The organism is Rhizobium sp. BK619, from assembly GCF_014195245.1.
Classification (GTDB): Bacteria; Pseudomonadota; Alphaproteobacteria; order Rhizobiales; family Rhizobiaceae; genus Rhizobium; species Rhizobium acidisoli.
Map to the genome: position 1 here is coordinate 173015 of NZ_JACIBH010000006.1, position 113698 is coordinate 286712.

The window sequence follows — 113698 nt, forward strand, 5'->3', positions numbered from 1 at the left end:
CGCAGACGGTTCCCATGCAGGCGCCCGACCAAGCGGTCGCCCAGGCGGAGAAATCGAGCGTCGCCGGCAGGGCAAAGATCTGACCGAGCCGGATTTCGTCCATCGACTTCAGCGAGGTGACGACCATCGTATAGAGCGGCAGCAGGAAGAAAAGCGCGGCAACGACCAGGAAGGCATAGAGGCCGATGCGCCCCGCCGTCAGGCGCGCCGGTTTCGGGCCGTTCGGATGGGGACCGGTCATCACGCGGCTCCCTTCGCTCTGGCGCGCATATGCATCGCGTAGCGGAACGGAGCGACCGCGATGATGACACCGAGGACAAGAACCGTGGCGCCGGCTGTGGCGAGGCCGAGGTTCTGGCGCCCGAACAGATTGTCCATGATGAATTTTGCCGGCACCTCCGTCGCATTGCCGGGACCGCCATTCGTCATGGCGACGACGATGTCGTAGGTCTTGATCACCCCCATGGCGAGCAGCATGCCGGCCGCCGCCAGCGCCGGCCCGAGCTGCGGCAGGATGATCGAGATGTAGATGCGCCAGACGGGAATGCCGTCGATGCGCGCCGCCTTCCATTGCTCGGCCTCGATGCCGCGCATGCCAGCAAGCGCGATGACCATCACCAGCCCCGCACCCTGCCATACGCCGGCAAGCACCAGCGCATAGATCGCCATGTCGCGATTGACCACCCAATCGAGGACGAAGCTTTCCCAACCGAGCGAACGCACGCTCGCCTGAATGCCGAGCGTCGGATTGAGCATCCATTGCCAGATCAGCCCGGTCACCACGAAGGACATGGCGTAGGGATAGAGGAAGATGGTTCTGAAGGCGCTCTCAAAGCGGATCTTGCGATCAAGTGCTGCGGCCAGCAGAAAGCCGAGCAAAAGGCAGCCTGCGACGTAAAGCACGCCGAAGATCAACACGTTTTGCAGCGATGCGAGCCACTTGGCGGAGGAGAACAGCTTCGAATACTGGGCAAATCCGACATAGGTCGAGGATGGAAAAAGCGTCGAGTTGGTGAAGGACAGGCGGATCGACCAGGCCATGGTGCCAATGAAGACCGCGACCGCGGCGAACCAAGTCGGCAGCAGGGCGATGGTGGCGGCAAGATTGGGTTTGCGTTTGATGGGCATCGGCCAGCTCGTTGACGGAAAGCGGGGCACACCGCGCAAGGCAGCGGCGGCGGCCGCGGCGCCGGGATCAGGCCGACGCCGCAGGCACTATTCTACTCGAAGACGGCGAAGAAATTCTCAGCCGCAGAGGCCATATCGTTCGAGCCACCGCTCCAGTATTCGTCGACGAAATCGTCAAGCGCGCCGACCTGCTGGGGTGTCAGCACGATTGCCTGATCCGGGACGATCGCACCGGAAGCCATCAGCTCGACACCCTTCTGGGCGCAGACATCAAGCTTCGACTTGTCGACATCGGTGCGCATCGGAACCGAGCCCTTCTTCAAAGCGAATTCGACCTGCACCTTCGGATCCATGACGACTTCGGCGAGAAGTTTCTGGGCCTTGTCGGTCGCGGCATTGCCGGTCTTGGGGAACCACAGGGAATCGGCGATGTAGACCATGCCCTTGGACTCCGGCACGATCATGCAGCCATAATCCTTGCCCGGTTCCTTGCCGGCAACGGTGAATTCGCCCTTTGCCCAGTCGCCCATGAACTGGACGCCGGCCTTGGCGGTGATGAGCATCGCCGTTGCGTCGTTCCAGTTGCGGCCGGCAGCCCCCGCATCGACATAGCCGCGCAGCTTGCCGAGAATTTCGAGGGTCTTTTTGACGCCGTCAATGGAGGCCTGGCTCTTGTCCTTGTCGACATAGATCTTCAGGAAACCGTCGATCCCGACCTGCGAGAGCAGGATCATGTTGAAGACCTTGGTCTGCTGCCAGGGCTGGCCGCCCCAGGCAACGGGAACGATGCCAGCAGCCTTCAGCTTGTCGAAGTCGGCGAAGAACTCGTCCCAGGTTTTGGGTTCCTCGGCGATGCCGGCCTTGGCGAAGGCTTCCTTGGAATAAAAGACCCAGCTTTCGCCATGGGCGCCGGTCGGCGCGAGATAGACCTTGCCGTCATAGGAGATGAGATCATGGATTGATTTCGGCAGGACGTCGGCCCATTTGCCGGCAGCGGCGACGTCGGCGATCGGATTGAACAGTCCCTGGCTGACGAAATCCGCAGCCGCAAGACCGATGACGCCCTGTTTGGCGCCGGGCGCGTCACCGGCGACGATACGGTTCTGGAAGGCGGCATCGGCGGCGCCAAAGCCGGCGATCGAGGAATCCTTCCAGACGCCGCCGCGTTTTTCGAATTCGGTCTTGATGACATTGAGGGCTGCCGCTTCGCCGCCCGACGTCCAGGACGACATAATCTCGATTGTCGGCTTGTCCTCAGCATGCGCCGAAGCGAAGAAACCGGCGAATGCCACACCGGCAAGAAAAAGGTTCATCATTGTCTTCATTGTTCCACCTCTTGAAAATGCCCTCTTTGCGGGGCGTTCGTTGTCTTCAGGAATCGCTTGTCAGCGATAGATCGGCAGGAGCGCCTGCCGGACGAGCGTCAGCCCGTTGGCGATGTCGCGGACGGGATCCGGCGCGGCATCGAGTTCGAGGATCGCCCAGCCTTCATAGGCCCGGTCGCGCAGCAGCCGGATCCAGGCCGGCCAGTCGACCCGACCGAGGCCGAAGCCGCAGAAATAGGGACGGTGGCGATCGTGGATATGCTTGTCGATCGGCGTATCGGCGGGCATGGGGCCGATCGCATCCTTCCAATGGGCGATGATCATTCGCTCGTGATGGCGATCGACGAGTTGGACGGGATCGGAGCCGGCAACGATGATATGGGCCGTGTCCGGGCACATATGCACATAGGCCGCGTCGGTCAGAAGCATCATCAGGTCGACGTCACGCGCAGCGGCAAAGATCGAATGCGCCTCGGTATGCAGCGCCAGCCGCACGCCCCTGGCGTAGAGGGTCGCGCCGAGCCGGTTCAGGAAATCGGCTATCACCTTGGCGCGGTCGAAATCATGAAACTGTACGGGCTGGGCGCCGAGCGTCTGGCGAAGCGGAGCGCCGATCACCATGATGTCGCTGCCGCAGGCTTTCAGGAAGTCGGCATAGCGTTCCGCCTTGTCGATCAGCGCGCGCTGGGCCTCGGGGTCGGCAAAATCGCCCGCCGCCTCCAGTTCCGCGAAGAAGCCGCTGCAGAGCGTCAGGCCGCGTTTTGCCAGCTCGGCTGCGAAAGCGTCGACCGAACCATAGGTCTTGATCGCATCCTGCCAGTTGAAGGGAGAAAAGGTCAGTTCGACGCCGGTAACGCCGGAGGCCTGCACGCTGTCGAGGATCTTGTCCCAGAATGCCCGTGGTTCGGCGCGCGCATAGGCGATAATCGCATCATCGCTATCGACGCCCCAGAAGCCGGCATGAAAGAACGTCACGAGATCGACGCCGAAACGCAGCCTGTCGCCAGTAGCCATAATCTATCCATTTCTCGAGGCACAACCCATCAGCGTGCGGGACAGCAGTTTCCGCATCCGATAAGTCATGGATTTTCAACGCATTAAGAAATGGCAATCGTTTGCCATTTGGAGATGATAGCCAAGCTGGTTTTTTTGGCAAGCGATTTTTGGCAAACGTTTGCTATCGACCATTGTCTGTCTTAAAGTTGCAAATCGAAGCATCCGAGGGAATGAAATAAACGTGAATAAAAACAAGGATGTGGTCGGGGAAGATCAATCGGGCGCATTGATGGCCGATGTCGCGCGGCTCGCCGGTGTTGCGATCTCGACGGTCAGCCGTGCGCTCGCCAATCCCGGGCGGGTCAACGAGAAGACTCGCGCCAAGATCAACGCAGCGGCCAAGCAGCTCGGCTATACGCCGAATGCGATGGCGCGAGGCCTCAGGGTCGGCAAATCCAACATCATCATGATCATTCTGCCCGGATCACTCTATTACGGCGTCTCGCAGATCATTCCGCAGGTCCTGCAGAGCATCAACAAATCGCTGATCCAGGGCGGCTACAATCTGATGATCGCCAACCTCGATCGTGACGAGATTTCCGAGCGGCACATCCTCGACCTCGCCTTCGGCGGCAGCGTCCGCGGCGCCATTATTCTATCGTCGAAGCTTCCGGAGGTCGACGGGCGCTCGCTGGCAAACTCCGGCCTGCCGATCGTTTCGATGCTGCTCGACATGAGCGATGCGGGCCTGCAGAGCGTCGTGACCAACGATCGCGAAGCTGTGCGCGACGTCACCACCGAACTGATCCGGCTGGGCCACCGGCGGTTCTTCTACCTTGCCGGACCTGAAGGCAACTATCACGATGTCGAGCGTTATGGCGGCGTGCTCGAAGCGCTTGAAGCAGCCGGCCTATCGAAGGGTGCCGTGCATCGCTCGGGCGGCCGTCTCGATTATCAGCACGGTTTCGATATCGGCGTGCAGGCGGCAGACGATTTCGCAGAGCTAGCCGAGAAACCGACGGCGGTCATCGCCACCAGCGACGACATGGCCATTTCATTCGTCAGCCGCATCAAGCGCACAGGCTTGAGCATTCCCGACGACCTATCCGTCGTCTCCTTCGACGGCTCCCCGGTCTGCGAATTCTCCGCGCCGCCGCTTTCGACGATCGAGCAGCCAGTAGAAGAAATGGGCCGCGCGGCAGTGGAACTCCTGCTCGACGCCATTGGCCAGAGGCAAAATGTAGAAACGCTGCGCACTGTCGTCCGCAGCCAGCTTATCCTGCGGGAGAGCATCGCCCCTCCGAAGGATTGACGATAAGGGCGTCCACATTGCTCAACCCTGCCAGGGATCGACAATGACGACGCCGGTGCCGTCGAAATCTCTCACGTTTCGCGTGACCACGGTAAGATTGTGAACGATTGCGGTCGCAGCAATCAACGCATCGGCCTCGTTGCGCCGGTCGGGAATATGCAGATGCGCGCAACGCGTTGCAATGGCATCGTCGATCGGCAGGATCCGGCCGGCGAATTCCGGGCGCACATGGTCGTCCAGCCATGTACGCAGGCGTGAACCTTGACGCGCATCTCGTCGCTGGATGGCAAGCACGCCGCGTTCCAATTCGAGAATGGTGATTGCAGAGAGATAAAAGTCTGAAGCGTTCGCGGTTTCGATCCACGCCACGACTTGAGGATCGGCCTTGCCATCACCGACCTTGCGCAGCTCCGAGATGACATTCGTATCCAGCAGATAGCTCAAGACAGGTCAACTCCGCGGGTTTTGATCTCGGCCCGCGTTGGCATGAAGTCGATTTCCGATAAGCCTGGCATGGAAAGCCCATCGACCAGACTTTGGCGGCTGCCGGAAAGACGTTGAAATTCTTCATATGTCAGAAGGACATGGGAAGGTTTGCCGCGGTCAGTGATGATGACCGGCCCCTTTTTTGCAGCTTTCTTCGCACTGCTGACATCGTGATTGAGCTCGCGGCTGGAAAGCGTGGTGACGGTCATGACATGCCTCATGTAGGTATTTACCTACATATAACACTGCCAGCCGTCAGAACAAGCATTGTGTCGTCGTTAAATTCATTCGCAGACAACGTCAGCCATATCTTTGATCAAGGAGCCCCGTGGCATTGCCGATCTTGCCGTCACCTTGCAACTCCGGGAGTTCTTACCGCCGAGAGGGAGATTTTAGTTGTCAGTAATACAATCGTCCGGCAACATTACCGGCTAGCTTCTAGAATTGCATAGTATTGCCACCAGCACGTTGGGGAGACGGGCATGTGTGCAGAGCTTCTTGAACGTCGGCTTGCGGCTATCCTGGCTGCCGATGTGGTGGGCTACAGCCGTCTTCTGGAGGCAAACGAAGAGGAGACGCTCAACGCCCTTCGTCAACATCGCCGGGAGCTCTTCGATCCTGCCGTCGCAAGCCATGGCGGGCATATCATCAAGATAATGGGCGACGGTTTCCTGGTCGAGTTCGGTAGCGTGCTGGGTGCTGCACGTTGTGCGGTCGAGATCCAGCGCGGCATGCTGGAGCGCAACATCGGCATTCCTGCGGACAGGCATTTCGCGTTCCGAATAGGCTTAAATCTGGGCGACATCGTCTTCGACGAGGACGACTTTCATGGGGACGGCATCAATGTGGCGGTCCGGCTGCAAGCCCTTGCGGCGCCTGGGGGTATTGCCTGTTCGGCCGCCGTGCGCCACGAAGTCGCAAACAAACTCGGCCTCGATTTCGCAGACCAGGGCGAAAAGACCGTCAAGAACATCGCCCGTCCGGTGCACGTCTATTTTGCCGATTGGGGCAATGTTGCCTCCGGTGAAGGCGTGCCGCTTGCCACAAACGGCCACACGCAGGCGCCCCTCAACAAGCCATCCGTAGCAATCCTGCCCTTTGCCAACATAAGCGACGATCTCGCCCAGGAGTTTTTCAGCGATGGCATCACCGAGGACATCATCACTGATCTATCGAATGTTTCAGGCCTATTTGTCCTGAGCCGCAACACCGTTTTCACATGGAAAGGCCGCAGCGAGAACCTGCAGCGCATCGCCAGGGAGCTCGGCGTTGCTTACGTCGTAGAGGGAAGTGTCCGCAAAGCCGGCAACCATGTGAGGATCAATGCCGAATTGATCGACGCAGCTAGCGACGGTCACGTCTGGGCCGCGCGTTACGACCGCGACCTCACCGATATCTTCGAAGTGCAGGACGAGATTACAAAGGCAATTGTCGAGCAACTAAAGGTCAAGCTGCTCCCGGAGGAAAAGGAGGCAATCGAGCAAGCGCCGACAGAGAGTGTCGAAGCCTATACGCATTTCCTCAGAGGGCGGGAATACTACCATATTGCCTCGCGCTCGAACCATCTGATGGCCAGGCAGAGCTTCGCCCGAGCCATCGAATTGGATCCAAATTATGCCCGCGCCTATGCGGGAATCGCGGTTTGCGATGCGCGTCTGCGGTCCCAGTTCGGCACCGAGATTCCGGTAGAGGACATTCTGGCGAATGCGACGATGGCGCTCGTTATCGATCCCAATCTGGCGGAGGCCCATGCGGCGAAGGGATTTGCGTTGGCGGTGGCCGGCAATCGCACCGAGGCAGTTTCTGCATTCGAGCAGGCTTTGTCGCTCGACGCCAATTGCCACGAGGCAAATCGGTACTATGCCGAATTCTGCGTCACCGAAGCTCAATTTGAACTCGCAGCCACGCACTTCCAGCGTGCGATGGAAATCAAGCCTGCCGATTATGGTGCGCCGATCATGCTTGTGAACGTCCTTCGTTCGCTCGGGCAAATAGACAAGGCAAGCAGCTATGCGCGGATCGCGTTGAAAAAGGCTGAGGAAGAACTGCGGCTACATCCGGAGAATGCCAATGTTGCCTGCCTGGGAGCGACGGCGCTGGCCTTTCTCGGTATCCGCGATCAGGCTCTGGAGTGGTTGGCCCGTTCGCTGGCGACGGATCCGGACGATATCAACATTCAGTACAATGCGGCTTGCACCTATGCACTGCTTGGCGAGATTGAGCGAGCGATAGACCTCCTCGAGGTCTGGATGCCTCAGGTCGGCATCGAGATGCGGCTGTGGTTCAAGAACGATTCCGACCTCGATCCGATCCGCAGTCACCCTCGCTATTTAGGCTTGGTTGAACTGTCGGAATAACGCTCCAGTACATTTTGCAGGCTAGTGCTAATTCTATTTTACTACTTGCTAAAATTCTTGCGAGCGCCGATCGTCAACTTAAACTGGCAGCATAAAAGTCTTTTGAGGGGGGAGCGGATGGGCACCCGGTTCAGACTTTTTGTACAGCCTCCATTTGAAGACCCTCGGTCTAGTCCCGAGATCGTCGAAGTTTCGTCTCCGTTGGGTAGCGTGACAGCCGGCCCGGCCGATGATCGCATGTTCGTTGTGAAGCCGGTCGGCAAGACCGGTCCTTACGGCGTGAACCGCGGGCCGCTCGGTACGCCATACATATATCTGCCGCCCTGGACCGGGAAAATCCTTGAGCCCGCCAGCCCCGACGCGTGCGGCAATTTCGACTATCTCCGACCTTCGATGGCTGGCTTCGAAGCCGCGCATGTTTTTGGATGCGTGCGGTTCACACTAGATGTGTGGGAGCGCTATCTCGGTCAACCGCTCACCTGGCATTTTCGTGATCATTATGACCGTCTGGAGATCTCGATCCTGCGGCGCTGGGACAACGCACAGTATGGCTATGGTTTCCTCGAAGTCGGCAGCCAGTTCGAGAGCGACGGGCGCGTCCTTCCTTTCAGCCTGGATTTCGACGTCATCGCGCATGAGGTGGGGCACGCAATCATCTTCAGCGTTTTGGGCGTGCCGCACCCCGAAGCTGAGTATCCCGAATATCTTGGTTTTCAGGAGGCCTTCTCCGACTGCGTGTCGCTGATCGCCGCCATGCATTTTCCGTCCGTGATCAACAATGTTCTCGCGGAGACGCGCGGGAACCTCTACCGGGCAAACCGCCTGTCACGCTTTTCGGAATTTTCGCCGCATCGCCAGATACGGTCGGCAAACAACAAACGGACGATGGCCGAGTTTGCGCGTGGGTGGAAGGACGAGCACGAGCTTTCGCAGCCGCTGACCGGTGCGATATTCGACATCCTCGTCGACATCTTTCATGAGAGCCTAGTGGCGCGCGGCCTGATCTCCCATGCGGTTGAAGACCTGGCAGATGTTGCCGAGTTCGATCCAGCTGCCGAGGCGCCGGTGCAGCATGCTTTCGACCGTGCTTTCGCGCGGAATTCGGATGGGTTTGTCGAAGCATTGCTCGACGCCCGCGATATCGTCGGGACGTATCTGGCGGAAGCCTTGTGGGCTCTCGCTCCCGACTTTCTCGATTACGGCGACGTCGCGAGAACGATGCTTGCGATTGATCAGGATGAAAGTAGCGGCCAGTTCGCACGGATTATCAGCAGGAACTTCAGGCGACGGGCGATTGGTGAAATGCACGCTGGCCCGCACCTCAAAGGCGGCGAGCATCACAGTCACGTCCACTCTGCTCGGACGTTGCTGCCGATAGATTATCTGGAGCTTCCGAAGATGACCTTTCGCGAGAGAGTTCTGCTGTCGAGATCAGGCATCGGTCAATAACCAGGTAGATGGAGGCAGACGTGGCAGACAACGAAACCTTATTAGGCGTATCAGCGGTGTATCTCTTCGGGCGCGAACTGAGTGACCTTCTTCTGAGAGGCGACGTTTATCAGCCGCTGATCGGAAATCCATTGGGCACGAACAGTTTTCTAAGGGGCCAGCTCAGCGCGAACGAAGCGACTCTCGCGCGAATCTATGCTTTCTCTTTCGAGGGAAGTTTCGTTGAACTGAGCCCACCGGCTATTTTCGTTGTCCACGGCAGCGGCCTGAATCCCGACGATCCCCCTCCGCGGAACGTCGATGGTGATATCGAATACGACAGACTCTCTCGGTCCCCAGGTTCGAGTGCACGAACAGGCCTTGGCTCCCAAATCGGAGCTCTCGCCAGGGATATGAAGGTCTGGATCTATGACAAGGACGATATCTCGATGAGGCTTGATGCCCAAACGGGAACCCTTGAGCAAATCCTGCTTTCGGCCGAGGCCGCAGCGGATCCTCGAGGAATGGCGAGCGGCGGATTGTCCCGATCAGGCGGCGCCTTGTCCCGCTCCGGCGGCGTAATGTCGAGATCAGGCGGATTCATCCCTCGCAGATCGGGCGACGGTGATTAATTTTACGGATAGGGATGGACCAGGGAGGCTATCATGGCCGCGAAAACTACTCTCGAAATTGTGCGCTTGGACCCCAAGCCTGTGCAAGCTCCGCTACGCACACGAACGCCGTTTACACTGATCGGCAATGGCTTTGGCGAGGGGATGGATGTCTATGTATCTACCAAGCAGGACGGCAGCGATAGAGTTGACGTCGAAGTACTTGCAGATGATTCAGCTACGAGCACGGACAAGGTATGGCCCGTCGTCGCCAAACCGGCGCTTGGCGCCAAGCCTACCGATACCACCAAAAAGCCGCCCGACCCACCCTTGTGGGTTGTGATAGCACTGAATGGCCAGAAGAGCGCCATACAAGGATTTTTGATCGTTTGATCGTTGAGAGACCACGTCAATTCTAGCCTCGCCGGCCCGGCTGCAATTCAACGCGTCCGGCGACATGTCCCGATAGAGCGCGGATTGCGCTCCATTAAAACTTCGTCTGACCCCATCAGTCGGCTCATCGTGCTACGAAAATCACGACACCGGGCGACGTGAGACTTCAGGTCTGCGCGGTGGAATTTGAAATTCCGAGCACGCACATGGACCTCTCGAAGATCAAGACGCTGATCGACTTTGTCGGACGATCGAATATTACCGAGCTGACCGTGACGGAAAAGGACGTAACGGTTCGGATCTTTCGCACGTCGCCGGCAGAGGCCGGCGTTGCCGAGCCCTCGCAAAAGCCGGAATCGGCGACAGGCCTCGTCTCCGATGCGCCTTCGAGCGTCGCGAAAGCCTCGCATGCGGTGAAGGCGCCCGTCTTCGGTGTTCTGCACCGGGCGCCGGCGCCCGGCGAGCCGCCATTCGTCGCGATCGGCGACGCGGTGGAGGAGGGGCAGACGCTTTTCATCATCGAGGCGATGAAAGTCTTCAATACGATCGCCGCACCGCGATCCGGGCGCATCACCCACGTGACCGATATCGACAATGGCGAGGTCGAGACCGGCGACCTGCTGGCGGAGATCGCCTGATGCCGGAAACATCTGAACAATCTGCCGCTGCAGGGCGCCGTTTCGACACCGTCCTCATCGCCAATCGCGGCGAGATCGCCGCCCGGATAGAGCGCGCCTGCCGCGAACTCGGTTTGAAGACGGTCGCCATCTGCTCCGAGGCGGACAGGCAAGCGCCTTACATCAAGACCGCAGACAGTGCTCTTTGCATCGGCCCGTCGACCGCGGGCAAGAGCTATCTCAATCAGGATGCCATTCTTCTCGCCGCACGCCTGACCGGCGCGGGCGCCATCCATCCCGGTTACGGTTTTCTGTCTGAGAACGCTGCATTCGCCGATGCCGTCGAAAAGGCCGGGCTGACCTTCATCGGCCCGACGGCCTCATCGATCGCGACCATGGGCGACAAGATCGCTGCGAAGCGGGCGATGATCGCGGCCGGCGTTCCCTGCGTTCCCGGTCCCGACAGCGCACTGCCCGACGACCCTGAAGCAATCGAGCGCATTGCGCTGGAGATCGGCTATCCCGTCATCGTCAAGGCATCCGGTGGCGGCGGCGGACGCGGCATGCGCGTCGTGCTAAAGGCCGATCAACTGCATGAAGCGATCGCACTGACGCGGGAAGAGGCGCGCAAAGCCTTCGGCTCGCCCGCGCTCTACATGGAGAAATTCCTCCAGCATCCGCGCCATATCGAGATTCAGGTCATTTGCGACAATCACGGCAATGCCGTGTGGCTGGGACATCGGGACTGCTCGATGCAGCGCCGCCATCAGAAAGTGGTGGAGGAGGCGCCGGCGCCCGGGATCGCGCCCGACATCATCCAGCCGGTCGGCACGGCTTGCGTGCAGGCCTGCCGCCAGATCGGATACCGCGGCGTCGGCACCTTCGAATTCCTCTATGAGGACGGCGCTTTCTATTTCATCGAAATGAATACGCGGCTTCAGGTCGAACATCCCGTCACCGAGCTGACGAGCGGGGTCGATATTGTCCAGGCGCAGATAAAGGCGGCCCAGGGTGACATTCTGGATTTCGCCCAGGGCGATGTCACCTGCGAAGGCCACTCTTTCGAATGCCGCATCAATGCCGAGGATCCCGATAACTTCCTGCCGTCGGCAGGCATCGTCACCCATCTCACTTTGCCGCAGGGGCCGGGCATTCGGGTCGATACGCATATTCATTCCGGCTACAGGGTCTCGCCCTATTACGACTCGCTGATCGCCAAGCTGATCGTCCACGCACCAACGCGGGCGAAAGCGATGGCCAGAATGTGCGAGGCGCTTGCCGGCACCGAGATCGAGGGCATCGCCACCAATATCTCCTTCCTGCGCGCCCTGTTCGAGGACCACGCATTCGCGCGCGGTGAGACCGATATCCACTATCTCGAGCAATGGCTGAAGCTGAGGAGGACGGCGGCATGAGCCCCATCGACTTCAGCGATCCCGCAACCATCGCATTTCTCACCGACGCGCTGACGGCCGCCGGAGTGGCCGGCCTCGAAATCGCGCGGCCGGACGGGCAGATTCGCATCGTCGTTTCAGGGGAGGGCGGCGCCCGGATCGGTTCGAGCGAAGCCACAGCCCGCGCTTCGGGTTCCGCACCTGCAGTCGTGAAGGCGCCGCTGGCGGGATATTTCTGCGCCGAACATCCGGCTGCTGCCGCCACGCTCCAAACTCTGCCGCGCTCCGTATCCGATGACGATATCCTCGGCTTCGTCAGGGTGGGGCATATCCTTCTTCCCCTTCGCGCCGGCCGTTCCGGTGTCTTGACCAGGCTGCTCGCCGAGCCCGGCGCGCTGGTCGGCTTCGGTGACCCTCTGTTCGAAATCGAGCTGCCATCATGATCGTCACGACGAACAGACATGCCTCGCAACGCGAAATCGTTCCGGCCACCCAAAACCGGGCGCGGGTTTCCTCGATCGGCGCCAGATCCTTTCTGCTCGAGGCACCAGGCGATTTCGATCTCATTGCCCAGCGGCGGATCTGGGCCCTGTCCCAGACAGTGCGGGGCTGGGATGACCTTGCGGAAAATATTCCCGGGATGACCAACCTGCTGGTGATCTTCAAGGAGACACCTGAGTATCCCGATGCGGTGGTCGCCCGGCTGCTCAAGGCATGGGAGAATGCGCAGAGCATCGATCTCGACGGCAAGACCATCGAGATCCCCGTCCATTACGGCGGCGAACATGCGACCGATCTACCGGCCCTTTGCGATCTCTCTGGCTTAAGCGACCGCGAGGTCGTCCGCATCCATCATGAAGCCACCTATCGTGTCTTCGCCTTGGGCAGCGCGCCCGGTTTCGGCTATCTGCACGGCCTCGATCCGCGCATCTATATGCCGCGAAAGACCGTGCCTTCGCTGAAGATGCCGAAGGGCTGCGTGACCATCGGCGGCATGCAGACCGGCGTCGCCATGCTGACCGGTCCCAATGGCTGGAACTCCATCGGCTTCGCGACGCTTGACATGTTCGACCCAACCTCGCCGACCCCCGCCATGATGGCGCCCGGAGATACGGTGCGGTTTCTGCCGGCAGGGATCGAGCTATGATCGAGATTTGCGAAAGCGGCCCTTTCAACACGGTGCAGGACCTGGGACGTCCCGGCTATCGCGATATCGGCGTATCGGCGAGCGGCGCGATGGACCCGTTTGCGGTCAGGATCGGCAATGTTCTCGTTGGCAATGACGAAAATGCGGCGGTGATCGAGGTGCAGACCTTTCCGTTCAGCCTGCGTTTCGAGCGGCGCACCGTCTTTGCCGTGACCGGCGCCGACAGCCATATCAATCTCGACGGATCGGAACTCATTCCCTGGTGCGCCTATACGGCAAAGCCCGGACAGGTGCTCCAGCTGCAGCAGCCCCCGCGGCTGGCGCGCTCCTATATTGCGGTCGGAGGCGGGCTGGATATTCCTGTCGTCATGGGGTCGCGAAGCACGTCGCTGCGCGGCGGCTTCGGCGGCAATGCCGGCCGGCCGCTGGCGAAGGGCGATCGGATCGCGGTCGGCGAGGACTTGGAGATCGCCATGCTGCCGGCCACAGGCCTTGCCGTCGTCGAGCCGGCCGCGGCGCTGCGCGAGGTGTTCCCGGAACCCGTCGACGGCGCCGTGCCGATCCGCGCCCTGCCGGCCGGCGAGCATGATCTTTTCGCCGGAGACGGCGAAGCCTTCTGGAGCCAGACCTGGAGGATTTCCTCGCGCAGCGACCGGACGGGCTACCGCCTGTCCGGCGAGCCGATCACGCCGACCGCCTCCATCGAGATGCGCTCCCACGGCGTCGTGCCTGGCGTCATCCAGGTTCCGCCCGGCGGCGAACCGATCGTGCAAATGAGCGATGCGAACACGGCCGGTGGATATCCGAAGGTCGCCGGCGTGATCGAGTGCGACCTCTGGCGGCTCGGGCAGGCCCGCATCGGCGCCCGCTTGAAATTCGTCCGGTCGACGCATGCAGAAGCGCGCGCGGTCGAACAGGCCGTCGCCCGCTATGTCGAGGATGTCAGACAGACATCTCAGATGGTCAAGCGCGCCCTGAAGGCGATGGCCTAAGCGAGGCGAAAGGAGGAACTGATGAAGATCGATCTGAATTCCGACATGGGCGAAGGATTTGGTCCCTACCGGCTGTGCGACGACGAAGCGATGATGAAAATCGTCTCGTCGGCCAATATCGCCTGCGGGTTCCACGGCGGCGACCCGGATACGATGGGGCGCATGGTGCGGCTGGCGAAAATGAACGGCGTCGGCATCGGCGCCCATCCCGGCCTGCCCGACCGGCTGGGCTTCGGCCGGCGCGAAATACCCTTTCAGGCAGACGAGCTTCGCCAGCAGATGCTCTACCAGCTCGGCGCGCTGATGGCGATCGCCAGAGCCGAGCGCGTCACCGTCTCCCATTTCAGCTTCCATGCCGCCATGGGCAATATGGTCAACCGCGATCCTCTGCTGGCCGACCTGATGATGGATGCGATCGCCACCGTCGACGCCAATCTCGTCGTCTTCGTCACCTCAGGCAGCGCGATTGAGCAGGCGGCGAGACGCGCCCGCCTGAAGACGCTGGCGCTTTTTCTTGCGGACAGGGCCTATGACGCCGGCGGCAAGCTTGTCACACGCGGGCTGCCGGGCGCCGTCATCAAGGACGAAGCCTCCGTACGCGCTCGTGTGCGAAAATTCCTCCTCGACGGAAGCGTCGAAACCATCGACGGCGCCGTGATCGCCATGCCGGCGCGCTCCATCCTCGTTCACAGCGATACACCGGGCGCCCTGGAGCTTGCCGGCATCGTGCGCGGCGAGATCGAAGCCAGCGGCGCGACACTCGCTCCCGCCGCCGAACTCGCCGAATGACGCAATTCCGATCGCCTTCGGCGATCGACCACTTCAATCCCTTATCGAAGGACCATGCCGATGTCCGTCATCGCAGACCGCCTGAAAAACGTCTCCATATCCGCATCCGCCGCCATGACCCAGCGTGCCCGAGAATTGGCTGCCAACGGCAGCAAGGTCGTCAGCCTCTCCTCCGGCGAGCCAGATTTTCCCACGCCGGCGCACGCGATCGAGGCGGCCCATGCGGCAGCGCTTGCCGGCGATACGAAATATCCGCCGATGGACGGCACGCCGGCGCTGAAGGCCGCCATTATCCGGAAGTTCAGGCGCGACAACAATCTCGACTACGATGCCAGCCAGATCGTCGTCTCCGGCGGCGGCAAACAGGTGATCTTCAACGCCATGCTGGCGACCTGCAATCCGGGCGATGAGGTCGTCATCCCTACACCCTCCTGGGTCAGCTATGCCGACATCGTCAAATTCGCCGGCGGCGTCCCGGTTCCGGTCCCCTGCCACGAGCAGACCGGCTTCAAGCTGCGCGCCGAAGATCTGGAGGCGGCGATCACGCCGCGCACCAAATGGCTCTTCCTGAATTTCCCGAACAATCCCACCGGAGCGGCCTGCTCCCGGGCGGAGATGGCCGCCATCGCCGAGGTCATGCTGCGCCATCCGAATGTCTGGATCATGACCGACGACATCTACGAGCACCTGGTCTATGACGACTTCCAGTTCTGCACGATCGCGGAAGTCGAGCCGAGACTCTACGATCGCGTCCTGACGATGAACGGCGTCTCCAAGGCTTACGCGATGACCGGCTGGCGGCTCGGCTTTTGCGCCGGGCCGAAAGATCTGATCTCCGCCGTCAGCAACGTCAACGGCCAGAATGGCGGCGGCATCGCCACACTCACCCAGGCGGCGGCAACCGCGGCGCTCGACGGACCTCAGGACCTGCTGAAGGAGCGTGCGGCGATCTATAAGGAAAGACGTGACTTCGTCCTCGACAAATTGTCTGGTGTGGAAGGGCTGCGCTGCCATCGGCCCGAGGGCGCCTTCTATATCTATCCCAACATATCCGGGCTGATCGGCAAGACCAGCAAGGGCGGCCGCAAGATCGAGACCGACGTCGATTTCGTCATGGCGTTGGTGGACGAACATCACGTCGCGACCGTGCAAGGCGCGGCTTACGGAATGAGCCCCTTCTTCCGCATTTCCTACGCGACAAGCATGGAAAAACTGGGCGAAGGCTGCGCGCGGATCGCCCAGTTCTGCAAGGATATGCGCTGACCGATTTTAACCCTTCAGCCGCGCCGTCAGCTCGAGAAGAATGTCGCGGACGGCAAGCGCCGGCTCCGACAGGGGATTCTGATCGGAAACGCAAAGCGACAGGGTTTCCTCGATCCGCGGTGAGACGAGCCGGCAGATCAGCGGCTCGCTCGATTCCGAGACGATGCGATCGGCGATGGCTTTCGGCATGATCGTCGCGCCGAGACCGCTGCCGACCGCGCGGGCGAGCGTGCGGACGATTTCGACTTCCGCCACGACCTTCAAATTGGTGCGTGTGCGGGTAAAGGCGGTATCGACCGCGCGGCGGACGAAATTATAAGCTGGCGGCAGGAGCAGCGGTATTCCGTCAAGCGCGTTGACCGGAACGGGTTTCGCATCGGCTTCGATGGCAAAGTCGCGATGGGCGACCAGGAAGAACTCTTCGCTGAGGATCGGTTCGAACCGCACGCCCTTGATTGGCCCTGTTCCATGCAGAAGCGCCATCTCCAGCCGGCCGTTCATGATCATCTGGCTATAGGTCTGACCGACGCTTTCAGTCAGATGCAGGAGAATACCCGGATGGCGTTTGCGGGTTTCCGCCAGCAGATCGACCGAGAGTGTCGCCGCGCTGCTGAACGGCACGAGGCCGACGGAGACGCGGCCGGCAAGCGAATTGCCGGCGGCCGATGCATCGGCTTGCGCCTGCTCCATCTGCCGAAGGATGATCTGCGCATGGCGATATACAGCATGTCCGGCATCGGTCATGCTGACACCCTGCTGGCTGCGGATCAGCAGCTTGTGGCCGAAATGCTCCTCCAGCGCCGCAAGCTGCTGGCTGAGAGCCGGCTGGGCGATATGCAAAAGATCCGCCGCTCGCGTGATGCTGCCGCTGTCGACGATCACGATGAAAGATTTGAGGCGTCTGATGTCCATGGGGATCGGGGTACCATTCTGATCTGCGGAGGGCATGTTTGCAGAGACGCATTGCTTTTGCAACGCGACACGGCCTGAAGCGAGCCGCAAGAGAATACCGGCATCGCCGCTTTCTCTTCTTCGGCAGGCCGCACCGGCTCCATAACCGTTGCTTATTGCTCCAGAGATAATCGGTCTTAGGCAAGGGGTTAAAGCTTCGCTACTGTCTCCATCAACAACAAGGGAACGACAATGCCATTCTCCGACTACAAGACCGCACTGGTGACCGGCGCATCCTCCGGAATCGGCGCAGCCGTGGTTGAGCGGCTCCGCCGGGAGAACATTGAGGTCCACGCTGTTGCCCGCAATGCCGAAGCGCTGCAGCAGCTGGCCGAGCGTACGGGTTGCGTTGCCCACGCCATCGATGTGACCGACCGGCCGGCAATCGCCGAGCTCGCGTCTCAGGTGGAATTCGACATCCTCGTCAACAATGCCGGCGTCGACCGGCCGAAGAAGTTCCTCGAAGCCGACGAGGGCGATATCGATCTGCTCGTCGACGTCAATCTGCGGGCGGTTCTGCACATCTGCCGCCTGGTCGTGCCGGGCATGGTGGCGCGCGACCGCGGCCACGTCATCAACATCTCGTCGATCGCCGGCGCCTATAATTTCGGCGGCAACTCGTCCTATCACGCCACCAAGGCCGGCGTGAGCATGCTGTCCAACCAGCTGCGCATCGATGCTTTCGGCAAGCGGGTGCGGGTCACCGAAATCTGCCCCGGCCGGGTCGCCACCGATATTTTCAATCACGTCCACGGCAATGATCCGAGCATCCGGGAACGGTTCATCGACGGTTTCGAACTGCCTGAAGCAACCGATATCGCCGACGCGATCGCCTTCGCCATCTCGGCCCCGGTCGCCGTCAACATCGGACATATGGAGATCACACCGACGCTGCAGGTCATGGGCGGCCTGCAGACTGCAAGGCCGCAGCCGAAGACAGATCCATCCGGGGAGCCAAAGCCGTGAGCGGTTTCGACCTTTCGGCAATCCTGGGGAATCCCGACTATGCCGCCATGCTGCTGCATGGCATCGAGATGACCTTCATCATCTTTGCCGGATCCTGGTCGCTGGCGATGGCGCTGGCAGTTCTGCTGCTCAGCTTGCGTCTGTCACCGTTTCGCCTCGGCGATCCGTTGGTCGCTGCTTACGTATCCTACCACCGCAACGTGCCCACCCTGGTTCAGTTAATGCTGTGGTATTTCGGGATCTTCACTTTGATGCCGGGCGGGCTGGGAGAATGGCTTTCCGTCCACAATGCCGAGGCCATCTTCGCGGTGATCGGGCTCGGGCTCTGCCAGGCGGCCTATTTCAGCGAAGATCTTCGTTCGGGCGTGCGCTCGGTCGGTCCCGGCCAGATGGAGGCAGCCCGGGCGCTGGGCCACGGTTATGTCTCGGCGATGCGTTTCGTCATCATGCCGCAAGGCGTGCGCAACGCGCTGCCGCCACTCATCAATCACAGCGTTTCCCTATTCAAGAACAGCAGTCTGGCCGTCATCATCGGGGCATCGGAACTGACGCATGCGGTCAAGGAAATCGAAAACCTCAGCTTCCGGACTTTCGAGATCTACCTGATCGGCACGGTTCTCTATCTCTTCTTCTCGCTCGTGATCATGAGCATCGGCGCCTATCTGTCGATGCGCGCCGATCCTGCCAGGAGTGCGCGCGCATGATCCAGGATATGATCGCCATCGTCCGAGACTACTGGCTGCTGCTCCTGATCGGCCAATATCCGAACGGACCGCTCGGCGGGCTCGCCAATACGCTGATCCTGTCGGCGCTCAGCATCACCCTCGCTTTTCCGGCCAGCATCCTCTTTGCCTTAGCGCGGCTTTCCAAGTCGCCGCTGCTGCGCTGGCCGGTCACGGCCCTTGTTTATTTCACCAGAGGCGTGCCGCTCCTGATGCTCATTCTGTGGAGCTACTTCCTGGTTCCGCTGCTGACCGGCGCCGACGTGCCGAGCTTCGTCACCATGCTGACGACACTCGTGGTCTATCAGAGCGCATTCCTCAGCGAAGTCGTTCGTGCCGGCATCGTCGCGCTTGGACCAGGCCAGATGGATGCGGCACGCGCGCTCGGCCACGGTTACCTCGGCGCGATGCGCTACATCATCCTGCCGCAGGCGCTCTACAACATGATCCCGAGCATCCTCTCGACCTTCGTCTCGACGATCAAGGACACGACGCTCGGCTATGTGATCAACGTGCCGGACCTGACCTTTGCGGCAAGCCAGGTCAACAATCAGCTGCTGACGCAGCCCTTCCAGGTCTTCCTCATCCTGGCGATCGTCTACTTCGCCATCTGCTGGACGCTGACCTACTTCGCAAATCGCCTCGAGCGGCGCATCACGCGGCGGCGTGCGGGACTTCTTAACGTCTCCGTCGCCGTGGTCACGCCGTCGAAAATCGTATCGGAGCAGCTATGACCATGTCCGTTTCAACGCAGGAATCGCAGATGATCCGGCTTTCGCAGGTCTGCAAGAGCTATGGCGACTATCCGGTCCTGAAGGACATCGATGCTGAGGTGACGCGCGGCGAAGTGGTGGTCATCTGCGGACCGTCCGGTTCGGGAAAATCGACGCTGATCCGCACGATCAATCGCCTCGAGGAGATCAACAGCGGATCGATCACGCTCGACGGACAGAACATTCACGCCTCCATGCGGGCAAAGGCACTCAACGCGATGCGCAGCAGGATCGGCTTCGTCTTCCAGAACTTCAACCTGTTTCCGCATCTCTCGGTCGCCGAAAACGTCTCGATGTCGCCGATCCGGGTGAAGGGCGTCGCGGCCGATGTCGCGCATGAAAAGGCGCTCAAGCTTCTCGACCGGGTCGGCCTTGCCGACAAGGCCCGCGCCTATCCCGGCCAGCTGTCGGGCGGCCAGCAGCAGCGGGTGGCGATCGCCCGTGCTCTGGCCATGGAACCGCCGGTGATGCTGTTCGACGAACCGACCAGCGCGCTCGATCCCGAAATGGTCGGCGAAGTGCTCGCCGTCATGAAGAGCCTGGCCTCCGAAGGCATGACCATGCTCTGCGTCACCCATGAAATGGGCTTCGCCCGCGATGTCGCCGATCGGATCTGGTTCATCGATGCCGGCCAGATCATCGAAACGGCAGCTCCCGAGGACTTCTTCAGCAATCCGACCCATCCCCGGGCTCAGCGTTTCCTCGCTGATCTCAGGCATTGATACCAACCACCAAAAACAAAGGAGAACAGCAATGAACTGGAAATACCTAAGCCTCACCGTCGCATTTGCCGGCATGGCAGCCGCCTTGCCCGCCAAAGCCGATCAGCTCGACACCATCATGTCGGCAAAGACCTTGCGCTGCGCGACTTTCGCCGACGTTCCTCCCTTCGCTTCGCCGGATCCGAAGACCCGCGAAATGGCCGGTTTCGACGTCGATCTCTGCGGCGCCATCGCCAAGGAATTGGGCGTCAAGGCTGAAATCAAGCCGGTTTCGGTCGAGGCGCGCGTGCCCGAGGTCAAGCTCGGCCGCGTCGACATCACCGTTGCCAACCTTGCCTATACGCTGAGCCGCGCCGAACAGATCCAGTTCAGCGATCCCTATTATCTTGCCAAGGAAATGCTGATCGTGCCGGCCGACGATGCCGGCAAGCAGAAGGCCGATTACGCCGGCCAGCGCCTGGCTTCGACCAAGGGCTCGACATCTGAGATGTCGATCAAGCTCAACAAATCCGACCCGCTGACCTTCCAGGATACTGCTTCAGCCTATCTCGCCGTCCAGCAGGGCAAGGCCCGCGGCATGGTCGCCAACACCATGACGACGACCAAGTTCGTCAATGAATCGAAGAGCAAGGGCAAGGAAATGCGGATGATCGAGGAGCCGATGCTCTATCAGCCGATCGGCATCGGCATGGCCAAGGATCAGCCGGCGCTGACCGCCAAGATCAACGAGATCCTGCACAAGCTCGACGAGTCCGGTGAAATCAACAAGATCTGGGACAAGTGGCTCGGCCCGAACACCGAGTACAAGATGACCCGCACCGACAAAGTCGTGCCGCTCGCGCAGCTGAAATTCGACCCGATCCCGTAGACCGACCGGTCTCGGAACCTCCCGAAGACATTCAACCGAGATAAGACGGCGGGATTTGCCCGCCGTCTACCAACGATGTGAGGCACCCATGATTCATATAAAAGACATCGCTGAACGGCCCAGCAAAGCCGACATCGAGGCCGTTTCCAAATTTTCGCCCGCGACCATCCACGAAGCCCAGGGGCGCCGCGGCGCACTTTCCTCCCGCCTCAAGCCCGTCGACCACCGGATGAAACTGTGCGGTCCGGCATTCACGGTCAAATGCGCGCCGCGCGACAACATCATGCTGCAGCTTGCCATCAATTATGCGAAGCCCGGCGACATCATCGTCGTCTCCGCCGGCGAATACGAAGAGGCCGGCTCCTTCGGCGACGTGCTTGCCAATGCCTGCCTTGCCAAGGGCATCGGCGGTCTCGTCACCGATACCGGCGTGCGCGACACGCTGCAGCTACGGGAACTCGGTTTCCCGGTCTTTTCGCTCAGCGTCTGCATCAAGGGCACGGTGAAAGAAACCATTGCGGCGGTGAACGACCCGATCATCGTCGGCGGCGAAACCATCAATCCCGGCGACATCATCGTCGGCGATGCCGACGGGCTGGTGGTCGTGCGCAGGCAGGAAGCCCAGGAAGCCGCCCGGCTGTCGCAGGCTCGCGAAGATGCCGAAGCCGGTTATATCGCCGCCTACAAGGCGGGCAAATCGGTCATCGAGGTCAGCAATCTGGCACCGGTGCTGAAAGCCAAAGGCCTTGTCGTCGACATCTGAGACGATACACGGATGACCTCTTGCTAAGCCCGCGCCGCTTTTTTCCGGTCGCGGGCTTTGCCGCCCGCGACCGCGGCATTTCAAATGTTCTCGGGCGTCACGATTTCGAAGGTAATGGTGCGCTGGATCGTACCGCCCGAAGCGCCCTGCGTGATCGTTTCGATCATCGTCTCGACCAGCGCCGTGGACGTCTGTTCCAGCGGATGACAGAGAGCCGCGGTAATCATCCCCTCTGACAAGCCCTTTCGCGTCTCCGGGCCAATATCCCGGCAGACGAGGCGGATGCTTCGGCGCCGCTCCGCAGGCACCTCCCTTAGCGCCCGCAACACCCCGGAAATGCCGCCGCCGACGATCAGGATACCGGTGAGGTCATCCGTCGTCGCCAGGAGCTCCTTGACCATCCGGTAGGCCTCGTTCGGCTCCTCATGCGTGGGGCGGCTGTCCTCGATGGTCAGATGCGGCGCATGTTCGCGCACATAGGAGCGGAAGCTGGCATCGGAGACATCCTGACACTGGTAACGATGGTTGCCGATGAAGACGGCAATCCGCCCCGGTCCATGGGTCATGTTCGAGATCAGCCAGGCTGCCGTCCGCCCCATTTTCCAATTGTCGGCTCCGACATAAGCGGCCCGTTCCCGGGCGGATTGGTCGGTAATATAGGCGATGACCGGCTTGCCCTTCTCGTGCAGCTCACGGATGGCCTGGGCGATCACCGGGTGATCGGCGGCAACGACGGCGACGGCGTCGCAGTTTGCGCCGAGGGCCTTGAGCCGGCCGGCGATATTCTCCGGGGTCAGGAGATCGACGAAATCGACCATCGGGTCGATGACTTCGTCGCGCCTGGCGCGGCACGCCTCGACGATCTTCTTGCCGAACAGCTGGTAGAGCTCACGGCTGGATTGCTGCAGCAGAAAGCCAAGCCGGTATTTCGGCACCGACTTGCGCAGCCGATCTTCGATGGCGCCGGCGCCGTAGAAGCCGATCCGCTCCGCGGCGGCCTGGACGCGCTGCACGGTCGTGCCTTTGACGGAGGCGGTACCGGCCAGAATCCGATTGACGGTCGCAATGGAGACATCTGCCTCCTTGGCAAGATCGGAGATGGTCGGCCGCCGCATGATCATTCCCTCCATCGTCAGAGCGTTCGTATCATTATGACTGATACTCTGTGATACTTTATGCATGTTTAGTATGATTTCACATTTCGAGAATTTCAAGCGGTGATATGTTTCTCTTCACGGTCAGGCCAGGGAGGCGGACCAAGGGAGGAAATTGAGATGACTAAATTCCGCCGCCTCGCGGCAACCGTGTCGGCTGCCGCCATCGTGACCTGCACTGCCACGGCCGTTATGGCCGCCAACATCTTCGTTGTGGGCGGCAAGCCGGACGATCCGTTCTGGTCGATCGTCAAGCGTGGCGCCGAGGATGCCGGCAAGGTCGCAGAAGCCCAGGGCGGCAAGGTCGTCTGGCTCGGGCCTCAGAACTACGACAATCTTGGTGTCGATGCGGCCGAGCTGATCCGTCAGGCCATCGACCAGGGCGCCGATGCGATCGTCGGCCCGGACTGGGTGCCGGAGGCCATGGACCCTGCCTTCAAGGCGGTCGTCGACAAGAAAATTCCGCTGGTCATCTATAATGCCGGCGGCATCGAAGCTGCCGATCGCCTTGGTGCGATGAACTATGTCGGCTCCAATGACTATCTCTCCGGCAAGGCAGCGGGCACTTATTTCGCCAAGCATGACCTGAAGAATGCCGTCTGCCTCAACACGCTGCCGGGTGCGGCAAACATCGAAGCCTTCTGCAAAGGCATGACCGATGGCGTGACGGAAGGTGGCGGCGCCGGTTCGTCGCTGCCGCTGCCGGCAACGTCATTCGGTTCGGCGACCGCCGTGGCGCAGGCCCTCAAAGCGCACCTTCTGCAGCATCCGGAGATCAAGGCAGTCTTCGCGATCGGCAACGTCGATACGAATTCGGCGGTCAACGGGGTGACTCAGGCCGGCAAGCAGGGACAGGTCAAGGTCTGCGGCATGAACATGGATGAAACCGTTCTGAATAACATCAAGAGCGGCAGCCAGCTTTGCGCGATCGACCAGCAGGGTTACCTGCAGGGCTATCTGGCCGTCTCCATCCTGAACGGCAACGTCAATTACGGCCTCACCGTGCCGACCCGGGAAATCCTCACCGGTCCCGGCGTCATCGACGCCTCGAACGTCGACGCCACCCTGGCTGGCGTGAAGGCCGGCGCCCGCTAAGGGATCGGCCGAACGTCGTGAAGCTGCCTGCCCCTCACGCGGGCAGCTTCCATTCTTTCAAAAAGCGCCGGCCGTGCTCGGTCATGCGGCTTTACTGGTGGTGTCAAATGAACGCGAGAAACGATGTGCTCGCCTCTTCGCTTCCCTCGGGCGGCCATGCCAAAGCGACCATCGGTCAGCTTTCCCGGCGCCCTGAAGCGGGATCGTTGCTGGGCTTGATTGCGGTGTTCGTCTTCTTCGCCCTGCTGGGCGGCAAGGTCTTCCTGTCGGCTGCGGGCTATGCAAGCTGGCTCAACGTCGCGGCCGAGATCGGCATCGTCGCACTGCCGATCGGGCTCCTGATGATCGCAGGCGAAATGGACCTCTCGATCGGCGCGGTGATCCCGGCATCATCCCTGACGGTAGCGATCATATCCGGCCATTACGGCCTGCCCGAAATCGTGGGGATTTCAGCCGGCCTGGGCGTCGGGCTCATCGTTGGTTTCTTCAACGGTTACCTCGTCAACCGCACTCGCGTCCCGTCCTTGATCGTCACCATCGGCTCGATGTTCGGCGTCATGGGACTGACGCTGGGCTTCACCGTGCTGATCGCCGGCAGCACCGGCGTATCGCTGGTGCCAAGCCCGGCCGTCAAAGCGATCCTCGGCGATTTTATCGGCGGCATGTTCCAGGTGACGATCTTCTGGTGGCTCCTGTTTGCGGTGGCGTTCTTCTGCCTGCTGCACATCTCACCGGTCGGCAACTGGATCTTCGCTCTCGGCGGCGACAAGGTCTCGGCCCGCAACGCCGGCATTCCAACGGAAAAGCTGACCATCGCCCTCTACATGCTGTCGGGTTTTTCCGCCGCCTTCGTCGGCGTCAGCCAGGTGCTCGTCTACCAGAGCGCGCAGGTGCTCGGCGGGCAATCCTTCATCTTCAACTCGATCATGTGCGTGGTCATCGGCGGCGTGCTTCTGACCGGTGGCGCCGGATCGGTGGTAGGCATCGTCTTCGGCACGCTCACCTTCGCGATCGTCAATCAAGGCATCTATTTCACCGGCATAGACCCCAATCTCGGCAGCGTCATCATCGGCGCGCTCCTGCTGCTCGCCGTGATGATGAACGACAAATTCCGGCTGGTGGCGATGTCCTATGCCGCGAAAAAGAAGAAGTGAGGGCGGGGAGATGAACGGCTTTTCCATTGGACACTTTGTACGCCGCCCGGAATTCGGTGCCGTATTGAGCTTCATCGCGGTGATCGTCTTCTATGTCGCCTTCGGGGGCGTCAGCCTTGGTACGCTCTTCGGCGCGGCAAGCTGGGTCAATTTCGCCGCCAATCTCGGTATCGTCGCCTTGCCTGTCGGCCTGCTGATGATATCAGGCGAGCTCGATATCTCGATCGGCGCGATGATCCCGGCGGGTTCGATGACGATTGCCATTCTCTCGGGCTATTACGAGCTGCCGATCGTCATCGGCATGCTCGGCGTGCTCGCCATCGGCGTCCTCGTCGGGCTGGTCAACGGTCTCCTGGCGGTGCGCACCAGCGTGCCCTCGCTGATCATCACGCTCGGCACGCTGGTGGCGGTGCAGGGGCTCGTTCTTGCCGGATCCGTCATCCTGACGGGGGCCGCTTCGGTTCCGCTCAATGCCCCGGCCTGGGCCAAGACGGTGTTCGGCGACCTCATCCACGGCAAATTCCAGGTGATCATCCTCTGGTGGCTGGCGCTGACGGTGGTCTTTGGTTTCGTGCTGCACGCAACGCGCTACGGCAACTGGATCGCCGCCATGGGTGGAGACGAGGTCAGCGCCCGCAATGCCGGCATTCCGACCGACCGGCTGAGGATCGTCCTCTTCGTTCTGTCGAGCACGGCCGCCTCCTTCGTCGGAATGTGCGGCGCCATCCTGTTCAATTCCGCGCAGGTCTCGGGCGGCATGAATTACATCTTCAATACGGTCGTCTCGATCGTGGTGGGCGGCGTGCTGCTCACGGGCGGCTTCGGTTCGGTCGCCGGGATCTTTCTCGGCGCGCTGACCTTCGCCGTCGTCAGCCAGGGCATCTACTTCACCAACATCGACCGCAACTGGTCCAACCTGATTATCGGTGTGATGCTGATGGCCGCCGTTCTGATGAACAACACCTTCCGGCAGATGGCGTTGAGCTTCGTGCCGAAGAAAAGGAAGTGAGCGTCGATATGTCCGACAATATTCCGATCCTTGAACTTCAAAATGTCGACAAGAGCTTCGGCCCGATCGACGTGCTGCACGACATCTCGCTCAAGGTCAGTGCCGGCGAGGTGCTCTGCCTGCTCGGCGATAACGGCGCCGGCAAATCGACGCTGATCAAGACGCTCGCGGGTGTCCACAAACCGACGCGCGGCACAATCCTGATGGATGGCAATCCGGTCGAATTCAGCGGGCCGCGCGATGCGCAGGAAAAGGGCATCTCGGCGGTGCATCAATTCGGCGGCACATTTCCACTGATGTCGATCGGCCGCTCCTTCTTCGTCGGCGTCGAGCCAACCAAGGGCTGGGGTCCGTTCAAGGTCTATGACCGCAGGAAGGCCAACGAGATTGCCGTCAAGGCGGTGCAGGATTTCGGCATCACCCGGATCGACGATGGCGACCGTCTCGTCGGCGGGCTTTCCGGCGGCGAACGCCAGTCGCTCGCCATTGCCCGGGCCGTGCATTTCGGGGCGCGCGTGCTGATCCTCGACGAACCGACGGCCGCTCTCGGCGTCAAGCAGGCCGCACATGTGCTGCGGATCGTCAACGAGGCGAAGCGTCGAGGTCTGGCGGTGATCTTCATCACCCACCAGGTCATGCATGCGATGGCGGTGGGTGACCACTTCGCCGTGCTCATCCGCGGAGCGATCGCCGCCGATTTCCGCCGAGGCGAGAAGACCCGCGAAGAGATTACCGACCTGATGGCCGGCGGAGAAACCATGGCGGATCTCGAAGCTCAGATCGATACTTACATTGCCAGCCATGAGAACCATTCGTCGCCGGCCGAGTAACCGCTGACGACACCCTAAACGACACAGCACAAAACACACATCGTCCACCAGCGGCAGAACAGACCGCCGCCGGGGAAGGAAAAATATGTCTGGAATCCGGAGGTCAAAATGAAGATCGCAATCGACCCGTTCATGCATCGGCATCTCTCACTCGAGGCGTTGCCGGGGAAGGTCAAGGAAGTCGGCTACGATTGGATCGAGCTCTCACCGCGCGGAGATTTCCTCGAATGGTTCAAAGCGCCACGTGTCTTTCCCGAGCGCATCAAAACGCTCAAGAAGGCACTGAAGGAAGCCGATGTCGGCATCGCCTCGCTGCTGCCGATGTACCGTTGGGCCTCCAACGACGAGACCGAACGCCAGGCCGCCGTCAAACACTGGAAACGCGCCATCGAGATCGCCGTCGAGCTGGAAGTCAGCGTGATGAATTCCGAGTTCGGCCGCGGCCCGCATCCGGACAGGGGATCCTGCTATTGCTGCCACACCGGCTCGATGATCGAGGCCTGCGAAGATGCCTGGTGGCGCTCGATGGAGGCGCTGGTGCCGATCCTTGAGCGCGAGGGCATTCAGCTCAATGTCGAACCGCATCCGGAAGACTGGTGCGAGACGCTGCAGCCGGCGCTCGACATCATCCGCACCGTCAATTCGAAAAGCGTCAAGTTCCTCTATTGCGCACCGCACACCTTCTATTTCGGCGACGATACCAAGGCGATGCTGCGCGAGGCGAAGGACGTGCTGGCGCATGTCCACGTCGGCGACACGTTCAATCACAAGGCTTCGTCGGGCCTTCGTTATATCCTCAATCCGCCCGGCACCAACGCCCGGGTGCACCAGCACCTCAATATCGGCCAGGGCGAGGTTCCGTGGGACGACTTCTTCGGCACGCTCGCCGAAATCGGCTTCGACGGCATCATGACCACCTGCGTCTTCGCCTGGGAGGACAAGGCGGATCACAGCGGCACCTTCATGCGTGCCGAAATCCAGCGTTACATCGATAAGTATTGGGGGGCGAAATGACCCTTCAGGTTGGTGTCATCGGCACAGGGATGATCGGTCAGGATCATATCCGCCGCCTGACGAACGTCGTTTCCGGTGTCGAAATCGTCGGCGTTACCGATATCGACCAGGCCCGCGCCGCCGCTGCCGCCCCTGCGGGGGCGGAGGTCTTCGCCACCCCGTCGGCGCTGATCTCTTCGGAAAAAGTGCAGGCCGTGATCATCTGCTCCTGGGGGCCGGCCCATGAGGAGCAGCTGCTCGCCGCAATTGCCGCCGGCAAGCCGGTCTTCTGTGAAAAGCCGCTCGTGACCTCCGAGGCGGCCGCACTTCGCGTCATGGAGGCGGAAGCCGCTTTCGGCCGGCGGCTCGTGCAGGTGGGCTTCATGCGCCGTTTCGATGCCGATTATCGCCGTCTGAAGGCCGTCATCGACGGCGGCAAACTTGGAGCGCCGCTGCTCTTTCATTCCGTGCATCGCAACGCCTCGGTTCCTGCGGGGCTCTATACCTCGGAGATGCCGCTGACTGACACGCTGGTGCATGATGCGGACATTTCCCGCTGGCTCCTGTCCGACGAAGTCACCGGGGTCGAAGTACGTGTGCCGCGCCGGTCCTCACGCGGCGGCGAATTGCGCGATCCGGTTTTCGTCCTCCTGCACATGGCCTCGGGCGCGCTGGTTGACGTCGAGATCTCGGTAAACATCGCCTATGGCTATGACATCCGCGGCGAAATCAGCTGCGAGGCGGGTGTCGCTGCGCTTCCAAACCGCCCGGCGACCGTGATCTCGGATTCGAACGGCATTCGCCAAGCGATCCCCGAGGATTGGCGCGAGCGCTTCATCGAGGCCTACGACCAGGAATTCCGTGAATGGATCGTCGCCGCCTCTCAAGGAACGGCAGGCGGACCTTCCACCTGGGATGGATATGCGGCGACGCTGGTGGCCGATGCCGCTCTGCGAGCCGTGACCAGCGGCGGCCTCGAACCGGTCAACATGATACCGAAACCCAAACTTTACGCACCGCCGTCCGCCATGGCGGCGGAATGACACGGCAGGCCATTTCAGGAGCAATGATCAGATGATCAACGGAGAAAGATCCATCGAACGCCCCTTACGCTGGGGCATGGTCGGCGGCGGCCGCACCGGGCAGGTGGGCTACAAGCACAGAACCGGCGCCCAGCGGGACGGCACCTACCGGCTCGTCTGCGGGGCCTTCGACCTCGACGCCGAGCGCGGGCGCGACTTCGGCAATAAGATCGGCGTCGCCGCCGACCGCTGCTATGGCGACTACAAGGAGCTGATCGCCAGGGAGGCCGGGCGGGACGACGGCGTCGAGGTGGTCTCGATCGCCACGCCGAACTTCACCCATTACGAGATCACCAAGGCCTGCCTGGAGGCCGGGCTGCACGTGATCTGCGAAAAGCCGCTGTTCTTCACCGTCGCCGAATGCGACGAGATCGCCAAGCTCGCCGAAGAAAAAGGCCTGATCGTCGGCGTCACCTATGGCTTCACCGGCCATCCGCTGGTGCATCAGATGGCGGCGATGGTCAAGAAGGGCATGCTCGGCGAGATCCGCATCGTCGACATGCAATATAGCCACGGCTTCAATTCGGGCGACGATGTCGGCGCCGGCGAGGCGGTGAAATGGCGCACCAATCCAAAGACCGCCGGCCCGACCTTCGTTCTCGGCGATATCGGCACCCACCTCTACTACCTCTCCGAAGTGGTGCTGCCGCATCTGAAGATCGAAAAGCTGCTCTGCGACCGCAAGGCCTTCATTCCGACCCGCGCGCCGCTCGAAGACCATGCGACCGTTCTCATGCATTACGACAACGGGGCCCGCGGCCGTCTCTGGGTGTCGTCGGTCAATGCCGGCAACATGGGTTCGCAACGCTATCGCTTCGTCGGCTCCAAGGCCTCGATCGAATGGTCCGATTCCCATCCCGACCAGCTGATCTATGAAGTGCAGGGCGAGCCGAACCGCACCCTGCACCACGGCATGCCCTATCTCGAAGAGGAAAGCCTGGCGGCCGACCGCATGGGCGCGCTGCACACCGAGGGCCTCGGCGACAGCTGGGCGAACATCTATCTCTGGATCGCCCAGGCGATCGATGCAAAACGGCGCGGCAATGAAGCCTTCCTCAAGACCCATCATTATCCCGGTATCGAGGCCGGCACCGAAGGCGTGCGCTGGCTTGAGAATTGCGTCCGCTCGGCTGATGCGGGCGCGGCCTGGGTCGCGTTCAAGTGACCAAACAGGGGGCGCGCCGGATCTCCTCCATCCTCCTCCAAAGGTGCGCCCCCATCCTCTCTTTTAGAAAGATAACGAGATGAAACTTTCGATCTGCACCGATGTCATGGGCGACCTTTCTTTCACCGATATGCTCGACAAATGCGTCAAACTCGGCGTCGAAGGCATCGAGATGACCGGCGGCGGCTGGTCGCGCGCCCCGCATTTCCGCGCGGATGAATTGCTCGAAGACAAGGGACTGCTGAGAACCAGGCTCAAGGAAATCGAAACCCGCGGCCTGGAAATTGCCGCACTGAATTGCTCGGCAAACCCGCTCGATCCGGGCGACATGGGCAAGCGTCACCGCAGAGAGATGGAGCAGACGATCCGTCTTGCCGGCGAGATCGGCGTCAAGACGATCGTCACGATGTCCGGCCTGCCGGAAGCGGCGCCGGGCGACAGCGTGCCGAACTGGCTCGTCTACACCAAGAGCTGGCCTGACGAAATGCCCGAGCGCGACCGCTACCAGTGGGAGGATCGCGCCTTCCCGCTCTGGCACGATCTGGTCAAGCTCGCGCGGGAAGTCGGTGTCGAGAGATATGCGCTCGAAAACTTCTCGGCGATGCTGGTCTGGAACCCGGAAACGCTGTTCCGCCTGCGCAACGAGGTCGGCCCGTCCGTCGGCATGAACCTCGACCCCAGCCATCTCTTCTGGAAGGGCGCCGACCCGATTGCTTCGGCGCGGGCGCTGGGAAGCGCGATCCATCATTGCCACGGCAAGGATACGCGCATCGAGCGGGGCCTTGCCGACGTCAACGGCCTGCTCGAGCTCAAGGACGTCACTGACGTCGCCAACCGCAGCTGGAATTATGTCGCCGTCGGCGCCGGCCATGATCTGCAGTGGTGGAAGGAGTTCTTCTCGGTCGTCCGCATGGTCGGCTACAACGGCTGGGTCAGTCTCGAAATGGAGGATTTCACCATGTCCACAGACGCCGGCATCCAGTCCTCCATCGACGCGCTGCAGGCGACGATCAGCCGATGATGGAACGGCGCCGGCGACGATGAGCAATCGGTGCGCCTGCACATGCCGGCGCTCCAAGATCGATCTGGACACTATTATGGACACATGTTCTATAAAGTGGACAGATTCGACGGGAGCGCGCCATGCATCTTTCCATGTGGACCTATCCCTGGGATATCCAGGACCAGGGGCTCGGCGTCTTTGCCGCCGAGCTTACCGGCCGGGCAGGCCTGACAACGGTCAGCCTGGCGACCTCCTATCATGCCGGCCGCTTCCTGCAGCCGCGCAGCCCGCAGCAAAAGGCCTATTTCCCCGAGGACGGGACGGTCTATTTTCGGCCTGATGAAAGCCTGTGGCAGGACAAGCTGATCCGGCCGCTGATGGCGGGGAATGTGAGCGAGCGCGGCGACATGCTCGAAGCGCTCGTCAGGGAGCGGCAGACGACAGGTCTCAAGGTCTCCTGCTGGACGGTCTGCCTCCACAATAGCCGTCTCGGCATGCTGCATCCCGACCACGTGACGCGCAACGCCTTCGGCAATCCCAACTATTACAATCTTTGCCCCTCCAGCCCGGCGGCGCGCGACTATGCCGTCACCCTTGTCCGCGACATCACCACGAACTATCGGCCCGACATGGTGGAGTTGGAAAGCCCTAGTTTCATGGGCTTCGCGCATGAATATCATCACGAGAAAGACGGGGTCGGCCTTAACCCGGAAGACGATTTTCTGCTGTCGCTCTGCTTCTGCGACCATTGCACGGCACGCGCGGCAAAGGCCGGCGTGCCGGTCGAAGGTGCGCGCCGGACGGTGGCGCGCTTCATTGCGGAACTCTGCGAACGGGCGGTGCCGGAACGGCAATTCCCGGATTTCCCGGCAGCCGGCATCGATGCCTTCCGCGACCATCCCGATCTCTATGCCTATCTCGCCTGGCGCAGCGAACCGGTGACTAGCCTGATCGGCGAGATCAAGGCGGCAGCCGATCCGGCAACCCGCATCGTGCTCATCGATTTGAAGGACGGCTGGCTTGGCGGCGTCGATCTCTCAGCCGTCGGCACGCTCTGCGACGGGGCGATCCTCTGCTGCTACGACATGGAGCCGGATGCGATCGGCGATGTCATCCGCACCGGCCGGGCAGCCCTTGGATCGGAAAAATTCCTCGGCGTCGGCCTGCGCATCTTCTATCCCGAGGTCGGTGAAGCCTCAGTGCTGGCGGCCCGCGCCAAGGCCGCCGTCGATGCCGGAGCCGATGGCGTGAACTTCTACAATTACGGCCTCATCCCGGCAAAACGTCTCGACTGGGTCAAGGCGGCGGTCGGCGCGATCCTCTAAGCAGCAATCGGTTCGGCGACCTGGATCAGGCAATCGCCGGCCTGGCTGTCGCAATGCAGCCGGTGGGAAATGACGATGCCGTCCTCGGCAAAGCGCAGCTCTTCCTCCGGCTGCTCTAGCCGTTCCAGATCGTGATAGCATCCGGCGAGGTCGCCGGCCGAAACGGTGGCGCTAAGGGCTGCGGCCGGCTCGAACCAGCCCCTGCGCTCGGCATAGATGCCCTGGCTGTGCCGGGACAGCGAGAGAAGCTGCAACGGCCCGGGCTCGGCGAGCGGTGCGCGGGAAAGGACCGGACGCCCGACAATGCCGAGCGCCACAAGCAGCCGGTCGATCGCCGCCGCCGTGAAGGCCATCGTCGCGGGCGTCACGGTTCCGCCGCCGCCGAACTCTCCGGAAAGACCGATGATGCCGGCCCTCGCCGCAGCCCCCATCGATGTCGGCGCCGCCGGCCCATTGTCGGCGATGAAGGCATGCGGCGCGCCCATCGCCCGCATCAGCGAGACCGACCGCTCGAAGCGGGCGCCATCGGCCTGCCGCTCGATCAGCGTGCAGGGCAGATGCGCCATCGACGTGCCGCCCGAATGCAGGTCGAGCATGACGTCATGGCGCGGAAAGAGCTCGTGTTCGAGGAAATGCGCCAGACGCGCCGTCGGCGAGCCCATGGGATCGCCGGGAAAGGCCCGGTTGAGGTTGCCGCCGTCGAAGGGCGAGCAGCGTTTGGCGGCCATTACCGCCGGCAGGTTCGCCATCGGCAGGATGGTGACCGCGCCACTTATGTCAGTGACATCGAGCAGGCGCATCAGCCGGCCGAGCTGTAACTCGCCCTCATATTCGTCGCCATGATTGCCGGCCATCAGCAGCAAAGACGGCCCCTCACCATTTCTGAGACGAAGGATCGGAATGCGGATCTGATAATAGGGCGAACGGTCGATCGAATAGGGAATGGCGAGATGGCCGGCCTGCCGGCCCTGGCGCGAAAAGTCGATCGGATTGACGAGGCCGCTATGCATGATCTCTCCAGTGCGGGCGGTTGCCGCGCAGTTACAGCGCCGCGATCGCGGTCATTTCGACGCGCAGGTCCGGATCGGCAAGGCGGGCTTCGGTGCAGGCACGGGCCGGCGGGTTTTCGATATCGATCCAGCTGTCATAGACGCCGTTCATCGCCTCGAAATCGGTAATCGCGGGCAGGAAGACATTGACGGCGAGGAGACGCGAGCGATCGGTCCCGGCTTCCTTCAAAAGGGCGTCGATCTTGCCGAGCACGTCGCGGGTCTGCTCCTCGATGCCGGCCTTGCGATTTTCCGCGACCTGGCCGGCAATATAGACGAGGCCGCCATAACTGACGGCTTGGCTCATACGCGAACCCTTCTGGTAACGCTGGATCATGCAGCTTTTCCTTTTCTTGCTCTTTGAGGGAGAATTCAGCCGAAGCTTGTGAGATAGGCGGCCGTCACCGAATGATCCGGGTCGAGGCCATAGAGGATTGTGTGCCGGTCGAGGCAGGTGCAGGGATGCGAGATGCCGAACTCGATGACGTCGCCGACCGAGACGTCGCTATCCTCGGCAAGTGCCAGGAAGGCATGCTGATCGTTGAGGCGGAAAACCTCGGCGGTTTTGAGATCGGAGAGATACGCGCCGTTGCGATAGAGCGCCAGGGCGCGCGGCAAGCCCTGGTCCATCGCCACGTCGCGCATGCCCATGCCTGCGATCGCAAGCCCTGGCTCCGGCCGGGAGAGGACCTCGGCCCAGACCCTCAGCGCCGGGCGGAAACCGGCGGCCGCCGAAACCGTCCTATCGCCGATGCGCAAGCCGCCGCGTGCATCGAGGCCGGCAAGGCCGCGCTCGTAGACGCCGTGATCGTGAAAGAAGATCGCACCGCTGCGCAGCACGAGCCGGCAGGCTGGATCGGCGGCGACGGCGGCTGAAAGCCGCGCCACCACAATATCGAAAAACACCGAACCGCCTGATGTGACGAGGAGCGGCCGTTCCCTGCCGATGCGGGCGCGGATCTTCGGCAGGAAATCTGATGTCATCGCCATCAGCGCGTCGATGCGAAGCATCGTCTCCTCAGGATCGGCGGTGGCGGCCGCCCCCTCATAGGCGGCGATGCCGGTCAGCCGGAAGGCCGGCGTCTCCACGGCCAGGATCGCGTCGAGAATTGCCGCCGCGGCTTCGGCGCTGCGGAGACCGGCGCGACCGGCGCCGAATTCCACCATCAGGCCGAGAGGCGGCAGATCCGCGCGCTCCTGCCATGCGGAGCGAAGCGCCTCGACGAGCGCCGTCGAATCCACGAAGACATGGAGTTCCGCATCGGGATAATGCCCGAGCAGGGCCGCAAGCCGGCGGGCGGCGGCGGCGCCGCCAATCTCGTTGGCAAGGATCAGCCGGCGCTGTCCCGCCTTGAGCAGGACGGCGGCCTGGCGGATGTCGGCAACGGTCGTGCCCCAGGCGCCTGCCGCCAGAAGCGCCTCTGCCAGCGCCGTCGACATCGGGGTCTTGGCATGCGGCGCGATTTCGGCGCCGTGGCTTTTCACATAAGCCATCATCAGTTCGACATTCCCGGCGAAGGCCTGCCGGTCGAGCGAGATCAGCGGCAGCGCCATGTTACCGTCGTAGGGCTTCCATCCCTGCATTCCCACTGCCGCAAGCGGCAGCGGCGGATGGCCCGGCGGAAAGCCGCGCACCCGCTCGTCGATCAGGACGTTTTCCGTCGCGCTATGAAGATCAGACATGGCGGCCTCTCCCGATCTCGGCCGGATGAGCCAAACCAAGGCGATAGGTGTCGTTGGCGGTGGCGAAGAACAAAGCGCGCTGCTCGTCAAGAGAGAGCTCGGCGGCGACCGTGCGGAAAACCTGATAGACCTCGTCGAAAGAGGCGTGCAGGCCGGCGACCGGGAAGTCGCTCGCAAACATCGCGCGTGCTGGGCTGAAACAATCGAGGCAATGTTCGATCACCGGCCGCAGGCTTTCAAGCGTCCATGCATGATCATAGGCGACGAGGTCGGAGATCTTCACGCGCACGTTGGGCGCGCCGCCGAGCGCCCGCAGGCCGCGATGCCAGAGCGCCATGCCGCCCTCCGTCCGGTCGGCGGGACTGCCGCCGTGGTTGAGCACGAAAAGCGTTTCGGGAAAGGCCTGCACGAGATCGAGCGCCTCGGCCATCTGCCAGGGATAGAGCATCAGGTCGAAGACCAGCCCGAGCCGCGTGGCATGGGCAAGCCCCGCCCGCCAGGCTGGATGGCCCATGCGATCCGGACGCGGCGCAAAACGCTTCGCCGCATCGGGATGCCAGCTCAGAATATCGCGGATGCCGACGACATTGGGGTTCTCAGCTTCCGCCTCCAGCAGCCGCGGGGCATCCGGCCCGTCGAGGGGAACGCGCGCGATATAACGGTGCGCCACCCCGGAGCTACGGTCGAGACCCTCAAGCCAGCGGCTCTCCTCCAGCGGGTAGGCAACCGACCAGCCGGCCTCCACATGCACCGTCGCAACGACGTTCTGGCGCGCGGCATCGGCGCGGTAATCGTCGATGCCGTAATCGCGCAGGATCGGCGCGAGGCTGCCGAACACCATCTCCTCGCCGGAAGCCCGCGCCTTCTCAAGCCAAGGATGGCGTTGCAGGCTGAGATCCCAGAGGTGGTGGTGCGGGTCGATCACCGGCCCGTCGTAGCGCCCGGTCATCTGCGCGCCTCGCGGCCGGACACAAGCAGGAGGGCGAGGATCAGCGTACCGAACATGATCGACCGCCAGCCGGGAGAGGCGTTGACGACGGTGATCAGCGCCGTCGTGGTGACGAGCAGGATCGCCCCTGGAATGGTGCCGGCATAGGTGCCGCGGCCGCCGAGGATGGAGGTACCGCCGAGCACGACGGCGGCAATCGAGGTCAGCAGATAGGGGTCGCCGATGCCGACATAACCTTGCCGGTTCATGCCCAGCACGAGAATGCCCGCAAGCCCGGCGAAAAAACCGGACAGCGTATGGACGATCAGTGTGTTGCGGGTGACGCTGACGCCGGAAAGCCGGGCGGCGAGCGGGTTCGCCCCGAGCGCCAGGAACCGGGCGCCGAGCGGCATGCGGTGGATCAGCAGCAGGACGACGACCGAGACGGCGAGCCACAGCAGGATGCCCGAGGGAATACCGAGCGGCCGCGCCTGCCCGAGCAGGATGACGGCCGGGTTGCTGACGGTGACGGCGCTGCCGCCGGCGACGATGACGAGCAGACCCTGCAGGAAGGTCGCCATCGCAAGCGTCATGATGATCGGCGGCACGCGAAGATAGGCAGCACCCGCGCCATTCATCAAGCCGATGCCGGTGGCGATGGCAAGGGCGGCCGCGATGCCGGCAAGGCCGGTCGGATCCCAGGAGGGCGAAATCAGCGGCAGCAGGATTGCCGTGACGGTGATGACAGCACCGACGGAAAGATCGATGCCGCCCATCAGGATGACGAGCGTCTGCCCGACCGCGACGATGCCGATCACCGCGGCGAGTTCCAGTAGATAACGCAGATGGCCGTAGGCGCCGAAACCACGGAGCGAGACGCTAGCAACGATCCAGACGAGCGCGACCAGAAGCAAGGTCAGGAGCGGCGGATTGCGGAATGCGGATCTGACGATGTTCATCATCTTACCCTCCAACCCTTGAGAAGTTCCGGAACGGCGACCGCACCGACGATGATCAAGCCTTGCGCGACATATTGCGCGACCGGCGGAAAGCCCAAGAAGAACATCACGTTGATCATCACCGAGAGCAGCAGGCTGCCGCAGATCGCCCCGCGCATCGTGCCCTTGCCGCCGAGGAAACCCACCCCGCCGAGCACGGCCGCAGCGATCGAATTCAGCGTGAAGGGTGTGCCGATCACAGGATCGCCCGAGCCGGTCTGCGCCGCGACGAAAAGACCGGTCAGTGCCGCAAGCAGACCGGAGAGCGCGAAGGCTGCGACCTTCACCCGTTCGACCGGGACACCGGAGCGGAATGCGCCGACCGGGTTGTCGCCGGCCGCATAGATGCCGAGGCCGAGCGGCGTTGCCAGAAAAGCTTTCCAGAGCATGAGGATCACGGCGAGCAGCACGAAGGCGACGGGCGTATGGCCGGCAAGCACCGTCGACAGCCAATCGGGAATGAACCCGCCCGGCCGCGGCAGCAGGATGAGCGCGATACCGCTGATGATGAAGGAGCCGGCCAGCGTGACGATAATCGCCGGCAGCCTCAGATGCGTCACGATGGCGCCGATGACGGCGCCGATCAAAAGGCCGGCGACCGCGACAGCCAGAATGCCGCCCGGCACGCCGAGCGCCCCTTGCATTGTCGTCGCCGCGATCACGGCGCCGAGGCTGACGAGCGGGCCGATCGCCAGCGTGATGCCGCCGTTCAGCATCAGCAGCGCCTGCGCCATGGTGACGAGCGCAAGCGGGAACCAGTTCTGCGTGAACTTGGAAAAGCCGCCGATTGAAAGAATGCCGGGAAAGAGCACCGCATAGAGGATGAGAAAAGCGGCGACGACGAGATAGAGGCCGGCGAGGCCGCGGTTGCGGCGGAGCTGGATCGAGCCGTAGAGCCGGGATGGTGAAATCGTGCTCATGCCGCCTCTCCCTGCGTCGCCGCCGCAATACCCATGGCCGCGCCGACGATCGCGCTTTCGCTGATCGCATCCTGCGACAGGGTTGCCGCGATGCGCCCCTCGCGCAGAACCACGACGCGGTCGCAGAGATGCACGAGTTCCGGCGTGTCGGAACTGGCGAGAATGACGAGCCGCCCCTCCGCGGCGAAGGCGCGCAGCATCAGGTAGATTTCACGCTTGGTCTCGATGTCGACGCCGCGCGTCGGATCGTTGAGGAGCAGAACGGACGGATCGAGCGGCAGCCATTTGGCAAGCGCCACTTTCTGCTGGTTGCCGCCGGAAAGCGCCTGCACCGGGCGGGCCGTATCGCCCTTGATCGTCAGGCGACGCGCGAGATCGGCGACCAGGCCGCTTTCCGCCGCCAAGTCGCGCAACCCCTTGCGGGCAAGCCGTGCGAGCGAGGGCAGAATGAGATTGGCGGCGATGGAGTGGGGCAGCACCAGTCCCTCATGTTTGCGGTCGGCCGGCACATAGACGATGCCCGCCGCATTCGCCGCGCCGACATCTGCGGGCAGGCCGGGTTTGCCCGATACTTCCGCCTGGGCGGCAGACGCGGGAATCGCGCCATAGAGCCCGAGCAGCAGGTCTTCCTGGCCTTGCCCCACCAGCCCGCCGATGCCGACGATCTCGCCGGCGCGGGCGGAGAAGCCGATGTGACGCACCATGCCGGCGGAAAAATCTTCGACGCTGATGCGTGTCGCGCCGGGCGTGGTGGCGGCGCGTGGCGGGAACAGGTCGCCGGTCTCGCGGCCGACCATCAGGCGGACCAGCCCCTCGCCATCGATGCCGGAGAGCGACTGGTCGGCCGTGACGCCGCCATCCTTCAGCACCGTGACATGCGAACAGAGCGCCTGCACCTCGTTGAGGCGATGGGAAATATAGAGAAGTGCGGTGCCGCGGCCCTTGAGCGTCTCGATCAGCCGGGCAAGGATACCGGCTTCGTGGGCGGAGAGCGACGAGGTCGGCTCGTCCAGAATGAGCACGCGGGGCTTGCGGAACAGCGCCTTGGCGATCTCCACCATCTGACGGCGACCGAGCGCGAGATCGGCGACCGGCATGTCGAGTGGTTCGGTAAGCCCGACCATGTCGCAGACCTCTCGCACGCCGCGATGCAGCGCTGCGTAATCGATGAGGCCGAACCGGCGCGGAAAGGCGCCGGTCCCGATGTTTTCGGCAATCGACAGGCTGGCCGTCAGGCTCAGCTCCTGCTGAACCACGGCGATGCCGGCCGCGCGCGCCGCCGTCGGGCTGAAACGCCCGACCGGCTTGCCGTCGACGAGGATGGACCCGCCGTCCGTCTGGAGGGCACCGGACAGGAGATTGATCAGCGTCGACTTGCCGGCGCCGTTTTCACCGAGCAGGGCGTGAACCCTGCCCGGTAGAAGGGCGATATCGACGCCCTTCAAAACGGGATTGCCGAAAAATCCCTTGAACACCTGCCGGGCTTGCAGCAGGGGCCTTTCTTCCGTCATGACGGTCCCCTCAGCTCGGGATTACTTGGCCAGCAGCTTGTCGAAGAGCGCCTGGTCGTAATCCGAGTAGATATAGCCGTCGGCCGGGAACTTGTCGGCCCGGGCGAGATAGCTGCCGATGGTGCTGTCGTCGATGACGGGCAGCGGCACCTTGACGAAAGCGGGCACATCCTTGCCTTGCAGCGCCTGCACGGCGGTATAGACGGAAAGCGCACCGAGCCAGTTCGGCTGCATGGTCGCCCAGCCCTTCAGGCCCTTTTCCTTCCAGAGTTCCAGGAACTGCCGGGCGTTTTCGCCCGTCGTCGGTACCTGGTCGCGGCCCTGACGCTCGAAGGCGAGGACGGAACCGGCAGACAGCGCGCCGCCGAGCGACAGCACACCGTCGATTTCGGGATTGGCGAAGAGCAGGCTGGTCATCGCTTCCTGTGCCGGTGCGACGTTATATTCGGTGTTCGTCTCGGTGATCACCTTAAGACCCGGATTGGCATCGAGGACCGGCTGGGCGCCCTTGCGGCGGTCGTCGCTGACCGAAATGCCGGCCGGGCCGTTCATGATGATGATCTTGCCCTTGCCGCCGAGCTGGCTGACCATCCACTTGGCAGCGGTCGCGCCCCATTCGCTGGAATCGGTATTGATCTTCGCCGTCACCTTGTCGGTGTTGACCAGGCTGTCGAAATTGACGATCGCGATGCCCTTGTCGCAGGCATCCGATATGACGCGGTCGAGCGCATTGGAGGAGCCGGCGATGACGACGATGGCGTCGACATTGGCGTCGATCATCGACTGGATATGCTGGATCTGCGTCTGGGAGTTGCCCTGCGCGTCGGTGATCATCAGATCCTTGACGAGCCCGGCCTTCTTCAGCTCCTCCACTTCAGCGGTGATGGTGCCTTCAGTCTGCTTCATCCAGGTCGGCACGGAGTAGATGTTCGCCCAACCGATCGTATAGGGCGCTTTCCTGTCGCCCTTGATGCAATTGGCAGCGGCCGAGGCAGTGCCGGTGGAAAAGACCAGGAGGGTGGCTGCTGCGGCAGCGCCCGCGAGGAGGCGGCGGCGCAGCGAGGCGGAAATGCTGTTTTCAAAATTCTTCATGTCGATCCCCTTTTTTGTGCGGCAACCTTGACGGCTTGCCATCTATGTCCAATATATCGTACATGTGATCTATATACCGGACGCGGCGATCTTATGCCGATTTTTTCACCCCGCAAGAGGGGTGGGAAAATTTCATTCGCGATTGAATGACGGGATCGATTGACAGATACGGCAAGCGGCTTGAAGAGCTTGGCCGGACAAAAGAACAGGACGATAGAGATGGATGCAGTTCAGGACGAAGCAGCCGGCAAGCGCGCCCGAGGGCTCGACCGCGCCTTCGAGATCCTCGATTTCCTGCGCCAGAAACGGCAGGCCTTGAAGCCGAATGAAATCGCCGCGCAGATCGGCGCGCCGCGCTCATCGGTGTACGAGCTCGTCAACCTGCTGCTGAGCAACGGCATCCTCGAATTCACCGGCGGCGAGGGGCGCGTCTATCTCGGCCGCAAACTCTATTTCCTCGGCGCCGCCTACGAGAACCATTTCGATTTCACCCGCGAATGCGAAGCGACGCTGGAACAGCTTGCCGACGAGACGCGGGAGACGGCGCAGTTCTGCATGCTGGATGGAAACAGATACACGGTCGTGCGCATGCGCGAAGGCGCTCGGCCCTTCCGCATTTCGACGGATGTCGGACAATCGGTGCCTATCCCGTGGACGGCGTCGGGCCGCCTGCTCGTCGCGCATCTGTCGGATCAGGACATCCTGAACTTCATTCCGTCGCAGGATTTCCGTCTGCCGGGCGGTGAATGGCTCGAGCCTCAGACCTTCATTGCCGAGGTGCGCCAGGCCGAGCGTGAAGGCTTCTTCACCTTCAACAGCATCGTCGACAGCTTTACCCATTGTTTTGCCGTGCCGGTGCGCGGCGAGGAAGGTCACGCCGCCGCAACGCTCTGCCTCGTCACCCCGCGCGACGACGGCATTGCCAACCGCGACCGTTATCTCGACTGCCTGAAGAAGGCCGCCGCCGGCCTGGAGCATGCCCCGGCCCGGCCCAAACGAGGCTGACGCCACAAATCATGTCACGCTGAGGCGGGACGCCGCTCGCCGACCTGTCCGACGTGGAAAACATAAAGACCGCCGCAAGACATATCTCTTGTTGGCCGCCGCGATCGTCGATTTCCAGATTCAAGCCGATCCCGAAAAACTATTCACTCTTCCTCCGAAATTATGAAATGTAGTTTCTCTATAAAATTTATGGAAAACGTAGTTTAGCGTCCTGACAGCCGATCTATAGCTTGGCCTTGAAGAAGACCAGGCGATCAACGGCAAACAGAGAGGACGCGAAATGACACGGAAAATCAGGCTTGGAGCATTTCTCCCCGGTGGCGGTCAGCATGTCGCCTCCTGGCGGCATCCCGACCAGCCAGCCGACGGCGCCACCAGTTTCGAGTTTCACAAGCAACTCGCGTTGACAGCCGAGCGCGGCCTTTTCGATGCTTATTTCCTGGCTGATGGACTGGCTGTCGGTTTTGGTGGCGCACGCGAAGGCGGCAATGCCCGTGTGGCCGGCTTCGAACCGGTGACGCTTTTCTCGGCGCTGGCGCCTCTGACCACCCATCTCGGCTTTATCGCCACCTCCTCGACCACCTATGAGGAGCCCTACACCACCGCGCGCAAATTCGCCTCGCTCGACCTGATCTCGAACGGCCGCGCCGGCTGGAATGTCGTCACCACCACGGGCGACCTCACGGCACAGAACTTCAACCGTGATACGCAGCTTCCACATGCCGATCGATATCGCCGTGCTGCCGAGCATGTCGACGTTGTCCGCAAACTCTGGGAAAGCTTCGAGGACGACGCGTTCATCCGCGACAAGGAGTCGGGCGTGTTCTTCGATCCGGCCAAGCTGCACGACACCGACCATCGCGGCGAACATTTCAGCGTGCGCGGCCCGCTCAACGTCTCGCGTTCGCCGCAGGGACATCCCGTTATCGTCCAGGCCGGGCAGTCGGACGACGGGCGCGGGCTTGCCGCAGCAACGGCCGAAGTCATCTTCACCGCCCATCAGCACATCGAAACCGCCCAGGAATTCTACCGAGATATCAAGGCACGCGCCCGCGGCCTCGGCCGCAACCCCGATCATATCCTCGTCATGCCCGGCGTCTCCGCCTTCGTCGGCAGGACTGAAGCGGAAGCGCGCGAGAAATACGACCGCCTGACCTCGCTGATTGTCGAAGAGGACGGGATCGGCCTCCTCAACGGCCTGACCGGCGGCACGCTCGACCTGCACGGTTATGATCTCGACGGGCCACTGCCGCCGGCGCCGCCGACGGAAGGCATGAAGAGCCGTCAGGCCCTCATCCGCCAGATCGCCGACGAAAACAACTTCACCATCCGCCAGCTCTATCAGTGGATCGCATCGGCCCGCGGTCACTACACCATCGTCGGCACGGCCGAACGGATTGCCGACACGCTGCAGACCTGGTTCGAGAACGAAGCGGCCGACGGCTTCAACATTCTGCCGCCCTGGCTGCCGACGGCCCTCGACGATTTCGTCGATCTGGTCATCCCGGAGCTGCAGCGCCGCGGCCTGTTCCGCACCGCCTATGAGGGCAGGACGCTTCGGGAAAACCTCGGCCTGCCTTTCCCCGCCAATCGATGGGCCGCGGGACGCGCAGCTCTCCAGGCAGCAGAGTGAGGAGCGATCCATGGCCTATGAAATCAACCAGACTCTCCCGAGAAGCTTCGGCCGCCTAAAGAGCAGTGAAAGCACGACTTCCACTCTCGGCTCCCATCTGCGCAGGCTGCTCGCATCGTTTTTGCCGCGCTATGGCCTGCTCCTCGCCTTCCTCGCGTTCTGGCAGGTATCGAGCACTGAAGGCTGGATCAATCCGGCCATCTTTCCGCCCTTGAACGTGATCCTGTCGGCTCTTTGGACCAACCTTGCCAACGGCGCGCTGCTGGACGACATCGCCATCAGCCTGCAGCGAGCCGGAACCGCCTTCGCCTTTGCCGTCGTGATCGGCATTCCGCTCGGCCTGTTCATGGGCCAGGTGCGTGCGGTCGAGCAGGCGCTCGATCCGATCTTGCAGCTCTTCCGGCAAACCTCGGCGCTGGCGCTCTACCCGATCTTCATCCTGCTGCTCGGCCTCGGGGAAACCTCTAAAATCTTCGTGATTTTCTGGGCGACGCTGTTTCCAGTGCTGCTCGCGACCATCGGCGGCGTCAAGGAGGTGGACCAGAAGCTTATCGAGATGGCGCGAACCTACGGCGCGGGACCTTTGACCGTCTTCCGCCGCGTCATTCTGCCGGCATCTGTCCCTGCAATCTTCGTCGGCCTGCGTCTCTCGGCCACGACCGCGCTGCTCCTGTTGATTGCCGCCGAGATGATCGGCGCCAACAAGGGCATCGGCTTCCAGGTGATGAACGCCCAGTACAATTTCCAGATCCCGTTGATGTTTGCGGCGATCCTTCTGCTCGCCTTTCTTGGGCTTGCGGCCAATGCCTTGCTCGTTCTCCTGCAGCGCCGTCTCTGCCGCTGGTCTCAGCCGAGCCGCTAACCTGCTTCCGCCCATTTTCCTCTTCCGAAAGGGACACGTCATGACATTCCATCCCCGCAACCTCCTCCTGCCGGCCGTCATCGCGCTCGGCCTTGCCACGCCGGCCGCAGCCGCCGACACGGTTAAGCTGCGTTATCTCGCCAGCCAGGGCGGTCTTGCCGCCCACGAGCTCGCCGACGAGCTCGGCTACTTCAAGGATACCGGCATCACGTTCGAAAATGTCGGTTATGCCCAGGGCGGGCCGGCCTCTCTGATCGCTCTGGCATCCGGTGATGTCGAGATCGGCAGTGCGGCCACCTCCGCCGTGCTGAATTCGATCATCGGCGGCAATGACTTCGTCGCCGCCTATCCGTCGAACGGAATCAATGACGAGGTGCAGTCGACCTTCTACGTGCTGGAAGACAGCCCGATCAAAAGCATCAAGGATATTGCCGGCAAGAGCATCGCGGTCAATACACTCGGTGCGCATCTCGACTATACCATCCGCGAGGCCTTGCATTCCGCCGGCCTGCCGAGCGACTCCGCCAATCAGGTCGTCGTTCCCGGGCCGCAGCTCGAACAGGTGCTGCGCTCCAAGCAGGTCGATATCGCCGCCTTCGGCTATTGGCAGACGACGTTCGAAGGTGCGGCGCTCAAGAACGGCGGCCTGCGCGCAGTTTTTGACGATACCGACGTGCTCGGCGACATTGCCGGCGGCTTTGTAGTCCTGCGCCGCGATTTCATTCAGCAGCATCCGGAAGCTGCCAAGATTTTCGTCGAGCAATCGGCCCGCGCCCTCGATTATGCCCGCGAACATCCTGAGGAAACCAAGAAGATCCTGGCCAAGGCGCTCAGCGAGCGCGGCGAGAACCCGGATATCGCCCAGTATTTCCGCGGCTACGGCGTGCGCGCCGGCGGCCTGCCGGTCGAGCGCGATATCCAGTTCTGGATCGACGTCCTGGTTCGCGAGGGCAAGCTGAAGCAAGGCCAGCTGGCGGCCAAGGATATCATCTTTGCCGCCGACGCCAAGCCGGCAAGCAACTGAGGAACCGTGATGAGCCTCGCCCAGGACATTCGCCGCGGAGAGGTGACGATCCGTCACCTCTCGAAATCCTACACGCTGAACGGCAACCATCTGCAGGTTCTGAAAGATATCAATCTCCATATCCGCTCGGGTGAAAGCCTCGCCATCGTCGGCGCCAGCGGTTCGGGCAAGACCACCCTGCTCAGGGTTCTGGCCGGCCTTGAGGAGTCCGATACCGGCGAGGTGCTGGTCGACGGCAAGGCAATCCGCGGTGTCGGCGCCGAGCGCGCCGTCATCTTCCAGGAGCCACGTCTTCTTCCCTGGCTTGATGTGCTCGACAATGTCGCCTTCGGACTGGAAACAAGGGGCCTGTCGCGCGAGCAGGCGAGGGGGCGGGCACGCCACTATGTCAAGCTCGTCGGCCTGCAGCAGTTCGAGGCGGCCTATCCCCGCCAGCTCTCCGGCGGCATGGCGCAACGCGTCGGCATCGCCCGGGCGCTTGCCGTCCAGCCGGAAATCCTGCTGCTCGACGAGCCGCTCGGCGCGCTCGACGCTATGACCAAGATCGGCATGCAGCAGGAACTCGCCCGAATCTGGCGCGATGAAGATGTGACGACCATTCTCGTCACCCACGATCTCGAGGAAGCGATCTACCTTGCCGACCGGATCCTGATCCTGCCGCGGGAAAAGGGAGCCGAACCGCGCCTGATCGACATCGATCTGCCGCGCCCGCGCGATCGAAGCGCACCGGAATTCGTCCGGCATCGTGAAGAGCTGCTGAACCTGTTCGGACTGCATTAACGGTGTCCAGACGTAAACACGCGCCGCATGGGACCTGACTCATGCGACGCGCGGCAGTTGCGGCAGCGATGCGGAAGAACCGCAGAACGTTACTGCAACTTGCTCCTCGGACCAGCAGCGAAATACGGCCGCCGATCCAGTTCCGCCGACCGGTAGGAACTGCGCAGCCGCAGCAGATCTTTGCGGGCGATCAGGCCGCATAGTTTGCCGGAAGCCGGATCGACGATCGGAATGCGGCCATCGCCGGTCGACAGCATCAGGTCGGCGATGAAGGCGACGGTATCATCAGGATGCCCGACGGGAACGGAGCCGTCCGCCACGTTTTCGCCGAGCGTCTGGACGGCGAGATCCGCTTTCCCCTGCCAGAGCAGGGCATCCGCGCGCGAAACGATGCCGGCCAGCCTGCCTGAAGCATCGACCACCGGATAGATCCGATGGGTTTTCTCTTGGGAGGCGAAGAAATCGCAGGCGTCTCCGACCGTCATGGTGACCGGAAGCGTGTCGACATCGCCGATCATGATCTCCCTTGCCCGGGAGAGTTCGAACGGATCGACGCCATATTCGCGGGTGATGTGCTGGCCGCGGCGCGCGATCTTCTCGGTGAGGATCGAGCGGCGCAGCAGCAGGACCGTCACGGCATAGGCCACGACCGTTGCGGCGAGCAGCGGAACGAGCGTGCCGATGTCGCCGGTGATCTCCATTGCAAAGAAGGTGCCGGTGAGCGGCGCCCGCATGGTTCCGCCCATCATCGCCGCCATTCCGAGCAGCGCCCAAAAGCCCGGATCGTTGCCCGGCATGACGAGGCCGACCAGCCATCCGAGAGCGCCGCCGAAAATGAGCAGCGGAGCCAGCACGCCGCCCGATGTGCCCGACGACAAGGCAAACAGCCAGATGACGGTCTTCACCAGCAGGATCGACATGACAGCCGGTGCGAGCAGCCGGTTGTTGAGCAAGCCGTCGATGATGTCGTAGCCGACGCCCATCGCCCGCGGTTCGATCAGGCCGCCGAGGCCGATGACGATACCGCCGAGCATCGGCCACCACATCCAGTGGATCGGCAGCGCCTCGAACAGATCCTCGATCCGATAGAGCAGCGTCGTCAGCAATCCCGATTGCAGCCCCGATATGATGCCCATCGCCGCGCAGGCGAAGATCCCCCACCAGGGCAAATCAACCTGGAAATGGGTCGGGAACAGCGGGCCTGTGCCGAAGAGCAGCGGACGCCAGCAGATCGACACGCAGGCGGCAACGGCGACGGGAATGAAGCTGCGCGGCTTCCATTCGAACAACAGGAGTTCAACCGCCAGCATGACCGCGGCGATCGGCGAGCCGAAGATCGCCGTCATGCCCGCGGCGGCACCCGCGACGAGCAGCGTCTTCCGCTCGGCCGCACTCATGTGGAAGAACTGCGCGAAGAGCGATCCGATCGCCCCGCCCGTCATGATGATCGGCCCTTCGGCGCCGAACGGGCCGCCGGTTCCGATCGAGATTGCCGAGGACAGCGGCTTTAGGACCGCGACCTTCGGCGACATCCGGCTGCCGCCGATCAGAATGGCTTCGATCGCCTCGGGGATGCCGTGGCCGCGGATCTTCTCCGACCCGAAGCGGGCCATCAGGCCGATGACCAGCCCGCCGAGCGGCGGCACCAGCACCACCCACAGCGAGCGCGGCACGGCGGCGAGAGAAGCGGGCTGAATGCCGATCTGCCCGAACCAGATGACATTGGTCACAAGCGCGATCAGGCTGACGAGGCACCAGGCCGCAAAGGCGCCGGCAGTGCCGACGATGATGGACATCCCGACCAGCAGGAGAACCCGCCTGTCGGTGGTGAAATCGCCGGCCTCGCGCCGGGAAAGACCGCCGGTGAAATCATGCGGCCGGTTGCTGGGTTGATGCTGCGCCATGGAAGCCTCTGCTACGCGGAATTGCTATGCTTGAGTGGCGTCATTATATCGTGATACGATATAAATCAATGGACGAAAGCAAGAAGGCGAAAATGTCTCGGACGATGCCTCCCTTGACCGGCCGGCGGCTGCCCATCTATTCGAGACCGGCAATAGCGCGCACACGGATCGTCTCCTGCGAACCGAGCGGCAGAGGAGAATGAGTGTGAAGAAAATCCCGCCGCCGCTCAGGCAGGAAGATTACGAGGCGCTCGCCGACCTCAGGTTCGCGCTTCGCCAGTTCATGGACTTCAGCGCCTCTGCCGCCCAGTCGGAAGGACTGCCCGTGCAGCAGCATCAGGCGCTGCTGGCGATCAAGGGGCAACGCAGCGGCGAAGCGATGACCATCGGCATGCTGGCCGAGCGGCTGATCATCGCGCCGCACACGGCGACCGAACTCGTCGGACGGCTGTCGGATGCCGGCTTGGTCGAACGCCATGCCGATCCGGCCGACAGGCGCCGCCAGACGCTCCTGCTGACCGGGAAGGCCGACGAGCTTCTGACGCGGCTGAGCGCCGTCCATCTTTCGGAAATCAGGGTGATGGCGCCGAAGCTGATCGAGCTTCTGCTCGAACTCCAGAAGACGGCGCCGAAAGCGGAGTGAACGAAGCCGCGCTGCGGCTTATCGTGAAAGCGTCTTGCCGAGACGATGGATATGGGCGGCGCCGATGCCGCAGCAGCCGCCGATGATCGTCGCGCCGGCTTCGGCCCAAGAGCAGGCAAAACGCGAATAGGCATCGTCGTTCAAATCGTCGCGGGTGTCGTGCAGGCCTTCATTGGCGGCCGAGGCGCCCTGTTGCCCTTCGAAGGCGTTGGCATAAACCCCGATTTCGATCCGAGCGTCCGCCTGACGGAACACGCGCGCCGCCGTCTCGACGGCGCCGCGCATGACTTCGGGCTTGCTGCAGTTGAACAGGAAGGCTTCGGCACCTGACGAGACCGCCCAGGAGGCAGCCGTCTCGACACTCTCGCCCGAGCGAAGCTTCGCTTCGCCGCTTTCGATGTCTGCCTCGTCATCCGCCAATGTGAAGGAGACCCAGAACGGTTTGCCGGTTGCTGCCACCGCCTCGCGGACGGCCTCACCCTCGGCGATCAGGCTCAGCGTCTCGCCGAGCCATATGTCGACGAAGGGCGCAAGGTTTTCGACAAGCACCTTCAGATAATCCTGGACCCGCGACGGCTGAAAATTCTGCGGCTCGTAGGAGCCGAAGATCGGCGGCAGCGAACCGGCGACCAGCACCTTGCGATCGGTGATGGAATCGGCCGCCTCGCGCGCCAACCGGCCGGCGAGACGGATCAGCGCCGCCCCCTCCTTCTGGAACCGGTCTTCGCCGATATGGAAGGGCACCAGCGCATAGCTGTTTGTTGTAATGACCTCAGAGCCGGCGGCGATGAATTCCTTATGCACCTCGCGGACGATATCCGGCGAATTGATCAGCGCCAGCGCCGACCATTCCGGCTGTTTCAATTCGGCGCCGAGCCGCAGCAGCTCGCGGCTCATGCCACCATCGAGGATTCGTGTCGTGCTCATCAAGGGTCTCCATTCAGGCTGCCGCGCCGTTACCGGCGGCGGGCTTTTCATAAAAAACGGGGTGAGGTGCGCGTCGATACGCGCCGGGGTTCATGGCCGGTCCCTTCTCCCGGCTAGCGCCGCACCGGCACCTGCGCTTCGAGACCTCGAAAGACGCGGGCGATGACTGCGGTCAAAGCGAGATAGAAGAGGGTGACGACGAGCAGCGGTTCGTAGACCAGCAGCGTGTCCTGGCGGACCTTGTTGGCCACGGCATAGAGATCCATCACCGTCACCGTGAAGGCGAGCGGCGTCGCTTTCAACTGCATGACGATCTCGCCGGCAATGGTCGGCAGGGCGATGCGGATGGCGCGCGGCAACCAGATGCGCCGGGTCAGCTTCCAGGGCGACAGGCCGAAGGCCCGGCCGGCTTCGAGCTCGCCCTTGGGCACGGCAAGCAGGGCGCCGCGCAAGACCTCCGCCTCGTAAGCCGCATAGTTCAGCGTAAAGCTGACGGCGGCGAAGAAGAAGCCTTCGCGCAGGATCGGCCAGAACAGGCTCTGCCGGATGCCGGGAACCATGGGCAGGAGCGAGCCGACGCCGTAATAGAGAAGCCATAGCTGGATCAGCAGCGGCGTGCCGCGGAAAAAGGTGCAGTAGCCGCGGGCAAGCAGCCGGGTCAGCCTGCCGCCGCTGACCTGCGCGAAGGCGAGACCGATGGCGATGACGAAGCCGAACACTACGGAGATGACCAGCAGCGCTACCGTCTGCCAGGCGCCGGTCAGAAGAAGCGGCCAGTAGGAAGAGATCCAGGTGAAACTCATGGGGCGCTTTCTTCAGGCAAGGCGCGGCTGTCCCCGCCGCACCCGTCCCTCGATCAGTTTGAAGGCGACGTTGGAAACGAGCGTGATGGCGAGGTAGAGGAGGGCCGAAGCCAGGAAAAACACGAAGTAGTGTTTGGTGCTCGCCCCGGCGAGGCGGGTGGCAAGCGCCAGTTCCTGGTAGCCGACGACCGCCACCAGCGCGCTGTCCTTGGTGACCGACATCCACAGATTGGCAAGCCCCGGCAGCGCGTTCGGCAAAAGCGCCGGCAGCAGCACACGGCGGAACCGCAGCATCGGTCCCATGCCGAAGGCCTTGGCCGCCTCGATCTGGCCGACGGGAATGGCGCGGATCGCGCCGCGCAGCACCTCCGTCATATAGGCGCCCTGCACGAAGCCGAGCACGGCAACGGCGGCGACGAAGCCGTTGACGTTGACCGGCGGCAGCTCCAATGCCGCGAGGAGCCGATTGAGGCCGTCGGTGCCTGCATAATAGAGCCCGACGATCAGGATCAGCTCGGGAACCGCGCGAATGACAGTGGTGTAGAGATCGAGCAGCAGCCGGAGCAGGCGATTGCCGGAAAGCTTTCCCAGCGCTCCACCGGTGCCGAGCAGAAGTCCGACCGCGAAGGCGCAGGCCGAGATGGCGACCGTGGAAACCGCACCTGCCAGAAGAACGCCGCCCCATCCCGGAGGATAGGGAGACAGCAGGTCGAGAATGCCTTGTTGTGCGGTCGCCATCGGGATTGCTTACTTCGCGCCGTAAATGTCGAAGTCGAAGTATTTCTTGGTGATGGCGTCATACTGGCCGTTGGCGCGAACCGCAGCGATTGCCGCATTCAGCTTGGCTTTCAGTTCCGTGTCTTCCTTGCGCAGACCACCCGAAACGCCGGCTCCGAGAATTTCCTTGTCGTCGGCGACATCTCCCATCTTGGCGCAGCAATCCTTGCCGCCGTCGCTTTTCAGGAACGCGTCGAGCGCCAGCGAATCGCCGAAGACGTAGTCGATACGGCCGGAGGCCAGATCCTGGAAAGCCTCGTCGAGCGTCTGGTAGGTCTTCTCCTCGGCAGCATTGGCAAAATACTTCTTGTAATATTCAGACTGGATCGTCGACACCTGGATGCCGATGGTCTTGCCCTTCACGTCTTCGGCAGTGGCGCCCGGCTTCTGGTCCTTGGGGCCGATCAGGGTGCTCGGCGTGTTGTAGTATTTGTCGGTAAAGTCGATCACCTTCGAGCGTTCTGCCGTGTTCGACATCGACGACCAGATCACGTCGAACTTCTTGCTCTGGAGAGCCGGAATGAGACCATCCCAGGAAATGTCGACGATCGAGCATTTCTCCTTCATCTCCGTGCAGACGGCGTTCATGAAGTCGATTTCCCATCCGTGCCACTCACCCGAGGCGTCCTTGGCAAAGAAGGGAGGATAGGATTCGTTCATGACGCCGAAGCGGACTTCGGCCTGCGCGGTGACCGCGGAAAGCGCAAGTGCGGCGCCGGCAAAAAGCATGGGGAGCAGTTTCATTCGCAGGATTCTCCTGGTTCGTGTGTCGATGATGGCTGGTGTGGATCAATGGGCGCTGAGACGGGTGAATTCCCGGCAGCGGGCGCTGACCGGCACCCCGAAAACCTGTTCCGGCGGCCCTTCCTCCTCGATCCGTCCCTGATGCAGAAAGAGGACGCGGCTCGAAACATCCCGGGCGAAGCGCATTTCATGGGTGACGATCAGCATGGTCCGGCCTTCTTCCGCGAGATCGCGGATAACTTTCAGCACCTCGCCGACCAGCTCCGGATCGAGCGCCGATGTCGGCTCGTCGAACAGCATGACGGCCGGATCGACGCAGAGCGCCCTGGCAATGGCCGCGCGCTGCTGCTGGCCGCCGGAGAGGAAGGCGGGATAGGCGTCGCGCTTGTCGAACAGCCCGACCTTGTGGAGCAGGGCTTCGGCCTTTTCGATCGCCTCGCGCTTGGACATGCCCATGACGTGCACCGGCGCCTCGATGACGTTTTCCAGCACGGTGCGATGAGCCCAGAGATTGAAGCTCTGAAAGACCATGCCGAGCCCCGTCCGCAGCCGCTCGATCTGCCGCCAGCTTTGCGGCTGCAGCCGCCCGCCGCGACCGGCTTTCAGCACGACGTCCTCGCCGTTGACGGCAATGCGGCCGCGATCCGGCGTTTCCAGGAAATTGATGCATCTGAGAAACGTGCTTTTGCCGGAGCCTGACGAGCCGATGATCGAAATCACATCCGACTTGTGGGCCTCCGTCGAGATACCCTTGAGAACCTGTTGCGAGCCGAAGCTTTTATGGAGATCTTCGACGCGAAGAGCAGGAAAGGGCTGATCCGACATGCAGGGGTCCGGCTGAACTGAGTTTGCGAAGGATAATGATAAAACAACGCGGTTTTTTCGCGCAATTATCACCTATTTTGCATATTATGCGCAAAATAATCTTCCTCGCGCATCGAATGCGGCGAAATCTATGAAATGCCATAAGTGGAATTGGACTGGACAATGGAACAGCTGGATCGTTTTGACCGTGACATTCTCGATATCGTTCAGCGCGACTGCCAGCTGAAGGCCGAAACGATCGCCGAACGGATCGGACTGTCGGTCTCGGCCGTACAGCGGCGGTTGAAACGCCTGCGCGAGGAGGGAATCATCAAGGCGGAGGTCGCCGTCGTCGACCGGAAGGCGACGGGGACATCGATGGTGTTCATCGTCGGCATGGAGATCGAGCGGGACAATTACGACGCGCTGGCGAAATTCCGCGTCTGGGCGGAGAAGCAGGATCATATCCAGCAGGTCTATTACGTCACCGGCGCGGTCGATCTGATCGCTATCGTCACCGCCCGCGACGTCGAGCATTATGACGACATCGCCGCCCTGATCATGGCAGACAATCCGCAAATCCGCCGCATGCACACCAATGTCGTGCTGCGCGACGTCAAGCTCGGCCTGTTCGTGCCGCTGGAATAGCGATCATCCTGTCTCAGCGGCAAGCGACTGGACTCATATAGGACAAAGGGCATAATTCCGGGCGAAAATTCTCGGGAGGACGAGCCTTGACGTTACGACACCAGATCATCGCATTGGCGATCGTCCCGCTCGTCATTTCGATCCTTGCGATCACCACCTTCATCACCTGGCAATCGGCAAATCTCGCCAAGAACAGCATCGATACCTTCGAGCAGAACATGCTGAAGACCAAGGAAGCCGAGATCCTCAATCTGACCAATCTTGCCCTCTCCGCCATCCAGACAATCTATGACAAGGCCGGGGCCGACGACGAAGCCGCCAAGCAGCAGGTGGCTGAGATTCTGACCTCGCTCGACTACGGCAAGGACGGATATTTCTTCGTCTACGATTACGACGGCAACAATATCGTCCATCCGCGCCAGAGTTTCCGGCATGGGCACAATTGGCTCGATCTGACCGATCCCGATGGCGACAAGGTCATTGCCGAACTGATCGCCACGGCACGGGCGGGCGGCGGCCTGCATCAGTACAAATGGCAGAAACCCTCGACCGGGCAGATCGCCGACAAGCTCTCCTTCGTCGTCAGCCTCGACAAATGGCACTGGGTGGTGGGAACCGGCGTCTACCTGGATGACGTCTTTGCCCAGAGTGCGACCGCCAACAAGGTGATGCGCGCCAACATCAGACGGACCTTCGTCATCGTCGCGCTGATCGCCGTGCCCTCGGTGCTCGTCGTGTTCACCACCTGCATGCTGCTGACCTTCCACGAGCGTCGCATGGCCGACGGCCGGCTCAAGGCACTGACACAGCGGGTCATCGACACCCAGGAAGAGGAGCGCACGCGGCTGGCGCGCGAGCTGCATGACGGCATCTCCCAAACTCTTCTCGGCGTGCGTTATGCAATGGACCTCGCCGGCCGCAAAGTCAGGACCAATGTCGACGAGGCTGCACTGACCATCGAGCGCGGCGTCGAAGCGTTGAACGGCGCCATCAAGGAAATCCGGCTGCTCTCGCATGATCTGCGGCCCCGCGTGCTCGACGATCTCGGCCTGAAGGCCGCGCTCGAAGCGCTCTGTCACCATTTTGCCGAGCGGACGGGGATCGAGACGGAAATCGACGCTTCGGCGTTCACCGACACGTTGAAAGCCGAGGCCAACACCGCGCTTTATCGCGTTGCGCAGGAAGCCTTCAACAATGTCGAGCGACACGCAGGCGCCTCGAAGCTTTCGGTCAAGCTCTGGAGCGACAACGGCCGCGCCCGCATGACGATATCCGACAATGGCACCGGCTTCGACGGCAGCAGGGACGGCGCATCCGGCAGGTCGGGCCTCGGCCTGCGCAATATGCAGGAGCGCATAGCCCACTTCCGCGGCCTGCTGCTGATCAACAGCAGCGAGGCCGGCACGACGCTGACGGCGATGATGCCGAGATCGGCCAATCTTGCCGCCGGCAGGCAGGCGGAAGCCGCATGACGGAACGACCCAAAATTAGGGTGCTCTTGATCGACAACCATCCGCTGGTGCTGGACGGGCTGAAAGCCGTGCTCGAAACCTTCGACCATATCGAGGTCGCTGGCACAGCCGGCCTCGCGCAGACCGGCCTCGACATTGCCCGGCAGATCCGGCCGCAGGTGGTGCTCATGGACATCAACATGCCGAAGCTCAGCGGCATCGATGCGATCGAATTGTTTCGGAACGAATTTCCTGAGATCCGCGTCGTGATGCTCTCCATGCATGACAGCCGCGAGTATATTTCCTCCTCGGTCATGCATGGCGCCGCAGGCTACGTCCTCAAGGACGTTTCGACGGACGAGATCGTCGCGGCCATCGAAACCGTCGCCGGCGGCGGCACCTATTTTTCCTCCGGCGTCTTCGATGCGCTGATGGGCGAACGCGTGGAGGAGGGGAGCGATCCCTTGACGCCGCGCGAGCGTGACATTCTCGGGCTGATCGTTGCCGGCAGGAGCAACCGCGAGATCGCGGAAGTGCTCGGGATAAGCTCCGCCACCGCCGAAACCCATCGCAAAAACCTCAAGAAGAAGCTCGGCATCGCCACGACGGCTGGCCTCATCCGCTATGCCCTCGACCACGGCATCGCCTCGAGTGTCGGGGGAAATTCGCGCCTACCCACTTCTGGGTAGACCCCGGTATTTCGCCTCTGCGCCCATCTTGTGGGGATAAAACCAACGCCCTAGGACTCCAGTCACGGCTGGCCAAGCGCCAAGCCGTTGGGAGGAATTCACATGCGTTACATAAGCTTCCGATCCGCCGGAAAAGCTCGAGCGACCCGAACCGGGCCTGCTACCGCCGCCGGCTGACAGACCTGCCTTCCACGCCCGACAACTGGAACATGGCGACCGCTATTGCGGCGCCTGAAAGGTATTCCGACATGGAAAAACCACGTAGCAAGGCAGCGCTCTGGCTGCTGATCATCCCGTATATAGGTCTGCTCTGGCCGGCATTTTACAATCTCCGCGAGCCGTCGCTTTTCGGCTTCCCCTTCTTCTACTGGTATCAGCTTCTCTGGGTGCCGATCACGGCGACGCTGACCTGGATTGCTTATCGGAGCGTGCGCCATGACGACTGACATCAACGGCACGGCGCTTGCCGTCTTCATCTTCTTTTTCGTTCTCGTCACGGTCATGGGCTTCGTCGCCAGCCGCTGGCGCAAGCCCGAGACGCTCGCCCATATCGATGAATGGGGTCTCGGCGGCCGCAACTTCGGCACCTGGATCACCTGGTTCCTCGTCGGCGGCGATTTCTATACCGCCTATACCGTGATCGCCGTCCCGGCGCTGGTCTATACGGTCGGCGCCTACGGCTTCTTCGCGCTGCCCTATACGATCGTCGTCTATCCCTTCGTCTTCATGGTCATGCCGGTTCTGTGGAAACGCGCCAAGGATTTCGGCTATGTGACGGCCGCCGACGTCGTCCACGGCCAATACGGATCGCGCGGTCTCGAACTCGCGGTCGCAGCAACGGGCGTCATCGCCACCATGCCTTACATCGCCCTACAGCTCGTCGGCATGACGGCGGTCCTGAAGGCGCTCGGTCTGCATGGCGAACTGCCGCTGGCGATCGCCTTCATCGTGCTGGCGCTCTACACCTACTCGGCAGGCCTGCGCGCCCCGGCGCTGATCGCCTTCGTCAAGGACATCATGATCTATATCGTGGTGATCGCGGCTGTCGCCCTCATCCCCTCGAAGCTCGGCGGCTACGCCAATGTCTTCGCCTCGGCCGATGCGGCCTTCCAGGCCAAGGGCTCCGGCAACCTGCTGCTCGGCGGCAATCAGTATGTCGCCTATGCCACGCTCGCTCTTGGGTCGGCCCTTGCGGCCTTCATGTATCCGCATACGCTGACCGGCATCTTTGCCTCCAACAGCGGCAAGACGATCCGCAAGAATGCGATCATGCTGCCCGCCTATACGCTGCTGCTCGGCCTTCTGGCGCTGCTCGGCTATATGGGCCATGCCGCCAATCTGAAGCTCGACAGCGCCAATGACGTCGTTCCGACCCTGTTCAAGACGCTGTTTTCGGGCTGGTTCTCCGGCTTCGCCTTTGCGGCGATCGCCATCGGCGCGCTGGTGCCAGCGGCGGTGATGAGCATTGGTGCCGCCAATCTCTTCACCCGCAATTTCTGGAAGGCCTATGTCGATCCCAAGGTCAGCGATGCGGGTGAAGCCAAGGTCGCGAAGGTGACGTCGCTGGTGGTGAAGGTGGGGGCATTGCTTGTCATCATCTTCCTGCCGACGCAGTTCGCACTCGACCTGCAGCTGCTCGGCGGCATCTGGATCCTGCAGACGCTCCCAGCTCTGGTCTTCGGCCTTTACACCAACTGGTTCCGTGCACCCGCTCTGCTCGCCGGCTGGATCGTCGGCTTCTGCGGCGGCACATTCCTTGTCTGGGATGCCGGCTGGAAGCCGCTGCATATGATCAGCCTCGGCGGCGAGCCCTTCACCGTCTACACCGGACTGCTGGCGCTTGCGGCAAACATCGCGGTCGCAGTCGTGCTCAATGCCCTGCTTCCGGCCAAGGTTCCGGCCCGGGCGTGAGTCCAATCAAAGCAAAGGGCGGCAAACGCCGCCCTTTGCAATTTGCTTTCCAGCAGAAGCTGGCGAGAAATCAATCCGATTTAGAACTCTTCCCAATCGCCGGCCAATGCTGCGTTCCCCTGGGCCGCATTTCCCTGGCCCGCGCTTCGCTGAAACGACCTGCCTACCTTGGCAATCATCTGGCGCGCCGGCGAGGACACAGGTTGAGCATGTTGTGCCGCGGCAGCGGGCTGCGATGCGCGCTTCGATGCCACCGCACCCCCGATGCTGAACTGGCCTAAGAGCTGGAACAGCGCGTCGGCTTCCTTGGCGAGATTATGGGCGGCGGCTGTCGCTTCTTCCACCATGGCGGCGTTCTGCTGCGTGCCCTGATCCATCCTGTTGACAGCGGTGTTGATCTCCTTCAGCCCCGTTGCCTGCTCCTGCGAAGCACCGACGATAGCGCCGACATTGCCGTCGACCTGCTGCACCTGTGCGACGATCTCTTCCAAGGCTTTTCCGGTCTCGCCGACCAAGGCGACGCCGTTTTTCACATGACCATTCGAAGCGTTGATCAGCTCCTTGATTTCCTTCGCAGCCTTGGCCGAACGTTGCGCCAATTCGCGCACCTCCTGGGCAACGACGGCAAAGCCCTTGCCCGCTTCACCGGCGCGGGCGGCTTCGACGCCGGCATTCAGCGCCAGCAGGTTGGTCTGGAAGGCGATTTCATCGATGACACCGATGATGCTTCCGATTTCGGTGGCGGAGGATTCGATCTTGCCCATGGCATCGACCGCGCCCCGGACGACGCTGCCCGAACGCTCCGCGCTGTCCTTCGTCTTGCGAACGAGCTGCCCTGCTTCCTGGGCCTTGTTGCTCGAGTCGGCGACGGTGGTGGTGATCTCTTCAAGCGCAGCGGCGGTTTCCTCAACGGATGCGGCCTGCTGTTCGGTCCGCTTGGCGAGATCGTCCGAGGAAGATCGGATCTCCTGTGCGCCGGCGGCGATGGCACTGGCGTTCTGGGCAACCTTCTGCATGGCGGCGCGGAGCTTTTCGACCGCGGTATTGAAGTCGGCTCTGAGCTTTTCCAGGGAGGGGATGAACGGCGTATCGATCTGCTGCGTGAGGTCGCCGTTTGCCAGCGCCTGCAATGCTTCGCCAAGCTGGCCGACAGCGCGGTCGGTTTGCTCGGCAAGAGTGCGGCGTTCGTCTGCATCCTGCTCGAGCCGATGCCGTTCCGCGACAGCCCGCTTGGCTTCCGTGTCGGCTTCCCGCTCCGCCTTTGCCGAAATGGCGTCACGCAGGCCGGCGACGGCGCGCGCAAGCTTGCCGATCTCATCGCCGCGCGCTTCGAGGCGACGGTCGCCGTCGAGATTGCCTTCCGCCATCGCCTTCAGCGAAAGCTGCAGTTTTGCCAGCGGGCCAACGATCGTACGCGCGGTAATCGCAGCCGCAATGATCGAAAGAAGAGCCGCGATACCCAACGCCGTCAGCACCAACGGCTTGAAGCCGCTTGCCGTGCTGCGAACCTCGCCCCCGATCGATTTGTTCAGTGCTTCCTGATAGTCGATGAATTTGTTGATGGCGCCCAGCCAGGAAACGAAGGCCGGCCTTGCCTGTTCGAGCAGGATCTTGCGAGCTGCCTCGCCATCGCCCTTCTCTTGCAACGCAATGATCTGGGCGACCAGGGGATTGGTTTTCGCCTGGATGTCGGCGATCTCGCTCAGAATGGTCTTTTCCTGATCCGTGGCACCCGCCGGCGACGCAACCATCTCCGCCATGCGTTTTTCGTTTTCGGCGTAGGAGGCGGCGAGCTTTTCGATCAATGCCTCGGCCGTCTTGCGTTCATCGGCGGAGGTCACCAGGGTCACGTCGCGAATGGCGATCGCCCGATCGTGCACGCTGCCGCGATAGTTGATGGCAAAGCGCTGTTTGACGCTGTTGACGTCGTTGATCGTCCCGAGATTGTTGTTGATCTCCGCGACCTGCCCTGTCGAGTAGATGCTGAGGCCCGCCATCAGCAGGATCAGAAAGCTGAAACCAAGGGCGAGACGCATCGCGATCCCGAAACTCTTAATGCTGTTCATTCGCGCGCTCCATCGTGTCGGCGAGGTTTAAAGGTGTCTGGACCAGGATCTGTCCCCGAATGCGTCGCCGGGCACCACTGCGCACGTCGCATCTAGAGCCGGGCGAGCGTCAGGGTAACAAGTCGATTTCATGCGGGATTTCGGGATACCTGGCCGGCCATCATGGCGTAGGTGACGATCCTCAGAACGTCGCTCCGATATGCTTAAAAATAGGAGGAGATATTTTAGAGAGTGTAAACGAAGCCGACCGAGCATCATTATGCTGCGCTTTTTGGACATTTTGTCGTATTTTTGGTCCTAATGACACCAACGCCCGCGCCGGAATAGAGTACACTAAGTTGTTGGTTTGAATTGGCACACATTTCTTGTTGCAAACGGTCCGTTTAAATCCGCCTGCCAGCATCGATGTTCAGCGATGAAGTTCGCCGTTAAGCGCAACTCTTTGAGAATTGTTAGAAGTTCTCGCAGACTATGCGGTACGGATAAGGAATAGGGCAGAGGTGGCACAGCAGGCTTCTTCCACGTCAAGGCGCGATCGGAACCTGGCAGCGAGCTGGCAGGAACTGCTGGACAGTGCCGTGCGCCTGGACTGGGAATGCCGCACCGGCGAAGCGCTCGAGGCTGCAGAAGCGGCTTATGAAGCTGCCCTCGAGGCGGGCGATGTTGCCGGAGCCTTGCGCGCCTCGCATCGGCTTGCGCTCATCCATTTCAACAAGGAGACCTTGGCTGAAGGTCTGAAGATCTGCCTTCGCGCCGAAACCTGGCTGCGATATTGCCAGGATCAAGCTGCGATCATTTCCCTTCAGTCGGTCCATGGCGGCATTCTCGTGGCGCTCGGCGATCTGGAAACCGGCTTCGCGCTGTTGATCGACTGCCAGAAACGCACCAAATCCTGCCCGGATCCGTTGGCCAACTGGCGCGCGCGCACCGCCTATGCAGTGGCACTGTTCGATTCGAACGACTTCGACCGCGCCGCCGAGGCGGCGGCCGAGAGCCTTAATTATGCGGAGACGAGCGGTCTGGCCAAGAGCTCCGTGCTGATCGCCCGCTCGATTGCCAGCCGCATGGCGGCGCGCGCGCTCGGCGAACATCGGTTGGCACGAAAGGAGATCGACGCTCTCCTGCTTGCCCGCACTGAGGAGCAGCTGCAGTCGATCTTGATCGAGGCCCAGGCGGAGAAGCTGAGCTACGAGATTGCCGAATGCCATTGTTATCTCGGGCTTCTGGCCTGGACGCGCGGCGAAGACACGGCGGCGGCTGGCCGCTATGTCGCGGCCATTGCCGCCTGTCAGGTCGCGCAGGACGAGGTGCTCGAGGCGGAGACCTCCTATTGGTACGCCTATCTTCTGGCCAGCCAGGGCGCTTTCGATGAAGCGCAGTCGCTGCTTGCCGGCGTCGAGGCGATGGAGCAGGTTCTGGCCGTGCCGCGCATGAAGCTGCGCCATTTCGACATGCGCTTCCGGATTGCCGAAATGGCCGGCGACTGGCGGGCGGCCTTCGACCATCACAGGATCTATCACGAGCTGGTGGTCGAGGATTATCGGCGGCTTGCCTCGGCGCGCGCCTATACGATGAAGCTTGCGCTCGATCTGGAGACCATGCGCCGCAAGGAAGACAGCGCCCGTCTGGAGCGCGAGCGCCTGCTGGAGGAAAATCTGCGGCTTGCCGCCGAACAGCGCGAGGCGGTGCTGGCATCGCGCACCGATCCGCTGACCGGCCTCGGCAATCGCCGCGAATTGCAGCTCCGGTGCAGGGACTGGGCTGATACCGGCGTCACCCACGCGGCCCTGATGCTGTGCGACATCGACCATTTCAAACGCATCAACGACGTCTTTTCCCATTCGATCGGTGATGTCGTCCTTGCCCGCGTTGCCGACTTGCTGGGCGATGCGAGGGCGGAAGGCGGTCTGGCTATCCGCATGGGCGGCGAGGAATTCCTGCTTCTGCTTCCCGGCACGCGAGCCGCGGACGCCTTTGCCGCTGCCGAACGGCTGCGCCTACGGGTGCAGGACCATGATTGGTCCGAGGTCGCTCCGAAGCTCGAGGTCGCCTGTTCCATCGGCCTGGCGGATTGGTCCTTGGCCGAGAGCCTCGAAGCGGCGCTGCAGGTGGCCGATGCAAACCTCTACGCCGCCAAGAATGCCGGCCGCAACCGGTGCGTGGCGCCGGCGAGCTGACACCTTCGCACAGCGGTCGTCAGTCGCGCAGCAGCGGCAAAAGCTGATCGCCCTGCCGCTTGATCTCGGAGAGATAGGGCGTGTCGGACAACACGAAATGCGTGACCCCGAGATCCTGATATTTGCGCAGCGACCGCGCCACATCCGCCGCCGAACCGACCAGCCAGGTGGTGCCGGCGCCGCCGCCGCCGAATTTGCCCGGCGCTGTATAGAGATTGTCGTCGAGAACATCGCCGCGCTCGTAAAGAGCCAGCAGCCGCTGCTGGCCGACGGCAAGCACACGCTGATGATCGTGCCAGCCGGTGCCGTTGTTTTTCGCCATCTCGGCGACCTTCGCCTCGGCGTCGGCCCAGGCCTGTTCCGTCGTGTCGCGGACCAGCGTCGTTATTCGCAGCCCGAATTCCAGCGGCGGGAGGTCGCGGTCGAGCGCCCGGCTCAGCCCCTTGAGCCGTCCGATCCGCTCGCGGACGCCCTCGAGCGGCTCGCCCCAGAAAAGTTGGACATCGGCCTCGGTGGCCGCCACCCGTTCGGCCGCTTCCGAGGCGCCGCCGAAATAGAATTTGGGATGCCGGCGGTTGCCGCGAACCTCGATGCGCGGCACCACGGTGGATTCGGCGACCCGGAAATGGTCGCCTGCAGAGGTGACGTTTTCTTCGGTCCACAGCCTGCGGACCAGCCGCATGAACTCCTTGGTCCTGTCATAACGATGCGCCTGGTCGCCTTCGCTATCGCCATAGGCGGGCAGGTTGTCCTTGCCCGAGACGATGTTGATCCGCACCCGGCCGCCCGTCAGATGGTCGAGCGTCGCCGCCGCGGAGGCGAAGTTCGCCGGCCGCCAATAGCCCGGACGGATCGCAATCAGCGGCTCGAAGGTGGTGGTCCGCGCGGCGAGCGAGGCCGCGACGGTGAAGGTGTCGGGACGGCCCCAGCCGGTGCCGATAAGCGCGCCCTTCCAACCATGCTCCTCCAGCGCTCTCGCGTGGCTGGTCAGCGTTTCCAGGCTGTTGTGGTTGCCGACGGCGGAATCGCCGCGATGGCCGGGCCTGACGTCGTTCGGGATATACCAGAGAAATTCGGAATGATTGCTCATGCGATGCTGCGGTTCTGTGCGGTTGGAAAGGGGACCAAAGGAAAATCCAGCCGAGAGATCATACGGCCGCCTGCACGTCCTGCTCCCGAAGCGTAAAGCCGTTCGGCGGGCGCCCGAGACCGAGATTCTCCCGCAGCGTCGTGCCTTCATATTCGTGGCGGAACAGGCCGCGTTTGCGCAGGATCGGCACGACCTGATCGACGAAATCGGTGAGAGCCGTGGGCAGGATCGGCGGCATGATGTTGAAGGCGTCGGCGGCGCCATTCTCGAACCAGAGTTGCATCGCATCGGCAATCTGCTCGGGCGTTCCGACGACGGTGCGATGGCCGCGCGCGGTAGCGACCGCCAGATAGAATTGGCGCAGTGTCAGATGATTGCGCGAGACCAGGTCGGAAACCAGCTTGAGGCGGCTTTTGTTGAGTTCGGTATCACCCGGCAGGGGAGGGGCGGGATCATCAAGCGAATAGCCGGAAAGATCGACGCCCTTATAGTGGCGGGCAAGGATGTTCCAGGCGATGGAAGGGTGAACGAGGGACTGGATATAGTCGTAATTCGCCTGGGCTTCCGCTTCGGTTCCGCCGAGAACGGGGAATATGCCGGGACTGATCAACAGGTCGTCCGGCCGCCGCCCGTAGCGGGCAAGCCGCCCCTTGACGTCGGAATAGAATTCCTGGGCATCGTCGAGCGTCTGATTGGCGGTAAAGATCATCTCGGCGGTGCGGGCGGCAAGTTCGCGTCCCGGTTCCGATGCGCCGGCCTGCACGATGACGGGATAGCCCTGAACGGGGCGGCCGACATTGAGCGGACCCGCCACCGAGAAGAACTTGCCCTTGTGATTGACGAGATGCACCTTGTCGGGATCGAGATAGACCCCGCTTTCCTTGTCGCGGATAAACGCATCGTCCTCATAGGAATCCCACAACCCCTTCACCAGATCGACGAATTCCTCGGCCCGCTCATAACGATCGGCATGGGCGGGATGGCCTGCGATCGAAAAGTTCTTCGAAACGTCGGCGCCCGTCGTGACGACGTTCCATGCCGCACGCCCCTTGGAGATATAATCCAGCGAGGCAAATCTGCGGGCGAGAAGATAGGGGTCCTCATAGGTCGTCGATGCCGTGGCGACGAAGCCGATATGTTCGGTCACCTGGGAGAGGGCGGCCCAAAGGGTCAGCGGCTCGAAATGAGTGCCCTGGGCGGTGCGGCGAAACGCCTCCAGGTCCTTGGCGCGCTCCCATCCCGCGGGGCTGTCGGCGACGAAGACGAGATCGAATTTCCCGCGTTCGGCGGTCTGTGCAAGCTCCCGGTAGTGATCGATATTGAGGCCGGCGTCGGCCTGCGCATCCGGATGACGCCAGGCGGCGATATGATGGCCGGTCGCCATAATGAATGCGCCGAGCCGCATTTGCCTTTTCGATGTGCTCATTGGCTTTTCCCCAATTCAAATTGCGCCGTGGTGGATGTCACGCTGCCTTGCGGCCCGGGACGTCGACCCCGAGCCGGCCGAGAAGATGGCTTCGAAACTCTGCAAAGCGCGGATCGCCGTGATCGCGCGGCGTCGGCAGATCGATCCTGAGATCCTCGATGAGCCGGCCTTCGTCGAGGACCAGTATCCGGTCGGCCAGTGAAATCGCCTCGTCGACGTCGTGGGTGACAAGCAGCACGGCAGGGCGGTGCTTTGCGCACAATTCCCGCAGCAGGTCGTGCATTTTCAGCCGGGTCAGCGCATCGAGCGCTCCGAAGGGTTCGTCGGCGAGAAGCAGAGCCGGTTCGCGCACCAGGGAGCGGGCAAGGGCGACCCTTTGCTGTTCGCCGCCGGAAAGCTGGTTCGGCCACGCGGTTTCCCGCCCTTCAAGTCCTACCTCCGCCAAAGCCTTCCTGCCGCCTTCCTGGCCGGCGGCGCCGGGCAGACCGAGCGTGACGTTCTGGATGACGCTGCGCCAGGGCAGCAGCCGGGCATCCTGGAAAACCACCGAAAGCCTTTCCGGCGTCTCGAGGGTGCCGCTTCCCTCGACACCGTGATCGAGACCGGCAAGGGCGCGCAGGAACGTGCTTTTGCCGGAGCCGCTGCGGCCGAGCAGGGCAACGAATTCGCCCTCCGCTATATCGAGATCGACGCCGTCGAGGATCGTCTTTGCCGCAAATCGCCGGACGAGGTTTCGGACATGGATGGCGTTGGCTTCGGGTTTCAGTTTGCCAGGGTGCGGCGCCATGAGAGGGCCCTCCGTTCGATGAGACGGACGAGGCCGTCCGAGACGAGACCCAGCAGCACATAGACCACGAGGCCGACGAGGATGACGTCGGTCTGCCCGTAGTTGCGGGCAAGATCGATCATATAGCCGAGCCCGCTGGTGGCGTTGATCTGCTCGACGACGACAAGAGAAACCCAGCAGAGGGTGACGGCGAACCGCAGCCCCAGGAGGAAACCGGGTAAAGCGCCCGGCAGCACCACCTGGAGGATGAAGTCCTTCTGGCTCATGCGCAGCGTCTCGGCCAGTTCGACATAGCGGCTGTCGATGCTGCGCAGCGCATTGTGGGTGTGGATGTAGATCGGCACGATAACGGCAAGCACGATGGTCGTGACCTTCATGCTCTCGCCGATGCCGAACCACAGGATCAGCAAGGGGATCAGGGCGAGCGTCGGTATCGCCCGCTTGATCTGGACCGGGCCGTCGATCAGCGCTTCGCCGATCCGGGAAAGACCGGCGATCACGGCCAGGACCGTGCCGATCAGCAAGCCGATGCTGAGGCCGACCAAAGCGCGCGTCGCCGACGTCAGGAAATTGTCCTGCAGGCGGCCCTGCTCCAAGAGCCGCGCGAAAGCCTCGACGACCGTCCACGGCGCCGACAGGACACGCGGGTCGATCCATCCGAGCGCCGAGCCGGCGACCCAGGCCAAGACCAGCAATGCCGGCCCGATCTGCAGCCCGAAAGGTATCGCCGGGCCGGGACCCAGCCTGCGCCGGGCGCGCGGGCCGGCAGAGCCGAGAAGACCAACCGGCCTTGCCGCGCGTAAACCCGCCGGCGCAATTCTGCCGCCTGACCTCAGGGACAGTTTCGCCCCATCTGCATCCCAAATGATTGCCATGCTTGAAATCTCCTCCTGTATGGAATGGGGGAACGTTACAGGCCCTTTACCAAAGCCGCCGCACCCAGCTTTTCGAAGCGATTGTCGAAAATCTGCTCCACGTCGAAAGGCTTGTTGCCGAGCTCGTCCGCCAGCAGGTTGATCGTTTCCTGATGACGCTTCTTCACGTCGCTCCAATCGGAGGGAACGATCTGCTCCCCGGTCATCTTGACGAGATATTCCCCGTCTTCCTGGCTGAGGCCCTGCTGACCGACGTAATATTCCTTGATCCAGAGGTCCGGGTTGCGGTTCACCCATTCGGTGGCGCGCGCCCACAGGCCGACATATTCGGCGAGAGCGGCCGCCTTGGCGGGATCGTCGAGAACCCATTGCGGCGCATAAAGATGGCCGGGATCATCGCGCAGGCCATGTTCGATAAGGGTCGCGCCATCCGGCCCGTATTGCGTGATGTAGCGCCTGATATAGACGGTGCCGAGCGGTGCGATGTCGACCTGTTTGCTCGCCAAGGCCTTCGGATAGACATCGCCGGTGCTCGGCAATTCCACGAGAGTGACGTCGCTGCTCTTCAGACCGGCAGCGTGAAGCGCGCGCAAGACGAGCGTACCCTGGGCCTGGCCGGGGCTGAACGCGATGCGCTTGCCGCGAAAATCCGCGAGCGTCTTGACGTCGGCGCCGGGTGCGATGCCGAAGCGGTAGATCGGATTGGCGATCGGGTCGCGGCGTTCGCGATAGGCGATGTTGCGGACCGGCAGGTTGTTCCAGTTGGCGAAGATCGAGGGGATCTCGGCCACCGAACCGACATCGAGCGCATGAGCGCGAAAAGCTTCCGACGTCTGCGGCCCGCCGCTGATATTGGCCCATTTCACTTCGAAAGTGAGCTCCTTGTCGAGGCCGGACACTTCGAGGGCCTTCTGCGTGACCGGATCGCCGATCGTCAGCACGGTGCCCGGCGGCACTTTGGCAAGGAGGGGAGCGTCCGCCTGGGCTGCGGCCGGATTGTGAATGGCGCCGAAGCCAAGCAGACTGAACAATGCGATTTTGAATGTCTTTGCCAATGTCATCGTCGATCTTCCCGTTTCGGATTGCTGATTGCAGGAACGATGCACGGTAAGATGGAACATTATCTACTAAATCTATAGACTATTTAATTCAATAATCGCGCCGCCGATAAAAAATTGTCCCAAACTCGGGCCGCCAGAACGATTGGGCGCCCCGGGGAGATTGCCGATGCCCAGACGCAAAAAGGCGCCTGAGCATTTGCCGCAGGCGCCTTGTGGTAACTCCAGTCTTCGATCTTGTCTTGAGGCCGGCAGAATTCAATCGCTGACCTCAGGCAGCGGCCGGCGGGTATTCGTTGGCCTGGAATACGTGATGATGCACCTTGCCGGTGAAGAGCTGCAGGAGCTCGCCGGTGACCTCACGGCTCTCGAAGCGCACATCGGAGCTTAGCGCTGCGCTCACCGCATCCATATCGGGATAACGGATCGCCAGGGCCATGGCATAGACCGGGGCGCCTTCATCGCGCTCCATCCCGTCCAAGACCCGAACCTCCTCGGCGCCTGGAAATTTCGTCCAGAGAGGAACGAGCCGCTCTCTGACAAAGGCGCGGAATTCCTCTTCTCTGCCGGGATGGATTTCGCCTTCAAACAAAGCATAACGAATGATCATAGGTTCTCTTTTCCAAAACTCGCCGGAGCTGGATCGATGGTGAAGCGGGGAGGTGAGGGCGTATCGATCGATACGCCCTGATTGGAGGCTTATTTGCCCCAGATTTTCTTGTATTGATCGCGATAGCCGTTATCGGGATCGAAGCTGTTCTTCGGTCCGCCGTCGAACTCGACGTTCGCGCTGGTCACCACATGCAGCGGCGACACATAGCCCGACCACGGGGCGCCGGCGAAAGCGCGGTTCAGCTCATCGACGAGCTGCCATCCCTGGAGGTTGAGCGGCTCGGCAACGGTGACCGCCTGGAACTGCTTGGCGCGGATGCGCTGATAGGCGCTCTCCGAACCATCGCCGGCTGCGACGTTCACCGGCTTTCCGTCGCCGGCAATGCCGGCCGAGGCAAGCGACGGTCCCATGAAGTCGTAATAGAGGTCGTTGATCGCCAGCGAATGTGTCCACTTGGCGCCGTACTTCTGCAGTAGCGACGTGGTCAGCTGCGGCATGCGCTGGGAGGTTTCGGCGATCGGCGTGTCGACATATTCCAGCACCGTGCCGCCGAGATCCTCGATCTCCTTCTTCATGCGGTCGGCCTTGGCGATCGCGATCGCATAGGTCGAGTCGGTGAAGATGATGACGCCCGGCTTGCCGCCGGCATCGACGAAAGCCCAATCCGCCGCGGATTTCGAGACTTCCATCGCATCGGTGGTGACGTTGGCGAAAACGCCGACTTCGGGAACCGGACCGACGGCCGAGGCGGCGTGCCAGGAAACCATCGGAATGCCGGCCGCCTTTGCCGCTTCCATCGCCGGCTTCTGCTCGACCGCGTCGAAGCCGTTGATGATGATGCCGTCGGGCTTCAGCGCCATCGCCTGGCCGAAGGCAGCCGTCCGTCCGCCGATCGAGCCTGCGCCGTCAAGCGCCTTCACCGTCCAACCCAGAGCGCCGGCCGCTTCCTGAACGCCGTTGACCACGCCGAGAATGCCGCCGTTCTTCATATCGCCAGCAAGGATGACGATGTTCTTTCCGCTAGCGCCCTTGGGGCCGCTCGTCGGGCCATCCCATGCGCTCACTTTGGACGCATACTTGTCGACCACGGCCTTGGCGTCGGCCATGGAATCGGCCATTGCCGGCATGCTCAGCATAACGGCGACGGTTGCGACCGTTGCCTGCAATAAAGTCCTGCGCTTCATGTTCACTCCTCCATTTTGTTTGTTGTGGAATGCCGGTGAGCCGGCATCCTCATTTGGATGCGGGTGTGATCCTCCTCACAGCTCCGCGCTTGCGCTGGGCATAACCTGCAATGCCGATGGCAATCAGCAGGGTTACGCCGTTGAACAGCGGCTCGACGAAGAACGACCCGCCGAATTGCTGAATTCCCGATATGCCGACCGCCAGGATGATGACGCCGATCAAAGTGCCCCAGACGTTTACCCGCCCCGGCTTGATCGTCGTCGATCCGAGAAATGCGCCGACCAGCGCCGGCAGCAGATATTCAAGACCGACGCTCGCCTGGCCGATGCGCAGCTTCGAGGCGAGAAGGACCCCGGTCAGAGCGGCTAGCAGGCCGGAGGTGACGAATGCGCCGATCACGAACTTGCGGACCGGAATGCCATTGAGGGCCGCAGCCTTGGGATTGGCGCCGATCGCGTAGAGATACCGGCCGATCGGCAGGTATTCGAGCACGACCCACATGCAGATGGCGATCAAGAGCACGTAGAAGCCGGTGATCGGCAGGCCGAACAACATGGTGCCGTTCAGCGCATAGAAACCCTCCGGCAAGACGCCGACCACCTGCCGCCCGCCGGTGTGCCAGAGCGCAAGCGCGTAGAGAACCGTTCCCGTGCCGAGCGTGGCGATGAAGCTGTCGATCTTTGCCACTTCGACCAGCAGGCCGTTGATGAAGCCGGTGAGGACGCCGAGCGCCAGAACGATGATCACGGCGACCGGCCAAGGCAGGCCGTAAGCCGTCTGCAGACTGATGGCGAGAATATGCCAGAGCACGATGCCGTAGCCGACGGTCAGGTCGATGCGGCCCGATGCCATCGGGATCATCGCGGCGAGCGACAGAAGCGCGATGATCGCCTTGTCGGAGACGATCGAGCGAACGTTCAGCAAGGTCGGGAACGTATCCGGCAGAAGGATCGAGAAGATCACGATCAGGCCGAGGGTCAGGATCACCAGCCCGTAAACCGGGATCAGGCGGCCGATCTTCTGGCCTGTGGACAAGCCGGCCATTTCGCTCTTGGTCGGCTCCAGCGCGGTGGATTCAATGGATTGCATGGCTGTTCTCCCGATGGCTCAAGCCGCTTCCGATGCGGAGGCGGCTGTGATGACCGCCTCCGTTGTCAGAGCGCTTCCAGTCAGTTCGCTGACGATTTTGCCGCGCGAGAAAACCAGCGCGCGGTGGCAGATATGGGCGATTTCCTCGAAGTCCGTCGAGACGACGACGACCGCAAGACCGGCCTCCAGCGCCTGGGTGATCAGGCGGTAGATCTCGGCGCGTGCGCCGATGTCGACGCCGGCGGTCGGGTCTTCGGCGACCAGCAGCTTGCGGCCGGTCGCCAGCCAGCGGCCGACGACGACTTTCTGCTGGTTGCCGCCCGAGAGCGCCTCCACCGGCAGATCCGGATCATTCGGACGCAGGCCGACGGTGTGGCCAATCGCATGGGCAAGATCGGCTTCGCCGCGCGGCGACAGGAAGGAGAAAAGTCCGCGGCCGACGGCGCCTGGATTGAGGTAAGTGTTTTCCCGAATGGAAAGCGACAGCGCAACAGATTCCTCCGTCCGGTCACGGGCGATCAATCCGATGCCCGACGCCATAGCCTGCCGTGGGCTGGAAAGGTCCGGCGCCTGGCCACGCAGCAGAACCGAGCCGTTGAAGGGTTCGCAGCCGAACAGCGCCCGGCCGATCCGTTCCTGGCCGGCACCGCGCAATCCGACCAGCCCAAGCAGCTCACCCTCGCGGATATCGAAGGAAATCGGGCTTGTGCCGGCGCAGACGAGGTCGCGAACCTCAACGATCGCCTTGCCGGGCTTGATCTCGCTCTTCGAGAAGAGACTGTCGCCGCTGCGGCCGATGATCATCGTCACCAGTTCGTCGGGCGTGGTCTCGCTGACGGGCTTCTGCCCCACCATGCATCCGTCGCGAAGCACGGCGACGCGATCGGCGATGCGGAAAATCTCGTCCAGCCTGTGGGAAACGTAGATCATGCCGACGCCGCGCTCCTTCAGGGGGCGGATCGCATTGAACAGCCGATCGACTTCGTCGGCGGGAAGGCTCGCCGTCGGCTCGTCGAGCACCAGAACGTCGGCCTCCACGGCAAGCGCGCGGGCAATGGCGACAAGCGATTTTTCGGTGCGCGACAGGGCCGAGACCCGCGTCGTCGGATCGAAGTCGCAGCCGACCAGCTTCAAGGCTTCCTTGGCACGCGCCTGCGTCCTGTTCCAATCGATCACGCCGCGACGCATCGAGAAACCCTGTGACAGGCCCATGTTCTCGCCGACCGTCATCCACTCGATCAAACCGAGATCCTGGTGGATGAAGGCAACCGGTTGCCGCTCGTTCGGCTTCGGCGGGCGATGATGGTAGCTCTGGCCGCGGAAGAGGATATCGCCGGTATCCGGCTTGTAGATGCCGGCAAGCGTCTTGATCAGCGTCGACTTGCCGGCGCCGTTTTCGCCCAGCAGCGCAAGAATCTCGCCCTCGCGCAGATCGATCGAGACGTCACGCAGGGCCTGCGTGCCGCCGAAGCTTTTGGTGATCGATTGGAACTCCAGCAGTCTCTTGGCTTCCACTGTGGCTCCTCCCAAAGCTGCGGTTGTCATTGGCTGTATGTTATCGATAACATTCGGGGATGGTCAAGCGGAAAGATGACAATCTCGAATTTCGAATGAAGATTGACGTCAGCCGGCCTGAAGCCCGTCGAGAAGGCGCATCATCTCGGCAGAGTCCTTCGGCCCAAGCCCGGCCGCGCAGAGCAGTCGGTGAATTTCGACCACCGCCCCGGTCATCGGCAATGGTGTCTTGGTCTTCAGCGCAAAAGCCTGAAGCGAATCCAGGTCCTTCAGCATGTTGTCGATTCTTCCTGTCGGGGAGAAATCGCGGGCGGCGAATTTTGCCATGAATTCCTGCAATATTCGGCTGTCCGCCCTGCCGCCGGCAAGGGCTGCCGGAATGGCTGAGGGATCGACGCCGCCGGCCTCGGCAAGCTTGACGGCTTCGGCGACCGCCTGGAACAGCACGGCGCAAAACAGCTGATTGATCAGCTTGGTGGTCTGCCCGGCGCCGGATTGGCCCATCAGAGTATAGTTGGCGGCAAGATGCCGCATCACCACGCGAGCCCGTTCGAAATCCTCAGGGCTGCCGCCGGCCATGATCGTCAGCTTTCCGCCGAGCGCGCCCGGCACGCCGCCGGACAACGGGCAATCCACCCATGCCATGCCCGTTTCCGCACGTAGCCGCTTCGCCATATCGGCCGTCTCGGCCGGATCGATGGAGGACATGTCGATCAGCAGCTTGCCTTCGCTTGCCGCCGCCGCAACCCCCTTCTCGCCGAAGACGACAGCTCGGACGATGCTGGCGTGATTGAGGCTGAGCACGCAGAATTCCGACGCTGCAACGGCATTCTCCACGGAACCCGCCGCGCGGGCGCCCTTGGCTGTGAGTGCCGCGACCTTTTCGGCATCGAGATCGAAGACCGATACTTTGTGCCCGGTTTCGATCAGTCGCGTGACGATCGCCGTTCCCATGATGCCCGCGCCGATGACGGCGACGTCTGCTCTATAGTCATCCTGCATGATTATCTCCTCCCTTGACCGCCACACCGCTCAGCCCTTTGCAAGCCAGCGCCACAATATCCTCCAACGCATTCTCGATCGCCACCGTCACCACGCCGGCTTCACCGGTCGGCGGCTCCAGCGTCTGCAACTGGCTGTCAAGCAGCGACGCCGGCATGAAGTGGCCCTGACGGGCCTGCATCCGCGACAGCAACAGATCGCGCGTCCCCTCCAGGAAAACGAAGGTCAGGCGCCCGCCCGCCGCCTGACGCAGCCTGTCCCGATAGGTTTTCTTCAGCGCCGAACAGGAAATCACCAATCCCTGCGCCGCCTTTTGCGCGGTGTTAATTTCCTCGCCGATTCGGTCGAGCCAGGGCAGCCGGTCGGCGTCGGTGAGCGGTATGCCCTCAGCCATCTTCTCGACATTGCGAGCCGGGTGGAGTTGGTCGCCTTCCACAAACCGCATGCCGTTTCGAGCCGCGATGCCCGCTCCGACCGAGGATTTGCCGCAACCGCTCACACCCATGACGACGACGGCCAGAGGCAGCGATTCTTTTTCGAGCTCCATCGTCGCGTCTCTGTCAGAGGCAGGTCGTGATGCCGCCGTCGACATACAGCGTGTGGCCGTTGATGAAGGACGAGCCGCGGCCCGCCAGGAAAACGGCGGCACCCACCAATTCCTCGACATTGCCCCAGCGCCCGGCCGGCGTCCGCTTCTCGAGCCAGGACGAGAATTCGGGATTGTCGACGAGCGCCTGGTTGAGCGGCGTCTTGAAATAACCGGGCGCGATCGCGTTGATCTGCAGGCCGTGCTTGGCCCAGTCGGCGCACATGCCGCGCGTCAGATTACGCACCGCACCCTTGGTTGCCGTATAGGGGGCAATGCCCGGGCGGGCGAGTTCACTCTGCACCGAAGCAATGTTGATGATCTTGCCCTGACCGCGGGCGATCATGCCTTTGGCGGCTGCCTGGCCGACGTAAAACACGCTGGAAATATTGGTGGTCAGCAGCAGTTCCCATTTGTCCGCCGGAAAGTCTTCCAGCGGCGTGCGAAACTGCATGCCGGCATTATTGATCAGGATGTCGAGCGGCCCGATATCGGCCTCGATCGCATCAATGCCCGCTTTGGCGTCATCCTTGCTGGTCACGTCGAAGATGGCGGCATGGGCAGACAGGCCTTGAGCCTTGAGACTTTCCACTGCGCGTTTGACGCTTTCGGGCGTGCGGCCGTTGATGATGACCTCGGCGCCGTACTGCGCCAGGCCCTCTGCCAGCGCATAACCGATCCCCTGGCTCGAGCCGGTGATCAGGGCAAGCTGCCCGGTCAGATCAAACAGGTTCTTCATGCAAATAACTCCTCCGGTGTCGCTGCGAATGACGGCTTATACCGCCACTTCAGGTGAAACTCACTTGACATCGCTTCTCCGGATTATATGTTATCGATAACATAATCAACTGCCAAAATGCGGGATGGAGACGGAATGCCTGACGTAGAGATCTTGATGACCGGAGCTTATCCGGAATGGGATATGGTCGATCTGGAGGCGAAGTATCGCGTTCACCGCCTGTGGGAAGCCGCAGACCGGCAGGAACTGATCGCAAGGGTCGGCAAGGATATTCGCGCCATCGCGACGCGCGGCGAACTCGGCGCCTCCGCCGAGCTGATGAAGCAATTGCCGAAGCTGGAGATCGTCTCCTGTTACGGCGTCGGCACCGACGCCATCGACCTCTCCTATGCCCGCGCCAACGGCATTCGCGTCACCAACACCCCTGATGTGCTGACCGAAGATGTCGCCGATATTGCCATCGGACTGCTGCTTGCCACGGCGCGGCAGATCCCGCAGGCCGATGTCTTCGTCCGCGCCGGCCAATGGGGCAATGTCCCCATGCCGCTGGTGACGCGGGTCTCCGGCAAGAAGGTCGGACTTGCCGGCATGGGGCGGATCGGCAAGGCGATCGCCAGGCGGGCTGCCGCTTTCGGCTGCGACATCTCCTATTTCGCCCGCAATAAGGACACGGATGTCGCCTATGCCTACCAGCCGGACCTGGTGGCACTTGCCGATTGGGCCGATTTTCTGATTGTCATCGTCCCGGGCGGGCAGGGGACCATGAAGATCATCAACGCCGATGTACTGAAAGCGCTCGGTCCAAACGGCATGTTGATCAATGTTTCGCGCGGAACGACCGTCGATGAAGAGGCGCTGATCGCAGCCCTTCAAGACGGCACCATCCAGGCCGCCGGCCTCGACGTCTTTCTGAACGAACCGAAGATCGATGCGCGTTTCCTGGCGTTCCAAAACGTGGTGTTGCAGCCCCATCATGGCTCCGGTACGGTCGAAACCCGCAAGGCCATGGGCCAGCTGGTCAGAGACAATCTCGCCGCGCATTTTGCCGGCAGCCCGCTTCCAACTCCCGTCGTGTGAGGGTTTCTATATGAAAGCCATCGTCATTCATGCCGCCAAGGATCTCAGGATCGAGGAGCGCGAGCCGGAGGTTGCGGGAGAGGGGCAGGTTGAGATTGCCATCGAAGCCGGCGGCATCTGCGGCTCCGACCTGCATTATTACAATCATGGCGGTTTCGGCACCGTTCGCCTGCGCGAGCCGATGATCCTCGGCCACGAGATCGCCGGCACGGTCAAGGCGCTCGGTGCCGGTGTCAGCGATCTTGCCGTCGGCGACCGCGTGGCGGTGTCTCCGAGCCGGCCGTGCAATCATTGCCAATATTGCCTGAAGGGACAGCAGAACCACTGCCTCAACATGCGGTTTTACGGCAGCGCCATGCCGATGCCGCATATTCAAGGAGGCTTTCGCCAGCGGCTGGTGGCGGAGCGCTGGCAATGCCACAAGGTCGCCGACGGCATCTCCATTCACGAGGCGGCCTTCGCCGAACCCTTTGCCGTGACGCTGCATGCGGCCAGCCGCGCCGGATCGCTGCTGGGCAAACGGGTGCTCGTCACCGGCTGCGGCCCGATCGGCATGCTGGCGATCGTTGCCGCGCGTGTTCTCGGCGCCCGCGAAATCGTCGCGACCGATGTGACCGACAGCGTTCTGGCAATCGCCCGCACCAGCGGTGCGGATCGGACGATCAATGTTGCCACCCATGCCGCTGATCTCGCCGCTTACGGCGCCGACAAGGGATATTTCGACGTCATGTTCGAGGCGTCGGGCAATGAGCGGGCGGTGCGCGCCGGTCTGGAGGCGCTGAAGCCTCGCGCCGTTCTCGTGCAGCTCGGCCTTGGCGGCGATGTCTCCATTCCGCAGAACATGATCGTCGCCAAGGAAATCGAGATGCGCGGGACATTCCGCTTTCACGAGGAATTTGCCCTTGCCGTCGAACTGATCAACGCGCGCCGCGTGGATCTGAAACCGCTGCTGACAGGTGTTTTTGCCATCGAAGAGGCCGTCGCCGCCTTCGAATTGGCCAGCGACCGCAGCAAGTCGATGAAGGTGCAGATCGCCTTCTGACATCGGCGCCCATTATTGGGCGCCGCGATCCGTGCTTTCGCGCAGGACCACTCTATAGCCCGTCAATGTGATCTCGTCGCCGGTCGCCTCGCCGCCCGCCTGCAACGCATCGAGCAGCCGGGCGGCCGCTTGGCGGCCGATGCCGTAACAGTCGACATTGATGGTGGTGATGCTGGGATGACAGATCGACGAGATCTCGTAATCGCCGAAGCCGGCAATGGCGATATCTTCAGGCACGCGCATTCCCCGGCGCTTGCATTCCATGATCGCGCCGAAGGCGGACAGGTCGGAGACGCAAAGAACGACTTCGGTATCCGGCCAGCGCTCCAGGAGGCTGACGATCGCCTGGCCGCCCTGTTCCATGCTGATCGGCGGCACGCCGAAGGAAATCGCCCGCCCCGGTCCCAAACCCAGTTCCTCGACGGTCCTCAGAAAACCGCTTCGCCGCTGGCTGCCGCGCGTATCGCGCGCCGTCGTACCGCCGATATAGCCGAACCTGCGATAGCCCTGGCTCGCAAGCGCCCGCACCAGCAGCGACATCGCCTCGTTGTTGGAAAAGCCGACGACATGATTGATCGGCTCTTCCGGAATTTCCCAGGTTTCAACCACCGGAATGCCGGCCTTATCAAGCATGCGCCGCGCCCGATCGGTATGAGAACCACCTGTCAGGATGATGCCTTCGGGGCGGCGGCGCAGCATCGCCTCGATCAGCTTTTCTTCTTTCTCGGCGGAATAGTCGGTATAGCCGAGAAGAAGCTGAAGGCCGGTATCTTCCAGGGCATCGGTGATGCCGCGGGCGGTGTCGGAAAAATTCGAATTGTTGATCGAGGGCACCAGCGCCGCGATGAAACCGCTGCGCCGAGAGGAAAGACTGCCGGCCGACAGGTCGAGCACATAACCCAGCGCATCGACGGCTTCCATGATGCGCTTTCGGGTCTCTTCGGAAACGCTCGCATCCTGCCGAAAGGCGCGCGAAACGGTCATGGCAGATACGCCGACATATTTGGCGACCTCGGCCATCGTCAGTTTTTGGGCGTCGCCTCCCTTGAGACGCTTGTCTTTTGGCTCATCCTCGTTTTTCACTGGGCTCCGCTTTCAAAACAGCTTCCGAGTTGGGCAATTCAGCACACGATAAAGTTATCGCTATCATCGCACAATCGATATTATCGCAGCAATGCCGCCTTCCACAGTTCGCCGATGTCTGTACGAACAGCGAAAAACAGGGCATTATGATATCGATAACAATTTGAGATGAGGGAGCATCATGTTCGGAGAAATCGAGGGGACGGGGTTCGAGGTTCTCGACCCGCGCTTTGAAAGCTGTTTCGTCGGCCATGCCCGCGTCGAGCGGCTTTGGACGGGCGGTCGCTGGCTGGAAGGACCGGCCTGGTTTGCCGCCGGGCGCTATCTGGTCTTCTCGGATATCCCCAACAATCGCATGATGCGTTACGACGATACCAGCGGGCATACATCGGTCTTCCGTTCGCCCAGCAACAACTCGAACGGCAACACGGTCGACAATCAGGGACGGCTGATCACCTGCGAGCATCTGGCGCGCCGTGTCACGCGAACGGATTTCGACGGCGGGATCACCGTGCTGGCCGATCGCATTGCCGGCAAGCGGCTCAATTCTCCCAACGACGTCACCGTCAAATCCGACGGGACGATCTGGTTCACCGATCCAAGCTACGGCATCCTCCACGATTATGAGGGCGACTACGGCGAAGAGGAAATCGGCGGATGCCATGTCTATCGGCACGATCCGGCGACAGGCGCAACCGACCGGGTGGCCTCCGATTTCGTCAAGCCGAACGGGCTGGCTTTCTCGCCTGACGAAACGGTGCTCTATATCGCCGATACCGGAGGAACGCATCTGCCCGGCGGCCCGCGTCATATTCGAAAGCTCGCCGTATCCGGCGATGGAAGGCTAACCGATCTCGGCATCTTTGCCGAATGCACAGCAGGCTTTTTCGACGGCTTTCGCGTGGACCGGAAGGGAAGGATCTGGACCAGCGCCGGCGACGGTGTGCACGCTTATGACCCGGATGGCACGCTGCTCGGCAAGATCCATATTCCCGAGATCGTCTCCAATGTGGCTTTCGGCGGCGAGAAACGGAACCGCCTCTTCATTACCGCCACTACGTCGCTTTATGCCGTCTATCTCACGGCCAACGGGTCAGCTCGGGGATAGAGCGCGCCGTCGTGCCGGTCTCCGTTGCGGCGTTATGCGTGGTCGACACGGGGCGCCTGCCGGCAAACATAAGGCAGTCCGCTCCTTTTTCTCTCTTCGTTGCCCAACAATAAAATCAGTCCACGACCTGAATTAGTGGGTGTCTGTTTCATACTGTGGGCTGATTGACCATTGTCAGTCCCTAGACTGAAGGCGAAGCTCCTCGTTCCACTGAAAATCCAGCTTGATCTTCAAACGCCCCCCAGCAGAGGCCGCCTTCCCAGGCGGCCGCTGCTTTGCGGTGTTTCCTTCTTCATCACTGGCTAAGTCCATCAGCCAACCGGACGAGACCGAGGAAATCCGATCTGTAGCCGAAGGGATCAGTGCCTCGCGATGCCGCGGCGAGATTGGCAATCGCCTGATAGGAATAGGCATCCAGCGCCGTGATCCGGCTCAGTTTCTGGCCGAAGGCGGCGACGGCCACCGAGAAGCGGACGTCCCCGGGCGCGGCGTCGACGGTGGCGACCGTGTTGCCGTCGCCGACAGGCGTGGTGATCAGCGCGCTCTTGTCCTCGCCCGGCCGCTTGTAACGCATCTTGACGAAGGCAAGCTCGCCCTGATGCGTGCCGTCCGATGTCTCGGCCGGCGCCTTGCCGGCTGCGCCGTAACGCAGGTCGTCGTTCATGACCGCGGGGCTTCCCTTGGGCGTGATCTCGTAGATCGCCGTGACGCTGTGGCCGGAGCCGATATCGCCGGCATCGACACGGTCATTGTTGAAATCCTCGCGGTTGAGGGCGCGCGTCTCGTAGCCGATCAGCCGGTATTCGGCGATCCGTTCCGGGTTGAACTCGACCTGGAACTTGACGTCCTTGGCGATCGGAAACAGCGTCGACCCGGCCTCTTCGACCAGCGTCTTCTGCGCCTCCGCCAGCGTGTCGATATAGGCGGCACTGCCATTGCCGTTCTGCGCCAGCGTCTGCATCAGGGAATCGTTGAGATTGCCGCGCCCGAAGCCGAGAACGGTGAGGAAGATGCCGTCCTTGCGCTTCTCCTCGATGATGCGCTTCAGATCCTCGTCGCTCGACGGGCCGACATTGAAGTCGCCGTCCGTCGCCAGCATCACCCGGTTGACGCCGTCCTTGACGAAGGCCTGTTTGGCAAGATTATAGGCCGCCTCGATGCCTTCGGCGCCGCCGGTCGAGCCTCCGGCCTCCAGCCTGTCGATTGCCGAGAGGATCTTCGATTTCTCCGCCACCCGCGTCGGCTCAAGCACCGTGCCGGCATTGCCGGCATAGGTGACGATCGAGACGGTATCGTCGGCCTTCAGCTTGCTGACCAGAAGACGGAAGGCGCTCTTCAGCAGCGGCAGCTTGTCCGGCTCGTCCATCGAGCCCGAGACGTCGATCAGGAAGACGAGATTGGCATGCGGCGCCGTCGCCGGCGCGATGTCATAACCCTTGATCGCCACATGCATCAGTTCCGTGTCGTGATTCCACGGTGTCGGCATCACCGTCACGGTCGCCTTGAAGGGCTGATCGGCCTTCTCGGGACCCGCCCAGTCATAGGGGAAATAATTGATCATCTCCTCGACACGAACCGATTGCGGATCCGGCATCGCCCCGCCCGTCAACGACCGGCGAACGAAGGAATAGGAGGCACTGTCGACATCGGCCGAGAAGGTCGAGACCGGATCGGTCGCCACACTCTTGATCGGATTTGCCGCAGCATTGGCAAAGCGTTCGCGGCTGGGATCGAGCTGAATCTGCATACGCCCATCTGCCGGCGGAACAGGTGAGGGGGCAACGGCCATCGGCTCAGCCAATAGTTGGCCCTGAGCAACCACGCCGGGAGCAGCCGGCGCAGCCCGTTTTGCCATGCCAAGTGCCGCGGCGGAACCCTCCGACTTGTTCTTAAGAGTGGCGATCTCGCCGGCATCGAATTCAGCGCGCAGCTCCGCAGCGGACTTTGCGGCCTGTGGCTGCTTGTCCTGCAAGACTTGAGTGCTATCAGCCGCCGACGATTGAGCCGGCCGATTCTCTTCGGCCGGCGCTTCGGAAAGCCTGGGTTGGGCCGGTTTCGGCATGTCATTTTTGGAAACAGTGCCGGCGATCTTTTCCTGGTCGACGATCGGTTGGTTGCGAGCCAGCTCGAGGGTGAGATAGCCGGCGGCGGGAATGACGAGCAGCGTCGCAAGGGCTGAACCGGCGAGGAATTTCTTATTCACAGCAGAGCTCCATATCCAGTTGATGATGGAGCTTGGACGCCAGCCTTTCGCATTTCCTTGGGCTGTCGCTGCATTATTTTCTGCGCTGTCGAAGGCCTGCATCGCCGCGGCAAGGGCGCGTGCTCGCGCCTCCGGATCGGCTGCCGGCGGGGTGAGGCGGGAGAGTTTTTCGAGTTCCTTGTCCATCATACCTCTTCCTTGCCGAGCATGGCCTTCAGCCGCTTGCGCGCCTCGTGGACCTGCCAGGACACGGTCGTTTCCGAGCAGCCCATGACATCGGCGGCGGCCGAATGGCTGAGGCCTTCGCCATAGACGAGCAGCACGGCGTCGCATTGCCGTTCCGGCAAAGCGCGCACCGCCGCCCATAATTCGCTCGACAGCTCGTCGTCGTTCCCGCCCGGTGCATCCGGCTGCGGTTCGGCGGCGTAAGCGCGGAATGTCTGCTCTTCCCGTACAAGTTTGCGTCTATGGTCGCGGGCGGCATTGAGCGTCAGCGTGTAGAGCCACGTCCTGAAGCGGCTGGCGCCGCGAAAGCCGCGGATGGCCGCGCCGAGCTTGACGCAGACCTCCTGGGCGATATCGTCGGCGTCGGCGGAGCTGCCCGACCATCGCCATGCCGTCGCGTGGACGAAATCATAATGGCGCGAGACCAATTGCCCGAAAGCCTCCCGGTCGCCCCCCTGCGCTCGTTCTATGAGCTCCGCATCCAATGCGCACCTACCCCCAAGCTATCAAGCACGATGCTATTTCGGGATTGAGACGTTTCTCCAGTGGCTTTCCTTGGGTCGACGATGAAAAAATATCGGATTTTTTTTTACAAGCCGCAAAGCCTTGAAATGCAGGATCAAAATAAGCAAGCATCGCGACATCCATGGGTCGCGGCCAGACAGATTGCCTCCGCCGCAAAGGCGCATGATGGGGTCAGAGTCGGCCAGGGACGTCAATCCGCAGTCCCAAATCGAAAGGACCCTGCATGTCCGCTCCATCGCCTGTCCCCACCGAAAAAGGCATTCTGCAGTTTCTCCAGATTTGCGATAGTGTCTATCCCACTGAGGCCGTCGAAGCGTCGGTCGAGCAGCAGCGGCATTGGTACGATGCGCTTTGCGCCCGCTTCGACCGCCCGCTGCCCCCGGATTTGATCTTTGCGGACGGCATGGTCCAGCGCATACCGATCCGGCGCTACCGTCCGCGAAAAATCGTCAGCCGAACCATTCTGCTCTATCTCCATGGCGGCGGTTTCGTCGTCGGTTCGCTCGAGAGCCATCACGCCATCTGCGCCGAGATCGCCGATTTTGCCGGCGCCGAACTCGTTTCCGTCGATTACCGGCTGGCCCCTGAATATCGCTGGCCGGCACAGACGGATGACGGCTTCGCCGTGCTCAGACATCTGCTTGCCGCCAATAACAAAGTCGTGCTGATCGGCGACAGCGCCGGCGGCAACCTTGCGGCAGGCCTTGCCTTGCGGGCGCGCGACGAGGACCTCTCCGGCATCGTCGGCCAGGTGCTGATCTACCCCGCGCTTGGTGGCGACCTCGATGCAGGTTCCTATGTCGAAATGGCTGCCGCACCCGGCCTGACGACGGCCGATGTCGCCTATTATCGCGAGATTCTGCAGGCGCCAGCAGGAAATGAGATCGCCGCGCCACTCCAGGCGTCTTCTCTTGCCGGGCTGCCGCCGGCCTTCATCACGGTCGCGCATTTCGACCCCTTGAGAGACGACGGCCGGCACTATGCCGCCCGGCTCACGGAAGCAGGCGGAGAGGTCTGGTTCCGGGAGGAGCCGCAGATGGTGCATGCCTGGCTGCGCGCCCGTCATATGAGCGATGGCGCCCGCGATGGCTTCCATGCCGTCTGCGAGGCCGTCCGGCATTTCGCAGCGCCCTGACGATCACATCAGGTCGCGTGAGATCCGCTTCTCGGCAAAGATCTTTTCGAAGATCTGCACGTCGTCCTCGAAAGCGGTGACGACGGCGCTGACGATCCAATGGGTGGCGGTGCAGGCAATCCGCGCCGTTGCCACGGTGCGCACGAACCAGCCGGGGCGGCGCATGTCGCAGGTCCAGGTCGACACACCGGTCATCGACAACGGATCATCCGGTGAAATCGACCAGACTTCCTCGCGCAATTGCCGGGTCGACAGGCCCGTCTCAGGATGTTCGTAGAGCCCGGTATCCTCGTGAATGCGATAGTCCGTCCGGTTGGCCGAGAGGTTGCGAACGACCTGGCGCTCCGTCGCCGCCGCGGCATGCTCGATATATTTGGGCAGAGGATCGGGATTGGCCGGCTCCTTGATTTCGATGCGGCGATGGTCGCCGAGCACCGGCAGCCCCAGGCCGAGCGATGCCATATCGATCTCGATCCCTTCATCTTCAGGCGGCGGCAGAATCATTGGCCAATAGGCGGTGGAAAGCGAAAGGCGGATGCGATGCCCCTTGCGGAAGCGATAACCGCAGGCATCGAGCACGAGACGGATCGACACCGTCTCACCCGGGATCAGCGGCTTGGGATCGGCATTGCCATCACGGTGGGTGAGATTGACGACGCCGAAGGCGACCCGCATTGCCGTGCCATCCGGATGGACGTCGATCAGCCGGGCGCAGAGATTGCCGCCCGACGTTCGGGATCGCAGCGCCAGCGTCAGCACCGGCCGGCCGAGATAGTCGCAATCGCCGGAAAGCGGCATCGTATCGAAGACCAGTGAGCCGGCATCGTCCGAGCGCTGATCGATCGCCATTTCGGCGTCGGGCTTCAGCGTGAAATATTCACCCGACGCAGTGCCGGTATCGAGCGGAGAGTGGAGGTAGACGGGATGTTCGGGCGCGTGCGGGATCGGCATGCCTTCCGTCAGCCTGCCGAATTGCTCGACGTAAAAACACTGCATGCGCGGCGGCGTCCAGGCATCCTTAGCGATCCAGAAACCAGGATCGCTGTTGCGGCGCGGGGCAGGGCGGATGGCATCGAGGATATAGGCACGGGCCTGCGGCAGCCTGTCGATGCCGTTGGCCTCGCCACGCAGCCACTTGTTCCACCAGGCGATCGCTTCGGCATGGAAATCGGCGCGCGGTTTCGGCCAGGCGAAATGCGGATATTTGTGCACCCAAGGGCCTATCAGCGCCTTGGCTTTGTCACCGAGGCCTTCGACCGCCATCAGCGGCGTATTGCGGTAGCCGTCGGCCCAGCCGGCAATGACCAGCGTGGGAATCTCGACGCTGGAAAAATCCTCTGAGATTGAGCCGTGACGCCAGAAATCGTCGCGGCGCTGATGGCTCAGCCACTCCTCCATGAGAAAGGGTTCGCCCGCTAACCGCTCCAGCCACATTGCCTTCCAGCGCTCGCCGGCAAGGGCAGGATCCGGCGGGCGCGACTGGTAGCCGAGCATCGTCGCCGCCCATGAAAGCTGGGCGGAGAGATGGCAACCGTTCTTGTAGTGGATGTCGTCATTGTAGCGGTCGACGGTCGAGGCGATCGAGATGATGGCCTTCAGCGCCGGCGGGCGCAGGGCTGCGACCTGCAGGCTGTTGAAGCCACCCCAAGAGATGCCCATCATGCCGGCCGCGCCGTTCGACCAAGGCTGCGCGGCAATCCAGGCGATCAGCTCGCAGGCATCGGCAAGCTCCCGCTTGGTATATTCGCCGTCGATGACGCCGTCGGATTCTCCCGATCCGCGGATATCGACGCGCACGCCGGCAATGCCGGCGGCGGCAAAGACCGGATAGGTGGATTCGTCGCGGGGGCTGGTTCCGTCGCGCTTGCGGTAGGGCAGGAATTCGAAGACGGCGGGAACCGGGTCTTCCGCCGCGCCGTCAGGCATCCAGATGCGCGCGGCAAGCCGTGTTCCATCCTTCAGCGTGATCCATTCATTCTCGATGGTGGTAAAGCCGCGGGACGTCATGTCTGTTCCTTTCAATGACCAGCGCTTTCCATGCGCCGGGTGGCAAGCACGCGTTCCAGCCAGCCGATTTCCATTTCCGGCACGGATTTCAGAAGCAGATCGGTGTAATCGTCGAAGGGCGGCGACAGCGCCGTCGATTTCGGCCCGAACCGCACCAGCTTGCCGCGATGCATGACCGCCACGCTGTCGGCGATCGCCCGGACGATCGCGATATCGTGGGTGATGAAGATATAGGACAGCTGCTCCTCCTCCTGCAGACGGAGCAGCAGCTTGAGGATACCTTCCGCCACCAGCGGATCAAGCGCCGAAGTCGGCTCGTCGCAAAGGATGAGTTCGGGTTTGGCCGCAAGCGCTCTGGCGATCGCCACGCGCTGCTTCTGGCCGCCGGACAGTTCGGCCGGATAACGATCGATGAAGCCGTTGCCCATTTCGATCTGGTCGAGTAGCTCCTTCACCCGGGCGGTTTTTTGAGCGCCTCTCAGGCCGTAATAGAAGGTCAGCGGCCGGCCGATGATGTCGCGAACCGTCTGCCGCGGGTTCATCGCCGTATCGGCCATCTGATAGATCAGCTGGATGCGCCTGAGGTCGTCGTTCGGCCGGCTCTTCAGACCCGGCATCAGCGGCTTGCCGTCAAAGACGATGCGCCCGCTGCTCGGCGGCAACAGGCCGGTGATGACGCGCGCGAGGGATGATTTACCCGAACCGGATTCGCCGACGACGGCGAGCGTCTGCCCCTTCGGCACATGCAGCGAGACATCGTGCAGTACCTTGAAGCCATTGGAATATTCGGCGCTAACATGCTCCACCTTCAGCAGGGCTTTGGACTGGTCGGCGGCTTCCTCACGATAGGCCTGCCTGACATTGACCAGCGCCCGGGTATAATCTTCCCGCGGCGCTTCGATGATCTGCCGCACGCTGCCATATTCCACCTGCTTGCCGTGGCGCAGAACCATGATGTCGTCGGAGATCTGGGCAACGACGGCAAGGTCATGGGTGATGTAGAGGGCCGCAGTATGGGTTTCCTCTATGGCATGCTTGATCGCCGCCAGCACGTCGATCTGGGTGGTAACGTCAAGGGCTGTGGTAGGCTCGTCGAAGACGATGAGTTCGGGGTTGGAGCAGAGCGCCATTGCAGTCATCGCGCGCTGCAGCTGTCCGCCGGAGACCTGGTGAGCGAAGCGCTCGCCGAAGGTTTCGGGATTGGGCAGGCCGAGCACGCGGAACAGATAAAGCGCCCGCTTGCGCGCCTCCTCCCTGGTCATCAAACCATGTTTGAGCGAGGCTTCGATCACCTGGTCGCCAAGCCTGTGCGCCGGATTGAAGGCGGCGGCGGCCGATTGCGCGACGTAGCAGACCCGGGCGCCGCGGATTTTCCGGATGCCGTTCTTGCCCAGCGTCAGGATGTCCGCGCCATCGAGCCGTACCTCGCCGCCGGTGATCTCGGCGCCGCCCCGGCCATAGGCGAGCGCGGAAAGGCCGATCGTCGACTTGCCGGCGCCCGATTCGCCGATCAGGCCGAGAACCTTGCCTTTCTCTAGGTCGAAGGACACGCCGTCGACGATCGTCACCCGCTTGGGCGCTTCGCCAGGCGGATAGCTCGTTGCTTCGATCTTCAGATTGCGGACGGAAAGAAGCTCAGGCATCGCCGCGCCCTCCCTTGAGGCTGGATGTGCGTTTCAAGAGCCAGTCGACGACGAGGTTGACGCAGACGGCGAGCACGGCGATCGCCGTGCCCGGCACCAGCGCTGCCGATATGCCGAAGATGATGCCGTCCTTGTTGTCCTTGACCATGCCGCCCCAATCGGCCGCCGGCGGCTGGATGCCGAGGCCAAGGAAGGAAAGCGTCGACAGGAAAAGGATCGAGAAGGCGAAACGCAGCCCGAATTCCGCAAGCAGCGGCGACAGTGTGTTCGGCAGGATTTCGCGAAAGATGATCCAGAGCTTGCCTTCGCCGCGCAGCTTGGCTGCCTCGACGAATTCCATCACCGCGACATCGAGCGCCACGGCACGGCCGAGACGGTAGACGCGGGTGGAATCGAGGATGGCCATCACCAGGATCAGGACGATGATGTTTTGCGGCAGGACCGCAAGCACCACCAGCGCGAAGATCAGCGTCGGGATCGACATCATCAGATCGTTGAAGCGCGACAACGTCGTGTCGATGATGCCGCGCGAGACGGCGGCGGTAAAACTCAGGATGATGCCGAGAGAGAAGGAGATGATGGTGGCGGCTGACGAGACCAGGAGCGTCGTGCGCGCGCCGTAGATCAGGCGCGAGAGGATATCGCGGCCGAGATTGTCGAGGCCGAAGATATAGTGATCGTCCGGCAGCTGCCAGACGTCGCCGACGACCTGCGTCTCGCCATAGGGGGCGATCCAGGGTGCGAAGAGCGCGAAGATGAAGGCGATGGCAATGCCGGTCATGCCGATCCAGGCGGTGATGGGGATGTCTCTTGCTCTCATCGCGGATGCCTCAGCCGGGGATTGGCGACGATCGCGAGAATATCCGCCGTCATGTTGAGGAAGATATAGACGGCCGCAAAGATCAGGCCGCATGCCTGCACCACAGGCATGTCGCGCACGGTGACCGCGTCGACCATATATTGCCCCATGCCGGGATAGACGAAGACGACTTCGACGACGACGACGCCGACCACGAGATAGGCGAGGTTCAATGCGACGACATTGATGATCGGCGCCAGCGCGTTGGGGGCGGCGTGTTTGACGATCGAGCGGAAGCCGCTCAAACCCTTCAGTTCGGCGGTCTCCATATAGGCCGACGACATGACCGAGAGGATCGCGGCCCGGGTCATGCGCATCATATGCGCGAGAACGACGAGCACGAGCGTCGCGGTCGGCAGCGCGATCGCCTTCAGCCGCTCGACGAAGCCCATGCTGTCATAAACGGTCGCCGGAAAGGTCGCCATGCCGAACTTCACCGCGAAGAAGAGGATCAGCAGGTAGCCGATGAAGAATTCCGGCAGCGAGATCGCCGCAAGCGAGATCACATTGATGATCTTATCCGGCATGCGGTTGCGGAAATGCACCGAGAACATGCCGAGACCGACGGCGAGCGGCACTGATATCACCGCCGCGAAACCCGCCAGAAACAGCGAATTGCCGAGGCGCTTGCCGATCTGTTCGCTCACCGAGTTCTTGCTGGCCCAGGAAGTGCCGAAATCCCCCTGAACGGCGTTGCCGAGCCATTCGACGTAACGCGTGGTCACCGGACGGTTCAGCCCGAGATCCTGACGAATATTGGCGACGGCCTGCGGTGTCGCGGACTGGCCGAGATAGGTGGTGGCAAAATCGCCGGGAAGGGCTTCCAGGCCGCCGAAGATCAGGATGGAGACGGCAAAAAGCAGGACGATGCTGAGCACGAAGCGCTCGAGGATGAGGGCGAGCAGCGGAAAACGCTGCCGGAACCTCAAGCCGGGCAAGATATTGCTCGGGGCAGGATTGGTCATGGCGGAGGCCTCTCGTAAAACGTCGGGAGGACCGCGGGAGTTGATCCCACGGTCCAGGCTTCGTCGGAGATCGAAGGGCGTTGGCCCCTCAGGCGTCCAGCCAAACGCGGGTCGCGACATAACCGTTCGACATGTCGTTGCCGATGTCGTGGACGTAACCCTTCACCTGCTTGGTGGAGGCGTTCACGAAATCGTTGAACATCGGCAGGATCACGCCGCCCTCGTCACGCACCATCATCGCCATGGTGCGGTACATGTCCTTGCGCTTGGCTTCATCAAGCTCGGAGCGGGCCTGCAGCAGCAGCTTGTCGAAGTCGGGACGCTTGAACCGGGTATCGTTCCAATCCGCCGTCGAGAGATAGGCGGTGGAATACATCTGGTCCTGCGTCGGCCGGCCGCCCCAGTAGGAGGTCGAGAAGGGCTGGACGTTCCAGACATTGGTCCAGTAGCCGTCGCCCGGCTCACGCTTGACCTCGATCTCGATCCCGGCCTTCTTGCAGCTTTCCTGATAGAGCACGGCGGCATCGACGCCGCCGGGGAAGGCGACTTCGGACGTGCGCAGGAGCACCGAGCCGCTATGGCCCGATTTCTTGTAGTGGAAGGCGGCCTTGTCGGGATCGTAAACGCGCTGCTCGATACCTTCGGGAAACAGCGCATAGGTGCTGTTGATCGGGAAGTCGTTGCCGACCTTGCCGTAACCGCCGAGGATCTTCTGCACCATTGTCTCGCGGTCCATAGCGTATTTGAGGGCCAGGCGCAGGTCGTTATTGTCGAACGGCGCCTTGTCGCAGTGCATGATGAAGACGTAATGGCCGCGGCCGGCGGTCGAGAGGATTTCTACATTCGGCGCGCGTTTCAACAGGTTGACGGTCTTCGGGTCGACGCGGTTGATGTAATGCACCTGGCCGGACGAAAGTGCTGCGATGCGGGCGGTGGCGTCGTTCATGCCGATGACCTCGATCGAATCGACATAACCCCGATCGCTGCGCCAGTCGTCCTTGTTCTTTTCGAAGGTGGCGCGGACGCCGGCCTCGAAGCTCGTCAGCTTATAGGGACCGGTGCCGATCGAGGCGAGGGGATCGTCGACGCCGCCGTTCGGCTGGATGACCAGGTGGTAGTCGGAGAGCAGCAGCGGCATATCGGCATTGCCTTCGCTGAGCGTCAGGACGAGATTGCCGCCGTCGGCCTTGATCTCCTTGATTGAGCCGAGAACGCCGAGCGCGCCGGATTCCGATTTTTTATCGGTGTGGCGCTTCAGCGTCGCAACGACGTCGTCGATCGTCAGTTCCTTGCCGTCGTGGAATTTGACGCCCTTGCGGATCTTGAAGGTCCAGGTGACCGCGTCCTTCGAGGCTTCCCAGGATTCGGCAAGCGCCGGCACGGCGGCACCGGTCAGCGGGTCGGATTCAACCAGCATGTCGCCCCAGCAGCGGCCGACGCAGAACATGAACTGCGACAGGAATTTCGCCGGGTCCTTGGAATCGGTGGCGGCCCCGCCTTCGAGACCGAGCTTCAGGTGGCCGCCGCGCTTCGGTTCGGCGGCTTGCGCACTTTCGGTGAAGAGCTTGTCGGCGACGGCAAGTGTGATGCCCGCCGCCATGGCGCGTCCCATGAATTCGCGGCGGCTGAGACCGCCCGCGGTGACGCGGCTTGCGAGATATTTCGTATAGTCGTTCATTCCCCAGTTCCTTCTTTGTGGTGCGTTGACAGAACTTCCGGGCAGGATCGCAGGCGGTTTCCTCTCCACCTCCGGTGCCCGCATCATGCGGGAAACATTGCGGTTGCTGCCGCCTCCTTATTGTCCTTTCCAGATAGGGTTTCGCTTCTCGGCGAAGGCCCGTGCGCCTTCCAATTGGTCTTCGCTCGAATAGAGCCTGTCGACGGTCGCAAACTGCCGTTTGGTGATCTTGTTCATGGCAGTCTGGAACGTCGAACCCTCCGCTTCACGCACGATTTCCTTGATGGCCGCATAGACGAGCGGCGGCCCGCTTGCGAGCAGGCGGGCAAGCTCCCAGGCTCTCTCCATCAGCCTGCCGGCCGGCAGGATCTCGTTGACGAAGCCCCAGCGATGCGCTTCGTGAATGTCGAGCCATCGTCCCGTCAAAAGCATGTCCATGGCGATATGATAGGGGATGCGCTTCGGCAGCTTGATCGACGCCGCATCGGCAACCGTGCCCGAACGGATTTCCGGCAGGGCGAAACTCGCATGTTCGGCGGCGATGATCAGGTCGGCCGAAAGGGCGATCTCCAATCCGCCGCCGCAACAGATGCCGTTGACCGCTGCAATGACCGGCTTGTTGAGGTCGCGCAGTTCCTGCAGCCCGCCGAAGCCGCCGACACCGTAATCGCCGTCGACCGCATCACCGGCGGCTGCCGCCTTCAGGTCCCATCCGGCGCAAAAGAACTTCTCGCCGGCGCCCGAGACGATGGCGACGCGCAATTCAGGATCGTCGCGGAAATCCCGGAAGATCAGTCCCAGGGCACGGCTGGTGGCAAGGTCGATGGCGTTCGCCTTCGGCCGGTCGATGACGACTTCGAGCACGCCGCCGTCATGTCGTGTGCGAATGCAGTCGCTCAACCTATGCTACCTCCTGCGCCGTATGAGGGCATCGACTGCGGCAACACCGCGCCCTTCGGGAAGAACCATCAACGGATTAATGTCCAGTTCCTCCAGGCGTGCCGCGTTCTTTACGACATAATCTGCCGCTGCTACGATAGCGGCGACGGCGGCGTCGAGATCGCCTTTTGGCCGCCCGCGATAGCCATAGATCAATTTTGCCAGTTTGAGGCGCAAAATCGCCGCGTGAATTTCGGCTTTCGTCGCCGGAAGCGGCAAGATGACGGAATCCTCAAGCAATTCGATGAAGATTCCGCCCGCTCCCAAGGTGAGCGACAAACCGAAGACGGGATCGCGAATGGCGCCGACGATGAGCTCGGCGACCGGCGGATCGATCATCTTCTCGACGAGATAACCGGCATTCGACGTCATTTTCGCCGCCGCGCTCGAGACCGCCTGACTATCCCGGAGGTTGAGCGCAACGGCGCCGGCTTCGGTCTTGTGCGCAATGCCGAGACCCTTCAGCACGACGGGGAATCCGAGCCGTTCGGCCTGCTCCGCCGCCTCATGGGGAGAAAAAGCCTGCAGCCCCCGGGGAACGGGGAGGCCGCAGGCAGCAAGCTCCGTCTTCGCATCGGCTTCCGTCAGCGTCTCGATCTCACCGTCCATGGACGGCACGTCGAGCAGCGGCAGGGGAGGCGGGGCTTGCCAAGCTTGGCCGATGCCGGCAGCGACCTCCGCTGCAACCATGGTTTCGTCGATGCCTGAGAAGGCGACGATTCCATTGGCCATCAGCCGATCGGCAACAGATTCGGGCATATTCTCCGGAAGCGTCGCGAGAAGGCCGGCCAGCGCACCGGTGGCAGTGGCAGCAGTGATGACCGCATCTGCCGTCATTGCCCATTCTGACGCATCGCAGCGGTCGCACCGCGGGAAGTCGAGGACGACCAGATTGAGGGCATAACCGCCTTTGAACATGGCGCTGAAGGCTTCGGTCTGGCGGGCGAAATCACCCCACACGAAAGTGTGGTAGTCGAGCGGATTGGAAAGCGTCACCATCTCGCCCAGCACCCGCCGCAGACGCGGCAATTGCTGCGGCTTCAGCGCCGGGAATTCGATATTGCGGCCGACGGCAGCATCCGCCATCAGCGAAGCTTCGCCGCCCGAGCAGCTCATCGACGAGATCGACTGGCTTGGCAGGGGGCCGGCGACATGCAGCAGCTTCAGGGTTTCGAGCAGGGCCGGTAGGCTCTGGACACGGCCGATGCCAAGGCGGGCAAGCACAGCATCCGCCACCGCATCGCTACCGGCGAGCGAAGCGGTGTGCGACACCGCGGCCTGTTTTGCCTGCTCAGATCTGCCGACCTTCAGCACGACGATCGGCTTCTTGGACTGGCGGGCAATGGCGGCAAGGCGTTCGAGGCCGGAGAGATCGCCGAAACCTTCGACATGAAGGCCGATCGCGGTGACACGCGGATCCTCGATCAATGCGCAGGCGACGTCGGCAAGCGATGTCTGCGCCTGGTTGCCTGCCGTGACCACATAGGCGATCGGCAGCCCGCGGGTCTGCATGGTCAGGTTGATGGCGATGTTGGAAGACTGCGTGAGGATTGCCACGCCGCATTCGATGCGCTTCATACCGTGCTGGTCGGGCCACAGCAGCGCGCCGTCGAGACCGTTGATCAGCCCGTAGCAATTGGGTCCGAGGATCGGCATCTCGCCGGCCGCCGAAAGCAGCGCCTGCTGCAGATCGGCGCCATCGGCAAGTTCTGCCGTCGCTTCGCTGAAGCCCGATGCATAACAGACCGCGCCGCCCGCCCCGGCCGCAGAAAGGCTGCGCACGATCTCGACGGTGAGCGTCCTGTTGACGCCGACGAAGGCGGCGTCCGGAGCCGAAGGCAGATCGGAGACCGAGCGATAACACGGCCGCCCGAGCACCTCGTCGAGTTTGGGATGGACGGGCCAGATCTTGCCTGAAAAGCCCATGCGATCGCACTGTTCGATCACCCTGCGCGCCTCGCGGCCGCCGAAGACGGCGATCGTTTGCGGTCTGAGCAGGCGGTCGAGCGGGCGGGATCTCATCGGTTCATGCTCCCAAAGGCCGAAGCAGGTCGCGGCTGATGATATGCCGCTGAATTTCCGACGTGCCGTCCCAGATGCGCTCAACGCGGGCATCGCGCCAGAAGCGGGCAAGCGGCAGGTCGTCCATCAGGCCCATGCCGCCGAAGATCTGGATCGCCTCATCCGTCACGCGGGCGAGCATTTCGGAGGCATAGAGCTTGGCAGAGGCGATCTGCCGGTCTGCCGGAAGGCCGGCATCGAGCCGCCAGGCGGCTGACAGTGTCAGCCACTCGGCCGCGTCGATCTCGGTGATCATGTCGGCAAGCTTGAACGAGACACCCTGATTGGCGCCGATCGGCTTGCCGAACTGCTTGCGTTCGGCGGCATAGGGCAGGGCCATTTCGAAGACGCGCCGCGCCCGGCCGACGCAGGTGGCGGCCACCGTCAACCTTGTGCCGTAAAGCCATTGATTGGCGATATCGAAGCCGCGATGCACTTCGCCCAGCACCTGGGCTTGGGGTATCCGGCAATCTTCGAAGCTGAGCGTCGAGTTGTGGTAACCGCGATGCGAAACGGAATCGTAGCCCTTGCGGATCTCGAAGCCCGGTGTGCCGCGGTCGACGAGGAAGGCGGTGATCTTCTTCTTGATCCCCTTCGGCGTTTCCTCTTCGCCCGTCGCGGCAAAGACGATGACGAAATCGGCGACATCGGCATGGGAGATGAAGTGTTTCGTGCCGTTCAACACGAAGTCACCGCCGTCGCGGCGGGCGGCACATTTCATGCCGCGCATATCGGAACCGGCATCGGGCTCGGTGATGGCGAGCGCGTCGATCTTGTCGCCGCGCACCGCCGGCAGCAGATAACGCTCGCGCTGTTCACCCTCGCAGGCCATCAGGATGCCGGAGGGCCGGCCGAAGAAAACCGTCAGCCCGAGCGAACCGCGCCCGAGCTCCCGTTCGACCAGCGTGAAGGTGACATGGTCGAGGCCGGCGCCGCCGATCTCCTCGGGAAAATTGCAGGCGTAGAAGCCGAGATCGATGCATTTGCGCTGGATCTCGCGGCCAAGTTCCGGAGGGACGAGGCCGGTCCGCTCGACCTCGTTCTCATGCGGATAGATCTCGGTCTCGACAAAGGCGCGAACCGTCTCGACGATCATTTCCTGTTCTTGGCTGAGACCGAAATCCATGCCGTATCTCCTAGCGTTTCTGGCCGACGTAACGGCCAGCACCTTCGGGCAGCGCCAGTGCCGCATGGGCGCTGGCGATTGCCTTCACCTTGTCGAGCACGGCGACCGGCGCCGGCGTGGCCTTGCCCGCCTTGCTGTCGACATGCAGCAGCATCTGCTCGGCGGTTGCGAGGGGCTCGCCCGTCGCCGTGTCGCAGAGGGTATGGAAGAGATGCAGCCGCTTTTCGTCGACCGACAGGATCCGGCAGGTCGAATGGATCGCCTGGCCGAGCTTTGCCTCGCCGAGATGTCGGATGTGGCTTTCCACCGTATAGTAGCTCTGCCCCGCCTCGACATAGGCGAGATCGACGCCGATCAAGCGCAGCAATGCATCCGATGTATCGCCGAAGACTTGCAGATAGCGGTGCTCGGTCATATGGCCGTTATAGTCGACCCAGGCGGGGCTGACCTTCGTCTCGACGAGCCTCAGCGGCTTCGACGGGTCGAAAGACTGAGGCGCGCCGCCGCCCTCCGCCCAGAGCGATTGCTCGAAATCCTTCAGCAGCTTGCCGGCGCCCCAGCCCTTGCCGCCGTCGCCGCCCTTCAGCGCCTGCAGGATGCCGACGAGGTTTTCGTCGCGGATGCGTTCGAGCGCGCGGATCGAGAGGCCGTCCGCCTGCTCGTCGGACTGCCGGCCGATCTTTTCGATCAGGGCGTCGTCGAGATCGACGACATCGGTGAGCTTGGTCCAGGGCCAGGCGAGGCAGGGACCGAACTGGGCGAGGAAGTGGCGCATCCCGGCCTCGCCGCCGGCGATACGGTAGGTCTGGAACAAGCCCATCTGCGCCCAGCGCAGGCCGAAGGAGTAGCGGATAACATCATCGAGCGTCTCGACGGTGCAGATATCGTCATGGATGAGCCACAGCGCCTCGCGCCAGAGTGCTTCGAGCAGCCGGTCGCCGACGAAGGCTTCGATCTCCTTGGCGATGTGGACGCCCTTCATGCCGATCGGCGGCAGTCTTTCCATCGCCGCCTGGATAGTCGCCGGCGAAGTCTTTGCGCCGCCGACGATTTCGACCAGCGGCAGCAGATAGACGGGATTATAAGGGTGGGCGACGAACAGGCGTTCGGGATGCGTCATGTCGCGCTGCAGATCGGTCGGCAGCAGCCCCGACGTAGACGAGCCGATCAGCGCATCCGGGCAGGCCGTGGCATCGATCTCGGTCAGCACGCGGCGCTTGAGATCGAGCCTCTCCGGCACGCTTTCCTGGATCCAGTCGGCGTCAGTGACGGCTTCTGCGAGCGTCGGGCAGAAGCGCAGCCTGCCTCGCGGCGGCAGCGGTGCGCCGGTCAGCATGGCATAGGCTTTTTCGGCATTGGCGATCACCTCGCCGACGATGCGGCCTGCTTCCGGATGCGGGTCGAACACATCGACGTCGATGCCGGCCAGCAGGAAACGGGCGATCCATCCGCCGCCGATGACGCCGCCGCCGATACAGGCCGCCTTGCTGATCTTGGTCATGATATCCTCAGCGTTTCGTCAGCTTCAGCTTCTTGCGGACATCTTCCGGTCCGATGATGCGCGCGCCCATGCCCTCGACCACCTGCACGGCCTTTTCGACGAGCTGCGCATTGGTGGCGAGCTGGCCCTTGCCGACGAAGAGGTTGTCCTCCAGGCCGACGCGCACATTGCCGCCGGCCAGAACCGCCGCGGCCGGATAGGCCATGGCGTTGCGGCCGATCGAAAAGGCCGAGAAGGTCCAGCTCTGGGGCAGGTTGTTGACCATCGCCATGAAGGTGTTGAGGTCGTCGGGCGCGCCCCATGGAATGCCCATGCAGAGCTGGATCAGTACCGGGTCTTCGATCAGGCCTTCCTCGGCGAGCTGCTTGGCGAACCAGAGATGGCCGGTATCGAAGGCCTCGATCTCCGGCCGCACGCCGAGATCCGTCATCTTCCTCGCCATGGCCCGCAGCATGGCTGGCGTGTTGGTCATGACATAGTCGCCGAGGTTGAAGTTCATCGTGCCGCAGTCGAGCGTGCAGATCTCCGGCAGGCATTCGGCGACATGGCTGACCCGCTCGCTGGCGCCTGCCATGTCGGTGCCTTTCGGATTGAGGGGAAGGGGGCTTTCGACATTGCCGAAGACCAGGTCCCCGCCCATGCCGGCGGTGAGATTGAGGACGACGTCGATATCGGCCGAACGGATGCGGTCGGTGACTTCCCTGTAGAGATCGTTGCGGCGGCTGGCAGCCCCCGTTTCCGGATCGCGGACATGGCAGTGAACAACGGCCGCCCCAGCCTTGGCGGCGTCGATCGCGGAATCCGCGATCTGCTTGGGAGTGATGGGAACATGGCTGGATTTGGAAACCGTATCGCCGGCGCCGGTGACGGCGCAGGTGATGAAGACATCGCGGTTCATCGCAAGAGGCATGATTTTGTTCTCCCCGTCTTGTCAGGCATTACGCGGCAGGATCGGCGGAGATGCTTTGCATTATCGGAAGTCATTGATACATTATCGGAACTAGAGGGAGGTGACCTTGCTGCTGCGATCAACGGAACGGCTCGATATCGACCTTCTCGTCCTGCCGGAGACGAACCTGATCCTGATCGCTTCGGTCATTGAGCCGCTGCGCGGCGCCAACCGCATCGCCGGCAGCGAACTCTATCGCTGGCGGCTGTTGACGCCGGACGGCGCGCCGGTGCCGACCACCAGCGCGATCGCCATTCCCGCTGAGGGCACCTTCCGGGCGACGACCGAGGAGACGCCGCTTTTCGTGCTGGCCAGTTACAACTGGCGCCGCAGCGCGACGCCGGCACTGAAGATGCAGCTCTCGCAGGCGGCCCGTCACCGCACGATCATTGCCGGCATCGAGTCCGGCACATGGCTGCTGGCCGAGGCAAGCCTGCTCGACGGGCTGCCAGCGACCGTCCACTGGGAGGATTACGAGGATTTTGCGCTGGCCTATCCCGAGGTCAGGGCCGTCAAGGATCGTTTCGTCATCGACGGCAAGCGGCTGACGACATCAGGTTCACTGCCGACCATCGACCTGATGCTGGAGGTGATCCGGCAGCGGCAGGGTTATTCGCTGGCGCTCGAGGTCAGCCGGCTGTTTCGTTACGAGCAGCCTTCCTTCCATGTCGACGAACCGCTGTCCGCCGCCTCGGCAGGATTGCGTATGCATGACCCCCGCGTGGCACAGGCGGTGCGGCTGATGGAAGAGCATATCGAGCAGCCGCTGATTCTCACGCGGCTCGCCCGCAGGATAGGCGTCAGCGCCCGGTATCTGCAGGATCTTTTCCAGCAGAGTATCGGCGCGCCGCCGCATGTGCATTATCTGGCGCTGCGGCTGAATGCGGCGCGGCGGAAAGTGATCGAAACGACAGCCTCCTTCGCCGACATCGCGGCGGCGACCGGTTTCAATTCGGCCTCGGCCTTTGCCAGAAGCTACCGGGCGAGTTTTTCCGAGAGCCCGTCCGACACCCGGCGTCGCCTGCGCCGCCGCATCACGCCATCGCCGGCGCCGCCATAGGCTGGAAGGCCTCGCGCACCATCTCGGCGAGTTCCCGAACGGCCTCGCTGGAACGGAACGTGCTCCGGCGAAGCACGACCTTCGAGGAATCGACCGGCGGAAAGCCGTCTTCGGCGGTCAGTTCCCGACAGCCGGGCGGGATGCTGCTGCGGGAGAGCGTGGTGACGGCAAGGCCTGCGGTCACGGCGTTCTTCAGCCCCGAGCCGGTATCGGCGATGAAGGCGATCCGGTAGCTGCGGCCGATCTGTTCCAGCGAGCGGAGCGCAAAATCGCGCGACCAGGTGGAATTGCGATAGGTCGCAACGGGCAGCGGATCGATGTCGTGCAGCCGATGGACCATCGATGTGACCCAGACTGTGGGATCGATGCACAGGACCTCCCCTTTATTCTGATCGCTCCAGTCGAAAACGACGGCAAGATCGAGTTCGTCCCGTTCCAAGGCGGCGAGGTTGCGGACCGTATAGTCGCAGGACACCGTGACCTCGACCGCCGGATGGCGCACGGCGAAAGCGGCAAGGGCTGCCGGCAGCACCGTCTGGCTGTATTCCTCGGGAATCCCGATCCGCACCGGCCCGTCGAGCGGCTTGCTGCGGATCGTCGCGGCGGCCTCGTTGAGGAGATCGATCACCCTGCGGGCATAAGGCACCAGTTGGATGCCCTGGCGGGTCAGTAGCACCCCGCGGGCGCCGCGCTCGAAAAGGATCTCGCCGATCGCCCCCTCGAGCCTCTTGATCTGAGTGCTGACGGCCGACTGCGTCCGCCCGATGCGCTGGGCAGCAGCGGAGAAATTCGACGTCTCGGCGACGACCAGGAAGGTCCTCAGAAGGTCGCTCTCGATTGGTTCATGCATGAGGCAGCCATAGAAAAAATCGATAAGAGCTATCTCTACTATTCGTTTGTCTTATGTCAATTGCTGGCGCAGAAATGAGCGGCGTTCGACTTCCTTCTTTGAGACCATCTGCGTGACCATTGAAAATCCGACCACGCGCCTCGCAGGCAGCGAGCACGAGAAGGGTGTGCTTCTCATCGTTGCCGCGACGCTCGCCTGGAGTGCGAGCGGCGTTTACTCGCGGCTGCTGACGACCGACGTATGGACGGCGATCGCCTGGCGGTCGTTGTTCGGAGGCCTGTTCCTGCTGATCCCCTGCCTTTTCCTCGAAGGGGGCATCTCGCGGCGGCAATGGCGTTCCGTCTTCCATCCCTCCGGTCTTGCGATGATCGCATGCCAGACCTTCAGTCAGGGATGCTTCATCGGGGCGCTCTACATGACCACCGTCGCCAATGTGACGATGATCTATGCAACGACGCCCTTCATTGCGGCGCTATTCGGCTGGCTTATCCTCAGAGAGAGGGTCGCCAGGCGGACGCTGATCGCCGGCGCCGTATCCCTCTTCGGCGTCGGCGTCATCGTCGCCTCGTCGATCGGCGGCGGCACCGGCTGGGGAGACCTCTTAGCGCTCGGCATGACCGCGTCCTTCGCGCTGGTCATCATCATTCCACGCATCAATCCCGGCGTGCCGAGCCTGCCGCCGACCGTCGTCAGCGCTTTCCTGACTCTCGTCATCTTCGCGCCGTTCGGTTCGGTCGGCTCGCTCGACCTGCACAACTGGATCGTTCTTGCCGCCTTCGGCGCCACCAATTTCTCGCTGGCGCTGGTGCTCTTCCTCGCCGGCGCAAAGCGGATGCCGCCGGCAGAAGCGGCGCTGATCGGCACGATGGAAATCGTGCTAACGCCCTTCTGGGTCTGGCTGCTGTTTTCCGAGCAGCCTCCGGTCGCCACCTATTTCGGCGGCGCGGTCATCCTCGGGGCTGTGTTCTGGCACACGGCAATCGACGTCAGCCGCAGCCAGCGGTCACGCGACCGCTAGAGCCGGCTTTACAGCCTCATGTGCTCTTTAGCCTCGATTAGCCGAAGAACGCACGAAGCTGAGCGAAAAATCCGCTTGGTTTGGGATCTGCCATCTTCCGCACGCGACGAGCGACTGTTGCGGCGCTGACGCGTTCACCAAAATGACAGAAGCAGACAAGCTCGTGCAATTCCCCGTCGCTGAGTTCGAAGAACCGTTTGGCTTCTCCGTAACTATCATCTTCCATTCCTGCCGCCCGCAGAATGGGATCCGCGAATGCAACCGAGATCGGCGTGTCGTCATCCCGCATGGCAATGCGATCTGCGATCGGCTGATATTCTGTTTCGTGAAGCGTCTTAAGAAACGGTCTGGGGCTGCGTTCGAGACTTTCGGCCCACCGTTCAATCCGTTCGCGCCGCGTCAATTCAAGGCGCTTGCAGGTCGTGCTGACCTTCGCAATCGTTTTCAACTGCTCCAGTGCATACTGTTCCATTTCGGCCTCCTATCCCCGAGAAAAATAGATGGTCCGCTCCCAAAAATAGCGTGGCTCAGGTCGCAGCCGATGTCCAATCACGATTGGCAACGGCATCCGCCGCTGGTCGGACAGGGGTGATCACAGCGCGACAGCCGGCTGAGAAACCCTGCATCGCTCAAGTCATTTGGTCGGAGAGCCGCAATTCAAATCTTCTGAACCGATCCGGAAAACCGCCCTATTCCGGGGATCAACTCATATCTTCCGGCGGCAAGCTATCGGAGTTTTCCGACTGTCGTCTTTGAGTTGCGCCCATGTCGTTTTTTCGGGCGCTGTTTTCCGCCGGGCATGGTTTGCTTGTGGCGTTCAAGGCGCTCGTCACTGGCGACAGAACCGTTGGAAGGCCGACCGAAGATTCCAAGATGAATCGAAAAGGAGGTTCTGGAGCCCGAAGCCAGCTCTTTGCGCAGCAAATCGGCGGATTGCGGCGGTGATGACGAGCGGAAACGACAGGCCAGACCTATCGTCTTCACTCTTCCCCTCCATCCAATCTGTCCCCGCCTATTTGCGAAATTCGAATATCGCCCGATGCGGCGTTGTGAATACCGGGCTGCAGAGGAGGCAGGCCGGAGGAAAAGTTGCCATCGATTGCATCGGTTGCAGATCGAGGCATTCAACGAATGGGAGGAATCCATGAGCAAGAATAGAGGCGTCGTTTATCTCCGGCCGGGCAAAGTCGAAGTTCGCGACATCGACGACCCGAAGCTGGAAGCGCCCGACGGCCGCCGCATCGAGCACGGCGTCATCCTGAAGGTGATCTCCACCAATATCTGCGGCTCCGACCAGCACATGGTCCGCGGCCGTACGACGGCAATGCCAGGCCTGGTGCTCGGTCATGAAATCACCGGCGAGATCATCGAGAAAGGCGTCGACGTCGAGATGCTCGACATCGGCGATATCGTCTCGGTGCCGTTCAATGTCGCCTGCGGCCGTTGCCGCTGCTGCAAGTCCCAGGATACCGGCGTCTGCCTGACGGTCAATCCGGCCCGCGCCGGTGGCGCTTACGGTTATGTCGACATGGGCGGCTGGATCGGCGGACAGGCGCGCTACGTCACCATTCCCTATGCCGATTTCAACCTACTTAAAATCCCCGATCGGGACAAGGCGATGGCGAAGATCCGCGATCTCACCATGCTCTCCGATATTCTGCCCACCGGCTTCCATGGCGCGGTGCGCGCAGGCGTCGGGGTCGGATCGACCGTCTACGTCGCAGGCGCCGGCCCTGTCGGCCTTGCGGCTGCCGCTTCGGCGCGCATCCTCGGCGCCGCCGTCGTCATGATCGGTGATTTCAACAAGGATCGCCTGGCGCATGCGGCAAGGGTCGGTTTCGAACCGATCGATCTCTCGAAGAGCGACCGCCTCGGCGACATGATCGCCCAGGTCGTCGGCAGCAATGAAGTGGACAGCGCCATCGACGCGGTCGGCTTCGAAGCGCGCGGCCATTCGGGCGGCGAACAGCCGGCGATCGTGCTCAATCAGATGATGGAGATCACCCGCGCCGCAGGCTCGATCGGTATTCCCGGCCTCTACGTCACCGAGGATCCGGGCGCCGTCGACAATGCCGCCAAACAAGGCAATCTGTCGCTCCGCTTCGGCCTCGGCTGGGCCAAGGCGCAGTCTTTCCACACCGGCCAGACGCCGGTGCTCAAGTACAATCGCCAGCTCATGCAGGCGATCCTGCACGACCGGCTGCCGATTGCCGATATCGTCAATGCCAAGGTCATCCCGCTCGACGATGCCGCCGCCGGATATGAGAGCTTCGACCACGGAGCGGCGACGAAATTCGTCCTCGATCCCCATGGGGACGTCGCGAAAGCCGCCTAGAACAGGATGATTTTAGGCCGGATCGGCCTAAAATCTGAATCCTATTCTAAATTAAAGAGTTAGAGCATGATGTCTTGAGAAAACCGCTCACACTTTTCGGTATCATGCTCTAGCGGTTACGATCGAACACTCGACGTGATGGGATGGCCGGCCGCAAGCCGGCCATCCTGCATTCATCAGGAATTTGCCGGCGGAATTACTGGATGCTGAACGGGAAGTATTTTGCGTTGATCATGTCATAGGTCCCGTCCGCCTTGATGCTCTTCAGCGCTTCGTTCAAGCGTGTCAGACGCTCCTTGTCGTCCAGGCGCAGCGCGATGCCGGCACCTTCGCCGAAGTATGTGACGTCGACCAGATCCGGTCCTTTGAACTCGCAGCAAGTCCCCGCCTTGGTGTTGGCGATCCAGTCGTAAATGGCGAGTTTGTCCTCCAGGATGATATCGACGCTGCCGTCCGACAATCCCTTGTACAATTCAGGCGAAGACCGGAAGACCTTCTTTTTCATCTCCGGATAGAGATGGTTGGCGTAGGATTCCTGCGCCGTCGACGACGTCACCCCGAGGATCTTGCCGCTGAGGCCAGCGGGGCTGATATCGCTGATCGGCGAATCCTTCCGAGCGATGAACACGGAGGGGCTGTTGTAATATTTCTCCGTGAAGGCAACCTTTTGACGCCGCTCGAGGCTCATCGACATGGACGAGATGATTGCGTCATATTTATCGGCAACCAGATTGGGGATTATGTCGTCCCATTTCTCGATGATGAACTGGCATTCGAACTTGCCGACCTCGCAAAGCGCATTGGCAATATCGATGTCGAAGCCCTGAAGCTTGTTGTTTGCATCGAGATAATTGAAGGGCGGAAATGCGCCTTCGACGGCAATTCGCATCGGCATGCGATCTTGCGCGGCCGCCTGGATTGGCGCGGCCGCGACCAATACCATACCGAAGCCGCCCGCCATCAGCGCTGCGCGCAACATCGTCTGAAGGGATATGCGCAGCATCGTCGTGAGCTCCTTGGGACTATTCGATCTCGCCCATTATGCGCCGCAGCTTTTAATTCTACGTGAACGCTTCTTTGCTAGCGTCGACGCATGCGCCCATATCGTGGTGTTCAGGGGTCTAGGCTTGCACATCGTTGTTCCTTCCAGCTCCAATACGTTTCAGCAATCCTGGATCGCCTCGGGAAGGATTCTCTTTCTGATCGCCGTCAGCGGGCTGGGAGCGATTGGGCTCGTCGTGCTTTCGGCGCTCTGGGCGGGAACCGAGAGCGACGCTGCCGCCCTTGATCGCCAGCGCCAGCTCGTGAATGCGCGCCTGCGGGAGCAGGTCGATCAGGTCGCACATGTTATCGGCCAGTTCGGCAACGGCTACCTCACACGCGTTTATCCTGCCGCCCAGTCAACAGGAGGCTCCTCCAGCCTCGACGCCGTCCTGACGGCGGCGGCCGGCAGTGCGATCAGCCAGACCGCAATGTCCGCCTTCGGCTACGACCAGGCTTTCGTCGTCGATGAGAAGGCCCAACTGCTCATGCTGTCGGACGCCCAGACGGAAAAGCGTTATCGCTGGATGAAGCCTCTGTTTTTGCCTCTCCTTCAGGATGCCCGCCTGGGAGTGAGACAGGGGACGGCGTCCGAACGAACGCCGGCCTCGATGGAAAGCCGCCTTGCGAGTGCCGCCCGCTCCAATCGTGCGTTGGCCGATTTGATGCGGTTGGAAGGTCGCCCGACGATCGTCGGCGTCGTTGCCATCAACGACGCCGATCGGGGACGGCAGCAGCCGATGCGGCAATTCCTGATCGTCGTTCGGTTTATCGATGGCGCGGCGCTCGACGAATTGAGCCGGCAGCAGGGACTCAACGGCGCGCGCTTTGCGCGCACCGCCGATGCCGACGAGAACGAGGTTGCGTTTCAGATCGACGCGACGGCAAACGGCGAACCGATCGGCTTCATCGTCTGGCGGCCCGATCTTCCGGGATCGCGGGTCATCGGCCGTTTGATGCCGGCGCTTTCGATCGCAGCCCTGGTGATCGCGGTCCTGTTCTCGTTTCTGCTGGTGCGCCTGCGAAGCAGTCTCGGCGAGCTGAAGAAAAGCGAGCTGCATGCACGGCAGCTTGCCTTGCATGATGTGCTGACCGACCTTCCCAACCGCGCCTTGTTCGCAATGCGGTTCGACGAGTGCCTGGCCGAGACGCGCAATTCGTCCGAGCGCTCGGCCGTTGCGCTTCTCGACCTCGACCGCTTTAAAGCCGTGAACGACACGTTCGGCCATGCGGCCGGCGATGAACTCATCAGGATGGCTGCGGAGCGGATCCGCGCCATACTGCGTCCAGGCGACACGCTTGCCCGGCTCGGAGGCGACGAATTTGCCCTGCTTCTACGGGACATCAAAGATCATGATCAGGTTTTGCCGGCAATCTGCGAAGCGATCGTTGCCGAACTTGGCAAGCCCTTTCCGCTTTTGCACGGCGAGGCGGTCGCCCGCGTCGGCGGCTCGATCGGCGTGACCGTCGTGCCGGACGCCGGCCGAAATGCCGACGACATCATGCGCTATGCCGACGTCGCGCTATACGAGGCAAAGATGGGCGGCAGAGGTCAATGGCGCCTCTATTCGCCGTCCATGGACGGCGGCAGGAACGCACGCGACATTCTCAAAAACGAATTGCGCGAAGTTCTGGCCAAAGGCACATCCGCTGGCTCACATTTGGATCCTATTGCAACCAGGCCGGACTTCGGATCGCTCGAGGTCTATTACCAGACGGTGCACCGTGCCGAGGGCGGATACGCCGCGTCGGGCGCGGAGGCGCTGGTGCGCTGGCGTCACAGCCAGCGCGGTCTGCTGACACCCGCCAGCTTCATCCCTGTCGCCGAGGAGGGCGGCCTCATCGACGCTCTCGGTTTCTGGGTGCTGCGCGAAGCCTGCCGAGCCGCCTGCAAATGGCCCGACGATAGGTTTGTTGCCGTCAACGTGTCTCCCGCCCAGTTGAGACGGCCGAATTTTGCCGAGGAAGTCTTCGCCGTGCTTGAAGAGAGCGGACTGCCGCCATCGCGGCTTGAGCTCGAGCTTACCGAGTCCTCGCTCATCGAGGACAACTCGGACGTCTATTCTGTGCTGAAGTCGCTGCGCAGCCGAGGTGTTCAAATTTCGCTCGACGATTTCGGAACCGGCTTTTCATGCCTCAGCCACCTGATGCGCTTCGACATCGACCGCATCAAGATCGATCGTTCGTTCGTCTCGCTGCTCGGCACAAAAGCCAATGGGGCGGCGATCATCGGCGCCATCGTCGCGCTCAGCCGCAACCTCGGCATCTCGACGACGGCGGAAGGGGTTGAAACCGAATATCAACGTGACTTCCTGGCCGCCCTCGGCTGCACCGACCTCCAAGGCTATTTCTTTTCCAAACCGGTTCCTCTCCGCGAACTCGGTTGTTTCCGCGAAGCTGAGAGCGCCGCCGGATTACTGACGACCGCTTCAGGCGCCGTCGCCTGAAGGCTTCCGATCTTCCACAGGTCACGGGAACTTTCGCCGCCGGCGGCGGTTGACGCCCGGAGAACGGAGGATGGGATGGGCGAGATCGGCGAGTGGCGGCATCTCTGCGTCGACATGCAGCGGATGTTTGCCGAAGACACGCCTTGGCACGTTCCCTGGATGGCACGGGTCTCTCCACAGATCGAAGAACTCGCCGGACGGCACTCGTCCCGAACGATCTTCACCCGCTTCCTGCCGCCCGAGCATGCCGACGAGATGCCGGGGAAATGGCGTGATTATTACCGAAAATGGTGGATGATGACCGGCGAGCACCTTCCGCGCGACCTCGTCGATCTGGCCCCGTCGCTGGCGTCGCTGGTTCCGCCGGCAAGGCACTTCGACAAACACACCTATTCCCCCTGGATCGACGGCCGCCTTCATCCGATCCTTCAATCGGAGCGGGTCGATACCCTGGTCATCACCGGCGGAGAGACCGATGTCTGCGTACTTGCCACCGCGCTCGGCGCCATCGATCTCGGCTATCGGGCGATCGTGCTGAAAGACGCCGTCTGCAGCGGCGCCGACGATACGCACGACGCGTCGCTGGAACTTCTACACGATCGGTTTTCGGTGCAGCTCGAACTGATGGAGACCGAGAAATTTCTGGGTGGCCTTGGCTGAAACGCGTCGATGGCAGTTCACCTAGCGCCTTGCCGAAAATCGCCATTGTAAATGATTAGCGACTCATTTACAGTACCTAGAAGTTCCGTAATGAGTTCCCATTTCCCTTATCCGTCAATAGGGGCGCCGGTGTTGCAAGTGTCAACGTCCTCCGCTCCGTCGTGTCTTTGGAAGTCGTTCTCATTTCGTTTGAACTGGATCAATGACAGAAGCTGCAGCAACTGAAAGCCGTCACGTCAAACGCATCACCCGCAATTTTATTCTAGCCAATCGGGCTGCCAGCGCCGGTATGACGGATAGCCCGCTGTGTCGAACGGAAAATATTCGTTGGCAGACGCTTGAGGTTGGTCGCAGGTCGCGTGCGGCTCTGCTGAATCAGCAGCCTGCGGTTGTATGGCTCACCGGGCTTTCAGGATCTGGCAAATCGACTATTGCGAATAGCCTCGAAAAGCTGCTCCATGGCAAAGGGCGCTCCACTTATGTACTGGATGGCGACAATATTCGCCACGGCCTCAACCGCGACCTTGGCTTCACCAATGAAGACCGCATCGAAAACATCCGCCGCGTTGCGGAAGTGGCCAAGCTGATGGCCGATGCCGGACTCATCGTGCTCGTCTCCTTCATCTCGCCATTCCGTGCAGAACGGCAGCTTGCCCGCGAGATGATGGAAAAAGGCGAGTTCTTCGAAGTATTCATCGACACACCGATAGAGGAATGCGCCAGGCGCGATCCGAAGGGACTCTATAGGCGCGCGATCGCCGGCGAGATCAAACACTTCACCGGAATTAGCTCCCCCTACGAGCCGCCGGACAATCCGGAGCTTCGTCTTCGCACGGTGGGCTCCACCCCCGATCAGCTCGCCATCCAGATCGAGGCATTGCTTGACGCCCGCCTTCAGCGGAACGATTGCACGGGAGACGTTTTTTGAACAACTTATTGGCAAGGCATATTGCTGAAACTCGAAGTGCCCTTGCATCCAGACGGAGTTTCAACAAGGTATTCGGGATCGGTGGTCACAAGACCGGCACGACGACTCTGGCCGACGTTTTTACTCTCTGTGGTCTCAGAGTCGGAAATCAGGTCGAGGGTGAGTTGACAAGCTACTCTGCTCGCCGTGGAGATTATAGTAAACTCATTGCCTATGTGCAGAATGCCGATGCTTTTCAGGACAGTCCATTTGCCGAAAGCGAAGTTTTTATCGCCCTCGACGCGCTCTTCCCCAACTCGCGTTTCATCCTGACGGTTCGGGATCCGGAAAACTGGTTTCGTTCCCAAGTAAATTTTACGGCCAAGCGTTTTGGCCTCGCCGACGGCAGCCAGATAACCAAGGAACATATTCAAAAAGACCAATATATTTTTAGGGGGTACTGTGAGGAAGCTCATGCCTATGCCTTCCTGATGCGTACGCCCGACTACAAGTTTCATTCACCATTCGATATCGGCGAGGATGCGATAGAATGGGAAAAACTCTTCAATAAAGACGAGTATATTCGGGCATATCGGACCAGAAACGAGTTGATCAGACGATTTTTTCGTGGCCGGCCACATCAATTGCTTGAAATCGACCTGACGATGGAAGAGACGATTGAAAATATCGCCGAGTTCCTGGGGCTTCCTGAAAGTCTGTCCAAGGTACCGATGCCACATGCGAACAAGACGTGACATTCCCAGGATATAGGCGCCTCGTAACAGCAGGGCAGCGGAGCGGAGATTATCCGAATTCGATCACGAAGTTGTTTGACGGACCCATTTTCCGGAAGCCTGATTGTAGTACATGCCGAAATCGTCGCCCAAGGTCCGGCCGAAAACTACTTCGTCCATTGCGCATAGATCACGCCATACATATGCCCTTGGAACGAACCGTAGACCTTTTGCTGCCATGAACGCGACAGATCACCGTCCAGACGCGAAAACATGGGGAGCGAGTCAGCGTACGCCCAGTTCGCGATGCGATCTGCGGAGTTTTGCCGGCGTGACGTGATAAGTGCGTCTGAACCAGTTCACCAGATGGGCGCAATCGGTAAAGCCGCATTCATAGGCGATCTGGGCGATCGACCGATCGCTGTTGAGCACCATCCACTTCGCGGCTTTCAGGCGCATCTGACGCCAATATTCGCCGGGAGCGACCTGCAGGTGTTTTTGGAAAAGCCGGGAAAGCTCCCGTTCCGATGTACCGACACTCGCCGCGATGTCGGCGAGCGAACAGAGCTCGTACATCTTCTGCCGCATCAGCCCGATCGCATTCGCCACGCGGCGGTCCCCGCACTTCAGGCCGAGATCGGGCTCTTCGATCGCGCCTTGCCTGTCGAAGCCGTGATCGCCGAGGAGATAGTGAAACGCCTTGTGGGCACGGGATTCGCCGCAGGCATTCGAAACCAGATACATTGCAAGCTTGATCGACGCCAATCCGCCGGGACAGGTGATGACGTTCCCGTCAACCACGACCGGCCGGTCGGTGACGGGAGTGATATCCGGAAAAGTCTGGCGCAGCAGCCCCGCCAGCGTGAAATGGACGGCGCATTTCTTTCCGGCGAGCAGGCCCGCCTCGGCCAGCACGAAGCTTCCCGAACAATTGCCGGCCACCGGCACGCCGTTGCGAACGGCTGCGGTGACGAAGTCATAGAGTTCCAGCGGGATCCTGTGGTCGGCATGGAGTATGCCCCCGTGCACGACGATGAAGTCGTAATCACTGGGATTTCCGTATGTCCTGCCGGGTGTCAGTTCCAGGCCGCAGCTCGACCGTATCGGATCGATATTGTGCGATAGCAGCTCCCAGTCACAATAGATCCGCCGGCTGAAATCACCTTCGTCGCCTGCAAGCCGGAGAAAATCCGTGAAGCAAGCAAGTGGCATCAGCGTGAAGTTCGGTGTCGCGACGATCCCCACTCTGAGCGGAGAGGTGATCTCGGGCGGCGGTTTGCTCGGCCCCAGCTGGGAGTAATCGCGCTGCAAACGAAGGTCCTCCGGACCATGGAAATTGTCCTAAACGTACAATACCGCGGCGACGAAGACAAATACCATCGATTTGCGTTGGGAGGCGCGGTCCGAGGCTCGGAAAACCGGCATTCCCTCCCGCCAAGCAGACATGCCAAAGCGCAAAGGGGAACATAATGAAGAATCTTCTCGCAATTTCGACGGTCGCGTTGATCGCCGGCATCGCATCCAACGCCAACGCCGCTTGCGGTACCGTCACCGTCGCCAACATGAACTGGCAAAGCGGCGAACTTCTCGCGCACGTCGACAAATTCATCCTCGAGCACGGTTTCGGCTGTCAGGTGGAGTTCGTGCCCGGCGATACCGTGCCGACAATCACCTCGATGGTGGAAAAAGGGCAGCCCGACATTGCCGGCGAGGCCTGGGTTGATCTTGTCCCGGAAATCGTCAAACGTGGCGTCGACGAGCACAGAATTGTAAATATCGGACCGGCTTTGTCCGATGGCGGCATTCAGGGTTGGTATATACCGAAATTCATCGTCGACGCTCATCCCGAGATCAAGACGGTCGATGATGCCTTCGCGCATCCGGAGCTTTTCCCGGCGCCCGAGAATACCGCGAAAGGAGCGGTGTTCAACGGTCCGACGGGATCGGGCGGCTCGGTCGTCACGGCCCAGCTTTTCAAGGCCTATGGCGGCGAGGCCAAGGGCTTCGACCTCGTCGACCCCGGAACCCAGGCCGGCCTCGACGGCGCCATGGCGCGGGCCTATGAGCACAAAGAGGGATGGATGGGCTATTACTGGTCGCCGACCGCCCTTCTTGGGAAATATTCCATGGTGCGTCTCGATGCCGGCGTCCCCAATGATGCGGCGGAGTGGAAGCGCTGCAACACCGTTGCCGATTGTCCCGATCCGAAAAAGAACGAGTGGCCGAACGACCATGTCGTGACGCTGGTGTCGCAGAAATTGGCGGAAAGCGGAAATGCCGGCGTGATAGACTATCTCCGCAAGAGGTCATGGGACAATCAGACCGTCAGTTCGGTCATGTCGTGGATGACCGATACCCAGGCCGGTGGCGACGACGGCGCGGTGCACTTTTTCAAGGAGCATCCGGAGGTCTGGAAGTCTTGGCTGAGCGCCGATGTGGCGGAGAAAATTACCGCCGCCCTTTGAACGATAAGCGCGCGGGCCGCCGAGGCCCGCGCATCCGCACGGCAGACCGTGAAACCCGCCAGGATCCAAGATGACGACCTCCTTTCCGAAGACCTTCTCCGAGATCACGCTTGCTGGCCATAGGCTGCGCAACAGGATCGTGTTCGGCGCCCATACGGCAAATATGTCGGTGAATGGACTGCCGGGCGATCAGACCACGGCCTATTATGTCGAACGGGCAATCGGCGGGGCAGCGATGATCGTCGTCGAGCCGATGCCAGTCCATCCGGCCACCGTGCTGACGCGCGGCAACTTCCGCACATCGGACGACTCCGTCATCCCGGCGTTCAAGAGGCTGACCGACAGCGTCAAGCAGCATGGGGCCGTCATCGTCCAGCAGCTCTATCATGTCGGAAGCCACGGAGACTCCGATCTTTCCTTTCATCCGCATTGGTCGCCTTCAGGAGGACCGAGCTATCACGACAGTGACGGCTCGCATGCGATGACGGAGGACCAGATCGAGGAAACCATCGAGGCCTTCGTCAAGGCGGCGCGGCGCTGTCGGGCGGCAGGTTTTGACGGCGTCGAGGTCTGGGCCGCCTATGGCGGTCTTCTCGATCAGTTCTGGACACCCTTCTATAACCGCCGCGAGGATCGCTGGGGCGGGAACCTCGAAAACAGAACGAGATTCTCGCGGGAAATCCTCAGCCGCATCCGGCAGGCCTGCGGCCCGGGCTTCATCGTCGGCCTGACCGTCAGCGACGAACCTGGCTGTCCCACGGCTCTTAACCGTGACCAGTTGACCGAAATCGTTGCCGGCCTCGATGAAGAGAGGCTGATCGACTACGTGACCTGCGGCTCGGGCGGATATTTCGACTATGGCAGCCTGATGCCGACCTTTCTTTATCCCGAGCGATTGGGTGTGGAGCTGTCGGCACGCCTGAAGCAGGCTGTGAGCCATGCGCTGGTGACGGCGGAAAGCCATATTCGAACACCCGAAAATGCGGAAATCACGCTCGGGGAGGGGGCGGCGGATTTGGTTTCGATCGTCCGCGGCCAGATCGCCGACCCGCATCTTGCCAACAAGGCGCGCTTGGGAACGCCCGAAGATATCCGCGGCTGTCTGTCCTGCAACCAGATGTGCTGGGGCCGCCGGTCGCGCGACTACTGGATCAGCTGTCTGATCAACCCTTCCGTCGGGCGCGAGGCGGAATGGGGCGGCGACCGGTTCGAACCTGTCGAAAGTCCCCAGCTCGTGCTGGTCGTCGGGGGAGGGCCGGCCGGATTGGAAGCGGCACGCGTGGCCGCCGAACGAGGCCATCGGGTTATCCTTGCGGAAGCCTCGGATCGGCTGGGCGGCGCGTTCCGCCTTGCCGGCGAGCAGCCCCGGCGGGCGCAGATCCTGGACCTGATCCGCTGGTACGAAACCCGCTTCGAAAAACTCGGGGTCGAGGTTCGTTTCAACAGCTATATCGAGGGAAGCGATGTCGCCGAGATCGGCGCCGACGTGGTGATCCTGGCAACGGGATCGCTGCCGCAGGAGACAGGCTTTCAAAAGGCCATGCCCGATCGCCCGTCGCTCGCCGGGATCGAGCAAGGAAACGTGTTCTCCGCCGAAAGCGTCATGGCCCGTCAGGCAAGGCTCGGCAAACGCGTTGTCGTCACCGACGAAACCGGCGGCTGGAAGGGCTGCGGCACGGCTTGGAAGCTCGCTGAGCAGGGGCATGAGGTCATCGTCGTGACACCCGACGCGCTCATCGGGAAGGAACTGCAGCGCACCTCCGCCGACGTTCCCTTACGCCGGACGCTCAGCATGCTCGGCGTTCAATTCCGAACGGAGAGCAGTATAGAGAGCTGGCAAGGCAATGCCGCGATCCTCGTCTCCCATCTCACGGGCAAGCACGAGACGATCGACGCCGACAGCCTCGTCCTTTCCACGACCAACATTGCAGCGAACTGGCTCGCTTTGGAACTGGCCGAGCTTGGTATCCCCTTCGTCGAAATCGGCGACGGCGTGGCGCCAAGGCAGGCGCCCTACGCCTTCTATGAGGGGCGGCGCGCCGGCATGGCGATCGGAGCAGAGGGCACGCGAAAGGACGAAACGGCGAAGGTTTGCGCGGCATAGGCGGACGCTGCCACCGTTGCATCGGAGCCGTGCAGCGAGGCACTGTCGAAGGCGGGGAGCGGAATCATGCGATTTCCTCTTCGAATATCTTCACCGGCCGGTCCCACTGGATGAGCACGACACAGCCGGTATCGCTCCAGACCGAATGCTCGCTGCCGGGTGCATTGACGATATAACTTCCGGTGATGTAATCGCCCGTCTCGTCGGATTGTACACCATCGAGCACCAGGATGGTCTCAAGCCCCTCGTGGCGATGGCGGGGAACGGAGGCGCCGGGCTCATATTTCAACAGCGCCACGCCCGGCTGATCGCCCTCGAAGGGGCGGATCCAGTGAATGGTGACATTCTCGCGGAAAGGGCCGAATTCCAACTGCTTCCAGCCGCCCGATGTCAGCAGTTCGCGGGTCGCTTCAGGCATTGGCAATGCTTTCCAGAATGTCGTCGACATGGGCGGTCCAGCCGACGATAGCGCCCTGGGCGCGGATCATGGCGATGGCTGCGGCTTTGAATTCGGGGAAATAGCTTTCCGTCGCCTCCTCGGCGAGCAGGCATTCATAGCCGCGGTCGTTTGCTTCGCGCATCGTCGTCTGCACGCAGACTTCGGTGGTGACGCCGGCAAAGACGAGCTGACTGATGCCCTTCTGCTTCAACATGGCGCCAAGCTCGGTAGCATAGAAGGCGCCCTTGCCGGGTTTTTCGATGATGATTTCCCCCTTCACAGGAGCAAGTTCCAGAAGAATTGCCGTGCCGGGTTCGCCTGAGATCAGGATGCGGCCCATCGGGCCTTCGTCGCCGATCCTGAGCGAAGGATTGCCGCGGTCGCGTTTCGCCGGCGGCAGGTCGGAAAGATCAGGCCGGTGGCACTCCATTGTATGGATCACAGGCAGGCCGGCATTGCGGAAGCCCTGGATGAGGCGTTTGACATCCGGCACGATCCTGGTGATGCGGCTGACATCGTTGCCAAGGCTGGCGCCGAAGCCGCCGGGCTCGGCAAAATCGCGCTGCATGTCGATGACGATCAGGGCGAGCTCATCGTGCTTGACCGGAAAGGCGAAAGGTTCGGCCTTGATGCCCGCCATCAGTGATGTCCCGCCATGTGGGCGCCGATCACGCCGATATCGGCTGAACGCGCCGCCGTCTCGTAAACCAGCCTGCCTTCCGAAATGACCATGATGCGATCGGACATCTCGAGCAGTTCGTCGAGGTCTTCGGAGAGCAGCAGCACGGCAGCGCCTGAATTGCGCGCCTTCATGATGCGGGCGCGGATTTCGGCAACGGCCGAGAAATCGAGGCCGAAACACGGGTTGGAGACGATGAGCAGATCGACATCGCCTGTCAGCTCGCGGGCGAGCACGGCACGCTGCACATTGCCGCCTGAAAGCGCTGCGATCGGCGAGGAGGAAGAGGCGGTCCTGACCTTGAAGTCGGAGATCAGCGCCGACGCACGCTTCTTCATGCTGCCCCTGTTCAGCCAGATCGCGTCCTTTCCGTCCGGCTTCAAATCGAAGGTACGGAACGCAAGGTTCTCGCTCACCGTCATCTTCGGCGCGCAGGCATTCTGCAACGGCTCTTCGGGGATGAATCGCACCTTGTTCTTGCGGGTCTCGTCGCGGGTGGCGCCGTAAACCTCGCCATTGACCATGACTTGGCCGGTATTCGTCGGGCGCTGGCCGGCGAGAATTTCCGTCAGCTCCTTCTGGCCGTTGCCCGATATGCCGGCGATGCCGACGATCTCGCCGGAGCGCACCGTAAGCTCGTCGATTTCGATCGTTTTCAGACCGGAACGATCCGGCGCTTTCACCCGGCTTACCGACAGCACCGGCCTTGCCGCTTCCGCCACCGGCAGGCGGCTGTCAAGTTCGGCGAGCTTGACGTCGCCGATCATCATCGCCGCCATATCTGATGTGGAGAGTTCACCGACCTTGCCGGCGCCGACCAGTTTGCCGCGCCGCAGGATCGAGACGGCATCGGCGAATTTCGTCACTTCGTGGAATTTGTGAGAAATCATCAGCACGGTGAGTTCGCCGCGCTCGGTCATCCCACGCACGATGCCGAGCATCTCGTCTGCCTCCGCCGGCGTCAGCACCGAGGTCGGCTCGTCGAGGACCAGGAAGGAGCGGCCGAGATAGAGCTGCTTGACGATT

General features: G+C 62.1%; 107 protein-coding genes and 1 pseudogene (2 of these 108 cut by a window edge). 52 read left to right on the top strand and 56 right to left on the bottom strand.

The window, feature by feature from the left end; all coding sequences use genetic code 11:
• The 4 genes from FHX14_RS13150 to FHX14_RS13165 all read right to left on the bottom strand — a co-directional run.
• Positions 1–241 carry the beginning of a carbohydrate ABC transporter permease gene (locus FHX14_RS13150; protein WP_116409573.1) on the bottom strand. It extends 644 nt beyond the left edge of the window, so only the first 241 of its 885 coding nucleotides appear in the window; its start codon is at positions 239–241; the stop codon falls past the left edge of the window.
• A complete protein-coding gene (locus FHX14_RS13155) occupies positions 241–1128 on the bottom strand; it encodes a sugar ABC transporter permease (protein ID WP_003591902.1) in 888 nt (295 codons plus the stop codon). The genes FHX14_RS13150 and FHX14_RS13155 overlap by 1 nt, the downstream gene beginning before the upstream one ends.
• A 92-nt stretch (positions 1129–1220) precedes the next feature.
• Positions 1221–2453 carry an ABC transporter substrate-binding protein gene (locus FHX14_RS13160; RefSeq protein WP_184377392.1) on the bottom strand — a complete coding sequence of 411 codons (1233 nt, stop codon included), beginning with the start codon at positions 2451–2453 and terminating at the stop codon, positions 1221–1223.
• Between the two features lie 60 nt (positions 2454–2513).
• Entirely contained in the window at positions 2514–3467 is a 954-nt protein-coding gene (locus FHX14_RS13165; RefSeq protein ID WP_184377393.1) for a sugar phosphate isomerase/epimerase, read from the bottom strand.
• Positions 3468–3690: 223 nt separating this feature from the next.
• On the opposite strand from FHX14_RS13165, the gene FHX14_RS13170 reads away from it, so the two are divergent.
• Positions 3691–4761 carry a LacI family DNA-binding transcriptional regulator gene (locus FHX14_RS13170; protein ID WP_184377394.1) on the top strand — a complete coding sequence of 357 codons (1071 nt, stop codon included), beginning with the start codon at positions 3691–3693 and terminating at the stop codon, positions 4759–4761.
• A 21-nt stretch (positions 4762–4782) separates the two neighbouring features.
• Here the strand turns inward: FHX14_RS13170 and FHX14_RS13175 are convergent, their stop codons facing one another.
• The gene (locus FHX14_RS13175; protein ID WP_184377395.1) at positions 4783–5205 is read right to left on the bottom strand and encodes a type II toxin-antitoxin system VapC family toxin; all 423 of its coding nucleotides are present in this window, start codon (positions 5203–5205) and stop codon (positions 4783–4785) included.
• Positions 5202–5456 carry a type II toxin-antitoxin system Phd/YefM family antitoxin gene (locus tag FHX14_RS13180; protein WP_184377396.1) on the bottom strand — a complete coding sequence of 85 codons (255 nt, stop codon included), beginning with the start codon at positions 5454–5456 and terminating at the stop codon, positions 5202–5204. Before FHX14_RS13180 ends, FHX14_RS13175 begins: the two co-directional genes overlap by 4 nt.
• 273 nt (positions 5457–5729) lie before the next feature.
• Between FHX14_RS13180 and FHX14_RS13185 the strand changes: the two genes are divergently transcribed.
• From FHX14_RS13185 to FHX14_RS13235, 11 genes are all read left to right on the top strand, one after another.
• Positions 5730–7604: an adenylate/guanylate cyclase domain-containing protein gene (locus FHX14_RS13185; protein ID WP_184377397.1), complete on the top strand. Its 1875-nt coding sequence runs from the start codon at positions 5730–5732 to the stop codon at positions 7602–7604.
• Positions 7605–7721: 117 nt separating this feature from the next.
• Complete coding sequence (locus FHX14_RS13190) at positions 7722–9053, top strand: hypothetical protein (protein ID WP_184377398.1); 1332 nt, start codon at positions 7722–7724, stop codon at positions 9051–9053.
• 8 nt (positions 9054–9061) lie between these two features.
• Positions 9062–9664: a hypothetical protein gene (locus FHX14_RS13195; protein WP_184377399.1), complete on the top strand. Its 603-nt coding sequence runs from the start codon at positions 9062–9064 to the stop codon at positions 9662–9664.
• 33 nt (positions 9665–9697) lie between these two features.
• Positions 9698–10036, top strand: coding sequence for a hypothetical protein (locus FHX14_RS13200; protein WP_184377400.1), 339 nt, complete (start codon positions 9698–9700; stop codon positions 10034–10036).
• A gap of 206 nt (positions 10037–10242) precedes the next feature.
• Positions 10243–10674 (top strand): acetyl-CoA carboxylase biotin carboxyl carrier protein subunit, encoded by a 432-nt coding sequence (locus FHX14_RS13205; protein WP_184377401.1) that lies wholly within the window; start codon positions 10243–10245, stop codon positions 10672–10674.
• The gene (gene accC, locus FHX14_RS13210; protein WP_184377402.1) at positions 10674–12068 is read left to right on the top strand and encodes an acetyl-CoA carboxylase biotin carboxylase subunit; all 1395 of its coding nucleotides are present in this window, start codon (positions 10674–10676) and stop codon (positions 12066–12068) included. Before FHX14_RS13205 ends, accC begins: the two co-directional genes overlap by 1 nt.
• On the top strand, positions 12065–12490 hold the full coding sequence (locus FHX14_RS13215) for an acetyl-CoA carboxylase (RefSeq protein ID WP_184377403.1): 426 nt from the start codon (positions 12065–12067) through the stop codon (positions 12488–12490). Before accC ends, FHX14_RS13215 begins: the two co-directional genes overlap by 4 nt.
• Positions 12487–13194, top strand: coding sequence for a 5-oxoprolinase subunit PxpB (pxpB, locus tag FHX14_RS13220; protein ID WP_184377404.1), 708 nt, complete (start codon positions 12487–12489; stop codon positions 13192–13194). The genes FHX14_RS13215 and pxpB overlap by 4 nt, the downstream gene beginning before the upstream one ends.
• A complete protein-coding gene (locus FHX14_RS13225) occupies positions 13191–14186 on the top strand; it encodes a biotin-dependent carboxyltransferase family protein (RefSeq protein WP_184377405.1) in 996 nt (331 codons plus the stop codon). The genes pxpB and FHX14_RS13225 overlap by 4 nt, the downstream gene beginning before the upstream one ends.
• A gap of 21 nt (positions 14187–14207) precedes the next feature.
• The gene (locus FHX14_RS13230) at positions 14208–14975 is read left to right on the top strand and encodes a 5-oxoprolinase subunit PxpA (RefSeq protein ID WP_184377406.1); all 768 of its coding nucleotides are present in this window, start codon (positions 14208–14210) and stop codon (positions 14973–14975) included.
• Positions 14976–15035: 60 nt separating this feature from the next.
• A complete protein-coding gene (locus FHX14_RS13235) occupies positions 15036–16238 on the top strand; it encodes a pyridoxal phosphate-dependent aminotransferase (protein WP_184377407.1) in 1203 nt (400 codons plus the stop codon).
• 6 nt (positions 16239–16244) lie between these two features.
• Here FHX14_RS13235 and nac read toward each other — a convergent pair whose 3' ends face one another.
• Positions 16245–17150, bottom strand: a complete 906-nt coding sequence (nac, locus tag FHX14_RS13240) for a nitrogen assimilation transcriptional regulator NAC (RefSeq protein ID WP_183918439.1) — start codon at positions 17148–17150, stop codon at positions 16245–16247.
• 231 nt (positions 17151–17381) lie between these two features.
• On the opposite strand from nac, the gene FHX14_RS13245 reads away from it, so the two are divergent.
• From FHX14_RS13245 to FHX14_RS13270, 6 genes are all read left to right on the top strand, one after another.
• Positions 17382–18155: an SDR family oxidoreductase gene (locus FHX14_RS13245; protein WP_184377408.1), complete on the top strand. Its 774-nt coding sequence runs from the start codon at positions 17382–17384 to the stop codon at positions 18153–18155.
• Positions 18152–18859: an amino acid ABC transporter permease gene (locus FHX14_RS13250; protein WP_184377409.1), complete on the top strand. Its 708-nt coding sequence runs from the start codon at positions 18152–18154 to the stop codon at positions 18857–18859. Before FHX14_RS13245 ends, FHX14_RS13250 begins: the two co-directional genes overlap by 4 nt.
• Positions 18856–19611 (top strand): amino acid ABC transporter permease, encoded by a 756-nt coding sequence (locus FHX14_RS13255; RefSeq protein WP_184377410.1) that lies wholly within the window; start codon positions 18856–18858, stop codon positions 19609–19611. The genes FHX14_RS13250 and FHX14_RS13255 overlap by 4 nt, the downstream gene beginning before the upstream one ends.
• Complete coding sequence (locus FHX14_RS13260) at positions 19608–20372, top strand: amino acid ABC transporter ATP-binding protein (RefSeq protein WP_116409556.1); 765 nt, start codon at positions 19608–19610, stop codon at positions 20370–20372. The genes FHX14_RS13255 and FHX14_RS13260 overlap by 4 nt, the downstream gene beginning before the upstream one ends.
• 31 nt (positions 20373–20403) lie before the next feature.
• Complete coding sequence (locus FHX14_RS13265) at positions 20404–21240, top strand: ABC transporter substrate-binding protein (RefSeq protein ID WP_184377411.1); 837 nt, start codon at positions 20404–20406, stop codon at positions 21238–21240.
• 88 nt (positions 21241–21328) lie between these two features.
• Entirely contained in the window at positions 21329–22003 is a 675-nt protein-coding gene (locus FHX14_RS13270) for a 4-carboxy-4-hydroxy-2-oxoadipate aldolase/oxaloacetate decarboxylase (protein WP_184377412.1), read from the top strand.
• Between the two features lie 80 nt (positions 22004–22083).
• On the opposite strand, the gene FHX14_RS13275 is transcribed toward FHX14_RS13270, so the two are convergent.
• A complete protein-coding gene (locus FHX14_RS13275; protein WP_184377413.1) occupies positions 22084–23118 on the bottom strand; it encodes a LacI family DNA-binding transcriptional regulator in 1035 nt (344 codons plus the stop codon).
• 159 nt (positions 23119–23277) lie between these two features.
• On the opposite strand from FHX14_RS13275, the gene FHX14_RS13280 reads away from it, so the two are divergent.
• From FHX14_RS13280 to FHX14_RS13320, 9 genes are all read left to right on the top strand, one after another.
• The gene (locus tag FHX14_RS13280) at positions 23278–24252 is read left to right on the top strand and encodes a sugar ABC transporter substrate-binding protein (protein WP_164012995.1); all 975 of its coding nucleotides are present in this window, start codon (positions 23278–23280) and stop codon (positions 24250–24252) included.
• A gap of 107 nt (positions 24253–24359) precedes the next feature.
• Positions 24360–25406 carry an ABC transporter permease gene (locus FHX14_RS13285; RefSeq protein WP_184377414.1) on the top strand — a complete coding sequence of 349 codons (1047 nt, stop codon included), beginning with the start codon at positions 24360–24362 and terminating at the stop codon, positions 25404–25406.
• 10 nt (positions 25407–25416) lie between these two features.
• Positions 25417–26415, top strand: a complete 999-nt coding sequence (locus FHX14_RS13290) for an ABC transporter permease (protein WP_184377415.1) — start codon at positions 25417–25419, stop codon at positions 26413–26415.
• Positions 26416–26423: 8 nt separating this feature from the next.
• Entirely contained in the window at positions 26424–27245 is an 822-nt protein-coding gene (locus tag FHX14_RS13295; RefSeq protein WP_184377584.1) for an ATP-binding cassette domain-containing protein, read from the top strand.
• Between the two features lie 108 nt (positions 27246–27353).
• Positions 27354–28259, top strand: coding sequence for a sugar phosphate isomerase/epimerase (locus FHX14_RS13300; RefSeq protein WP_184377416.1), 906 nt, complete (start codon positions 27354–27356; stop codon positions 28257–28259).
• The gene (locus tag FHX14_RS13305; RefSeq protein ID WP_184377417.1) at positions 28256–29281 is read left to right on the top strand and encodes a Gfo/Idh/MocA family oxidoreductase; all 1026 of its coding nucleotides are present in this window, start codon (positions 28256–28258) and stop codon (positions 29279–29281) included. Before FHX14_RS13300 ends, FHX14_RS13305 begins: the two co-directional genes overlap by 4 nt.
• Before the next feature lie 31 nt (positions 29282–29312).
• Positions 29313–30485 (top strand): Gfo/Idh/MocA family oxidoreductase, encoded by a 1173-nt coding sequence (locus tag FHX14_RS13310; RefSeq protein WP_184377418.1) that lies wholly within the window; start codon positions 29313–29315, stop codon positions 30483–30485.
• A 79-nt stretch (positions 30486–30564) separates the two neighbouring features.
• The gene (locus tag FHX14_RS13315) at positions 30565–31506 is read left to right on the top strand and encodes a sugar phosphate isomerase/epimerase (RefSeq protein WP_184377419.1); all 942 of its coding nucleotides are present in this window, start codon (positions 30565–30567) and stop codon (positions 31504–31506) included.
• Positions 31507–31628: 122 nt separating this feature from the next.
• Positions 31629–32813, top strand: coding sequence for a hypothetical protein (locus tag FHX14_RS13320; RefSeq protein WP_184377420.1), 1185 nt, complete (start codon positions 31629–31631; stop codon positions 32811–32813).
• Here FHX14_RS13320 and FHX14_RS13325 read toward each other — a convergent pair.
• The 8 genes from FHX14_RS13325 to FHX14_RS13360 are packed head-to-tail and all read right to left on the bottom strand — an operon-like array spanning position 32810 to position 40994.
• Complete coding sequence (locus FHX14_RS13325) at positions 32810–33823, bottom strand: succinylglutamate desuccinylase/aspartoacylase family protein (RefSeq protein ID WP_184377421.1); 1014 nt, start codon at positions 33821–33823, stop codon at positions 32810–32812. The genes FHX14_RS13320 and FHX14_RS13325 overlap by 4 nt on opposite strands.
• A gap of 31 nt (positions 33824–33854) precedes the next feature.
• Positions 33855–34199, bottom strand: coding sequence for a RidA family protein (locus FHX14_RS13330; RefSeq protein ID WP_184377422.1), 345 nt, complete (start codon positions 34197–34199; stop codon positions 33855–33857).
• A 35-nt stretch (positions 34200–34234) separates the two neighbouring features.
• The gene (locus FHX14_RS13335; RefSeq protein WP_184377423.1) at positions 34235–35545 is read right to left on the bottom strand and encodes an alanine racemase; all 1311 of its coding nucleotides are present in this window, start codon (positions 35543–35545) and stop codon (positions 34235–34237) included.
• The gene (locus FHX14_RS13340) at positions 35538–36494 is read right to left on the bottom strand and encodes an amidohydrolase family protein (protein ID WP_184377424.1); all 957 of its coding nucleotides are present in this window, start codon (positions 36492–36494) and stop codon (positions 35538–35540) included. The genes FHX14_RS13335 and FHX14_RS13340 overlap by 8 nt, the downstream gene beginning before the upstream one ends.
• The gene (locus FHX14_RS13345; RefSeq protein WP_184377425.1) at positions 36491–37432 is read right to left on the bottom strand and encodes an ABC transporter permease; all 942 of its coding nucleotides are present in this window, start codon (positions 37430–37432) and stop codon (positions 36491–36493) included. Before FHX14_RS13345 ends, FHX14_RS13340 begins: the two co-directional genes overlap by 4 nt.
• Positions 37432–38391, bottom strand: a complete 960-nt coding sequence (locus FHX14_RS13350) for an ABC transporter permease (protein ID WP_184377426.1) — start codon at positions 38389–38391, stop codon at positions 37432–37434. The genes FHX14_RS13345 and FHX14_RS13350 overlap by 1 nt, the downstream gene beginning before the upstream one ends.
• Positions 38388–39902, bottom strand: a complete 1515-nt coding sequence (locus FHX14_RS13355) for a sugar ABC transporter ATP-binding protein (RefSeq protein ID WP_184377427.1) — start codon at positions 39900–39902, stop codon at positions 38388–38390. Before FHX14_RS13355 ends, FHX14_RS13350 begins: the two co-directional genes overlap by 4 nt.
• Positions 39903–39923: 21 nt before the next feature.
• Entirely contained in the window at positions 39924–40994 is a 1071-nt protein-coding gene (locus tag FHX14_RS13360) for an ABC transporter substrate-binding protein (RefSeq protein ID WP_184377428.1), read from the bottom strand.
• 219 nt (positions 40995–41213) lie between these two features.
• On the opposite strand from FHX14_RS13360, the gene FHX14_RS13365 reads away from it, so the two are divergent.
• The 5 genes from FHX14_RS13365 (at position 41214) to FHX14_RS13385 (ending at position 46298) form a co-directional block, all read left to right on the top strand.
• On the top strand, positions 41214–41999 hold the full coding sequence (locus FHX14_RS13365) for an IclR family transcriptional regulator (protein WP_184377429.1): 786 nt from the start codon (positions 41214–41216) through the stop codon (positions 41997–41999).
• 280 nt (positions 42000–42279) lie between these two features.
• Entirely contained in the window at positions 42280–43632 is a 1353-nt protein-coding gene (locus tag FHX14_RS13370) for an LLM class flavin-dependent oxidoreductase (RefSeq protein ID WP_184377430.1), read from the top strand.
• Between the two features lie 10 nt (positions 43633–43642).
• Positions 43643–44494 carry an ABC transporter permease gene (locus FHX14_RS13375; RefSeq protein ID WP_184377431.1) on the top strand — a complete coding sequence of 284 codons (852 nt, stop codon included), beginning with the start codon at positions 43643–43645 and terminating at the stop codon, positions 44492–44494.
• 40 nt (positions 44495–44534) lie between these two features.
• Positions 44535–45518, top strand: coding sequence for an ABC transporter substrate-binding protein (locus tag FHX14_RS13380; RefSeq protein WP_184377432.1), 984 nt, complete (start codon positions 44535–44537; stop codon positions 45516–45518).
• Positions 45519–45527: 9 nt separating this feature from the next.
• Positions 45528–46298 (top strand): ABC transporter ATP-binding protein, encoded by a 771-nt coding sequence (locus FHX14_RS13385; protein WP_184377433.1) that lies wholly within the window; start codon positions 45528–45530, stop codon positions 46296–46298.
• 89 nt (positions 46299–46387) lie between these two features.
• Here FHX14_RS13385 and FHX14_RS13390 read toward each other — a convergent pair whose 3' ends face one another.
• The gene (locus tag FHX14_RS13390) at positions 46388–48202 is read right to left on the bottom strand and encodes a chloride channel protein (RefSeq protein ID WP_184377434.1); all 1815 of its coding nucleotides are present in this window, start codon (positions 48200–48202) and stop codon (positions 46388–46390) included.
• Between the two features lie 205 nt (positions 48203–48407).
• Between FHX14_RS13390 and FHX14_RS13395 the strand changes: the two genes are divergently transcribed.
• Positions 48408–48845 carry a helix-turn-helix domain-containing protein gene (locus FHX14_RS13395; RefSeq protein WP_184377585.1) on the top strand — a complete coding sequence of 146 codons (438 nt, stop codon included), beginning with the start codon at positions 48408–48410 and terminating at the stop codon, positions 48843–48845.
• Positions 48846–48863: 18 nt separating this feature from the next.
• Here FHX14_RS13395 and FHX14_RS13400 read toward each other — a convergent pair whose 3' ends face one another.
• The 5 genes from FHX14_RS13400 to FHX14_RS13420 all read right to left on the bottom strand — a co-directional run bounded on the left by FHX14_RS13400 (position 48864) and on the right by FHX14_RS13420 (position 52921).
• A complete protein-coding gene (locus tag FHX14_RS13400) occupies positions 48864–49772 on the bottom strand; it encodes a homocysteine S-methyltransferase family protein (protein WP_184377435.1) in 909 nt (302 codons plus the stop codon).
• Between the two features lie 113 nt (positions 49773–49885).
• Complete coding sequence (locus tag FHX14_RS13405) at positions 49886–50575, bottom strand: ABC transporter permease (protein WP_184377436.1); 690 nt, start codon at positions 50573–50575, stop codon at positions 49886–49888.
• Between the two features lie 12 nt (positions 50576–50587).
• The gene (locus FHX14_RS13410) at positions 50588–51313 is read right to left on the bottom strand and encodes an ABC transporter permease subunit (RefSeq protein ID WP_184377437.1); all 726 of its coding nucleotides are present in this window, start codon (positions 51311–51313) and stop codon (positions 50588–50590) included.
• A gap of 9 nt (positions 51314–51322) precedes the next feature.
• Entirely contained in the window at positions 51323–52096 is a 774-nt protein-coding gene (locus FHX14_RS13415; RefSeq protein ID WP_097626156.1) for a transporter substrate-binding domain-containing protein, read from the bottom strand.
• A gap of 45 nt (positions 52097–52141) precedes the next feature.
• Positions 52142–52921, bottom strand: a complete 780-nt coding sequence (locus tag FHX14_RS13420) for an ATP-binding cassette domain-containing protein (protein ID WP_184377438.1) — start codon at positions 52919–52921, stop codon at positions 52142–52144.
• A gap of 162 nt (positions 52922–53083) precedes the next feature.
• On the opposite strand from FHX14_RS13420, the gene FHX14_RS13425 reads away from it, so the two are divergent.
• The 5 genes from FHX14_RS13425 (at position 53084) to mctP (ending at position 57599) form a co-directional block, all read left to right on the top strand.
• Positions 53084–53548 carry an Lrp/AsnC family transcriptional regulator gene (locus tag FHX14_RS13425; RefSeq protein ID WP_010029817.1) on the top strand — a complete coding sequence of 155 codons (465 nt, stop codon included), beginning with the start codon at positions 53084–53086 and terminating at the stop codon, positions 53546–53548.
• A gap of 86 nt (positions 53549–53634) precedes the next feature.
• Positions 53635–55020: a cache domain-containing protein gene (locus FHX14_RS13430; RefSeq protein WP_184377439.1), complete on the top strand. Its 1386-nt coding sequence runs from the start codon at positions 53635–53637 to the stop codon at positions 55018–55020.
• Positions 55017–55688, top strand: a complete 672-nt coding sequence (locus FHX14_RS13435) for a response regulator transcription factor (protein ID WP_184377440.1) — start codon at positions 55017–55019, stop codon at positions 55686–55688. Before FHX14_RS13430 ends, FHX14_RS13435 begins: the two co-directional genes overlap by 4 nt.
• A gap of 248 nt (positions 55689–55936) precedes the next feature.
• The gene (locus tag FHX14_RS13440; RefSeq protein WP_003591841.1) at positions 55937–56134 is read left to right on the top strand and encodes a DUF3311 domain-containing protein; all 198 of its coding nucleotides are present in this window, start codon (positions 55937–55939) and stop codon (positions 56132–56134) included.
• A complete protein-coding gene (gene mctP / locus FHX14_RS13445) occupies positions 56124–57599 on the top strand; it encodes a sodium:solute symporter family monocarboxylate transporter (RefSeq protein ID WP_184377441.1) in 1476 nt (491 codons plus the stop codon). Before FHX14_RS13440 ends, mctP begins: the two co-directional genes overlap by 11 nt.
• Positions 57600–57679: 80 nt before the next feature.
• Here mctP and FHX14_RS13450 read toward each other — a convergent pair whose 3' ends face one another.
• Complete coding sequence (locus FHX14_RS13450; protein WP_184377442.1) at positions 57680–59665, bottom strand: methyl-accepting chemotaxis protein; 1986 nt, start codon at positions 59663–59665, stop codon at positions 57680–57682.
• Positions 59666–60165: 500 nt separating this feature from the next.
• Between FHX14_RS13450 and FHX14_RS13455 the strand changes: the two genes are divergently transcribed.
• Entirely contained in the window at positions 60166–61842 is a 1677-nt protein-coding gene (locus FHX14_RS13455) for a GGDEF domain-containing protein (RefSeq protein WP_184377443.1), read from the top strand.
• 19 nt (positions 61843–61861) lie between these two features.
• On the opposite strand, the gene FHX14_RS13460 is transcribed toward FHX14_RS13455, so the two are convergent.
• From FHX14_RS13460 to FHX14_RS13515, 12 genes are all read right to left on the bottom strand, one after another.
• Positions 61862–62932, bottom strand: a complete 1071-nt coding sequence (locus FHX14_RS13460) for an LLM class flavin-dependent oxidoreductase (RefSeq protein ID WP_184377444.1) — start codon at positions 62930–62932, stop codon at positions 61862–61864.
• Positions 62933–62990: 58 nt separating this feature from the next.
• Positions 62991–64358 (bottom strand): LLM class flavin-dependent oxidoreductase, encoded by a 1368-nt coding sequence (locus FHX14_RS13465; RefSeq protein ID WP_012555590.1) that lies wholly within the window; start codon positions 64356–64358, stop codon positions 62991–62993.
• 37 nt (positions 64359–64395) lie between these two features.
• Positions 64396–65145, bottom strand: a complete 750-nt coding sequence (locus FHX14_RS13470; RefSeq protein WP_184377445.1) for an ABC transporter ATP-binding protein — start codon at positions 65143–65145, stop codon at positions 64396–64398.
• Entirely contained in the window at positions 65121–66020 is a 900-nt protein-coding gene (locus FHX14_RS13475) for an ABC transporter permease (protein WP_184377446.1), read from the bottom strand. The genes FHX14_RS13470 and FHX14_RS13475 overlap by 25 nt, the downstream gene beginning before the upstream one ends.
• 35 nt (positions 66021–66055) lie before the next feature.
• A complete protein-coding gene (locus tag FHX14_RS13480; protein WP_184377447.1) occupies positions 66056–67081 on the bottom strand; it encodes an ABC transporter substrate-binding protein in 1026 nt (341 codons plus the stop codon).
• A 268-nt stretch (positions 67082–67349) separates the two neighbouring features.
• Entirely contained in the window at positions 67350–67688 is a 339-nt protein-coding gene (locus tag FHX14_RS13485) for a hypothetical protein (protein WP_012555586.1), read from the bottom strand.
• Positions 67689–67777: 89 nt separating this feature from the next.
• Positions 67778–68875, bottom strand: a complete 1098-nt coding sequence (locus FHX14_RS13490) for a substrate-binding domain-containing protein (RefSeq protein ID WP_012555585.1) — start codon at positions 68873–68875, stop codon at positions 67778–67780.
• A 49-nt stretch (positions 68876–68924) separates the two neighbouring features.
• Positions 68925–69965, bottom strand: coding sequence for an ABC transporter permease (locus tag FHX14_RS13495; RefSeq protein ID WP_184377448.1), 1041 nt, complete (start codon positions 69963–69965; stop codon positions 68925–68927).
• 18 nt (positions 69966–69983) lie between these two features.
• Positions 69984–71480 (bottom strand): sugar ABC transporter ATP-binding protein, encoded by a 1497-nt coding sequence (locus FHX14_RS13500; protein ID WP_012555583.1) that lies wholly within the window; start codon positions 71478–71480, stop codon positions 69984–69986.
• 108 nt (positions 71481–71588) lie between these two features.
• Positions 71589–72482 (bottom strand): NAD(P)-dependent oxidoreductase, encoded by an 894-nt coding sequence (locus FHX14_RS13505; protein WP_184377449.1) that lies wholly within the window; start codon positions 72480–72482, stop codon positions 71589–71591.
• Entirely contained in the window at positions 72472–73029 is a 558-nt protein-coding gene (locus tag FHX14_RS13510; protein WP_184377450.1) for a gluconokinase, read from the bottom strand. Before FHX14_RS13510 ends, FHX14_RS13505 begins: the two co-directional genes overlap by 11 nt.
• A gap of 13 nt (positions 73030–73042) precedes the next feature.
• Positions 73043–73807: an SDR family oxidoreductase gene (locus FHX14_RS13515; RefSeq protein WP_184377451.1), complete on the bottom strand. Its 765-nt coding sequence runs from the start codon at positions 73805–73807 to the stop codon at positions 73043–73045.
• Between the two features lie 135 nt (positions 73808–73942).
• Here FHX14_RS13515 and FHX14_RS13520 point away from each other — a divergent pair, with 135 nt between their 5' ends.
• Together FHX14_RS13520 and FHX14_RS13525 are read left to right on the top strand one after the other, a co-directional pair.
• Positions 73943–74884, top strand: a complete 942-nt coding sequence (locus FHX14_RS13520; RefSeq protein ID WP_184377452.1) for a 2-hydroxyacid dehydrogenase — start codon at positions 73943–73945, stop codon at positions 74882–74884.
• Between the two features lie 10 nt (positions 74885–74894).
• On the top strand, positions 74895–75926 hold the full coding sequence (locus tag FHX14_RS13525) for an L-idonate 5-dehydrogenase (protein ID WP_183855806.1): 1032 nt from the start codon (positions 74895–74897) through the stop codon (positions 75924–75926).
• 12 nt (positions 75927–75938) lie between these two features.
• Here FHX14_RS13525 and FHX14_RS13530 read toward each other — a convergent pair whose 3' ends face one another.
• Positions 75939–77009 (bottom strand): LacI family DNA-binding transcriptional regulator, encoded by a 1071-nt coding sequence (locus FHX14_RS13530; RefSeq protein ID WP_184377453.1) that lies wholly within the window; start codon positions 77007–77009, stop codon positions 75939–75941.
• Between the two features lie 181 nt (positions 77010–77190).
• Here FHX14_RS13530 and FHX14_RS13535 point away from each other — a divergent pair, with 181 nt between their 5' ends.
• Positions 77191–78117 carry an SMP-30/gluconolactonase/LRE family protein gene (locus FHX14_RS13535; protein WP_184377454.1) on the top strand — a complete coding sequence of 309 codons (927 nt, stop codon included), beginning with the start codon at positions 77191–77193 and terminating at the stop codon, positions 78115–78117.
• Positions 78118–78412: 295 nt separating this feature from the next.
• On the opposite strand, the gene FHX14_RS13540 is transcribed toward FHX14_RS13535, so the two are convergent.
• Positions 78413–80509 (bottom strand): VWA domain-containing protein, encoded by a 2097-nt coding sequence (locus tag FHX14_RS13540; protein ID WP_184377455.1) that lies wholly within the window; start codon positions 80507–80509, stop codon positions 78413–78415.
• On the bottom strand, positions 80506–81030 hold the full coding sequence (locus tag FHX14_RS13545; protein WP_184377456.1) for an RNA polymerase sigma factor: 525 nt from the start codon (positions 81028–81030) through the stop codon (positions 80506–80508). The genes FHX14_RS13540 and FHX14_RS13545 overlap by 4 nt, the downstream gene beginning before the upstream one ends.
• A gap of 263 nt (positions 81031–81293) precedes the next feature.
• Between FHX14_RS13545 and FHX14_RS13550 the strand changes: the two genes are divergently transcribed.
• Positions 81294–82205, top strand: coding sequence for an alpha/beta hydrolase (locus tag FHX14_RS13550; protein ID WP_184377457.1), 912 nt, complete (start codon positions 81294–81296; stop codon positions 82203–82205).
• A gap of 3 nt (positions 82206–82208) precedes the next feature.
• On the opposite strand, the gene FHX14_RS13555 is transcribed toward FHX14_RS13550, so the two are convergent.
• The 10 genes from FHX14_RS13555 to FHX14_RS13600 all read right to left on the bottom strand — a co-directional run bounded on the left by FHX14_RS13555 (position 82209) and on the right by FHX14_RS13600 (position 95894).
• Positions 82209–84212 (bottom strand): CocE/NonD family hydrolase, encoded by a 2004-nt coding sequence (locus tag FHX14_RS13555; protein ID WP_184377458.1) that lies wholly within the window; start codon positions 84210–84212, stop codon positions 82209–82211.
• Between the two features lie 11 nt (positions 84213–84223).
• A complete protein-coding gene (locus tag FHX14_RS13560) occupies positions 84224–85855 on the bottom strand; it encodes an ABC transporter ATP-binding protein (RefSeq protein WP_184377459.1) in 1632 nt (543 codons plus the stop codon).
• On the bottom strand, positions 85848–86675 hold the full coding sequence (locus FHX14_RS13565) for an ABC transporter permease (RefSeq protein ID WP_003591796.1): 828 nt from the start codon (positions 86673–86675) through the stop codon (positions 85848–85850). Before FHX14_RS13565 ends, FHX14_RS13560 begins: the two co-directional genes overlap by 8 nt.
• A complete protein-coding gene (locus FHX14_RS13570) occupies positions 86672–87679 on the bottom strand; it encodes an ABC transporter permease (protein WP_184377460.1) in 1008 nt (335 codons plus the stop codon). Before FHX14_RS13570 ends, FHX14_RS13565 begins: the two co-directional genes overlap by 4 nt.
• A gap of 88 nt (positions 87680–87767) precedes the next feature.
• Entirely contained in the window at positions 87768–89357 is a 1590-nt protein-coding gene (locus FHX14_RS13575; RefSeq protein WP_184377461.1) for an ABC transporter substrate-binding protein, read from the bottom strand.
• Positions 89358–89474: 117 nt separating this feature from the next.
• On the bottom strand, positions 89475–90257 hold the full coding sequence (locus FHX14_RS13580) for a carnitinyl-CoA dehydratase (protein ID WP_184377462.1): 783 nt from the start codon (positions 90255–90257) through the stop codon (positions 89475–89477).
• 6 nt (positions 90258–90263) lie between these two features.
• Complete coding sequence (locus FHX14_RS13585) at positions 90264–92318, bottom strand: acetate--CoA ligase family protein (protein ID WP_184377463.1); 2055 nt, start codon at positions 92316–92318, stop codon at positions 90264–90266.
• A 4-nt stretch (positions 92319–92322) separates the two neighbouring features.
• Positions 92323–93483, bottom strand: coding sequence for an acyl-CoA dehydrogenase family protein (locus FHX14_RS13590; RefSeq protein WP_184377464.1), 1161 nt, complete (start codon positions 93481–93483; stop codon positions 92323–92325).
• 10 nt (positions 93484–93493) lie between these two features.
• Complete coding sequence (locus tag FHX14_RS13595) at positions 93494–94984, bottom strand: carnitine 3-dehydrogenase (RefSeq protein WP_184377465.1); 1491 nt, start codon at positions 94982–94984, stop codon at positions 93494–93496.
• A gap of 7 nt (positions 94985–94991) precedes the next feature.
• Complete coding sequence (locus FHX14_RS13600; protein ID WP_184377466.1) at positions 94992–95894, bottom strand: 3-keto-5-aminohexanoate cleavage protein; 903 nt, start codon at positions 95892–95894, stop codon at positions 94992–94994.
• Between the two features lie 106 nt (positions 95895–96000).
• Here FHX14_RS13600 and FHX14_RS13605 point away from each other — a divergent pair, with 106 nt between their 5' ends.
• Entirely contained in the window at positions 96001–96993 is a 993-nt protein-coding gene (locus FHX14_RS13605) for a GlxA family transcriptional regulator (RefSeq protein WP_184377467.1), read from the top strand.
• Here FHX14_RS13605 and FHX14_RS13610 read toward each other — a convergent pair.
• Positions 96968–97843, bottom strand: a complete 876-nt coding sequence (locus FHX14_RS13610) for a LysR substrate-binding domain-containing protein (RefSeq protein ID WP_184377468.1) — start codon at positions 97841–97843, stop codon at positions 96968–96970. The two genes, FHX14_RS13605 and FHX14_RS13610, sit on opposite strands and share 26 nt — an antisense overlap.
• Before the next feature lie 112 nt (positions 97844–97955).
• Here FHX14_RS13610 and FHX14_RS13615 point away from each other — a divergent pair, with 112 nt between their 5' ends.
• The gene (locus FHX14_RS13615) at positions 97956–98861 is read left to right on the top strand and encodes an EamA family transporter (protein ID WP_012555563.1); all 906 of its coding nucleotides are present in this window, start codon (positions 97956–97958) and stop codon (positions 98859–98861) included.
• A gap of 37 nt (positions 98862–98898) precedes the next feature.
• Here FHX14_RS13615 and FHX14_RS13620 read toward each other — a convergent pair whose 3' ends face one another.
• Together FHX14_RS13620 and FHX14_RS13625 are read right to left on the bottom strand one after the other, a co-directional pair.
• Entirely contained in the window at positions 98899–99333 is a 435-nt protein-coding gene (locus FHX14_RS13620) for a hypothetical protein (protein ID WP_012555562.1), read from the bottom strand.
• A 254-nt stretch (positions 99334–99587) separates the two neighbouring features.
• Positions 99588–99845, bottom strand: coding sequence for a hypothetical protein (locus FHX14_RS13625; protein WP_184377469.1), 258 nt, complete (start codon positions 99843–99845; stop codon positions 99588–99590).
• 160 nt (positions 99846–100005) lie between these two features.
• On the opposite strand from FHX14_RS13625, the gene fdhA reads away from it, so the two are divergent.
• The gene (gene fdhA, locus FHX14_RS13630) at positions 100006–101196 is read left to right on the top strand and encodes a formaldehyde dehydrogenase, glutathione-independent (protein WP_184377470.1); all 1191 of its coding nucleotides are present in this window, start codon (positions 100006–100008) and stop codon (positions 101194–101196) included.
• Between the two features lie 196 nt (positions 101197–101392).
• On the opposite strand, the gene FHX14_RS13635 is transcribed toward fdhA, so the two are convergent.
• Positions 101393–102199 (bottom strand): transporter substrate-binding domain-containing protein, encoded by an 807-nt coding sequence (locus FHX14_RS13635; RefSeq protein WP_184377471.1) that lies wholly within the window; start codon positions 102197–102199, stop codon positions 101393–101395.
• A 124-nt stretch (positions 102200–102323) separates the two neighbouring features.
• Here FHX14_RS13635 and FHX14_RS13640 point away from each other — a divergent pair, with 124 nt between their 5' ends.
• The 4 genes and pseudogenes from FHX14_RS13640 (at position 102324) to FHX14_RS13655 (ending at position 107006) form a co-directional block, all read left to right on the top strand.
• Entirely contained in the window at positions 102324–104684 is a 2361-nt protein-coding gene (locus tag FHX14_RS13640; protein ID WP_184377472.1) for an EAL domain-containing protein, read from the top strand.
• A gap of 75 nt (positions 104685–104759) precedes the next feature.
• A complete protein-coding gene (locus FHX14_RS13645; protein WP_184377473.1) occupies positions 104760–105344 on the top strand; it encodes a cysteine hydrolase in 585 nt (194 codons plus the stop codon).
• A gap of 217 nt (positions 105345–105561) precedes the next feature.
• A pseudogene (gene cysC / locus FHX14_RS13650) lies at positions 105562–106272 on the top strand (adenylyl-sulfate kinase); the annotation flags it as partial.
• Complete coding sequence (locus FHX14_RS13655; RefSeq protein WP_184377475.1) at positions 106269–107006, top strand: sulfotransferase; 738 nt, start codon at positions 106269–106271, stop codon at positions 107004–107006. The pseudogene cysC and the gene FHX14_RS13655, both read left to right, overlap by 4 nt.
• Before the next feature lie 264 nt (positions 107007–107270).
• On the opposite strand, the gene FHX14_RS13660 is transcribed toward FHX14_RS13655, so the two are convergent.
• Positions 107271–108296 carry a GlxA family transcriptional regulator gene (locus FHX14_RS13660; protein WP_184377476.1) on the bottom strand — a complete coding sequence of 342 codons (1026 nt, stop codon included), beginning with the start codon at positions 108294–108296 and terminating at the stop codon, positions 107271–107273.
• A 158-nt stretch (positions 108297–108454) separates the two neighbouring features.
• Here FHX14_RS13660 and FHX14_RS13665 point away from each other — a divergent pair, with 158 nt between their 5' ends.
• Together FHX14_RS13665 and FHX14_RS13670 are read left to right on the top strand one after the other, a co-directional pair.
• Positions 108455–109450 carry an ABC transporter substrate-binding protein gene (locus FHX14_RS13665; protein ID WP_184377477.1) on the top strand — a complete coding sequence of 332 codons (996 nt, stop codon included), beginning with the start codon at positions 108455–108457 and terminating at the stop codon, positions 109448–109450.
• Between the two features lie 70 nt (positions 109451–109520).
• Positions 109521–111554, top strand: a complete 2034-nt coding sequence (locus FHX14_RS13670; protein WP_184377478.1) for an FAD-dependent oxidoreductase — start codon at positions 109521–109523, stop codon at positions 111552–111554.
• A gap of 64 nt (positions 111555–111618) precedes the next feature.
• On the opposite strand, the gene FHX14_RS13675 is transcribed toward FHX14_RS13670, so the two are convergent.
• The 3 genes in view from FHX14_RS13675 to FHX14_RS13685 are tightly spaced (each overlapping or abutting the next) and all read right to left on the bottom strand, a layout consistent with a single transcriptional unit that may run on beyond the window.
• Positions 111619–111972, bottom strand: a complete 354-nt coding sequence (locus tag FHX14_RS13675) for a cupin domain-containing protein (protein WP_179611042.1) — start codon at positions 111970–111972, stop codon at positions 111619–111621.
• Positions 111965–112633 carry an isochorismatase family cysteine hydrolase gene (locus FHX14_RS13680; protein ID WP_184377479.1) on the bottom strand — a complete coding sequence of 223 codons (669 nt, stop codon included), beginning with the start codon at positions 112631–112633 and terminating at the stop codon, positions 111965–111967. Before FHX14_RS13680 ends, FHX14_RS13675 begins: the two co-directional genes overlap by 8 nt.
• Positions 112633–113698 carry the 3' portion of an ABC transporter ATP-binding protein gene (locus FHX14_RS13685; RefSeq protein WP_184377480.1) on the bottom strand. Its footprint extends 485 nt past the window's final position, so the window shows 1066 of its 1551 coding nt (coding positions 486–1551); its start codon lies off the right edge, out of view — the gene reads right to left on this strand; it ends in the stop codon at positions 112633–112635. The genes FHX14_RS13680 and FHX14_RS13685 overlap by 1 nt, the downstream gene beginning before the upstream one ends.

What these genes read in the sequence shown, in the direction of transcription:
- FHX14_RS13155 (WP_003591902.1), bottom strand. Translation starts at nt 1,128, where the DNA reads ATGCCCATCAAACGCAAACCCAATCTTGCCGCCACCATCGCCCTGCTG.
- FHX14_RS13160 (WP_184377392.1), bottom strand. Translation starts at nt 2,453, where the DNA reads ATGAAGACAATGATGAACCTTTTTCTTGCCGGTGTGGCATTCGCCGGT.
- FHX14_RS13165 (WP_184377393.1), bottom strand. Translation starts at nt 3,467, where the DNA reads ATGGCTACTGGCGACAGGCTGCGTTTCGGCGTCGATCTCGTGACGTTC.
- FHX14_RS13180 (WP_184377396.1), bottom strand. Translation starts at nt 5,456, where the DNA reads ATGACCGTCACCACGCTTTCCAGCCGCGAGCTCAATCACGATGTCAGC.
- FHX14_RS13185 (WP_184377397.1), top strand. Translation starts at nt 5,730, where the DNA reads ATGTGTGCAGAGCTTCTTGAACGTCGGCTTGCGGCTATCCTGGCTGCC.
- FHX14_RS13190 (WP_184377398.1), top strand. Translation starts at nt 7,722, where the DNA reads ATGGGCACCCGGTTCAGACTTTTTGTACAGCCTCCATTTGAAGACCCT.
- FHX14_RS13195 (WP_184377399.1), top strand. Translation starts at nt 9,062, where the DNA reads ATGGAGGCAGACGTGGCAGACAACGAAACCTTATTAGGCGTATCAGCG.
- FHX14_RS13200 (WP_184377400.1), top strand. Translation starts at nt 9,698, where the DNA reads ATGGCCGCGAAAACTACTCTCGAAATTGTGCGCTTGGACCCCAAGCCT.
- FHX14_RS13205 (WP_184377401.1), top strand. Translation starts at nt 10,243, where the DNA reads ATGGACCTCTCGAAGATCAAGACGCTGATCGACTTTGTCGGACGATCG.
- accC (WP_184377402.1), top strand. Translation starts at nt 10,674, where the DNA reads ATGCCGGAAACATCTGAACAATCTGCCGCTGCAGGGCGCCGTTTCGAC.
- FHX14_RS13215 (WP_184377403.1), top strand. Translation starts at nt 12,065, where the DNA reads ATGAGCCCCATCGACTTCAGCGATCCCGCAACCATCGCATTTCTCACC.
- pxpB (WP_184377404.1), top strand. Translation starts at nt 12,487, where the DNA reads ATGATCGTCACGACGAACAGACATGCCTCGCAACGCGAAATCGTTCCG.
- FHX14_RS13225 (WP_184377405.1), top strand. Translation starts at nt 13,191, where the DNA reads ATGATCGAGATTTGCGAAAGCGGCCCTTTCAACACGGTGCAGGACCTG.
- FHX14_RS13230 (WP_184377406.1), top strand. Translation starts at nt 14,208, where the DNA reads ATGAAGATCGATCTGAATTCCGACATGGGCGAAGGATTTGGTCCCTAC.
- FHX14_RS13235 (WP_184377407.1), top strand. Translation starts at nt 15,036, where the DNA reads ATGTCCGTCATCGCAGACCGCCTGAAAAACGTCTCCATATCCGCATCC.
- nac (WP_183918439.1), bottom strand. Translation starts at nt 17,150, where the DNA reads ATGGACATCAGACGCCTCAAATCTTTCATCGTGATCGTCGACAGCGGC.
- FHX14_RS13245 (WP_184377408.1), top strand. Translation starts at nt 17,382, where the DNA reads ATGCCATTCTCCGACTACAAGACCGCACTGGTGACCGGCGCATCCTCC.
- FHX14_RS13255 (WP_184377410.1), top strand. Translation starts at nt 18,856, where the DNA reads ATGATCCAGGATATGATCGCCATCGTCCGAGACTACTGGCTGCTGCTC.
- FHX14_RS13260 (WP_116409556.1), top strand. Translation starts at nt 19,608, where the DNA reads ATGACCATGTCCGTTTCAACGCAGGAATCGCAGATGATCCGGCTTTCG.
- FHX14_RS13265 (WP_184377411.1), top strand. Translation starts at nt 20,404, where the DNA reads ATGAACTGGAAATACCTAAGCCTCACCGTCGCATTTGCCGGCATGGCA.
- FHX14_RS13270 (WP_184377412.1), top strand. Translation starts at nt 21,329, where the DNA reads ATGATTCATATAAAAGACATCGCTGAACGGCCCAGCAAAGCCGACATC.
- FHX14_RS13275 (WP_184377413.1), bottom strand. Translation starts at nt 23,118, where the DNA reads ATGCGGCGGCCGACCATCTCCGATCTTGCCAAGGAGGCAGATGTCTCC.
- FHX14_RS13280 (WP_164012995.1), top strand. Translation starts at nt 23,278, where the DNA reads ATGACTAAATTCCGCCGCCTCGCGGCAACCGTGTCGGCTGCCGCCATC.
- FHX14_RS13285 (WP_184377414.1), top strand. Translation starts at nt 24,360, where the DNA reads ATGAACGCGAGAAACGATGTGCTCGCCTCTTCGCTTCCCTCGGGCGGC.
- FHX14_RS13290 (WP_184377415.1), top strand. Translation starts at nt 25,417, where the DNA reads ATGAACGGCTTTTCCATTGGACACTTTGTACGCCGCCCGGAATTCGGT.
- FHX14_RS13295 (WP_184377584.1), top strand. Translation starts at nt 26,424, where the DNA reads ATGTCCGACAATATTCCGATCCTTGAACTTCAAAATGTCGACAAGAGC.
- FHX14_RS13300 (WP_184377416.1), top strand. Translation starts at nt 27,354, where the DNA reads ATGAAGATCGCAATCGACCCGTTCATGCATCGGCATCTCTCACTCGAG.
- FHX14_RS13305 (WP_184377417.1), top strand. Translation starts at nt 28,256, where the DNA reads ATGACCCTTCAGGTTGGTGTCATCGGCACAGGGATGATCGGTCAGGAT.
- FHX14_RS13310 (WP_184377418.1), top strand. Translation starts at nt 29,313, where the DNA reads ATGATCAACGGAGAAAGATCCATCGAACGCCCCTTACGCTGGGGCATG.
- FHX14_RS13315 (WP_184377419.1), top strand. Translation starts at nt 30,565, where the DNA reads ATGAAACTTTCGATCTGCACCGATGTCATGGGCGACCTTTCTTTCACC.
- FHX14_RS13320 (WP_184377420.1), top strand. Translation starts at nt 31,629, where the DNA reads ATGCATCTTTCCATGTGGACCTATCCCTGGGATATCCAGGACCAGGGG.
- FHX14_RS13325 (WP_184377421.1), bottom strand. Translation starts at nt 33,823, where the DNA reads ATGCATAGCGGCCTCGTCAATCCGATCGACTTTTCGCGCCAGGGCCGG.
- FHX14_RS13330 (WP_184377422.1), bottom strand. Translation starts at nt 34,199, where the DNA reads ATGATCCAGCGTTACCAGAAGGGTTCGCGTATGAGCCAAGCCGTCAGT.
- FHX14_RS13335 (WP_184377423.1), bottom strand. Translation starts at nt 35,545, where the DNA reads ATGTCTGATCTTCATAGCGCGACGGAAAACGTCCTGATCGACGAGCGG.
- FHX14_RS13340 (WP_184377424.1), bottom strand. Translation starts at nt 36,494, where the DNA reads ATGACCGGGCGCTACGACGGGCCGGTGATCGACCCGCACCACCACCTC.
- FHX14_RS13345 (WP_184377425.1), bottom strand. Translation starts at nt 37,432, where the DNA reads ATGAACATCGTCAGATCCGCATTCCGCAATCCGCCGCTCCTGACCTTG.
- FHX14_RS13350 (WP_184377426.1), bottom strand. Translation starts at nt 38,391, where the DNA reads ATGAGCACGATTTCACCATCCCGGCTCTACGGCTCGATCCAGCTCCGC.
- FHX14_RS13355 (WP_184377427.1), bottom strand. Translation starts at nt 39,902, where the DNA reads ATGACGGAAGAAAGGCCCCTGCTGCAAGCCCGGCAGGTGTTCAAGGGA.
- FHX14_RS13360 (WP_184377428.1), bottom strand. Translation starts at nt 40,994, where the DNA reads ATGAAGAATTTTGAAAACAGCATTTCCGCCTCGCTGCGCCGCCGCCTC.
- FHX14_RS13365 (WP_184377429.1), top strand. Translation starts at nt 41,214, where the DNA reads ATGGATGCAGTTCAGGACGAAGCAGCCGGCAAGCGCGCCCGAGGGCTC.
- FHX14_RS13370 (WP_184377430.1), top strand. Translation starts at nt 42,280, where the DNA reads ATGACACGGAAAATCAGGCTTGGAGCATTTCTCCCCGGTGGCGGTCAG.
- FHX14_RS13375 (WP_184377431.1), top strand. Translation starts at nt 43,643, where the DNA reads ATGGCCTATGAAATCAACCAGACTCTCCCGAGAAGCTTCGGCCGCCTA.
- FHX14_RS13380 (WP_184377432.1), top strand. Translation starts at nt 44,535, where the DNA reads ATGACATTCCATCCCCGCAACCTCCTCCTGCCGGCCGTCATCGCGCTC.
- FHX14_RS13385 (WP_184377433.1), top strand. Translation starts at nt 45,528, where the DNA reads ATGAGCCTCGCCCAGGACATTCGCCGCGGAGAGGTGACGATCCGTCAC.
- FHX14_RS13390 (WP_184377434.1), bottom strand. Translation starts at nt 48,202, where the DNA reads ATGGCGCAGCATCAACCCAGCAACCGGCCGCATGATTTCACCGGCGGT.
- FHX14_RS13400 (WP_184377435.1), bottom strand. Translation starts at nt 49,772, where the DNA reads ATGAGCACGACACGAATCCTCGATGGTGGCATGAGCCGCGAGCTGCTG.
- FHX14_RS13405 (WP_184377436.1), bottom strand. Translation starts at nt 50,575, where the DNA reads ATGAGTTTCACCTGGATCTCTTCCTACTGGCCGCTTCTTCTGACCGGC.
- FHX14_RS13410 (WP_184377437.1), bottom strand. Translation starts at nt 51,313, where the DNA reads ATGGCGACCGCACAACAAGGCATTCTCGACCTGCTGTCTCCCTATCCT.
- FHX14_RS13415 (WP_097626156.1), bottom strand. Translation starts at nt 52,096, where the DNA reads ATGAAACTGCTCCCCATGCTTTTTGCCGGCGCCGCACTTGCGCTTTCC.
- FHX14_RS13420 (WP_184377438.1), bottom strand. Translation starts at nt 52,921, where the DNA reads ATGTCGGATCAGCCCTTTCCTGCTCTTCGCGTCGAAGATCTCCATAAA.
- FHX14_RS13425 (WP_010029817.1), top strand. Translation starts at nt 53,084, where the DNA reads ATGGAACAGCTGGATCGTTTTGACCGTGACATTCTCGATATCGTTCAG.
- FHX14_RS13435 (WP_184377440.1), top strand. Translation starts at nt 55,017, where the DNA reads ATGACGGAACGACCCAAAATTAGGGTGCTCTTGATCGACAACCATCCG.
- FHX14_RS13440 (WP_003591841.1), top strand. Translation starts at nt 55,937, where the DNA reads ATGGAAAAACCACGTAGCAAGGCAGCGCTCTGGCTGCTGATCATCCCG.
- mctP (WP_184377441.1), top strand. Translation starts at nt 56,124, where the DNA reads ATGACGACTGACATCAACGGCACGGCGCTTGCCGTCTTCATCTTCTTT.
- FHX14_RS13450 (WP_184377442.1), bottom strand. Translation starts at nt 59,665, where the DNA reads ATGAACAGCATTAAGAGTTTCGGGATCGCGATGCGTCTCGCCCTTGGT.
- FHX14_RS13460 (WP_184377444.1), bottom strand. Translation starts at nt 62,932, where the DNA reads ATGAGCAATCATTCCGAATTTCTCTGGTATATCCCGAACGACGTCAGG.
- FHX14_RS13465 (WP_012555590.1), bottom strand. Translation starts at nt 64,358, where the DNA reads ATGAGCACATCGAAAAGGCAAATGCGGCTCGGCGCATTCATTATGGCG.
- FHX14_RS13470 (WP_184377445.1), bottom strand. Translation starts at nt 65,145, where the DNA reads ATGGCGCCGCACCCTGGCAAACTGAAACCCGAAGCCAACGCCATCCAT.
- FHX14_RS13475 (WP_184377446.1), bottom strand. Translation starts at nt 66,020, where the DNA reads ATGGCAATCATTTGGGATGCAGATGGGGCGAAACTGTCCCTGAGGTCA.
- FHX14_RS13480 (WP_184377447.1), bottom strand. Translation starts at nt 67,081, where the DNA reads ATGACATTGGCAAAGACATTCAAAATCGCATTGTTCAGTCTGCTTGGC.
- FHX14_RS13485 (WP_012555586.1), bottom strand. Translation starts at nt 67,688, where the DNA reads ATGATCATTCGTTATGCTTTGTTTGAAGGCGAAATCCATCCCGGCAGA.
- FHX14_RS13490 (WP_012555585.1), bottom strand. Translation starts at nt 68,875, where the DNA reads ATGAAGCGCAGGACTTTATTGCAGGCAACGGTCGCAACCGTCGCCGTT.
- FHX14_RS13495 (WP_184377448.1), bottom strand. Translation starts at nt 69,965, where the DNA reads ATGCAATCCATTGAATCCACCGCGCTGGAGCCGACCAAGAGCGAAATG.
- FHX14_RS13505 (WP_184377449.1), bottom strand. Translation starts at nt 72,482, where the DNA reads ATGCAGGATGACTATAGAGCAGACGTCGCCGTCATCGGCGCGGGCATC.
- FHX14_RS13510 (WP_184377450.1), bottom strand. Translation starts at nt 73,029, where the DNA reads ATGGAGCTCGAAAAAGAATCGCTGCCTCTGGCCGTCGTCGTCATGGGT.
- FHX14_RS13515 (WP_184377451.1), bottom strand. Translation starts at nt 73,807, where the DNA reads ATGAAGAACCTGTTTGATCTGACCGGGCAGCTTGCCCTGATCACCGGC.
- FHX14_RS13520 (WP_184377452.1), top strand. Translation starts at nt 73,943, where the DNA reads ATGCCTGACGTAGAGATCTTGATGACCGGAGCTTATCCGGAATGGGAT.
- FHX14_RS13525 (WP_183855806.1), top strand. Translation starts at nt 74,895, where the DNA reads ATGAAAGCCATCGTCATTCATGCCGCCAAGGATCTCAGGATCGAGGAG.
- FHX14_RS13535 (WP_184377454.1), top strand. Translation starts at nt 77,191, where the DNA reads ATGTTCGGAGAAATCGAGGGGACGGGGTTCGAGGTTCTCGACCCGCGC.
- FHX14_RS13540 (WP_184377455.1), bottom strand. Translation starts at nt 80,509, where the DNA reads ATGATGGACAAGGAACTCGAAAAACTCTCCCGCCTCACCCCGCCGGCA.
- FHX14_RS13550 (WP_184377457.1), top strand. Translation starts at nt 81,294, where the DNA reads ATGTCCGCTCCATCGCCTGTCCCCACCGAAAAAGGCATTCTGCAGTTT.
- FHX14_RS13555 (WP_184377458.1), bottom strand. Translation starts at nt 84,212, where the DNA reads ATGACGTCCCGCGGCTTTACCACCATCGAGAATGAATGGATCACGCTG.
- FHX14_RS13560 (WP_184377459.1), bottom strand. Translation starts at nt 85,855, where the DNA reads ATGCCTGAGCTTCTTTCCGTCCGCAATCTGAAGATCGAAGCAACGAGC.
- FHX14_RS13565 (WP_003591796.1), bottom strand. Translation starts at nt 86,675, where the DNA reads ATGAGAGCAAGAGACATCCCCATCACCGCCTGGATCGGCATGACCGGC.
- FHX14_RS13570 (WP_184377460.1), bottom strand. Translation starts at nt 87,679, where the DNA reads ATGACCAATCCTGCCCCGAGCAATATCTTGCCCGGCTTGAGGTTCCGG.
- FHX14_RS13575 (WP_184377461.1), bottom strand. Translation starts at nt 89,357, where the DNA reads ATGAACGACTATACGAAATATCTCGCAAGCCGCGTCACCGCGGGCGGT.
- FHX14_RS13585 (WP_184377463.1), bottom strand. Translation starts at nt 92,318, where the DNA reads ATGAGATCCCGCCCGCTCGACCGCCTGCTCAGACCGCAAACGATCGCC.
- FHX14_RS13590 (WP_184377464.1), bottom strand. Translation starts at nt 93,483, where the DNA reads ATGGATTTCGGTCTCAGCCAAGAACAGGAAATGATCGTCGAGACGGTT.
- FHX14_RS13595 (WP_184377465.1), bottom strand. Translation starts at nt 94,984, where the DNA reads ATGACCAAGATCAGCAAGGCGGCCTGTATCGGCGGCGGCGTCATCGGC.
- FHX14_RS13600 (WP_184377466.1), bottom strand. Translation starts at nt 95,894, where the DNA reads ATGCCTCTTGCGATGAACCGCGATGTCTTCATCACCTGCGCCGTCACC.
- FHX14_RS13610 (WP_184377468.1), bottom strand. Translation starts at nt 97,843, where the DNA reads ATGCATGAACCAATCGAGAGCGACCTTCTGAGGACCTTCCTGGTCGTC.
- FHX14_RS13620 (WP_012555562.1), bottom strand. Translation starts at nt 99,333, where the DNA reads ATGGAACAGTATGCACTGGAGCAGTTGAAAACGATTGCGAAGGTCAGC.
- fdhA (WP_184377470.1), top strand. Translation starts at nt 100,006, where the DNA reads ATGAGCAAGAATAGAGGCGTCGTTTATCTCCGGCCGGGCAAAGTCGAA.
- FHX14_RS13635 (WP_184377471.1), bottom strand. Translation starts at nt 102,199, where the DNA reads ATGCTGCGCATATCCCTTCAGACGATGTTGCGCGCAGCGCTGATGGCG.
- FHX14_RS13645 (WP_184377473.1), top strand. Translation starts at nt 104,760, where the DNA reads ATGGGCGAGATCGGCGAGTGGCGGCATCTCTGCGTCGACATGCAGCGG.
- FHX14_RS13665 (WP_184377477.1), top strand. Translation starts at nt 108,455, where the DNA reads ATGAAGAATCTTCTCGCAATTTCGACGGTCGCGTTGATCGCCGGCATC.
- FHX14_RS13670 (WP_184377478.1), top strand. Translation starts at nt 109,521, where the DNA reads ATGACGACCTCCTTTCCGAAGACCTTCTCCGAGATCACGCTTGCTGGC.
- FHX14_RS13675 (WP_179611042.1), bottom strand. Translation starts at nt 111,972, where the DNA reads ATGCCTGAAGCGACCCGCGAACTGCTGACATCGGGCGGCTGGAAGCAG.
- FHX14_RS13680 (WP_184377479.1), bottom strand. Translation starts at nt 112,633, where the DNA reads ATGGCGGGCATCAAGGCCGAACCTTTCGCCTTTCCGGTCAAGCACGAT.